This window comes from Jeotgalicoccus sp. ATCC 8456 (assembly GCF_016313225.1).
Lineage (GTDB): Bacteria > Bacillota > Bacilli > Staphylococcales > Salinicoccaceae > Jeotgalicoccus > Jeotgalicoccus marinus.
The window spans coordinates 173,014-288,356 of sequence record NZ_CP066224.1 but is presented as its reverse complement, the minus strand read 5'-3'; the positions used below and the strand labels follow the sequence as shown (position 1 = coordinate 288,356).

Annotated in this window: 112 protein-coding genes, 1 tRNA gene and 1 other annotated feature (1 of these 114 running past the window's edge); of the genes, 16 read left to right on the top strand and 97 right to left on the bottom strand. The window is 37.5% G+C overall.

From position 1 onward, the window contains the following. From JEM45_RS01565 to JEM45_RS01555, 3 genes are all read right to left on the bottom strand, one after another. Positions 1-641 carry the 5' portion of an acetoin reductase gene (locus JEM45_RS01565; protein ID WP_198687612.1) on the bottom strand. It extends 139 nt beyond the left edge of the window, so only the first 641 of its 780 coding nucleotides appear in the window; it begins with the start codon at positions 639-641; the stop codon falls past the left edge of the window. A 770-nt stretch (positions 642-1,411) separates the two neighbouring features. Next, positions 1,412-2,683 (bottom strand): Y-family DNA polymerase, encoded by a 1,272-nt coding sequence (locus JEM45_RS01560; protein ID WP_198687611.1) that lies wholly within the window; start codon positions 2,681-2,683, stop codon positions 1,412-1,414. A gap of 316 nt (positions 2,684-2,999) precedes the next feature. Further along, positions 3,000-3,368, bottom strand: a complete 369-nt coding sequence (locus JEM45_RS01555; RefSeq protein WP_198687610.1) for a VOC family protein — start codon at positions 3,366-3,368, stop codon at positions 3,000-3,002. A 146-nt stretch (positions 3,369-3,514) separates the two neighbouring features. On the opposite strand from JEM45_RS01555, the gene JEM45_RS01550 reads away from it, so the two are divergent. Beyond that, positions 3,515-3,610, top strand: coding sequence for a type I toxin-antitoxin system Fst family toxin (locus tag JEM45_RS01550; RefSeq protein WP_185125675.1), 96 nt, complete (start codon positions 3,515-3,517; stop codon positions 3,608-3,610). A 63-nt stretch (positions 3,611-3,673) separates the two neighbouring features. On the opposite strand, the gene JEM45_RS01545 is transcribed toward JEM45_RS01550, so the two are convergent. The 10 genes from JEM45_RS01545 to JEM45_RS01500 form a co-directional block, all read right to left on the bottom strand. Continuing rightward, on the bottom strand, positions 3,674-4,027 hold the full coding sequence (locus JEM45_RS01545) for a DMT family transporter (protein WP_198687609.1): 354 nt from the start codon (positions 4,025-4,027) through the stop codon (positions 3,674-3,676). A gap of 9 nt (positions 4,028-4,036) precedes the next feature. After that, positions 4,037-4,345, bottom strand: coding sequence for a DMT family transporter (locus tag JEM45_RS01540; RefSeq protein ID WP_185125673.1), 309 nt, complete (start codon positions 4,343-4,345; stop codon positions 4,037-4,039). Beyond that, on the bottom strand, positions 4,346-4,882 hold the full coding sequence (locus JEM45_RS01535) for a TetR/AcrR family transcriptional regulator (RefSeq protein ID WP_198687608.1): 537 nt from the start codon (positions 4,880-4,882) through the stop codon (positions 4,346-4,348). 153 nt (positions 4,883-5,035) lie between these two features. Beyond that, on the bottom strand, positions 5,036-6,214 hold the full coding sequence (locus tag JEM45_RS01530; protein WP_198687607.1) for a M24 family metallopeptidase: 1,179 nt from the start codon (positions 6,212-6,214) through the stop codon (positions 5,036-5,038). Between the two features lie 26 nt (positions 6,215-6,240). Continuing rightward, complete coding sequence (locus JEM45_RS01525; protein WP_198687606.1) at positions 6,241-7,908, bottom strand: glutathione ABC transporter substrate-binding protein; 1,668 nt, start codon at positions 7,906-7,908, stop codon at positions 6,241-6,243. 156 nt (positions 7,909-8,064) lie between these two features. Continuing rightward, the gene (locus tag JEM45_RS01520; RefSeq protein ID WP_198687605.1) at positions 8,065-8,658 is read right to left on the bottom strand and encodes a YdcF family protein; all 594 of its coding nucleotides are present in this window, start codon (positions 8,656-8,658) and stop codon (positions 8,065-8,067) included. 92 nt (positions 8,659-8,750) lie between these two features. Then, on the bottom strand, positions 8,751-10,001 hold the full coding sequence (locus JEM45_RS01515; RefSeq protein ID WP_198687604.1) for a cytochrome P450: 1,251 nt from the start codon (positions 9,999-10,001) through the stop codon (positions 8,751-8,753). A 220-nt stretch (positions 10,002-10,221) separates the two neighbouring features. After that, on the bottom strand, positions 10,222-11,355 hold the full coding sequence (locus JEM45_RS01510; RefSeq protein ID WP_198687603.1) for a ComEC/Rec2 family competence protein: 1,134 nt from the start codon (positions 11,353-11,355) through the stop codon (positions 10,222-10,224). Positions 11,356-11,457: 102 nt separating this feature from the next. Then, positions 11,458-12,435 carry an LCP family protein gene (locus JEM45_RS01505; RefSeq protein WP_198687602.1) on the bottom strand — a complete coding sequence of 326 codons (978 nt, stop codon included), beginning with the start codon at positions 12,433-12,435 and terminating at the stop codon, positions 11,458-11,460. Between the two features lie 142 nt (positions 12,436-12,577). After that, positions 12,578-14,047: a vWA domain-containing protein gene (locus tag JEM45_RS01500; RefSeq protein WP_198687601.1), complete on the bottom strand. Its 1,470-nt coding sequence runs from the start codon at positions 14,045-14,047 to the stop codon at positions 12,578-12,580. Between the two features lie 215 nt (positions 14,048-14,262). On the opposite strand from JEM45_RS01500, the gene JEM45_RS01495 reads away from it, so the two are divergent. After that, positions 14,263-15,231 carry a DUF1002 domain-containing protein gene (locus JEM45_RS01495; RefSeq protein WP_198687600.1) on the top strand — a complete coding sequence of 323 codons (969 nt, stop codon included), beginning with the start codon at positions 14,263-14,265 and terminating at the stop codon, positions 15,229-15,231. Between the two features lie 82 nt (positions 15,232-15,313). Here the strand turns inward: JEM45_RS01495 and JEM45_RS01490 are convergent, their stop codons facing one another. The 7 genes from JEM45_RS01490 to parE all read right to left on the bottom strand — a co-directional run bounded on the left by JEM45_RS01490 (position 15,314) and on the right by parE (position 23,591). Continuing rightward, positions 15,314-15,484: a hypothetical protein gene (locus JEM45_RS01490; RefSeq protein ID WP_156889130.1), complete on the bottom strand. Its 171-nt coding sequence runs from the start codon at positions 15,482-15,484 to the stop codon at positions 15,314-15,316. A gap of 10 nt (positions 15,485-15,494) precedes the next feature. After that, the gene (locus tag JEM45_RS01485; protein ID WP_198687599.1) at positions 15,495-16,730 is read right to left on the bottom strand and encodes an MFS transporter; all 1,236 of its coding nucleotides are present in this window, start codon (positions 16,728-16,730) and stop codon (positions 15,495-15,497) included. A gap of 61 nt (positions 16,731-16,791) precedes the next feature. Continuing rightward, positions 16,792-17,088 (bottom strand): TIGR04104 family putative zinc finger protein, encoded by a 297-nt coding sequence (locus JEM45_RS01480; protein WP_026866246.1) that lies wholly within the window; start codon positions 17,086-17,088, stop codon positions 16,792-16,794. A gap of 14 nt (positions 17,089-17,102) precedes the next feature. Beyond that, positions 17,103-17,618, bottom strand: coding sequence for an NUDIX hydrolase (locus tag JEM45_RS01475; protein ID WP_198687598.1), 516 nt, complete (start codon positions 17,616-17,618; stop codon positions 17,103-17,105). 102 nt (positions 17,619-17,720) lie between these two features. Further along, positions 17,721-19,175 (bottom strand): alanine/glycine:cation symporter family protein, encoded by a 1,455-nt coding sequence (locus JEM45_RS01470; RefSeq protein ID WP_026866244.1) that lies wholly within the window; start codon positions 19,173-19,175, stop codon positions 17,721-17,723. A 14-nt stretch (positions 19,176-19,189) separates the two neighbouring features. Next, a complete protein-coding gene (gene parC, locus JEM45_RS01465) occupies positions 19,190-21,622 on the bottom strand; it encodes a DNA topoisomerase IV subunit A (protein ID WP_198687597.1) in 2,433 nt (810 codons plus the stop codon). Next, positions 21,609-23,591, bottom strand: a complete 1,983-nt coding sequence (gene parE, locus JEM45_RS01460; protein ID WP_026866242.1) for a DNA topoisomerase IV subunit B — start codon at positions 23,589-23,591, stop codon at positions 21,609-21,611. The genes parC and parE overlap by 14 nt, the downstream gene beginning before the upstream one ends. Positions 23,592-23,794: 203 nt before the next feature. On the opposite strand from parE, the gene plsY reads away from it, so the two are divergent. Next, positions 23,795-24,385 (top strand): glycerol-3-phosphate 1-O-acyltransferase PlsY, encoded by a 591-nt coding sequence (gene plsY / locus JEM45_RS01455; RefSeq protein WP_026866241.1) that lies wholly within the window; start codon positions 23,795-23,797, stop codon positions 24,383-24,385. Positions 24,386-24,446: 61 nt separating this feature from the next. Here the strand turns inward: plsY and acnA are convergent, their stop codons facing one another. Continuing rightward, positions 24,447-27,152, bottom strand: a complete 2,706-nt coding sequence (acnA, locus tag JEM45_RS01450) for an aconitate hydratase AcnA (protein ID WP_198687596.1) — start codon at positions 27,150-27,152, stop codon at positions 24,447-24,449. 283 nt (positions 27,153-27,435) lie between these two features. Between acnA and mscL the strand changes: the two genes are divergently transcribed. After that, positions 27,436-27,828 carry a large conductance mechanosensitive channel protein MscL gene (gene mscL, locus JEM45_RS01445; RefSeq protein WP_026866239.1) on the top strand — a complete coding sequence of 131 codons (393 nt, stop codon included), beginning with the start codon at positions 27,436-27,438 and terminating at the stop codon, positions 27,826-27,828. 404 nt (positions 27,829-28,232) lie between these two features. On the opposite strand, the gene JEM45_RS01440 is transcribed toward mscL, so the two are convergent. The 16 genes from JEM45_RS01440 to JEM45_RS01365 all read right to left on the bottom strand — a co-directional run bounded on the left by JEM45_RS01440 (position 28,233) and on the right by JEM45_RS01365 (position 45,323). Further along, positions 28,233-29,492: a bifunctional folylpolyglutamate synthase/dihydrofolate synthase gene (locus JEM45_RS01440; protein ID WP_198687595.1), complete on the bottom strand. Its 1,260-nt coding sequence runs from the start codon at positions 29,490-29,492 to the stop codon at positions 28,233-28,235. Positions 29,493-29,498: 6 nt separating this feature from the next. Beyond that, positions 29,499-32,126: a valine--tRNA ligase gene (locus JEM45_RS01435; RefSeq protein WP_198687594.1), complete on the bottom strand. Its 2,628-nt coding sequence runs from the start codon at positions 32,124-32,126 to the stop codon at positions 29,499-29,501. A gap of 45 nt (positions 32,127-32,171) precedes the next feature. Then, positions 32,172-32,385, bottom strand: a binding site (T-box leader). Between the two features lie 41 nt (positions 32,386-32,426). Then, complete coding sequence (locus JEM45_RS01430; protein WP_198687593.1) at positions 32,427-33,491, bottom strand: AbrB family transcriptional regulator; 1,065 nt, start codon at positions 33,489-33,491, stop codon at positions 32,427-32,429. Positions 33,492-33,611: 120 nt separating this feature from the next. Further along, positions 33,612-34,124: a c-type cytochrome gene (locus JEM45_RS01425; protein ID WP_084145687.1), complete on the bottom strand. Its 513-nt coding sequence runs from the start codon at positions 34,122-34,124 to the stop codon at positions 33,612-33,614. A 76-nt stretch (positions 34,125-34,200) separates the two neighbouring features. Then, positions 34,201-35,487, bottom strand: a complete 1,287-nt coding sequence (hemL, locus tag JEM45_RS01420; protein WP_198687592.1) for a glutamate-1-semialdehyde 2,1-aminomutase — start codon at positions 35,485-35,487, stop codon at positions 34,201-34,203. Then, positions 35,488-36,468 carry a porphobilinogen synthase gene (gene hemB / locus JEM45_RS01415; protein WP_198687946.1) on the bottom strand — a complete coding sequence of 327 codons (981 nt, stop codon included), beginning with the start codon at positions 36,466-36,468 and terminating at the stop codon, positions 35,488-35,490. Further along, positions 36,458-37,117 (bottom strand): uroporphyrinogen-III synthase, encoded by a 660-nt coding sequence (locus JEM45_RS01410; RefSeq protein ID WP_169515932.1) that lies wholly within the window; start codon positions 37,115-37,117, stop codon positions 36,458-36,460. The genes hemB and JEM45_RS01410 overlap by 11 nt, the downstream gene beginning before the upstream one ends. Before the next feature lie 22 nt (positions 37,118-37,139). After that, positions 37,140-38,069 carry a hydroxymethylbilane synthase gene (gene hemC, locus JEM45_RS01405; RefSeq protein WP_026866231.1) on the bottom strand — a complete coding sequence of 310 codons (930 nt, stop codon included), beginning with the start codon at positions 38,067-38,069 and terminating at the stop codon, positions 37,140-37,142. Between the two features lie 14 nt (positions 38,070-38,083). Continuing rightward, positions 38,084-38,908 (bottom strand): cytochrome c biogenesis protein CcsA, encoded by an 825-nt coding sequence (gene ccsA / locus JEM45_RS01400; RefSeq protein ID WP_198687591.1) that lies wholly within the window; start codon positions 38,906-38,908, stop codon positions 38,084-38,086. A gap of 11 nt (positions 38,909-38,919) precedes the next feature. After that, the gene (gene hemA, locus JEM45_RS01395) at positions 38,920-40,269 is read right to left on the bottom strand and encodes a glutamyl-tRNA reductase (RefSeq protein ID WP_198687590.1); all 1,350 of its coding nucleotides are present in this window, start codon (positions 40,267-40,269) and stop codon (positions 38,920-38,922) included. A 104-nt stretch (positions 40,270-40,373) separates the two neighbouring features. Further along, positions 40,374-40,961, bottom strand: a complete 588-nt coding sequence (gene yihA / locus JEM45_RS01390) for a ribosome biogenesis GTP-binding protein YihA/YsxC (protein ID WP_026866228.1) — start codon at positions 40,959-40,961, stop codon at positions 40,374-40,376. 50 nt (positions 40,962-41,011) lie between these two features. Beyond that, positions 41,012-42,268 carry an ATP-dependent Clp protease ATP-binding subunit ClpX gene (gene clpX, locus JEM45_RS01385; RefSeq protein ID WP_198687589.1) on the bottom strand — a complete coding sequence of 419 codons (1,257 nt, stop codon included), beginning with the start codon at positions 42,266-42,268 and terminating at the stop codon, positions 41,012-41,014. A gap of 130 nt (positions 42,269-42,398) precedes the next feature. Beyond that, a complete protein-coding gene (tig, locus tag JEM45_RS01380) occupies positions 42,399-43,688 on the bottom strand; it encodes a trigger factor (protein WP_026866226.1) in 1,290 nt (429 codons plus the stop codon). 82 nt (positions 43,689-43,770) lie between these two features. After that, on the bottom strand, positions 43,771-44,145 hold the full coding sequence (locus tag JEM45_RS01375; RefSeq protein WP_198687588.1) for a hypothetical protein: 375 nt from the start codon (positions 44,143-44,145) through the stop codon (positions 43,771-43,773). A gap of 115 nt (positions 44,146-44,260) precedes the next feature. After that, positions 44,261-44,719 carry a hypothetical protein gene (locus JEM45_RS01370; RefSeq protein WP_198687587.1) on the bottom strand — a complete coding sequence of 153 codons (459 nt, stop codon included), beginning with the start codon at positions 44,717-44,719 and terminating at the stop codon, positions 44,261-44,263. Then, positions 44,709-45,323: an NUDIX domain-containing protein gene (locus JEM45_RS01365; RefSeq protein WP_198687586.1), complete on the bottom strand. Its 615-nt coding sequence runs from the start codon at positions 45,321-45,323 to the stop codon at positions 44,709-44,711. Before JEM45_RS01365 ends, JEM45_RS01370 begins: the two co-directional genes overlap by 11 nt. 217 nt (positions 45,324-45,540) lie before the next feature. Here JEM45_RS01365 and JEM45_RS01360 point away from each other — a divergent pair, with 217 nt between their 5' ends. Then, the gene (locus JEM45_RS01360) at positions 45,541-45,765 is read left to right on the top strand and encodes a PhzF family phenazine biosynthesis protein (RefSeq protein WP_235678935.1); all 225 of its coding nucleotides are present in this window, start codon (positions 45,541-45,543) and stop codon (positions 45,763-45,765) included. 69 nt (positions 45,766-45,834) lie between these two features. On the opposite strand, the gene JEM45_RS01355 is transcribed toward JEM45_RS01360, so the two are convergent. From JEM45_RS01355 to JEM45_RS01340, 4 genes are all read right to left on the bottom strand, one after another. Beyond that, on the bottom strand, positions 45,835-46,389 hold the full coding sequence (locus tag JEM45_RS01355) for a VUT family protein (protein WP_026866223.1): 555 nt from the start codon (positions 46,387-46,389) through the stop codon (positions 45,835-45,837). 128 nt (positions 46,390-46,517) lie between these two features. Further along, positions 46,518-47,861 (bottom strand): thermonuclease family protein, encoded by a 1,344-nt coding sequence (locus tag JEM45_RS01350; protein WP_198687584.1) that lies wholly within the window; start codon positions 47,859-47,861, stop codon positions 46,518-46,520. Positions 47,862-48,063: 202 nt separating this feature from the next. Next, entirely contained in the window at positions 48,064-48,549 is a 486-nt protein-coding gene (locus JEM45_RS01345; RefSeq protein WP_198687583.1) for a MepB family protein, read from the bottom strand. Between the two features lie 152 nt (positions 48,550-48,701). Beyond that, a complete protein-coding gene (locus JEM45_RS01340; RefSeq protein ID WP_198687582.1) occupies positions 48,702-49,562 on the bottom strand; it encodes an AraC family transcriptional regulator in 861 nt (286 codons plus the stop codon). 308 nt (positions 49,563-49,870) lie between these two features. Here JEM45_RS01340 and JEM45_RS01335 point away from each other — a divergent pair, with 308 nt between their 5' ends. Together JEM45_RS01335 and JEM45_RS01330 are read left to right on the top strand one after the other, a co-directional pair. After that, positions 49,871-50,476: a DUF4352 domain-containing protein gene (locus JEM45_RS01335; protein WP_198687581.1), complete on the top strand. Its 606-nt coding sequence runs from the start codon at positions 49,871-49,873 to the stop codon at positions 50,474-50,476. A gap of 391 nt (positions 50,477-50,867) precedes the next feature. Continuing rightward, positions 50,868-51,284 carry a VOC family protein gene (locus JEM45_RS01330; protein ID WP_198687580.1) on the top strand — a complete coding sequence of 139 codons (417 nt, stop codon included), beginning with the start codon at positions 50,868-50,870 and terminating at the stop codon, positions 51,282-51,284. A gap of 338 nt (positions 51,285-51,622) precedes the next feature. Here JEM45_RS01330 and JEM45_RS01325 read toward each other — a convergent pair whose 3' ends face one another. The 3 genes from JEM45_RS01325 to fosB form a co-directional block, all read right to left on the bottom strand. Then, a complete protein-coding gene (locus JEM45_RS01325) occupies positions 51,623-51,907 on the bottom strand; it encodes a DUF1643 domain-containing protein (RefSeq protein WP_084145685.1) in 285 nt (94 codons plus the stop codon). Positions 51,908-51,992: 85 nt separating this feature from the next. Further along, entirely contained in the window at positions 51,993-52,187 is a 195-nt protein-coding gene (locus JEM45_RS01320; RefSeq protein WP_026866216.1) for a hypothetical protein, read from the bottom strand. A 257-nt stretch (positions 52,188-52,444) separates the two neighbouring features. Beyond that, positions 52,445-52,864: a FosB/FosD family fosfomycin resistance bacillithiol transferase gene (gene fosB / locus JEM45_RS01315; protein WP_198687579.1), complete on the bottom strand. Its 420-nt coding sequence runs from the start codon at positions 52,862-52,864 to the stop codon at positions 52,445-52,447. A 428-nt stretch (positions 52,865-53,292) separates the two neighbouring features. Between fosB and JEM45_RS01310 the strand changes: the two genes are divergently transcribed. Further along, positions 53,293-53,709 (top strand): VOC family protein, encoded by a 417-nt coding sequence (locus JEM45_RS01310; protein ID WP_026866213.1) that lies wholly within the window; start codon positions 53,293-53,295, stop codon positions 53,707-53,709. 55 nt (positions 53,710-53,764) lie between these two features. Here the strand turns inward: JEM45_RS01310 and JEM45_RS01305 are convergent, their stop codons facing one another. The 3 genes from JEM45_RS01305 to JEM45_RS01295 all read right to left on the bottom strand — a co-directional run bounded on the left by JEM45_RS01305 (position 53,765) and on the right by JEM45_RS01295 (position 55,049). Continuing rightward, positions 53,765-54,139 (bottom strand): YolD-like family protein, encoded by a 375-nt coding sequence (locus tag JEM45_RS01305; protein ID WP_051220449.1) that lies wholly within the window; start codon positions 54,137-54,139, stop codon positions 53,765-53,767. A 185-nt stretch (positions 54,140-54,324) separates the two neighbouring features. After that, positions 54,325-54,645 carry a DUF3800 domain-containing protein gene (locus JEM45_RS01300; protein WP_198687578.1) on the bottom strand — a complete coding sequence of 107 codons (321 nt, stop codon included), beginning with the start codon at positions 54,643-54,645 and terminating at the stop codon, positions 54,325-54,327. A 14-nt stretch (positions 54,646-54,659) separates the two neighbouring features. Beyond that, positions 54,660-55,049 carry a DUF3800 domain-containing protein gene (locus tag JEM45_RS01295; protein WP_198687577.1) on the bottom strand — a complete coding sequence of 130 codons (390 nt, stop codon included), beginning with the start codon at positions 55,047-55,049 and terminating at the stop codon, positions 54,660-54,662. Positions 55,050-55,233: 184 nt separating this feature from the next. Between JEM45_RS01295 and JEM45_RS01290 the strand changes: the two genes are divergently transcribed. Beyond that, positions 55,234-55,554, top strand: coding sequence for a MazG nucleotide pyrophosphohydrolase domain-containing protein (locus JEM45_RS01290; RefSeq protein WP_026866212.1), 321 nt, complete (start codon positions 55,234-55,236; stop codon positions 55,552-55,554). Positions 55,555-55,728: 174 nt separating this feature from the next. Here the strand turns inward: JEM45_RS01290 and JEM45_RS01285 are convergent, their stop codons facing one another. After that, the gene (locus JEM45_RS01285) at positions 55,729-56,169 is read right to left on the bottom strand and encodes an NUDIX domain-containing protein (protein WP_002476233.1); all 441 of its coding nucleotides are present in this window, start codon (positions 56,167-56,169) and stop codon (positions 55,729-55,731) included. Positions 56,170-56,496: 327 nt separating this feature from the next. Next, entirely contained in the window at positions 56,497-57,198 is a 702-nt protein-coding gene (locus JEM45_RS10900; protein WP_235678883.1) for an SH3 domain-containing protein, read from the bottom strand. A 184-nt stretch (positions 57,199-57,382) separates the two neighbouring features. On the opposite strand from JEM45_RS10900, the gene JEM45_RS01275 reads away from it, so the two are divergent. The 4 genes from JEM45_RS01275 to JEM45_RS01260 all read left to right on the top strand — a co-directional run bounded on the left by JEM45_RS01275 (position 57,383) and on the right by JEM45_RS01260 (position 59,714). Then, a complete protein-coding gene (locus tag JEM45_RS01275; RefSeq protein WP_198687576.1) occupies positions 57,383-57,730 on the top strand; it encodes a helix-turn-helix domain-containing protein in 348 nt (115 codons plus the stop codon). Between the two features lie 8 nt (positions 57,731-57,738). Further along, positions 57,739-58,125 carry a hypothetical protein gene (locus JEM45_RS01270; RefSeq protein ID WP_235678882.1) on the top strand — a complete coding sequence of 129 codons (387 nt, stop codon included), beginning with the start codon at positions 57,739-57,741 and terminating at the stop codon, positions 58,123-58,125. An 88-nt stretch (positions 58,126-58,213) separates the two neighbouring features. Next, entirely contained in the window at positions 58,214-58,663 is a 450-nt protein-coding gene (locus JEM45_RS01265; RefSeq protein ID WP_026866898.1) for an ImmA/IrrE family metallo-endopeptidase, read from the top strand. A gap of 10 nt (positions 58,664-58,673) precedes the next feature. After that, positions 58,674-59,714, top strand: coding sequence for a tyrosine-type recombinase/integrase (locus JEM45_RS01260; RefSeq protein ID WP_198687575.1), 1,041 nt, complete (start codon positions 58,674-58,676; stop codon positions 59,712-59,714). Positions 59,715-59,848: 134 nt separating this feature from the next. On the opposite strand, the gene JEM45_RS01255 is transcribed toward JEM45_RS01260, so the two are convergent. The 45 genes from JEM45_RS01255 to JEM45_RS01035 all read right to left on the bottom strand — a co-directional run bounded on the left by JEM45_RS01255 (position 59,849) and on the right by JEM45_RS01035 (position 109,901). Continuing rightward, positions 59,849-59,922: transfer RNA gene (locus JEM45_RS01255), tRNA-Arg, on the bottom strand. 81 nt (positions 59,923-60,003) lie between these two features. After that, entirely contained in the window at positions 60,004-60,549 is a 546-nt protein-coding gene (locus JEM45_RS01250; protein WP_026866896.1) for a GNAT family N-acetyltransferase, read from the bottom strand. Positions 60,550-60,560: 11 nt separating this feature from the next. Beyond that, positions 60,561-61,046 carry a metallophosphoesterase family protein gene (locus JEM45_RS01245; protein ID WP_198687574.1) on the bottom strand — a complete coding sequence of 162 codons (486 nt, stop codon included), beginning with the start codon at positions 61,044-61,046 and terminating at the stop codon, positions 60,561-60,563. 13 nt (positions 61,047-61,059) lie between these two features. Continuing rightward, on the bottom strand, positions 61,060-61,650 hold the full coding sequence (locus JEM45_RS01240) for an XTP/dITP diphosphatase (RefSeq protein ID WP_198687573.1): 591 nt from the start codon (positions 61,648-61,650) through the stop codon (positions 61,060-61,062). Further along, complete coding sequence (gene murI, locus JEM45_RS01235) at positions 61,643-62,461, bottom strand: glutamate racemase (protein WP_026866893.1); 819 nt, start codon at positions 62,459-62,461, stop codon at positions 61,643-61,645. Before murI ends, JEM45_RS01240 begins: the two co-directional genes overlap by 8 nt. Continuing rightward, positions 62,454-62,897 carry a MarR family winged helix-turn-helix transcriptional regulator gene (locus JEM45_RS01230; protein ID WP_026866892.1) on the bottom strand — a complete coding sequence of 148 codons (444 nt, stop codon included), beginning with the start codon at positions 62,895-62,897 and terminating at the stop codon, positions 62,454-62,456. Before JEM45_RS01230 ends, murI begins: the two co-directional genes overlap by 8 nt. Before the next feature lie 178 nt (positions 62,898-63,075). Then, the gene (sdhB, locus tag JEM45_RS01225) at positions 63,076-63,852 is read right to left on the bottom strand and encodes a succinate dehydrogenase iron-sulfur subunit (protein WP_051220509.1); all 777 of its coding nucleotides are present in this window, start codon (positions 63,850-63,852) and stop codon (positions 63,076-63,078) included. A gap of 17 nt (positions 63,853-63,869) precedes the next feature. Next, positions 63,870-65,621, bottom strand: a complete 1,752-nt coding sequence (gene sdhA / locus JEM45_RS01220; protein WP_026866890.1) for a succinate dehydrogenase flavoprotein subunit — start codon at positions 65,619-65,621, stop codon at positions 63,870-63,872. Positions 65,622-65,635: 14 nt separating this feature from the next. Continuing rightward, complete coding sequence (locus JEM45_RS01215) at positions 65,636-66,247, bottom strand: succinate dehydrogenase cytochrome b558 subunit (protein WP_026866889.1); 612 nt, start codon at positions 66,245-66,247, stop codon at positions 65,636-65,638. A 118-nt stretch (positions 66,248-66,365) separates the two neighbouring features. Continuing rightward, positions 66,366-68,135, bottom strand: coding sequence for an excinuclease ABC subunit UvrC (uvrC, locus tag JEM45_RS01210; RefSeq protein ID WP_198687572.1), 1,770 nt, complete (start codon positions 68,133-68,135; stop codon positions 66,366-66,368). Positions 68,136-68,183: 48 nt separating this feature from the next. Continuing rightward, on the bottom strand, positions 68,184-68,498 hold the full coding sequence (gene trxA, locus JEM45_RS01205; protein ID WP_026866887.1) for a thioredoxin: 315 nt from the start codon (positions 68,496-68,498) through the stop codon (positions 68,184-68,186). A 176-nt stretch (positions 68,499-68,674) separates the two neighbouring features. After that, the gene (locus tag JEM45_RS01200) at positions 68,675-71,002 is read right to left on the bottom strand and encodes an endonuclease MutS2 (protein ID WP_026866886.1); all 2,328 of its coding nucleotides are present in this window, start codon (positions 71,000-71,002) and stop codon (positions 68,675-68,677) included. Continuing rightward, positions 70,995-72,707, bottom strand: a complete 1,713-nt coding sequence (polX, locus tag JEM45_RS01195) for a DNA polymerase/3'-5' exonuclease PolX (RefSeq protein ID WP_198687571.1) — start codon at positions 72,705-72,707, stop codon at positions 70,995-70,997. Before polX ends, JEM45_RS01200 begins: the two co-directional genes overlap by 8 nt. A gap of 28 nt (positions 72,708-72,735) precedes the next feature. After that, the gene (locus JEM45_RS01190; protein ID WP_026866884.1) at positions 72,736-73,263 is read right to left on the bottom strand and encodes a CvpA family protein; all 528 of its coding nucleotides are present in this window, start codon (positions 73,261-73,263) and stop codon (positions 72,736-72,738) included. A 3-nt stretch (positions 73,264-73,266) separates the two neighbouring features. Continuing rightward, the gene (gene zapA / locus JEM45_RS01185) at positions 73,267-73,530 is read right to left on the bottom strand and encodes a cell division protein ZapA (RefSeq protein WP_026866883.1); all 264 of its coding nucleotides are present in this window, start codon (positions 73,528-73,530) and stop codon (positions 73,267-73,269) included. A 139-nt stretch (positions 73,531-73,669) separates the two neighbouring features. After that, a complete protein-coding gene (pheT, locus tag JEM45_RS01180; RefSeq protein ID WP_198687570.1) occupies positions 73,670-76,069 on the bottom strand; it encodes a phenylalanine--tRNA ligase subunit beta in 2,400 nt (799 codons plus the stop codon). Then, on the bottom strand, positions 76,056-77,120 hold the full coding sequence (pheS, locus tag JEM45_RS01175) for a phenylalanine--tRNA ligase subunit alpha (RefSeq protein ID WP_035856301.1): 1,065 nt from the start codon (positions 77,118-77,120) through the stop codon (positions 76,056-76,058). Before pheS ends, pheT begins: the two co-directional genes overlap by 14 nt. A 287-nt stretch (positions 77,121-77,407) precedes the next feature. Further along, positions 77,408-78,151 carry a TrmH family RNA methyltransferase gene (locus tag JEM45_RS01170; RefSeq protein WP_166626769.1) on the bottom strand — a complete coding sequence of 248 codons (744 nt, stop codon included), beginning with the start codon at positions 78,149-78,151 and terminating at the stop codon, positions 77,408-77,410. Next, positions 78,145-79,221: a M42 family metallopeptidase gene (locus tag JEM45_RS01165; protein WP_198687569.1), complete on the bottom strand. Its 1,077-nt coding sequence runs from the start codon at positions 79,219-79,221 to the stop codon at positions 78,145-78,147. The genes JEM45_RS01170 and JEM45_RS01165 overlap by 7 nt, the downstream gene beginning before the upstream one ends. A gap of 90 nt (positions 79,222-79,311) precedes the next feature. Continuing rightward, positions 79,312-80,871 carry an alanine/glycine:cation symporter family protein gene (locus tag JEM45_RS01160; RefSeq protein ID WP_198687945.1) on the bottom strand — a complete coding sequence of 520 codons (1,560 nt, stop codon included), beginning with the start codon at positions 80,869-80,871 and terminating at the stop codon, positions 79,312-79,314. A 246-nt stretch (positions 80,872-81,117) separates the two neighbouring features. Next, the gene (locus tag JEM45_RS01155) at positions 81,118-81,897 is read right to left on the bottom strand and encodes a YhfC family intramembrane metalloprotease (RefSeq protein WP_198687568.1); all 780 of its coding nucleotides are present in this window, start codon (positions 81,895-81,897) and stop codon (positions 81,118-81,120) included. A 62-nt stretch (positions 81,898-81,959) separates the two neighbouring features. Next, positions 81,960-82,316, bottom strand: a complete 357-nt coding sequence (gene rplT, locus JEM45_RS01150; RefSeq protein ID WP_026866876.1) for a 50S ribosomal protein L20 — start codon at positions 82,314-82,316, stop codon at positions 81,960-81,962. Between the two features lie 23 nt (positions 82,317-82,339). Then, entirely contained in the window at positions 82,340-82,543 is a 204-nt protein-coding gene (gene rpmI / locus JEM45_RS01145) for a 50S ribosomal protein L35 (RefSeq protein WP_026866875.1), read from the bottom strand. Positions 82,544-82,565: 22 nt separating this feature from the next. Then, complete coding sequence (infC, locus tag JEM45_RS01140) at positions 82,566-83,096, bottom strand: translation initiation factor IF-3 (protein ID WP_156889158.1); 531 nt, start codon at positions 83,094-83,096, stop codon at positions 82,566-82,568. 196 nt (positions 83,097-83,292) lie between these two features. Beyond that, on the bottom strand, positions 83,293-85,224 hold the full coding sequence (gene thrS / locus JEM45_RS01135) for a threonine--tRNA ligase (RefSeq protein ID WP_198687567.1): 1,932 nt from the start codon (positions 85,222-85,224) through the stop codon (positions 83,293-83,295). 293 nt (positions 85,225-85,517) lie between these two features. After that, positions 85,518-86,438 (bottom strand): primosomal protein DnaI, encoded by a 921-nt coding sequence (dnaI, locus tag JEM45_RS01130; protein ID WP_166626771.1) that lies wholly within the window; start codon positions 86,436-86,438, stop codon positions 85,518-85,520. 8 nt (positions 86,439-86,446) lie between these two features. Then, the gene (locus JEM45_RS01125; protein ID WP_026866871.1) at positions 86,447-87,769 is read right to left on the bottom strand and encodes a replication initiation and membrane attachment family protein; all 1,323 of its coding nucleotides are present in this window, start codon (positions 87,767-87,769) and stop codon (positions 86,447-86,449) included. After that, positions 87,759-88,229 carry a transcriptional regulator NrdR gene (gene nrdR, locus JEM45_RS01120; protein ID WP_198687566.1) on the bottom strand — a complete coding sequence of 157 codons (471 nt, stop codon included), beginning with the start codon at positions 88,227-88,229 and terminating at the stop codon, positions 87,759-87,761. Before nrdR ends, JEM45_RS01125 begins: the two co-directional genes overlap by 11 nt. 120 nt (positions 88,230-88,349) lie before the next feature. Then, on the bottom strand, positions 88,350-88,769 hold the full coding sequence (locus JEM45_RS01115; protein ID WP_198687565.1) for an antibiotic biosynthesis monooxygenase family protein: 420 nt from the start codon (positions 88,767-88,769) through the stop codon (positions 88,350-88,352). Between the two features lie 80 nt (positions 88,770-88,849). Beyond that, entirely contained in the window at positions 88,850-89,857 is a 1,008-nt protein-coding gene (gene gap, locus JEM45_RS01110) for a type I glyceraldehyde-3-phosphate dehydrogenase (protein WP_156889157.1), read from the bottom strand. 69 nt (positions 89,858-89,926) lie between these two features. After that, a complete protein-coding gene (coaE, locus tag JEM45_RS01105; protein WP_026866867.1) occupies positions 89,927-90,520 on the bottom strand; it encodes a dephospho-CoA kinase in 594 nt (197 codons plus the stop codon). A gap of 5 nt (positions 90,521-90,525) precedes the next feature. Then, positions 90,526-91,389, bottom strand: a complete 864-nt coding sequence (gene mutM, locus JEM45_RS01100) for a bifunctional DNA-formamidopyrimidine glycosylase/DNA-(apurinic or apyrimidinic site) lyase (protein ID WP_166626772.1) — start codon at positions 91,387-91,389, stop codon at positions 90,526-90,528. A gap of 9 nt (positions 91,390-91,398) precedes the next feature. Next, a complete protein-coding gene (polA, locus tag JEM45_RS01095; protein WP_198687564.1) occupies positions 91,399-94,002 on the bottom strand; it encodes a DNA polymerase I in 2,604 nt (867 codons plus the stop codon). 132 nt (positions 94,003-94,134) lie between these two features. Then, positions 94,135-95,709: an AbgT family transporter gene (locus JEM45_RS01090; RefSeq protein WP_026866864.1), complete on the bottom strand. Its 1,575-nt coding sequence runs from the start codon at positions 95,707-95,709 to the stop codon at positions 94,135-94,137. 97 nt (positions 95,710-95,806) lie between these two features. Then, entirely contained in the window at positions 95,807-97,072 is a 1,266-nt protein-coding gene (gene icd, locus JEM45_RS01085) for an NADP-dependent isocitrate dehydrogenase (RefSeq protein WP_166626774.1), read from the bottom strand. 17 nt (positions 97,073-97,089) lie between these two features. Then, on the bottom strand, positions 97,090-98,205 hold the full coding sequence (gene citZ, locus JEM45_RS01080) for a citrate synthase (protein ID WP_198687563.1): 1,116 nt from the start codon (positions 98,203-98,205) through the stop codon (positions 97,090-97,092). A gap of 378 nt (positions 98,206-98,583) precedes the next feature. Continuing rightward, on the bottom strand, positions 98,584-99,333 hold the full coding sequence (locus tag JEM45_RS01075; RefSeq protein ID WP_166626775.1) for a hypothetical protein: 750 nt from the start codon (positions 99,331-99,333) through the stop codon (positions 98,584-98,586). A gap of 18 nt (positions 99,334-99,351) precedes the next feature. Then, positions 99,352-101,112 carry a pyruvate kinase gene (gene pyk / locus JEM45_RS01070; RefSeq protein WP_198687562.1) on the bottom strand — a complete coding sequence of 587 codons (1,761 nt, stop codon included), beginning with the start codon at positions 101,110-101,112 and terminating at the stop codon, positions 99,352-99,354. A gap of 12 nt (positions 101,113-101,124) precedes the next feature. Further along, positions 101,125-102,084 carry a 6-phosphofructokinase gene (pfkA, locus tag JEM45_RS01065; RefSeq protein WP_166626913.1) on the bottom strand — a complete coding sequence of 320 codons (960 nt, stop codon included), beginning with the start codon at positions 102,082-102,084 and terminating at the stop codon, positions 101,125-101,127. Between the two features lie 153 nt (positions 102,085-102,237). After that, positions 102,238-103,185: an acetyl-CoA carboxylase carboxyltransferase subunit alpha gene (locus tag JEM45_RS01060; RefSeq protein ID WP_198687561.1), complete on the bottom strand. Its 948-nt coding sequence runs from the start codon at positions 103,183-103,185 to the stop codon at positions 102,238-102,240. A gap of 2 nt (positions 103,186-103,187) precedes the next feature. After that, a complete protein-coding gene (gene accD / locus JEM45_RS01055) occupies positions 103,188-104,039 on the bottom strand; it encodes an acetyl-CoA carboxylase, carboxyltransferase subunit beta (RefSeq protein WP_026866857.1) in 852 nt (283 codons plus the stop codon). A 17-nt stretch (positions 104,040-104,056) separates the two neighbouring features. Next, positions 104,057-104,479 (bottom strand): FadR/GntR family transcriptional regulator, encoded by a 423-nt coding sequence (locus tag JEM45_RS01050; RefSeq protein WP_166626778.1) that lies wholly within the window; start codon positions 104,477-104,479, stop codon positions 104,057-104,059. Then, positions 104,479-105,717 (bottom strand): NADP-dependent malic enzyme, encoded by a 1,239-nt coding sequence (locus JEM45_RS01045; protein WP_198687560.1) that lies wholly within the window; start codon positions 105,715-105,717, stop codon positions 104,479-104,481. The genes JEM45_RS01050 and JEM45_RS01045 overlap by 1 nt, the downstream gene beginning before the upstream one ends. A 66-nt stretch (positions 105,718-105,783) precedes the next feature. Further along, the gene (locus tag JEM45_RS01040) at positions 105,784-108,930 is read right to left on the bottom strand and encodes a DNA polymerase III subunit alpha (protein WP_198687559.1); all 3,147 of its coding nucleotides are present in this window, start codon (positions 108,928-108,930) and stop codon (positions 105,784-105,786) included. Positions 108,931-108,941: 11 nt separating this feature from the next. Next, complete coding sequence (locus JEM45_RS01035) at positions 108,942-109,901, bottom strand: DHH family phosphoesterase (protein WP_198687558.1); 960 nt, start codon at positions 109,899-109,901, stop codon at positions 108,942-108,944. A gap of 76 nt (positions 109,902-109,977) precedes the next feature. On the opposite strand from JEM45_RS01035, the gene JEM45_RS01030 reads away from it, so the two are divergent. After that, the gene (locus JEM45_RS01030) at positions 109,978-110,349 is read left to right on the top strand and encodes a YtpI family protein (protein WP_026866853.1); all 372 of its coding nucleotides are present in this window, start codon (positions 109,978-109,980) and stop codon (positions 110,347-110,349) included. 33 nt (positions 110,350-110,382) lie between these two features. Here the strand turns inward: JEM45_RS01030 and JEM45_RS01025 are convergent, their stop codons facing one another. Together JEM45_RS01025 and JEM45_RS01020 are read right to left on the bottom strand one after the other, a co-directional pair. Next, entirely contained in the window at positions 110,383-111,645 is a 1,263-nt protein-coding gene (locus JEM45_RS01025; protein WP_026866852.1) for a DRTGG domain-containing protein, read from the bottom strand. Between the two features lie 108 nt (positions 111,646-111,753). Then, a complete protein-coding gene (locus tag JEM45_RS01020) occupies positions 111,754-112,440 on the bottom strand; it encodes a metal-dependent hydrolase (protein WP_026866851.1) in 687 nt (228 codons plus the stop codon). A gap of 85 nt (positions 112,441-112,525) precedes the next feature. Here JEM45_RS01020 and JEM45_RS01015 point away from each other — a divergent pair, with 85 nt between their 5' ends. Further along, complete coding sequence (locus JEM45_RS01015; RefSeq protein WP_026866850.1) at positions 112,526-113,101, top strand: hypothetical protein; 576 nt, start codon at positions 112,526-112,528, stop codon at positions 113,099-113,101. 481 nt (positions 113,102-113,582) lie between these two features. On the opposite strand, the gene ald is transcribed toward JEM45_RS01015, so the two are convergent. Further along, the gene (gene ald / locus JEM45_RS01010; RefSeq protein WP_235678880.1) at positions 113,583-114,698 is read right to left on the bottom strand and encodes an alanine dehydrogenase; all 1,116 of its coding nucleotides are present in this window, start codon (positions 114,696-114,698) and stop codon (positions 113,583-113,585) included. A gap of 143 nt (positions 114,699-114,841) precedes the next feature. Between ald and JEM45_RS01005 the strand changes: the two genes are divergently transcribed. Then, on the top strand, positions 114,842-115,339 hold the full coding sequence (locus JEM45_RS01005; protein WP_166626782.1) for a universal stress protein: 498 nt from the start codon (positions 114,842-114,844) through the stop codon (positions 115,337-115,339). Positions 115,340-115,343: the final 4 nt, after the last annotated feature.

Sequence of the window (115,343 nt, the reverse complement as noted above, 5' to 3'; positions counted from 1 at the left end):
TGCTCAAGTGCCTCTCCTTTCTTAGTACCAATAACATCCATAAATTTCTCATCTAGTCGTTCCCACATTCCAGTTGCAGCAATACCAGGGCAATAAGCATTGACAGTGATATTATCTTTCGCAAATTCTTTAGACGCAACTTGCGTGAGTCCACGCACTGCAAATTTCGATGCACTATAAGCAGCTAGGAAATCAAATCCTTCATGGCCCGCAATACTCGCAGCATTAATTATAGTTCCACCTTTTCCTTGTTTCTTCAGTTGTTTAGCAGCTGCTTGAATTCCATAAAATACACCTTTGACATTGACATCTAATACAAAATCAATATCTTTTTCAGTGATATCTTCTATTTTTTCAACTACACCTTCTACACCTGCATTATTTATATAAGCATCAATTTTCCCATATTCTTCTACTGCCGCTTCAATTAACGCATCATGATCTTCTCTTTTAGTTACATCTGCTGCTTTTGCAAGAACATTATAACCTTTTTCTTTAAACTCACTTAAAGTTGAACTTAATGCTTCTTCATTCACATCACTAATAACAACTTTAAAACCTTCTTTGCTCAACTTTTCTGCTATACCTTTACCCAGTCCTTGAGCTGATCCTGTAATGACCGCAACTCTTTCATTAACCATTAAAAATTCCTCCTAATCTGTAATATATTCCTATAATTTTATCTTACAGATATTTTTTGGAATTTTCTAATATTTAACTCAAAATAACAGAAACAATCTGGTTTCATAATTGTCGACCTCAACTCTAATCTTATCCCTATAAATATAGATGGTATGTACATTCTCGTAATTTTCCTGGGCTTGATAGGCTTGTCGATTTATATAAGTTCTCGTCAGACAAAATATAAAGATTTAAAAGAAACCTATTTATAACAAAGAAATACTACGATTTATGTTGTAGTATTAGTGATTATATTAAATATCGTATTTCCCGTCTCCGACGAAAGTTTTTTTAGAATCAGCCATCCAGTCTTTTGGATGTTAATTTTAGTCTCTTTTTCAGATGTATATAAAACTAAACAGCGATTAAATAAGTATGATTCTGAAAATATAAAGACCTGACTTTCAGCACTGAAGGTCAGGTCTTATTACATATAATCATCTAGCCTCGTTTTATAAAAATAATATTCTTACTAGTAATATTCCAATAATATTAATGCCTATCGTAGAGAGGCTTAATTTTTTAGCGCTTCCCTCACCTGATTTGCTGATGAGTAAAATCACGACACTTAAAAGTGCTAAAACTATTGCGATATAGAATGGTGAGCCTAGTGGTGAGAGGTAAATATTATTAGGTTGATTTGCTGCAAACGTGGTAATTAAATATATTAAATTGATTACAGATAATATCAATATACTTATCCGCATATCATCACTTCCTTATAATGATTCTACCTTTTATGCCCCGCTATTAAACCTTCTCTTAATTTCAAGGTAGAGGCTTCTGTACAGCTGATGGCTCTCATAATAGAGAGTTGGCCATATTTTTCTTTCATGTCGTCTATGGTCTTCATTAGTGCTTCTTCTCTTAAGAGTTGGTCGGTGTCTTGAAAGAGTGAGATTTGTTTGGCACTGTCTGGTATAAAGTTCGATAATGAGACCGATATGGTTCGATAAAGTGCATAGGGATCTGCCATTCTACTTAAATGTTTCCAGACTAATTTCATAATGTCCATTTCATTATTCGATCCTACATTAATGGTGAACTGTTTACGGTAAACATGACCGTCTTTGGTTCCGACTGTAAAGTGAACGGTTCTCGCGAGTTGTTTCATCAACCGCATTCTGTGGACGACTTCATCGATATGTTCGAATAAGACGACATAGGTTTCTTCGAAGCGGTAGTCTCTCATGAGTATTTGACTTTTAGCAATGGACGGTGAATGGACAACGTGCTTTTGACTAATCTGACTAAAATCAATGCCGTTTGCATGGAGATGCCAATCAACACCAATAATACCAAAGTCTTTTTTCAAATAAGTATAGGGATAATTTGCTAGGTCCCCTACGGAAAAAATTCCACGTTGATTGAGTTTCCTTTCGCTGCGTCGATTAATCCCCCAAAATTTACTGAGTGGTTTTATCTTCCATAGTTTTTCTGGTACGTCTTGATAACGCCATTCAGTAATACCGTCTGGCATGTGTTTCGCTTCTATATCTAAAGCGACTTTACTTAATAAAAGATTGCCACCGATACCGATTGTCGAATGAATATGTGTTTTTTCATAGATTTCATCCTGAATCATTTTAGCGAGTGCTTTTGGGCTATCTGCAAATAGATGATAGCTATGGGTGACATCCATAAAGAACTCATCGACGGAGTATTGATGAAAGTCTTCAGGCGCGACATATTTTAAAGCAATCTCTGAAATACGTTTGGTGTAATCTAAGTACACTTTCATCGACGGATTGATAATGTAAATATCACTTCTACTCGGGATTTCAAATAGTCTAGAACCTGTCTTAATACCGAGTTTCTTTAACTCAGGTGTCGCTGCGAGTACGACAGATCCGATGCTTTTAGTATCCCCTACGACTGCGAGTTTGACCTTCATAGGATCGAGCCCTTTTAAGATACAAGAGACACTAGCAAAAAAGCTTTTTAAATCTACGCAGAGAATATCCTGCTCAGGACAGAGATGATAATTATATAATTTATACATATAGACCCTCCTATATCGAACATATGTTCTATATTAGCATGGATGGTCATATTTTTTTAGTATTAAAACTTAAAAGGCATATAAAAACACCAAATGGCTTTTTAGGCACTTAGTGTTTTGAATGATGCTGTCTAATCATCGACTTTTAAATCGTTATAATCTTCTACAGGAAACAAAAAAACCACCAAATGCTCTTCCCAGCATTTAGTGGTTTGGTGAAGCCATGAATACTATTTTTGTTACTTATAATTTAACATATGCAGAATTATATTACCAGTTTGAAGTATTTATTTCATTCAATCGTTCTAATATATAATTATAACCACTCTAAGAATTCTAATCGATTGCCAAATGGGTCATGAAGATAGAATCGTTCTGCACCTTCTAAGCTGTTATCTTCTATAATCTCTACATCTAGTTCCATCAGTTTACTTCTTAAATCTTTTATATTTTTAACTTCAAAGGCTGGATGTGCTTTCTTAGCGGGATGAAAATCATTTCCTACTCCGACATGTAGTTGATGGTGGCCGACTTGAAACCAAACGCCGCCTCTTTTAGCTAGCTCCTCAGGCTTTCTGATTTCCTGGAAGCCTAACTTCTTACCATAGAATGCTCTTGCTTCATCTTCTTGATTTTTTGGTGCCGCGACTTGTACGTGATCGATACCTTGATAAGAATATGCCATTCGAATCCCCCTTATTTATTCAATAATAACATTAATTTAAAGGATAAAAATCACTTCACATAATAGAACATACGTTCTATTTTTGTTATAATTATTATATCGCCTATTCTTCCCGGGCGAAATCTATCCGGGAGGGGGTGAAGGCCATGGATCCTATTTTTGTGTATTTTGTTGGACCGATTGTCGTCGGTTGCATCGTCCAACTGTTCAAGCACTGGCTTGAATTACAAAGAAAAGACTAGGCGATAAGCACTAGAGCCCCGACTTGTTCTTCCCGACATGTCGGGGTTGTGTTATGCCCTAATTTAAACGACAGTTTCTTCTGTCTCTTCTTTGTTACCTGACATATTCATCACAATGACACCGACAATAATAATAACTAAACCACTGATATTGATTAAAGTTAATACTTCATTAAATAAGAAGATACCGACTATGGCAGTACCAACTGTACCGAGTCCTGCCCAGACGCTATAGGCGATACTGAGTGGAATGCCTCTTAAAGCGATGACGAGTAATGTAAATGATATCGCGTAACCGATAAATAAGGCAATGGTCGGTCCAATAACTGAGAAGCCTTGAGATAGGTTTAGCATAGATGTTGCGAACACTTCAAATAATATTGAAACAATTAATATTGAAAAGTATTTTAAATTCATATTTTCTCCTTACACTCTCATTAAGACAACACCAGCAATGATTAAGATGATGCCGATGAGTCCATTTTTTGTAATTTGTTCTTTAAATACTAAAAATCCGACCATGGCTGTGAATGCTGTACCTACCCCGCTCCAAACAGCGTAGGCAAAGCTTAATGGCAAGGTGACGACAGCGAGTGATAGTAAGAAAAATGCGAGTATATAACCGCCTGCAATGCCGACAATATAGAGTTTATTATCATTTGTAGCTGTCATTTTCATCATGGTGGTTCCGAATACTTCAGACAGGATGGCACCGAGTAAATAGATGTAAGGCATTTATATCACTTCCGCTTCTAGAGTTTGAATGTAGTTGTTAATGATTTTTTCCATTTTTTCTTTATAGAAAGCACTGATTTTATAGGTTAAGGTAAACCAGATACCGTCGCATATCATTCTGAGTTCAAAAATTTTGTCTGGATCACCTTGATCGTTTTTAAATGATTGATCCCAAAGATTGGATGTCTCTTCCCATAGTGCTTTACTTGAACTGTCTTCATGTGAAGAGATAAAGACTGCAGGTAAGAGTATGTTTTCAGAGTCATTGATGTAGTCAAGTGTGGCTAAAGCATAGGCTCGAGTATAACGATATGGTCCACTTAAATTAGAAATATGTGTATCGATTCGATCATCAAATTCTTGAATGATTTTTTTATTCATATTGAGTAGGATATCTTCTTTACTGTCAAAATGATAAAGTACCCCACCTTTCGTTAACTTAGCTTTCTCAGCTAAATAACTCATAGTCAGTTTTTGAATCCCTTCGTCATTAACAATTCGTGCGGCTTTTATTAATATTTCATCTTTTTTCGTCATGTGTCTATCTCCTATTACTATACTGAACGTTCGGTACAGTAATTATGACAAATACCTATAAAAATTACAAGAAAAATATTTAAAAACTTGTTTTTTGCATAAAAAATTCCCCTCGTACGTTGAATACGTATGAGGGGATAATCGATATATTAATCAACAAATTAGAGAGTCAATATCTCTTGGATAATAGGTGAGCATTTCCATTCCTGTTTCTGTAATTAGTACAGTATCAGAATGTCTAAATCCACCTAGACCTTTGACATAGATTCCTGGTTCTACGGTGACAACCATACCGGGTTCCATGATTGTGTCGTCTCCTAAATCAAAGAAAGGTGCTTCATGTCCTAACAGTCCAATATTGTGGCCAGTATGGTGTTTAGCCAGATCTGTAATACCCGTTTCTTTATAGTACTTTTGAACAGCTTCTTCTACAGTGGAATATTTCTCTCCTGGTTTAATGGCATTAAATGCAACTTCTTGTGCATCATACATATATTTAAAATACTTCTCTTGATCATTATTATATTCACCTACAAACATCACTCTTTCAAGTTCACTGTGATATCCAAACACATCAGCGGCAGCACCAGTTACTAAGGTATCGCCTGTTTTAAATACTGCATTTTGTGTCACAGCATGAGGAAATGCAGATTCAGCACCAATCTGACCTCTATATATAGCATAAGCCGTTTTTCCATGTGGTTTATAACCTGGACCTAAGGTTTGCGTCATTGCCATTGTTGCATCAATGGAAGCTCTATTCGTAACTTCTATCTCTTCTTTTCCTGCTTCTGTATATTTTTGAAGTAGTTTGTGTGCAAGATTTCCCCATCGACAGGATTCTTTAATTAATTCAATTTCGTTATCTGACTTAATAAATCTCATTTCTTCTATAATTGTAGAGATTGAAATAAATGACTTTGCAGTGATGAGCGTATCAACACTTGGACCTCTATAACCGTTAGGTGATCCATATCCGATTGAGTCATAACCAATATTTTTGTTTTCAAATTTGTATTCTTTCAACACGTCTTTAAAATATTCCATAGGGTGTCTTAAACCTGGATATTCAGGATAAGAATGAACCTCATCAATTACACTATATTGTTCAGTATGTTCGTGTTCTAATGATGGTACGAATAAATGATATTTTTCGCTAGGATCTACAATCAAACCCATCGGTCTTTCTGTAGCATGAAAGTGAAAACCAGTCAGATAAAATATGTCTGTTACTGAAAATATAATTGCACAATCACTACCTTGATTTTGAAATCTCTTTATAAATTCCTTTTGTCTTTGTCTAAATTCCTCTGTTGGAATTTTTAAAATCATACTTCCACCCCATTTAAATTATATTATTACTCTCTTGTGACATTGCGTAAGTCTAGTAGGTTGTTGTTATCAATTTTTAGTCCACTAATATTACTTTGATATGCATTTAAGTTTTCAGGGTATCTAATGAAAATCGCTGGAGCTTCATCAATCAGAATTTCTTGAGCTTGTTTGTAGATTTCTTCGCGAGCGTCTTCATCTGATTCTTTTTTACCTTCATCTATAAGTTCATCAAATTCTTCATTAGAAAAGAAGGAACGGTTACCAGCGTTACCAATCATATCTGAATGGAAGAGTGTTGATAGTAAATGGTTAGGGTCTGCAGGTGGGTTTGACCACCCTAGAACGAACATGTCATGTTCCCCATTTCCAGTCATTTCTAAATATGCACCCCACTCAACTTGTTCTATATCGATGTTTATGTTTAACTCGGCTAAGGACTCTTGCATCCAAATCGCTGTATCTAAGCGTTCTGGATTATCTTCATTAACCATAATCGTTGCATCAAAGCCGTCTTCATAACCCGCTTCTTTTAAAAGTTCGCGTGCACGGTCCATATCATATTCCAGTCTTTCTAAATTCTCATCATAACCTAAAGTCACTGGAGACAAGGGACCAATTGCTGGTGTTCCAGATCCGTTAAATACACCGGTTAGAACTGCTTCTTGATCGAAGGCATGGGTAATGGCTTGACGTACTAGCTTATTATTAAATGGTTCTTTTTCAGTATTGATACCGATATAATCTATAGCGAGTGCATCTGTTTTTTCTAAAGTAAGATTTTCATTTGATTCTATTCTGTCTATGTTATTAGATTCAGACCTCGCGATGAAGTCAGATGTGCCAGTTTCTAACTCTGCTATTCTAGAGTTGGTTTCTGAGACAGCTTTAAACTCTGCAGAATCTATAGTTGGTGGTCCATCCCAATAATCTTCATAAGCAACAAGTTTTGTCGTTTCACCTGGGTTACGACTGTCAAACTGTAGATACCCTGTACCTACTGGCTTTTGTTCTACAATGGCTCCAGTAGAATTGCTAATTTGTGAAGCAATCTCTTCGTGTTCTTCTCCACCAATTTTACGTATTTCATAGTACTCTTCTAGAGTAGTGTCTAAACCAGCTTCATCTATTGCATTTTGGTAATCCTCATCAATCAAATCTTTACTAAGCATCTTCCCTGCACCATGTGATAAGTTACCTAATAATGGTGAGAATGGATATTCAGTGACAATCTCAACTGTGTAATCATCTATGATATTTACTTCTGAAATCATTTCTAAAATAAATTCTCTAGGAGATGCTCTCGCAATATCCTGAACGCGGTCTATGTTAGCTTTTACCACTTCAGCATTGAATTCGGAACCATCATGAAATGTGACATCTTCACGTAATTTAAATTCCCAAGTTGTTTCATCGATTTGCTCCCATTCAGTAGCAAGTCCTTCCACAATCTCCATATTCACATCGTGTTTTACTAGTCCTTCATAGATTGTATTTCTCACTTGTTCTGAAGGGACATCTTCACTACCATGAGGGTCCATAGAAATTATATCTGTTGGAAAAGACATAACCAAATCTCCGCCTTCAGCTTCTGCACTTTCTTCCCCATCTGGAGTAACTTCACTGTCATCACTACAAGCTGATAAAATTAGTAACATGATTACTAGCAGTGTAAAGCAAAAATACTTTCGCATATATCTCCACCCTTTTAAAATATGTAAACGCTTTAAACTCCGTTTAACCAAATATATAATAGTTATAAAATTTCTTCAATAGAGAATAGTCTGTTAATTTAAGTGATAAGTCTCTAAATAATAAAAAAACCTGACATTAAACATAAAAGTTTAATATCAGGCCTCTTTACCTTCGTATGCATCAGACACATCTATAAGATTATACAAACCAAGTCTATAACCCCACAGCTTGTAAAATTCACTGAACCAGATTCTTTTAGCATAAGGTCTTTCATACCATTTTTCTCCATTATCACCGAAAGCTGCGATATAGGTCAGTTCATATTGCCCGTCATTGACTCTGTCATAAATCATTTCAGACCGCTTCAAGTGATAGTCGCTTGTCACCACAAGTGCACTGTCAAAGCTATATTCTTCCATTAACTTTATAGTTTCTGTTGCATTAGTGTAAGTACTCGTTGCATTATGTTCTTCTATAATCCCAGACTGTGGAATTCCTAGTTCAATTGCGTACTCTGTACTTTGTGAACGGATCGATTCTATTTCTGGAGAAATCATTACATAATCTGCATACCCATTATGATATAGTTCTGCAGCTTTCTCTATTCGACCGCTATCACCACCAAGCATTATAATAACATCTGCTTTTTTAGGTGAATCAGTCTTATTATGATTAAAGCTATCTATAATTACGACCATCATCAACATTAATGAAATACATATTAAGATGACTGCTATTTTTATTTTCATGGTTATCTCCTAGTAGTGTTAACTCTGTAACATGAATCATAATAGCACAGCTAGTTTAAATTGGAAGTAAAGATAGATTAAAATTTGATGATTTATTTGATACGTGTTGGCTTAATCTTCACTTTGTCATTAGGAACAGCTGGAATATCGTTAAATTCAAAGCCAAAATCTTGTTCTGGTACTTTGAATTCTAGGTGATTGACTAAAAAGTCGAGTGTTGTTCTCATCATGACGATTGTGATAAACTCCCCTGCACAGCGGTGACCGAAGTCGTAAGATCCACCACCTTGTGGTATAAAGTTGAATGGTGTCTCTTGCCAACCTTCAAATCTTTCGGGTTTAAATTCATCAGGGTCTACCCAGTCGTCTGGATGACGGTTGGTACCGTATAAGTCTAATAGTGTTAAAGTGCCTTCTTTAAACTCATAACCTTGCCATTCGAAATCGAGTTTCACTCGTGCCACTGCGAATGGGAAGAAGGGATAATAACGTCTGACTTCTTGAATGAACCACTCTAATTGTTGTTGATTGGCATCTTTCAATTTCTCTGCAGCGTCTGGGTGTTCATGAATAGCGAGACCAATCATTGCAACCCATACACTGATAGCATTAATTGGACGAATGAGGTTTAAAAGCTCAACTGTAGCAACTTGAGCATCCAAGAGTTCATCATTTAAATCTTTGTGCATAGCGAACTTATAGAGTGCTCTATCTTTGTCTGCTTCAAGCTCACCGTTTCTAACACCTTCAATAAGTCGCTCAATCCAGTCTTCTGCTTCTGATCTAGATTTACGTCCCTTCCAGTGTTGGATTCCGAGTGCTGCAGGTGATTCGTATAAATCGGCAATCTGACTGGCACGAGTTTCGATGTCTTCATCTTCTAGAGACACTCCAACCCAGTCACAAGCGACTTTGAGAAATACAACTTTCGCTGCTTCATATAACTCTACGGTGTCGTTCCAATCAATTTCTTCAAAGTATTCGTGCCAATATTTCTGTGTTAAATCTTCTATTTCATCCATCGCTTTGTTATCCATTAAAGACATGAACATCGCTTTACGGTTTTTGTGTTCATCACCATCGAGACCTTGTACGCCACCTTCACCGAAAAGTGTTTTTTGTACTCTGGCAGGTGCAGCATCAGTGCGGCTGAAGCGGGTGTTGTCGTAAAATAGTTCAGCGAGCTCACTACCTGTGAGGCAGATTGTCTTTTCAACGAGGATACGTGTTTCGAAAATGTTTGTATGCATTTCCTTGTCACGGTTCATGACGAATTCATAACCCTCTTTAAGAACGCTTAAAGTCTTGTCGAAACCAGAATCATTTGGCATATTTGAATTCATTTAAACACTCCTAATTAATAGATATTAATTAGTTATACCCTAGAAGTGAATTCACTACACTTATCTTTAGCCAAAATTCAATTTAACCTAAAGAAAATCGAAAAAGTAGTGTTTTTCCCCTTATAATCATGTAGTAATGCCTAAATGAACATACACTATTATCATAATGTTGTGGTATAGTCTAATTTAGTAGTCTCTGTGCAATGAAAATTTCTGTTAACTACAAAAAAATCTTCAATTTCTTTTCTTGGAAGATTTCTGTATCTTCCCCTCTTTGTAGATAAGGCTCCTCCAGAAAAATTAATCTTACGCCATTTTTTTCATCAAATTTACCAGCATGACCACCGTGGTGTGGAATAACAAATTCATACTTTTTTGTGACTCTAGAAGTAAGCATGCTATTTATAATTTGTGGGTAGTGATGATCACCAACTAAAACAGCTATTTTATTTTTACCTTCTATTGAAAGTGCAATTCCACTTTGATTAATATTAGACCCATCAGTTGATCGAAATATTTCAATATTTCCAAATTTTCCTAGAGAAACTAAATGAATACGGGTACCTGATCCTCTTGTATAGCTAAATGCCGGAGGTATCATTTCAATATCTATTTTTAATTTTTTCAATCTATCAAGTGTTTTTCGTAATTGCATAGTGTTGGGCATTTTCGTTGGTACAATTATTTTTTCCATTTTCTTAAATTGATGATCTTGTAAATCAAGAATAGCTCTATAATGATCTAGATCCCAATGACTAATAACACAAATAAACTCCTGATTAAAGTTTATTCTACAAAACACACTCTTCATTTTTGCATCATCGTATTTAATATCTCCTCCCAAATCATAAATTAACCAAAAATCTTTGGTTCTGATTTCGTTTATGTTTCCACATCCTACATTTCTGACAACAAAATCTGGATTTTCAGAGTAACACTTTCTCTCCTTCATGTATTCATGTAAACCCATTCTTCCATCATGTCTAATATATTCATTATATTCATGAAACTCCATGTTTTCATAAACTCTATTTTCTCTAATGTTCAAAAGACCACCTTTATCAGCGTCATATTCTAAGGTAGCTATTAATCTAGAATTTTCACTATGTCGATTAACCAAAGTGAAATTTTCAAAGAAAGTTTTTGGTAATTCATACCAAAAACCCGATTTAAATCCTCTATACTTTTCGAATACTAGACAAGTAAGGATAAATATCGTTTCATTCTCTTCATTTGTAGATAATTGAAATATTTCTGAGAACGCAATGAGATCCTTATTTTTATTAAAATCAAATATAACCTCATAACTTTTTGTATCTTTATTAAAAAGTACTTTTTCACAATATACTTTCATGTGCTTTTCTCCACATCAATAATAATTTGCAAAATGCTTTCTAAATGAAATTTCACTTAGAAAGCATTTATACATTATGAAATATTTACTTATTTTTGAAAATCACTCTTCTTGTCCTTCATTTCCATCTAAAAATCTATGCAGTTCCTCACTATTCCTCTCAAAATCCATATCAATGACATTTCCAGTATAACTAGTATCCATAAATTGATAAGTATTTTCTAATGGCAAGGTCATTGAATCAATATCCTTATCTCCTCTAACTAGGAAGCTAGCAATCATTCTGTACATTTCTTTGTTAGACATAGAAGTGTCCACATATCCCATGCCTGTACCTATGATTTTAGGAAGTTTAACTACACCGCCGACACTGACAACTTCATCTTTAATTGCAGATAGGACTTGCTGCTGGCGTCTGACTCGACCAAAATCGCCTTCTTCATCATTTCTAAATCTCGCATAGGCAAGTAAGTCCTGCCCATTTAATTGTTGAACACCTTTATGAAGTGTCGTATCAATTTTTTCTGACATGTCCTTTTCAACATCAATTTCTATACCGTCTGGGTTAATCACATTTACAGTATCGGTAAATGCTTCATAATCTACGGTTACATATTCTTCTACTTCTAGTCCAAAGTTATGTGAAATGACTTCTCTTAAGAGTTCCATACCACCTAATGAATAGACCGCATTTATTTTATAGTTTTGATAGCCTGGTATTTCTACATAGATATCACGCATCAGTGACACAAGTTTCATGTCTTTTTTCATATAATCATATTGTCCGATCATCACAACATCCGTACGTTCTGCACCTTCATCCATACGGTCTTTACCAACGATGAGAATTGTCTTTTTACCATCATTATTGTCCACTGGGTCAAACGTTTCTGATTCTGTTTCAACACCATTTTCTTTAGCAATATTTAAACCTGATCTATAGGAAAACACTATATATAAAGCAATAATTATTATTAAGGCAATTGCACCAAGGCATATAAATCCTCGTTTTCTAAGTTTTGTTTTCTTAACAGTTTTATATTCTTTCTTACCGGATCTTTTCATCTGCTCATTGTCCATTACTAACTGCCCCTAAACTTTTCTTAAGAACTAATTGTACGCCATCTTACTTATATTATAAAGTGAAAACAGATTTAATCAGCCTACAAATTACATACAAAAATCCCACTAAGTTAGTTGATTTAACTTAGTGGGACTATAACTATTCTTCTGCGTCTTCTTTATATTCACTCTCAATTTCTTCAAATTCTTGATTGACAGTTTCTTGGAGTTTTTCTTTTTCAGCCTCTACATCTTCACTTGATTCGTCATAAGCTTCACTTAAGAAATCTCTCACTAAGAGATATCTCTCATCTGCCATTTCTCTAGCTTCAGGATATCGATATTCCTGAGAACTACTTTGTGAAACATCATTTAAAACCCCGTTAATACTATTACTAACTTCACGGTTTGATGTAGTTGCGTCATTGTAAACTTGTGTTTTGTCTAACATTTTGTCATTACTTGCTTGAGTAATATTTTTTAAGTTCTCATTCGACCAATCTCTATATTTTATAAAGAGATTTAGTTTTTCTTGTTTTAATACTCTCGACAATTCATCTGGATTTGTTGCAGATAAGTACTCTCCACCGTTGGCTTCAGTAATATCTACCAATGATTGAACTTCATCATCTTGAATATCAAAACCAATAATATTTAACACTGTTTCGATATTCTCATCTTCAGGTAGATCTTGTACAGCAGCAACAGGGTCTCCATTACAAGTTTCCTGACCATCACTTACAACGTATATTGTATGACTACCAGTCGCTTCACTATCTTCAATCACTTTACCGACTTCTTCAATAGCAAGGGCAAGTGGTGTAAATCCTTCACTTCCGTATTGACCTAGAGCATCATTAAATTCAGCTTCATTATACTCACCAATTGGAAATGTTTCTTCAACTGCTGAACATGAATTATCTTCTTCACTACCTTCTTCTGAGAATCCGTAATTAATTAGACTGACTTGTGTACCATTCGGCATACCTTCAACAAACTGGTTAACTGATTCTTTAGCTGCATCCATCTTCGTCGTGCCATCAATTTCATCTGCCATACTGCCACTATTATCCATTAAAATATATACGTTATTTCTCATTGAAAGCTCGCCATCTTCAACTTTCAATTCACCAGGTTGATCTGTTAAATCAACAAGCTCAGCTGAAAAGTCCTGGAAATACTCGATACCTTCTTGCATATCTGGGTGACCACCGAGCATCTCTATTAATTTTTCATAAACCATTTCATCCGTAACATCACCATCATTATCTTCTATAAATGTTGTTAACTCATCCTCAAGTTCCTCTCTAGAAGCGTCAACCATTGTGCCCTCTTCTTCTTCAAGAACTGAATCTAAAGAAATTTCGATATCTTCTTCTTCTGCTGCTTCACTTGATGCTGAATTTTCGTCAGTATTGTCTTCTGATTCACTTGAATCGCTCTCTGAGTCACTATCTTCTTCTGTTGAAGATTCATCTGTACTCTCATTTGTATCTTCAGATTCATTATCATTAGTAGCTTCAGTTTCCTCTGTTTGGTTAGTATCTTCAGTCGTTTCGTCTGTGCTACCTTCCGTAGTGCTGCATGCGGTAAGTATGAAAAAGAGTCCCATCAACAAAAATGCTCTCATCATTACACCCCTTGTAATTTTTCAATTTTAATTTAAGTATAGCCTATAATTATTATCTAAAAACAGCAATACTAAAATTAGTTTGTAAAAATACTGTAAATTTTATATTCGGATATTTCTATGAAACTTTCATTTTCCTTTAATAATTCATTGGTAAAATGATTACAATGCTAGTTCTGTAGCATGAAAGATTAAAATAGTTGGGAGTTAACACAATGATTAAAAAATTACTTGTACTCACAGTCGTATCACTATCTGTATTGATTCCATGTACATCACAGAATATCAATGCAGCAAGTGAATGGGATAATGCTGTGACAGTATATGGTGCTGCTTTAGAATCTGATACGGGTTTACAAGAACAGACTGCGGATCTACTCGGCGCGAGTGATTCTGATATCATCGATTATGTATATAGTGAGGATGTCAGTCAGTACGTAAATCAAAATTATGACAATAGTGTCTTAATGTCGAGTATTCGTATACAACAAACGTCTGAAGGTAGCGGCTTAAATATAAATATTGATGAGTCACTGGGTAACATAACGATGATCTCTGAAGAAACTTATCAAAACGCCTTATTAACTTCAGGCATTACTGATGCGGATGTCACGATTGCGGCTGCTCAAGATGTAACTGGTGAAAGTGCCTTAGCTGGTGTTTACAAAGCATACGCTGCTCAAGGTGAGGAGATTGACCCTGAGAAAACTCAAAATGCTCAGGATGAATTGGATGCTATTTCTGACATTACAAATGAGAATAGTAATGTAGAAGGCTTTACACAAGTTCAATTAAACAAAGTTATCACTGAAGTGAAAGTTGAGATCATCAACAACTTTAATGGTGATGTGAGTGAGGAACAAATTCGTTCGATTCTTGATGAGAAACTTGCAGAAAATGGTTTAGAGGGATTACTAAGTCAGGAACAAATCGATCGTTTAGTTGAAATCTTTAACAGTATTAAAGACTCAGGAATATTTACAGGTGAAGAGGCACAGAGATTAGTGGATTCATCTGAAGATCTTTTGAATAGAATTACATCAAGTGATTCATTCCAAGATGCTAAAGACAGTGCATCTGAATTAGGCCGTGACATTGCGGATTCTGAAGAGGTCAATTCATTTATGGAAGCTCTCAGAAACTTCTGGGATCGTATCGTAGAATTCTTTAGAGGATTGTTCTAGAGGTAGCATAATCTAATAGAAGCAACCTAAAAACTTATGTTTTTAGGTTGCTTCCTTTTTGTCTATTATCTTTTATTCTTTCCTACTCTTCTTTCCCACTATTCCTATACATCTGATTTCCTACATACAGTAAAATAATCGCTGCAACCAAATAGACACCTGACATAAGTATGCTTGAAGATAGATTCATCAATACATTTATAAACGATGCAGTGCCTAATATGATCAACACAATACTAAAAAACTTAACCATGATATTCTCCTTACGGATTACGCCACAATATTTTCCCTGTGGTTCTTGAATTAAAAATCTTTCTATAACGATACGATATAAATATTGCTAAGGTTACTGCTATGATTGCGATCATAATCTCAAATATAAATATTGACGATACAGTAATATGTCGATTTAAGAGCCCCGTAATATACGGTAAGGTAATGAAGGCAATACTTGATGACAAGGTCACAAAGGCTGTACTTGTTCCTTTTTTCTCGGGGAAGAACTGTGCCATCAGTGTCACTGCCAGCTGGAACAGACCTGATGTCGATAGTCCAAGCATAAAGGCGATAATAAGCAGAATAATATAGTTCTCTACGACTAGAAGTGATGTTAATGAAACAATCGCAATGACTGGATAGATTATGAGTACTGTTACAGGTTTAAACACTCTATCGAGTAAGGTCGCTAAAATAATTACCGTAACAAAGCCACCTAGACTATAAATACTTAGTAGATTGATTGCCTGAGATTCTGTTAAACCAATGATCGTTTCTACATATGTCGCTAACCAAGTTTGGATGATAAGAAACAGACCGACTGACGTAAAGCCAATCGCAATAACTGTAATGCCTTCACGTAAAAATTTTGGTTTTTCCATGAAGACCGTCTTTGGTTTTAGTTTCACTTGTCTATGCGTTGATTTCTTCGGTGGTAAATATCCCCCATTCGCTTCAGGGAACTTCACACTCATTAAATGAATCGCATTAAAGAGAAAGACTGCTGCCATAATGAAAAAGGTATAACCGTAAAACATATCTCTAGCCATAAAGAATGTGATCATTAATGGTAAGATTGTTGACCCAACAGACATGAAGGCTTTAACTAAGACCGTTGCTGAACTGGATCGATTTTTAAACACTTCGATTAGTGCCGGATATGAACTCGTATCCAATATAGAATTTCCCATACCTGCTAAAAGTGCAAACATAAATGCAATGGTGTAGGTCGGTGCAAAGGGTATGGCGCATAAAAAGACTACGTAGATTAAACATGCTGTAATAATCATCGGTCGACGACCGAGACTATCGGATAGTTTACCTGCAAAGCTAAGCGCAATCAGTTTCCCGATACCAATGGCAGAAATAAGTGCTGATATCGCAGCTGCATCGGTATTCAACTGTTCCGTTAAAAAACTCATATGTAAGGCGATAATTAAATTAATCATGCCCAGTAAAATATAATTCAAGTAGATACTTGTGCCGATTCTCACTTGTTGCATACGCTAACCTTCTTTATATAAGTATTACAGAAGTATATCAAAATTACAGAAAAAGAAAAGCCTATTGCTCTGGTGGGATATCCGTTAACTCCAAACTCACATACATATAAATTAAAGTCACTCCCGTAATCGTAATGTAGACCCAGAAATATTGAGTAATTGATGGTGGTGCAAAGAGTCCAATTAGCAACATTCCCGTAACAAGTAATAGAGGAATAATCATTCTTTTTTTCGATTTTTCCGATACATATTGTGTCTTACCACAGTAGTCACACTCTACCCCGTTCTGAGAAGCAAAATGCCCCTTAAACAACAAGAGCCCAGTCCACTGTTTCTTACAACTCGCACATTTAGTCATGATTTCTCTCCTATCTAGTCATTTTTATCACCGTAAGAATAGCGCATATCAAATAACAATTGAATTAAGCTCTTACGGTAATTTATAAAGCTTTTGTTATCGATCATCTCATAGATTTCATCAATCGAAGCCCACTTAGTATCTAGGACTTCATCATTTGGTATCTTAAGTGAATCGAGTTCTACCTCTTGATTGACGATGTATATATCATCATAGCCATGGTCAAAGGTCACTGAAAGGTGGGGTCTTTGATTTAAATCAAGCTCGATACCTAATTCTTCACTAATTTCTCTGCTGGCACCTTCCTGACTCGTTTCCCCAGCTAGTACACTGCCCCCAACTGTGATATCCCAGAGTCCGGGTGCGCCAATTTTATCCCACTGGCGTTGTTGAATCAGCATTTGATTCTCTGAATTAATAATGACCACATGAACGACTAAATGATACGTATCTTTTTTCATTTCGTCTCCTCTGACCATGGTCTCTTTTGTTAATACTCGATCCTTATCATATAAGTTCCAAAGTTCCATTACTATTCCTCATTCGTCTTTAGACATAATAGTTACCTTACCATATTTCAATTTTTCTAGACAAGAAAGAACCAACCGATTTTTGTCGGTTGGCTCATGTTCTTACTTATCATCTTCGTCTTTTCTATAATCCTCATTGCCCCACTGATTATCATCAGGCAGTTTGTAGGTGATGTTTTTCGCATAGAAAATCGGTGATTCTCCGCGGTCCTTTTGTTCCTTATAGTCCCGCATGACTTCAAACACCAGCGGACTTAAGGCAACCACCATCATTAAGTTAATAATGGCTAAGAAGGCCATGAAGAGGTCAGCTAAGGTCCACACGAGCTGAACACCTAAAACTGCACCGACTAGAGTCATAATAGTCACAATGATTCTAAATGCGGTCGTTACTTTCTTATTATCCACAATGAAACTTAAGTTACTTTGTGCATAGAAATAGTTTCCTAGAATTGTCGTAAAGGCAAATAATAGGATAAATACTGCAATGATCGTTCCACCGTAACCGAAGAATTGTTGGTCCATCGCTGCTTGAGTCACTTGGATACCTTGGGGTGCATCGGCACCAAAGCTTAAGTCTGTATACATTAAAATTACAATGGCTGTTGCTGTACAGACGATAATTGTATCGAAGTATACACCTAAGGACTGGATCAGTCCTTGTTGAACTGGGTGACGAACGGCAGCTGATGCTGCTGCGTTCGGTGCTGAACCCATACCCGCTTCATTGGAAAGGAGTCCACGCTGGAAACCATTGATAATGGCCGCACCTAAAGCACCACCAAAGACTTCTTCTAAACCAAAGGCATTCATAACAATCGTTTGTAGCATCGGGATAATCATGTCATAGTTCATAACAAGAATTATGGTAATCAGTAAAAGATAGAGTCCTGCCATGATCGGCACAATGGCAGTTGCGACATTGGCAATCCATTTGGCTCCACCAAAGATTACTAAGCCAACGACTGCTGCAACGATGACACCGGACAGCCAAGTATCTACGTTGAAGGCTTCATCATAAGCATTGGCAATGGTGTTTGACTGTAGCATGACAAAGACCACACCAAAAGTAATGGTCATGAGAATCGCAAATATGTAGCCAATACCCTTTTGATTCAAACCTTTTGTCATATAGTAGGCCGGGCCACCACGAAATCCACTTTCTGAATCTCTAACCTTATACACTTGGGCAAGTGTCGCTTCAAAGAATGCTGATGCTGCACCTAAGAGTGCGACAATCCACATCCAAAATACTGCCCCAGGACCACCGACCACAATAGCAGTTGCGACACCCGCGATATTCGCTGTCCCAATACGCTGGGCCGCACTGATTGTAAAGGCCTGGAATGAGGAAATCCCTTTCGTTCCGTCTGGCATCTTCGCTCGTTTTTCACCGAGTGAAGAAAACATAATTTTTAACCATCTAAACTGGACAAAACGCGTTGTAAATGAGAAATATAGTCCAGCGATAATTAATAGTCCAATTAAGACCTCTTGCCACAGTAAATCATTTAAAAAATTGACTGCTTGTTCAAAAACATTTAAAAAGTCTTGCATTCAATTCCTCCCCTTTATTTTTTCTCTTCTTCTATTTGAGAGAAATGTACGCGTTTGACCTGACCGAAAGTATCCTCATCGACGACGAAAGAACCATTAGAATATTTACCACTGATTCGCACTTCATTGGCTTTTGTTCTATGACTGTGATCATCTGCTAATAAGTCTATGTTAACATTCTTTCCATCTTCTACAATGGTTGCACCGATAATTACATGTGGTTTTGACTTGATATCTTTATACAACATTGAGCCAACTTGGGCACGATTACCATGTTCAAAGGTAGATAATTTCGTTCGTTTAACCGCACCACGGTTTGATACCGTAATTAAATTACCCTCATTTGGAATCACACGACCTAAAACGAGATGATCATCAGGCTTAACATTCATCGCCTTGACACCTTGAGATTTTAGTCCTGTTTCAGATACTTGGTCTAGGGCATATCTTAATGACAGACCTTTAGATGTAATAAATAATAAATCTTGTGCTTCTTTTGCCAAGGACACATCAATGACTTCATCATTCGCTTTAAGTTTCATGTTAACGATTGGCCTTGAAATTCTCGAAGCTTCAAATTCACTTAAAGCAGTCTGTTTCACCTGACCGGATTTTGTCGACATGACCACATTAATATCTTGACTAAACTGCTCTAAGGTCATCGCATAAATCGGTGCTTCATTCGATTTTAAATTGAAACGGGATGACAGGTGTTGTCCCATATCTTTCCATCTAATATCTTGAAGGTCATGGACCGGGATAATCATATAATTTCCAAGATTAGTGAAGATGAGCAGTTGTTCTAGTGTATTTGAGAACGTCGAGAACAAAACGTTATCACCTTCACGCATACCAATTTCATCGAAATTAGAGGCATTATAAGAACGGATGCTTGTTCGCTTGACATAGCCTTCCTTAGTCAGTGAGACAACTGCTTCTTCTTTAGCAATTAACTGCTCTTTAGAAATTTCAATCGTTTGGATTTCGTCTTCTATGACAGTTAAACGCTCTGAAGTATATTTTTTCTTAATCTGTCTAAGTTCAGACTTGATCACACTTTTTAGTTTCTTTGGATCATTTAAAATTTCATTTAATTGGTTGATTTGAAACTCTAATTCGTTTTGCTCCGTTTCAAGCTCTACAACGTCCGTATTCGTTAAACGGTAAAGTTGTAGCATGACAATGGCTTCAGCTTGAGCTTCTGTAAAACTATAGCGTTCAATTAAGTTTTCTTTGGCGTTTCTCTTATTCTCAGATTCACGAATCGTTTTAATAACTTCATCTAAGATTGATAGCGCCTTGATTAAGCCTTCGATAATATGCATACGTTTTTGAGCATGTTCGAGCTCATATTTCGAACGGTTAGTAATAACGATTTCTTGGTGACGGATATAAGCTTCTAAAATATCTTTTAAGCCCATCAACTTCGGTGCACGGTCGGATATTGCCACCATATTAAAGTTATATGAGACTTGTAAATCCGTCTTCTTATAGAGATAATTGATAATCGCATCGATATTGGCATCTTTTCTCGCTTCAATGACGATTCTTAGACCTTCATGGTCCGTCTCATCACGGACTTCAATAATACCGTCCACTTTTCTATCTGCACGGATTTCATCCATCTTTTTAACCAAGTTCGCCTTGTTCACTTCAAAAGGAATTTCAGTGATGACAATCAGTACCTTATTGCCCCTTGTTTCTTCCTTATTGACCACACTGCGAACGACGACGCGTCCCTTACCAGTTGTATAAGCTTTTTTCAGCTCATTCTTACCTTGAATAATGGCACCTGTTGGGAAGTCTGGTCCCTTAACAAATTCCATGAGTTCATCGATTGTTGCTGACGGCTTATCGATCACCTTTAAGGTCGCATCGATCACTTCCGCTAAGTTGTGCGGTGGAATATCAGTAGCATAACCCGCTGAAATCCCTGTTGCACCGTTGACGAGTAAGTTTGGAAACTTCGCCGGTAAGACCGCAGGTTCTTTTTCTGTATCATCAAAGTTATCGATAAAAGGCACTGTGTTCTTATTTAAATCTTTTAAGAGCTCTCCTGATATCTCAGCAAGCTTTGCTTCTGTATAACGCATGGCTGCTGCAGGGTCACCGTCGACACTCCCCTTGTTACCGTGAATCAGAATTAACTCTTCACGCATCTTCCAGTCTTGGCCAAGGCGGACCATGGCATCATAAATCGAACTCTCACCATGTGGGTGGTAGTTACCAATCACATTACCGACAGTCTTCGCACTCTTACGATAGTTTTTATCGAAAGTGTTTCCTTCTTTATACATCGCGTAAAGAATACGTCTTTGTACCGGTTTTAGGCCATCTCTTACATCTGGAATAGCACGGTCTTGAATGACGTACTTACTATAGCGTCCGAAGCGGTCGCCAATAACATCTTCTAGCTTTAATTGTTGTAATGGATTATGCTCTGCCATAGTCTTCATCACTTTCTGCTAATTTTTCTACATCTTGATTATCTAAGATACTTGTACCTTCTTCTAGGGTGAAGGAGACGTTTGAATCGATCCATTTACGTCTGATTTCTACATTATCGCCCATCAGTGTCGTCACACGTTTAAGTGACAGGGCTTCATCTTCAATGCGCACTTGAATTAAAGTACGTGTCTCTGGATTCATAGTCGTTTCCCATAGCTGTTCAGCCATCATCTCACCGAGACCTTTATAGCGCTGGAGTTCAACATTTGAACCCATCTCTCTTTGAGCTACTTCTAGTTCATCTTCAGTCCACACGTATTGGACATCTTTTTTCTTACCCTTCTTCTCTAACTTAAAGAGTGGTGGTAAGGCAATGTAAATCTTACCTGCTTCAAACAGTGGTCTCATGTAATTAAAGAAGAAAGTGAGGAGTAAGACTTGGATGTGCGCACCGTCCGTATCTGCATCGGTCATAATAATAATCTTGTCGTAGTTTGAGTCCTCTACTTTAAAATCATTACCGACACCCGCACCAATCGTATGGATAATCGTATTAATTTCTTCATTTTTGAAGATATCTTCAAATTTCGCCTTTTCAGTATTAATGACCTTACCACGTAGCGGCAAGATCGCCTGGAAACGGCGGTCACGACCTTGTTTGGCTGAGCCACCTGCAGAGTCACCCTCAACTAAGAACAATTCATTTTTCTTAGCGTTCTTACTTTGTGCGGGTGTCAACTTACCAGATAGTAAAGTATCCTTACTCTTGTTCTTTTTACCACTACGCGCATCCTCACGTGCCTTTCTGGCAGCCTCTCTCACCTGTCTTGCCTTAATTGCCTTTTTAACAAGTTGAGTCGATAAGGCCCCGTTCTCTTCTAAGAAGTATGGGAGTTGATCTGTAAGGAGTGTCTCCAGTAAGTTTCTCGCCTCACTCGTACCAAGCTTCCCTTTCGTTTGTCCTTCAAATTGTAGGAGGTGTTCTGGGAGTTTAATCGAAATGACGGCTGTTAGACCTTCTCTAATGTCAGAGCCTTCTAGGTTCTTATCCTTATCTTTTAACTCACCAATTTTACGGGCATATTCATTAAAGACTCGAGTGAAACCGGTCTTAAAACCGACCTCATGGGTACCGCCGTCTTTAGTACGGACGTTATTGACAAAGGAGAAGATTGTTTCAGAGTATTGGTCGTTAAACTGAAAGGCAACTTCTGCGACCATTTCATTATAAGTCCCTTCAAACATGACGATTTCACCAATGTCATCCTTACCTTCATTTAAGAAGCTAATGAATGATTTCAGACCATCATCATATTGGAATATTTCTTCTTCATCAGTTCTTTTATCATTAATGGTAATTTTAAGCCCACGAGTTAAGAAGGCAGACTCACGCATTCTTTCAACAATCGTTTCGAAGTTAAAGGCGATCGTCTGTTTAAAGATTTCAGGATCTGCTTTAAAAGTGACTTCTGTCCCTGTCTCTTTTGTCTTACCGACTTCTTTTAATGGCGTGTCGACCTTGCCGCCATCTTTAAAAGTAATCTCATATATTTTACCGTTTCTAAATGAACGGAGTTTTAAGTGTTCACTGAGCGCATTTACAACAGAAGACCCTACACCATGTAGTCCCCCTGACGACTTATAGGAGCCTGAAGAGAACTTCCCGCCGGCGTGTAGTACCGTAAATATGACCTCAGCAGTCGGTACACCGCTAGCATGCATACCTGTTGGTATCCCACGGCCATTGTCTCTAACTGTAATGCTTTCGTCCTTATTGATTGTAATATTGATTTCATCACCGTAGCCGTTAATAATCTCATCAACAGCATTGTCCGTAATCTCATATACCAGGTGATGTAGTCCTCTCGTATCGGTTGAACCGATGTACATACCCGGACGTTTTCTTACTGCTTCTAGTCCCTCTAGTATTTGTATGGATTCATCATTATATCCGGTTTCTTTAGCCAAGTCTGTATCCTCCTACAAACAATACAAACGTATGTTCGTTAAATTAATCTACTTATCTATTTTTACGTAAATCCAAACATTTTGCAAGAATGTTTTGTCATTAGTTTACATAATAATATTAATGGTAACTTTATATAATTATGTGATAATTTAAAGATATATGGTAAACTGTTAGTACCTGATAATAAAAAGGGGATAATCTATTGTATACAGTTCTTATTTTATTAATCTTTTCCTACCTGTTTGGGTCAATTCCGTTCAGTCTAATTATCAGTAAATTATTTTACAACATTGATTTAAGACAACATGGCAGCGGTAATGTGGGTACAACGAATACCTTTCGCATCCTCGGAAAAAAGGCAGGAATTGTCGTCCTTATTCTCGATATTTTAAAAGGTGCGATTCCAGTTTGGGTCGCCATGCTCGTCGATGTGACTGGTGACTTTCCTGTCGTGATTTACGGTGTCGTTGCAGCACTCGGACACGTCTATTCTATCTTTTTAAAATTCAAAGGTGGGAAAGCTGTTGCAACGGGTGGTGGTGCCATACTTGCTGCGAACCCAATTCTGTTTATAGTGTTAGTATCAACATTTTTAATTACCTTAAAACTATCGAAATACGTTTCCCTATCGAGTGTATTTGCAGCACTCGCCTTATTAATTGGTGTCATGTTTACCTCAGATTGGTTTATGATCATCTTTGGTATCATCCTCGGCATCGTTGTCATAGTTAAGCATATACCCAATATGAAACGTATTAAAAGTAAAACTGAACCGAAGATTACATTTATGTAAAAGAAAGATAAGTCCATCAGAACAATAAGTTCTGATGGACTTAATTTATGCCTCTCTTTACTTACGATGCGATTTTGTTACGTAGTACAAGCTGTAGGATACCACCATGACGGTAGTAATCTGCTTCTACTTCAGAGTCAAAGCGTACTTTTGCTTTGAACGTCACTTTGTCGCCGTTTTCTTTCGTTGCGACAACATCGATGATTTCTCCAGCTGTAACGGATTCATCAATATTGATATCAAATGTTTCAGAACCATCTAAGCCGTGATCTTCAGCATTTTCTCCGTTGACAAACTGTAGAGGGAGTACACCCATCATCACTAGGTTTGAACGGTGAATACGTTCGTAGCTTGCCGCGATAACTGCTTTAACGCCTAGTAGGTTTGTACCTTTAGCTGCCCAGTCACGACTTGAACCCATTCCGTAATCGTCACCAGCGATGACTACAAGGCCTGTACCATTTTTTTGGTAGTTTTGTGATGCATCATAGATACTCATCACTTCACCTGTTGGCCAGTAAGTTGTATAGCCACCTTCTGTACCTGGTGCAATTTGGTTTCTAATACGGATGTTCGCGAATGTACCACGTACCATCACTTCATGGTTACCACGACGTGAACCATAAGAGTTAAAGTCTCTAGGTGATACGCCTTGTTCAATTAACCACTGCCCTGCTGGTGTATCTTTACCGATTGCACCGGCTGGTGAGATGTGGTCCGTTGTGACTGAATCCCCGAATTTACCAAGTACACGTAGGCCGTTTAACGGCTCAATTGTACCCGCTTCTTTGGATAATTTTTGGAAGAATGAAGGGTTTTGAATGTAAGTCGATTCATCTGCAAAATCGTATAATGGTGCATCTGTTACATCAATTTCATTCCATGTTTCATTTGAATCAAATACAGTTTCGTATTCTTTTCTAAATAGTTCAGGTGTGACCGTAGACATTACAGTATCTCTAACCTCTTGAATTGACGGCCAGATATCTTTCATGTATACGTCATTACCTTCTTTATCTTGTCCGATTGGGTCATTTCTAAGATCGATATCTACTGTACCTGCTAAAGCATAAGCAACAACGAGTTGTGGTGATGCTAGGTAGTTCGCTTTAACAAGCGGGTGAATACGACCTTCGAAGTTACGGTTACCAGATAGTACTGATGAAACGAGCATGTCGTTATCTACAATCGTTTCAGTCACTTCTGGGCGTAATGGACCTGAGTTACCGATACATGTTGTACAACCGTAACCAACGTGTGTGAAACCGAGTTGATCAAGGTAAGGTTGTAAGCCTGAATCAGCTAGGTAACCTGTAACAACTTTTGAACCAGGTGCCAGTGAAGTTTTTACGTACTTCGGTACAGATAAACCTTTCTCAACTGCTTTTTTAGCAATGAGTCCAGCACCTAACATAACGTATGGGTTAGATGTGTTTGTACAAGACGTAATCGCTGCAATGACTAAGTCCCCTGTTTTCAGTTCTTCAGAGTCACCGTCATTGTAGTTCACTGTTGCTGTTTTGTTAAACTTTTCTTCTGTTAAACCATGACCGTGGTTACCACTTTCAGCAGTGACAGATTTTCTATACTCATCTTTCATATCAGAAAGATTAATTAAGTCCTGTGGACGTTTTGGTCCCGCAAGTGATGGCTCAACTGTAGATAAGTCAAGTTCAACAACATCTGTGTAAGTTGGCTCTACTGCAGGGTCAAAGAATAAATTATTCTCTTTCAGATATGCTCTAACTAAGTCGATGTGTTCAGTGTCGCGACCTGTAAGTTTAAGGTAGTCTAACGTTTCTTCATCTACAGCGAAGAAGCCACATGTCGCACCGTATTCAGGTGCCATGTTGGCAATAGTTGCTCTGTCAGCTAATGGTAAGGCTGTAACACCTTCACCGAAGAATTCTACAAATTTACCAACCACACCTTTTTGTCGTAACAATTCTGTTACGCGAAGTGCTAAGTCCGTTGCAGTTGTCCCTTCAGGTAAAGCATTCGTCATACGTACACCGATTACTTCAGGTACTGGGAAGTATGAAGGTTGGCCAAGCATACCTGCTTCAGCTTCGATACCACCAACACCCCAACCAAGTACACCAAGACCATTGATCATTGTTGTATGGGAGTCTGTACCAACAAGTGTATCTGGATAAAGTACGTTCGTACCCTCTTCTTCTCTGTTATGAACGACATTTGCAAGGTATTCTAAGTTCACTTGGTGAACGATACCCGTTGCTGGTGGTACTGCTTGATAGTTATCAAATGCCTTCGTTGCCCAGCGTAAGAATTCATAACGCTCCATATTTCTTTGGAACTCAAGCTCCATGTTCTTTTGAAGTGCGTTTAAAGTACCATATTCATCAACTTGAACTGAGTGGTCAATGACTAGGTCTACTGGTACTTCAGGGTTGATTTTTTGGACGTCCCCATCAACATCGTCCATGGCTTTACGTAATGAAGCTAAATCGACAACTGCTGGTACACCAGTGAAGTCTTGAAGAATAACACGGGAAGGTTTAAAAGGCACCTCTTTCCCTTTGATATCCCCTTTGTCCCAATTTGCTAATGCTTCGATGTGATCTTCAGTAATCACCTTACCGTCATATTGACGTAAGACAGATTCCAGTAGCACACGGATTGAGTAAGGTAAATTTTGTGACTGACTTGCGCCGTTGTCAACGAGTGACTGTAAGCTATAGTAAGTGTAGTCCTTACCATTAACCGATAAAGTGCTGCGGGAATGTTCCTTTACGTTATTTGACATAATTAAAAGCCCCCTCTAAATTTAGTCATCTTAATTGTATACTGAATATATTCATAAAGTAAATGCATGAACATAATCTAATGATACGAATAAGCTAACAGTTAATTAAGTTATTATTATTTATTATAATATCATTAATAATAAATCATTATAAGTAAATTGCTCATTGATTTTTTGTTAAAATAGCATAAAATTGAAAATATAAACTTGCTTGATGATAATTTTTCCTGTATTATTACGATTCACTTGTTTTTATTTTAATTTAATCTAGGGAGGCTATTTTATGTGGCAAGAATTTAAAGATTTTATGCTTCGTGGTAACATTCTAGACCTTGCAGTCGCAGTTGTTATCGGTGCTGCCTTCGGTAAGATCGTTGAGGCACTCGTTGCCAACATCATCATGCCGTCTATCGCGTTGATTTTCGGTAACACAGACTTTGCTTCAGAATGGAGCTACATGGGTATTACTTACGGTGTGTTCATTCAAGCAATCATCGACTTCATCATCATCGGTGCTGCAGTATTCGTATTCGTTAAAGTGGTTAACAAACTATCTGGTAACCGCTTCGTTGAAGAAGAAGCAGAAGACGAGCAACTTGTATTACTACGTGAAATGAGAGACTCTCTTAAAGCCGTTGAAGGCAACAAAAACGATGGTAATGGACCATCACTTTAAGTTTTGACTAATTGAGGCCTGGTAGGATCCCCTTTTATAGGTTGTTCCTGCCAGGTTTTTTTGCTTTTGGGGCTGATGGTTGTTGGTGGTGGGCATAATGACGGCCCGCTGTCGGGGCCACAGAGAGCCGATATTAGTCTAGCGACCCGCTGTCAACTTCACAGTGAGCCGATATAACTCTTGCGGCCCGCTGTCAGGTCTACAGTGATCCGATATTAGTCTAACGGGTCGCTGTCAGCTTCACAGTGAGCCAATATTAGTCTAACGGGTCGCTGTCAGCACCACAGTGATCCGATATTAGTCTAGCGGGACGCTGTCACCCCCACAGAGTGCCGGTAAGCCCCCTTCCCTAACAACCCAAACAAAAACCCACCTCATACGCATATAAGGTGGGCATGCAAACTCTACTTCAATTGTTGTTTTATCTCACTGATAAAGTACAAGCTGCCTGTAATGAGGAGCAAGTCTCCTGAAAAATTACGGATATATTCCATATAGTCTTCGACATAGTGCTTATCTGGATGCTCGATGGCATCAAACAATACGTCACCTTTTTCGGCTTTAAAGAAGTCGAATTCTGTTACGACAAATGTATCAGCGATCATGCCGATTTTAGATACCATGCTGTCTAAGGGCTTACCTTTGACTGCTGAAAAGAGTACCGTGATTTTTTTATCACTATATGATTCACGCATGGTTGCAACTAAGGCATCGACAGCTTCATTATTATGGGCACCGTCCATTATCACTAAGGGTGAGTGGGAAATCTTTTCGATTCTACCGCTCCAGTAAGTACGTTCAACACCAGTAATCATCTTGTTGACGTCTAAACTCACCACACCCGCTTCTTGCATTTCTAACAAGGCTGCAATAGCAATCGACGCGTTTTCTTGTTGATGGCGACCGAGCATATCGAGTTTAATGTCATCGAAATCATAGCGTCCATATTTAAAGCTAAATTCTTCGCCATTAGTCGTCAAAATGATGTCTCTTTCTAGTTCAACACCTTTAGCATTCTTTTCATCGAGTACCTTATAGATATAATCACGGCAAGCGTCATCTTTAACGTTGAAGACTAAAGGAACGCCTGCTTTAATCACACCTGACTTATCTCTCGCAATATCGAGTAAGGTATCGCCTAAGATATCCACGTGATCGAGTCCAATACTGGTTAGTAAGGTCATCACTGGCGAGAATACGTTCGTCGAGTCATTGGTCGCACCGAGTCCAGCTTCAACTAAGACGATATCCACTGGGTGTAGGCGACCGAAGTAAACAAACATCATCATAGTAATAATCTCAAATTCTGTTGCATTCCCAAGATCCGTCTCAGATACCATCGCTTCACTGACTGGACGAACAAGTGTGGCAAGTTCAGCAATATCTTCATCAGATATCGGTGAGCCATCAACTGAAATGCGTTCATTGAACACTTCTATATAAGGCGAAGTAAAGGTTCCAACACTGTAATCGTTATGGTTAAGTGCATTTCTCATATACGACAGCGTCGAGCCTTTACCATTCGTTCCGACAATATGCACACCGGTAATGTTTTTCTCAGGATGGTCAAATCGTTCTAACATCCATTCCATACGCTTGATGCCAGGTTTAATACCAAATTTTGTGCGTTCGTGTATCCATTGTAGGCTGTCTTGATAATTCATCGGTCTTTACTCACCTTTCAAGCTAGAGAGTCTATTTTCAACTTCATCATACTGACTCTGGTAGCCGGCTTCTTTTTGTCGTTCTGCTTCAACGATGTCTTTTGGTGCATTACTTACGAACTTCTCATTAGATAATTTACCTTTAACACGCTTCAATTCACCATTTAAACGATTCAGTTCATTTTCTAGTCTTTCGATTTCCTCTTCCTTATCGATTAAGCCAGCAAGTGGTAAGACAACTGTCGCGCCTTTGACAACGTCCGTTTTGTCATCGTCATGTTTTTCTATAAAATCACTAATCGATAAAGTCTCAGGGTTCGTAAAGCGCTCAATATAATGTTTGTTGCGCTCAACCGCCTGACGTCTTTGATCATCTTTTACTTCGATATTAATGTCGATCGGCTTAGATAACGGCGTGTTCACTTCATTTCTCGTCGTTCTTACAGATTTAATAATTGCCACTAATAGTTCCATCTCTAACTTCGCATCATCATAGCTTAAAGAATCATCAACGACAGGATAGTCACTCACGACAATCGATTCGTCTTTAGTAATCGCTTGGTAGATTTCATCTGTAACAAACGGCATGAACGGGTGTAACATCTTCAGAATTTTATCCAGCGTATAAAGAAGCACTGAGCGTGTCATATGCTTATCACTATCACTACCTGAAGTCATCGGTACTTTTGCCATCTCGATATACCAATCACAGAAATCATCCCAAATAAAGTTATATAAGAGACGCCCAACTTCACCAAACTCATAGTCATCAGATAGACGTGTCACGTCTCTAATCGTGTCGTTTAGACGCGTTAAGATCCACTTATCTGCTAGTGATTTCTCACCACTTAAATCAATATCTTCTAAGCCGAAATCTTCACCGATATTCATGAGTGAGAATCTTGAAGCATTCCAGATCTTATTTATAAAGTTCCAGATACTTTCAACCTTGTCATCACTGTAGCGGAGGTCTTGACCAGGTGTTGAACCGGTCGCTAGGAAATAACGGAGTGCATCGGCACCGTATTTTTCAATAACATCCATTGGATCGACACCGTTACCGAGTGATTTCGACATCTTACGGTTTTGTTCATCACGCACAAGTCCGTGTAAAAGTACGTCAGAGAACGGTTTTTGACCTGTATGTTCAAGTGATGAGAAGATCATTCTCGCGACCCAGAAAAAGATAATATCATAACCTGTCACTAATACATTCGTTGGGAAATATTTCTTTAAGTCAGCCGTATCTTCTGGCCAACCCAAAGTAGAAAACGGCCATAGGGCACTTGAGAACCAAGTATCTAACACATCTTCATCCTGTTCCCAGTTTTCTGAGTCAACAGGCGCCTCTATACCAACATAAAGCTCACCTGTTTCCTTGTGGTACCAGGCTGGAATTCTATGACCCCACCAGAGTTGACGTGAGATTACCCAGTCACGTATGTTCTCCATCCAGCCATTAAAAGTATGTTCAAAACGTCCTGGGACAAAATCAATACGCTGATCTGTGTCCTGGTTATTCAAACTCTTTTCTGCTAGAGGTTTCATGCTTACAAACCACTGCGTGGATAGGTAAGGCTCAACAATCGCACCACTTCTCTCAGAGTGACCGACTGAGTGCATATGGTCTTCAACTTTAATGAGGTAACCTGCCTCATCTAAATCTTTCACTAGTTGTTTACGGCATTCAAAACGGTCCATACCTTCATATTGACCACCAAGTTCATTGATAACACCGTTTGGATGCATGACGTTAATTCGTTCAAGATCATGACGGTTACCAATTTCAAAGTCATTTGGGTCATGGGCAGGCGTGACCTTCATGGCACCTGAACCAAAGTCTTTTTCAACATAGTCATCAGCAATAATCGGTAATTGTCTACCCACAATAGGTAGCTCTACAGTTTTACCAATAAAGTCCTGATAACGTTCGTCATCCGGGTGAACAACAACTGCCGTATCACCGAGCATTGTCTCTGGACGTGTCGTCGCAATTTCTAAGAAACCAGAACCGTCTGTTAAAGGATACTTAACGTGGTAGAACTTCCCTTCAATATCCTGGTGAATGACTTCGATATCAGACAATGCAGTCTGTGTTTCCGGGTCCCAGTTAATAATATACTCACCACGGTAAATTAAGCCCTTGTTATAAAGGTCTACAAAGGTCTTACGAACTGCTTTAGACAGACCTTCATCTAAGGTAAATCTTTCTTTGTCGTAATCGAGTCCGAGTCCAAGTTTCGCCCACTGTGCTCGAATATGACTCGCGTATTCCTCTTTCCAGTTCCATGAGTGTTCTAAAAATTTCTCACGGCCGATGTCGTGACGGTTAATGCCAGATTCACGGAGTCTTGCGTCTACTTTAGCCTGAGTGGCAATCCCCGCATGGTCCATACCCGGTAAGTAAAGCACATCATAACCTTGCATGCGTTTCATGCGTGTAATGATATCTTGTAAAGTCGTATCCCAAGCATGTCCAAGGTGTAACTTACCTGTGACATTCGGCGGTGGAATAACGATAGAAAATGGTGCCTTATCACTCGCTACATCTGATTTAAATAGGCCAGCTTCCACCCACTTTTCATATTTGCCTTTTTCAACTTCAGTCGGATTGTACTTCGTTGACATTTCCATATAATCACTCCTTTAAATTAAAAAACAAAAAAACTCCTGTCCTAACAATAGGACGGAGTTCCGCGGTGCCACCTAAATTCAGGCGAGTTCGCCTGCATCTCAATTGATGATTAACGCTCATCACACGTCTCGCACTAGTCGATTTCCTTTCGCACGAAACTGAACACAGACTACTTTCACCTACTGCTTCGGTAAACTCACACCGCCGTTTACTCTCTTAACACCCGCAGCAGAATACTCTTCTGCACTTAAATATTATAGATTAATCTTATGCGAATAATTTGAAACTGTCAAGCGGCTTTAACTGCTATGACGGCGTTTATTCAAGTATCTTAGATAGTAACCAACAATCGGTACGACAACGATAATAATGAAGAATATTCTAAAGATATGGTAGGACGAGATCATTGGAATATTACCGCCTGTTTCAATGGCGATAACAATAATTTGACCGAGACCACCAGGTGCCGCACTTAAGAATAAGTCGTTGAACTGATGTGAGGTAAAAATTTGGAATATAAAAACGATAAACATTGTACCAAAAATCAGCATTAAGTTTTGCAGTAAGATGGAAAAAATCAATCGCTTACTGAGCTGTGACATCAAGGAAGCAATTTGTAGACCAATTCTAATACCAAAGAGTATTTGTGCCACATTAATAAATTCAATATTCAAAGAAAATTCAATACCCGTCGTTAAGTTCCAAATAATCATGACAATAATAGGTCCAAGCATCAGGCTCGCTGGGAAGCGTATTTTATCGAAAATATAAATTAAAAGTATGCTCGCTACAGGAATAATGAGCATCGGATAAGTAAAAACAGATGTGACATAATCTACAGATGTCGTCGCTAAAGGTATATCATTTGAACCAGCAAACAAGCCTGCCACAAAAGGCACAATCAAGACGATTAAAACAATGCGGGACATCTGAGTCAATGTCACCAATAGAATATCTGCATTCTTTTCTTCCTCTGCCATAATCAACATTTGAGATAAGGCACCAGGTACGGATGCTAAGATGGCAGTTTCAGGTGTACTTTTCGTTAAGTAAATGAAGAAGCGTGAGAGCGCTAAGCTGAGTAGTAATACGAAGATTGTCATTAAAAAGATATTTAAAAGATCATCTTTCATATCACCTAGGGCATCTAAGGTTAAGGTTGAGCCGATCTCAGTTGCCATGATCATGACACCGAGGTTACCGAGCCAAGGTGGGAAAAATAGTTCTTTTTTAACTAATCTAATATAGAGTATGGTTGCAATCATTGAACCGAACAGCCAAGGTAGGATCATACCAACAGCAGAAAGGCCCAATGAAATCAATGCCGCAATAAGAATGAGCAGCAAGAGTCGAAGAAACTTCATAACATCACCTTATATATAACTTATTCATTAATAATAATAACTTATTAATATGTAAATTTACAGTAACTTGCTTAAAATGAAAAAAGACAAACTCAAATAATGAGTTTGTCTATATAAACACTATTGTTCACTAAAGAATTGATATAAAGCTGTTAATTCTTCTTCTGCTACTTGATCTTCACTGAAAGCAGGCATTGAGCCTTGACCTTCACGGACAATTGTTTGGAACTCATCTTCAGCTAATGAAGTCCCTGCTAAGGCAGGTCCCATAGCACCAGAGAAGTCTTCACCGTGACAAGATGCACAGTTGTCGCGAGCGATACCTTCGGCATCAGCATCACCACTTGATGCAGCTTCTTCACCGCCGCCTTCTTCAGACTCAGCACCTTCTTCGCCACCTGACTCTTCACCAGAATCTGCTGTTTCTTCAGTACTTTCACCTTCAGATGCGGTTTCTTCACCACCACCGCCACCTAGGTGGAAAATCATAACTGGAATGATGAGCACAACAATGATTACCGGAATTAACCAGTAAAGGTTTGCAGTACCTTTCGTATTTCCTGTTTCATTTTTGTCGATGTAGCGAGGCTGTCCATCAACCTTTTTACCAGTCGGACGCTTTTTGTCACTCATATTCTTTTACCCCCCAATTAATTCTATCACTACTATTATACACATAATTATTCAGTGATGAAGTACAAATTCTAAATTATTTACCCTTAACTTTACTTAATGCATTATCGAATGCTTGTAAGGTTTGTTTGATGTCTTCACTTGTATGTTTCGTTGATAAGAACATGCCTTCGAATTGTGAAGGTGGTAAGTAAACACCCTCACTGAGGAGTGCTTGGTACATATCTTTAAATAATTCTAAATCAGATGTATTAGCAGAATCAAAATCAACAACGTCCTGGTCAGTTAAGAAGAAGCCAATCATTGAACCTGCACGGTTTACAGTAATCGCTTGTTCATGCTTATCGAATACTGATTTCAAGCCACTTTCTAATTGGTCTGCTAGTTCATTGAAGTACTCATAACTCTCTTCATTCAACTGACTTAAGGTTTCATAACCTGCAGTCATAGCTAATGGATTACCAGATAAAGTCCCTGCCTGATAGATGTCTCCAACTGGCGCGATTCTTTCCATAATATCCTTACGGCCACCGTAAGCACCGACTGGTAAGCCACCACCAATAACCTTACCAAGACATGTTAAATCTGGCGTGACACCAAAGAATCCTTGAGCACAGTTATAGCCAACTCTAAATCCAGTCATGACTTCATCGAAGATTAAGAGGCTGTCATATTCATTTGTAATATCTCTAACAAACTGTAGGTAATTTTCTTTTGGCGGTACAACGCCCATATTACCTGCAACAGGTTCCATAATCACTGCAGCGATATCATCACCAAATTTTTCAAAAGCTTCTTTTAAGCTTGCTTCATCATTATAAGGTACAGTAATTGTATTTTTGGCCGTACCTTCTGGTACACCTGGAGAATCTGGTAGACCGAGTGTTGCCACACCTGAACCTGCTTTAATTAATAGAGAGTCACTATGTCCATGGTAGCAACCTTCAAATTTAAGAATCTTATTTTTACCTGTGAAACCACGTGCTAAACGAAGCGCAGCAAGTGTCGCTTCTGTACCTGAAGAAACCATACGTAACATCTCTATAGATGGTACACGGTCAAGCACAAGGTTCGCCATTTTGGTTTCTAGTTCAGTTGGCGCACCGAATGAAGTTCCTTTAACCGCTGCTTCTTGGAGACTTTTTACAACCTGATCATCCGCATGACCTAAAATTAATGGTCCAAAGCTCAAGGAGTAATCAATGTATTCATTGCCATCAACATCATACACACGACTTCCTTTGGCGTGGTCGATGAATAATGGATGGTCACCGACGGACTTAAAAGCACGTGCTGGGGAGTTAACGCCACCCGGCATCACTTTGACTGCGTCATCATATAGTGCTTTTGACTTGTCGTACATTTATATCTCTCCTCTATTGATTTTTTCAGCTAATTCTTTAGCAAAGTAAGTAATGATCATATCCGCACCGGCACGTTTCATTGAGATCATTTGTTCAGCAATCACTGCCTCATCGACTAAGCCCATATCAATTGCTGTACGTGTCATTGCATATTCACCGCTGACATTATAAGCAACAATCGGTAAATTAGAATTGTTTTTGACATCTCGTATAATATCTAAATAAGACAGTGCAGGTTTAACAATCATCATATCCGCACCTTCTAGGGTATCACTCTCTAATTCACGGAGGGCCTCAAGACGATTAGCCGGATCCATTTGATACGTTCTACGGTCACCAAATGATGGCGTCGACTCCGCAGCATCTCTAAATGGTCCGTAGAATTTAGAAGCGTATTTAATGCCGTAACTCATAATAGGAATGTGACTATAGCCAGCCTCATCTAGGCCTTGTCTGATTTCACTCACAAAACCGTCCATCATGTTTGATGGTGCAATAATATCCGCACCGGCTTTTGCCTGTGACACGGCAGTCTGTACAAGTAGTGGTAGCGTTGAATCATTATCAACATCTTTAGTTACCGGGTCAATTAAGCCACAGTGACCGTGGTCTGTGTATTCACAAAGACATGTATCTAAGATCACTAACAGCTCAGGGTAATGTTGTTTTGACAGGCGACATGCCTCTTGAACGATACCGTGATCGTGATAGGCACCTGTGCCTTCAGCATCTTTTTCATTCGGAATACCAAAGAAGATAACGTTTTTAATGCCGAGTCTAACCACCTCATCTAACTCTTCTTTTAAGAGATTTAGCGAGATCTGGTAAACACCCTTCATTGAAGGTACTTCTTTTTTTACATCTGGCTTCTCAACAACAAAAATCGGGTAAATCAAATCATTTACTGATAGTGTTGTTTCACGCACCATATCTCTCATGAAGCCACTTTTTCTTAAGCGGCGATGTCTGTCAAAATTCATCACGAATACGCTCCTTAATATAAGTTATCATATGATCTAATGTTTCATGTTCTGGTGTTTCTGCTGGTACTTTGTATTTATCTAAACGTTCTTTGGTCACTGCTCCGATAGCAATGACTGTTGTATCTGTTAAAGCGTCGGCTTCAAGGTCAGTCATCAGTGCTTCGACCGCGGATGGTGATGATAAGGTAAGAAAATCGATATGAGCTAAATGATTACTGATCCACTGAACAGAATCAGTATTCGCCTTCGGATAATACAGATCGATTTCAGTAACAATCGCACCTTGATCTATCATATAATCCCTTAACTTAGGCCTTTTGTTTAGACTCGCTGGATAGAGGATCTTATCACCTGGTGAAATGTTAATCTCTTCGATAAAACCTTCTTGAGTATAGACGTCAGGTTCAAAGTCTACCGTAATCCCAGCGTCAGCCAAGGCTTCAGTTGTTTTTTTACCAATTGAAGCAATGCGTCTTACTTTAAGCGAATCCATATAAGGTAAGAGATACTTCACCGAATTCTTACTCGTCATCACCAGTAAATCGTAGTCAGTGTCGAGACACTTCTGATCAAAGTCCAAAGCTTCTGTCGTAATCAGTGGACGGTGAATAATTCTTAAGTCATTCTCATCGAGCTGACAAGACATTTGGGTGACACAGACTGTACTTTTACTGCTCATTGTTCTCGTTAATCATATCAATGATTTCTTTAGCACCGATTTTTTCCATCTCATCAGCAACTAAGTTACCCAGAGTCTCAGGGTCTTCATGGGATTTTTTCACTAGATAACGTTCGTTACCATCTTCAGACATGATTAATCCTGTTAAATATAGTTCCCCATCTTCGACTGTCGCGTAACCGCCAATTGGCACCTGACATGAACCGTCCATACGTTTTAAGAAGGTACGCTCAGCCGTTGTACAAAGTGACGCCTCATCTGAATGAACGCTCTTAAGCATTTCAATTAATTCATGGTCATCTTCACGCACTTCAATGCCTAAAGCACCTTGGGCAATGGCTGGTATGAACTCTTCAGGTTCAAAGTATTCAGTGACCACATCATCACTCCAACCCATACGTTTAAGACCGGCTGCAGCGAGTAGAATGGCATCGTACTCGCCATTTTCCATCTTCTTAATTCTCGTATCGATGTTTCCTCTTACCCAGTTGACTGTAATATCATCACGCATCGCTTTTAATTGCGCACCACGTCTGAGTGAAGATGTCCCCACTACACTACCAGGTTTTAAGTTTTTAAATGTAACCTTATCATTCGATAAATAAGCATCTCTCATGTCCTCACGTTCAGGGACACAAGCAATCGTAAAGCCTTCTGGTAGCTCACTCGGAACATCTTTTAGGCTGTGGATGGCCATATCGATTTCCTTGTTTTCTAAGGCAGCTTCAATCTCTTTAACGAAGAGCCCCTTACCACCGACTTTAGATAATTGAACGTCGACAATTTGGTCACCTTTCGTGACGATTTCTTTAATTTCAATTTCAAGATCCGGGAATTTATCCTGTAATTTTTTAATAAATTGCTTTGATTGTGTCATAGCTAAACCACTACGACGTGAACCGACTACTAGTTTCCTCATAATTTATATGCTCCTTATATTGACCAAAGATGAAAATCTGAGAACTCCGAAATAACCAGGTAGTTCAACATGACGAGAACAAAGGCTGCTGTACTGTAGACTGCAAACTTGGACGCATCATGATTTAATCGCATCTGTGCGAGAATTATTCCATAAATGACGATGACGACAAATGTACCGATCACCTTTAAGTCAGAAAATACTAGAGGCCCTAGTATCTGTAAGCCCCATACAATTCCTATTATAATACTTATCGTCAGTAAGATAACACCAATAAGGGAAAATCTAACCATTACTTTTTTGGCCGTTTCTATACTGAACAATGAGAAGAAAGTTCTATTGAATTTTTTCGTTTTTAAATTTCGTTCTTGAATTAAATATATGACTGAATGCACCATCGCAATAAAGAACATTACATAGGCTAATAAGGCACTGCCCACATGGACAATTAACAATTCATTCACCACATCTAGTGTCAAGGCTGTAGAACTAAAGTTCAGAGGTGAGAATGTGTAGAAGGTTAATAAGAATGTTGTAATCAATAAGTAAAACATGAACACAAACTCACTTTTCACCCTATAAAGATGTACAATACCGATTAAAATCAACACTAGACTTAAGGTGAAGATACCTTCAGAAAAAGTCAAAATAGGTATTCTTCTTAAGCTAATACCGAGTTGTATCACTGAAATAATATGCAGTACGACAGCAGGTGTCATAACATACAGAGAAGCCTTTCTGACTTGTCGATTTCTAGTAAATAAATCATATGACAGTGCAGAAAGGCTAATGAAATATAGCAGTAAGATAATTTCTTGTATACGGAACATTATGTCCATAAAATTCCACCTTACCAGTTAAGTCTCAATTCTTCTTTACGTGCACGTAACTTTTGTCTTTGTTTTTGGTCAGCTTCTAGACGTTGAGCCTTAACTTCTTCTTCAATATGGAACATCGCTTGAATGTCTTCAAGCTTGTCATCTCTATTTTTATCACCAGCGATTTCTTTAGTGAAGATAATTGGGTCTCTTAACATTTGATTAATGATACTCTTCATATGTTTTGAAACTACAGTACGTTCACGTTCAGACATTTCTGGTAACTTACGTTCTAAGGATTCAAAAGTATCACTGTGTATTTGTAATGCTTTTTTTCGCATTGCTTGAATGACGGGGACCACACCTTGGACTTGTAACCAGTCTTCAAACTCAGCAGTTGAACCGTCAATCATTGCCTTAATTTTTTCTGCTTCTTGTTCTCTTGTTTCAAGATTTGAATCAACGAGTCCTTGTAAATCATCAACGTTGTACATATATACATTGTCACAGCTTTCAATGGCCGGGTCAATGTCTCTAGGCATAGCGATATCAATTAAAATCAGTGGTGAACCGTTGCGGGTTTCATTTACTCGGTCCATCATTTCTTTATCAATTACAAAATCAGTAGAAGATGTGCTTGAGATCACGATATCAGCACTCTTCAATTCTTTTTCTAGATTCGCTAAACTATCCGCTCTACCATTAAATTTCTGACTTAACTTCTCAGCCTTTTCAATTGAACGGTTAATCACAACAAGGTCTTCAATACCGTTAGATGTAAGGTTTAATAGTGATTCTTCAGCCATTTCACCAGCACCGATTACGAGTACCTTACTCTCTTTAACATTTTGGAAGATACGTTTTGCTAATTCCACTGCAGCATAAGACATAGAAACAGCATTCTTAGAAATATCTGTTTCACTGTGTCCACGTTTAGCAACCGTAATCGCTTCTTTAAATAGCTTGTTAAAGATTGTACCTGTCGTATGTTCTTCTTGCGCTCTTAAAAAGGCATCACGAATCTGCCCAAGGATTTGAGTTTCCCCGAGTACGATCGAATCTAAGCCTGCTGTTACATTAAACAAATGTCTAACAGCATCATCTTGAACTTTTAGTTCAGTCATATTTTTAATGCGTTCGTAGTCTACACCGAACCAGTCTGCAAGGAATTTTCTCGTATAATAAGCGCCGGTATGCTCCTGATCACTTACAACGTAAAGTTCTGTACGGTTACACGTTGATAAAAGCGTCGCTTCTAAGACACTTTTTTGGTCTCGTAGTGCATGTAATGCTTCAACGACTTCACTATCTTGAAACGTTACTTTTTCTCTGTCCTCTACACTCGCTTGTTTATAGTTTAAACTTAATGCAATAATATGCACGGTCTTGCCCCCTCAAAACTCTAGTAAAAATGTATATACACAGTTTTACGAATAAATCATCTCACTATTTACAATAATTCTAATCTACCTATATTTCAAGTCTTCTAGATGAAGTTTTCTAAAGATGTCATAATTTCAGGTAGTTTTTCTTTATTTACAGATGAAAATGGAATAATTGTATCCCCATCTTCTAATTCTAGGTCTTCTTTAATAATTTTAATGTGTTTTTGCAGACGTGATTTGGCAATCTTATCCGATTTTGTCGCCACAATGACCACAGGTAATTCATAATGCTTCAAGAAGTCATACATTAAAATATCGTCTTGTGTCGGTGGATGACGGAGGTCGATGAGTTGGACGACACAGCTGAGATTTTCTCTCTCGGTGAGGTATTCTTCTATCATTCCGCCCCACTTTTCACGCTCTTTCTTAGACTGCTTGGCATAACCATAACCTGGAACGTCAACAAAGACGAACTTATTATCTGCATTGTAAAAGTTTAAGGTGATTGTCTTACCTGGTTTTGAAGATGTCCTTGCGACATTTTTTCTGCCACATATTGCATTAATAAATGAAGATTTACCAACATTAGAACGGCCACTAAGTGCGATTTCTTTGAGTCCAGTTTCTGGATATTGTGCCTTAGACACTGCTGAAATAATGATATCAACATTAGCTGGATTAATTTTCATGTGTTCACTTCCTTTAAAAAAGGCTGTCTATGACGACAGCCTCAAATTATTTATGCACTTTTCTTATCTGATTCAATGGCCTTACCATTTTCATCATATACTTCTGGTTCTTTTTCATCAGTTATCGTTTCTCTAGTGATAACAACTTTCTTGATGTCATCATTAGAAGGTACTTTAAACATAATGTCGACCATGCGTTCTTCGATGATTGAACGAAGACCACGAGCCCCAGTTTTTCTTTCAATTGCAAGTTCTGAGATTGCGTTGAGCGCATCCTCTTCAAACTCTAGTTCCACATCATCGATATTCATCATACGAGTGTACTGTTTAACTAAGGCATTTTTAGGCTCAGTAAGAATTGATTTCAATGCTTCAACATCAAGTTCTTCTAAGTTACTAATAATCGGTACGCGGCCGATGAATTCAGGAATAAGACCATAAGTTTGTAGGTCATCTGGTCTTACTTTAGCTAAGAGTGCATCCTTATCAGAGAAGTCTTCAGATGCTCCGCCGAAACCAATTACCTTATCACCAAGGCGGCGTTTAATGATATCTTCCATACCATCGAAGGCTCCACCTAAAATAAAGAGGATATTTGTCGTATCAATTTGGATAGACTCTTGGTTAGGGTGCTTACGGCCACCTTGTGGTGGCACACTTGCTGTTGTGCCTTCTAAAATTTTAAGTAAGGCTTGTTGTACACCTTCACCAGAAACATCTCTAGTGATTGATGTGTTTTCACTCTTACGCGCGATTTTATCGATCTCATCGACATAGATAATCCCTTGTTCAGCACGCTCAATGTCAAAGTCAGCAGCTTGAATTAAACGAAGTAGAATGTTTTCAACATCGTCGCCGACGTAACCTGCTTCAGTTAAACTTGTTGCATCTGCGATGGCAAATGGAACGTTTAAAGTACGTGCAAGTGTTTGAGCAAGTAGGGTTTTACCACTACCTGTTGGACCAATTAAAGCAATGTTAGACTTTTGGATTTCCACTTCTTCTTCACTCGCATTGTTGATACGTTTGTAGTGGTTGTACACGGCCACACTTAAGGCACGTTTCGCGTTAACTTGACCAATAACGTACTCATCTAATGCTTCTAAGATTTCTTGTGGTTTTGGAATGTAGTCGAAGACCGCTGTATCGTCTAACTTCAATTCCTCTTGTATGATTTCATAGCAGAGTTCAATACATTCGTTACAAATGTACACACCACTACCAGCAATTAACTTTTTGACTTGTTCTTGATCTTTACCGCAGAATGAGCAAGTAAGATCAGTATCGTCTTCGTTAAATTTAAACATTTATATACACCTCATTCTTAAGTTCCAAGTAAATATACTAGAAAAACAGCGGTAAATCAATTGACTTGCACATTGATGAAAAGCTCCACACTAAAGTGTAGAGCTTCTCTTTCTATTTTTATATTAGAATTTACTCAGCTTGTTTACGGTTATCAACTAAGATGTTTAATGCTTTTTGTAGTTTGACATCTTCTTTAATCATAGATGCATCACCTAAAGCTTTTTTAACATCATCAGCTGGCATACCGAATTGTTCTGCAAGACGGTTCACTTCGTTGTCAACATCTTCTTGTGTGATTTCGATGTTTTCATCTTCAGCGATTTGTCTTAACGTTAAGTTAGTACGAACGCGTTTTAAAGCATCTTCTTTCATTTGCTCACGTAGGGCGTTTTCATCTTGACCAGACAGTTGAGTGTACAGTTCAAGGTTTAAGCCTTGTTGTGAAAGATTAGCTTCAAATTCTTGTAGCATACGATCAGTTTCAGTATCTACCATTGCATCAGGTACATCAATTTCAGCGTTGTCAGCAGCTTGTGCAACTAAGCTTTCTTTTAATGTCACTTCAGCATTTTCTTCTTTTTGTTTTTGAACTTGTTCTTTAAGTTCAGCTTTTAATTCGTCAACTGTGTTTGCGTCACGACCTTCTAATTCGCTCACAAATTCATCAGTTAATTCTGGTGTTTCTTTTTGTTTAAGTGCGCTGACTTTAACTTGGAAGACAGCTTCTTTACCAGCTAACTCTTCAGCATGGTATTCTTCAGGGAAAGTCACAGTAACGTCTTTCTCTTCACCGATTTCCATACCTACCATTTGCTCTTCAAAGCCAGGAATGAATGAGTTAGAACCGATTTCTAGTTCGTAATCGTGTGCGTGTCCACCTTCGAAAGCCTCACCATCAACGAAACCGTGGAAGTCGATTGTCGCGATATCACCATTCTCAACAGTACCTTCTTCTTTAACTACTAAATCAGAGTACTCAGTTAAGATATGATCGATTTGGTGGTCAACTTCTTCGTCAGTGACTTCAGTGTCGATTTCTTCACCTTCAAGACCTTTGTATTCACCTAATTTAACTTCAGGTTCAACTGTAACTGTCGCTTTAAGAATAACGTCTTGACCTTTTTCGATTTGCTCTACATCTACATCTGGTTGAGCAACTGGGTTAATTCCAGCTTCTTCAACAGCTTTAGTGTAGTGTTCAGGTAGAAGAATATCTAAAGCATCTTGGTAAAGTGATTCTACACCAAAACGTTTTTCGAACATTTGACGTGGTACTTTACCTTTTCTGAAACCAGGGATAGAGATATCCTTGGATACTTTTTTAAATGCTGCATCTAAAGCAGTGTCTAATTCTTCACTAGGAATCGTGATTGTTAAAATTCCTTCATTTCCTTCTTGCTTTTCCCATGTTTGAGACATAATACAATTTCCTCCATCAAGTCGTTATTTTCAATTAACCAGTATATTATAACATATACTTAAGTTGTTTCAAATCATTGAATTACTGCTCATTTTCAAGCATAAATCTATCAATTTTTTCAATCCACTCTATCGCCTTTTGCTCTGCCTGTTCTACACTCTCTTGACCAAGCATTTCCTGTAGATATTGCGCGTAAGCAAGCGCCAGTTCGTGGTTTGTGAATTTTGGTTTAATCGGATAGATATATAAGAGATGTCCATACAGCATGTTTTCTGCTGCATCCTTAATAGATGGATTTGTGGCATCCAATATATCATATAGTTCGTCTAAAACTTCATTCACCAAGTAAAAATCTTCTAAGCTCGGTAGTTTCGCTGGTACGACAGTCGTTGAAATATTAAATTTCTTAACTTTTAGCTTATCATTGTCGTTTATGCTCCGCAAATATAAGAGCATTTGAGTGTAGACCATCGGCTCAGTTTCGGTTTTTATCTCGTCTAAGATTAAAGATTTATATGAGATATCAGTAAGTTCAGTAATATCCTCTAAAAACTCAATCTTATCGATGAAATCATAACCTTGATATTCTTTTTTTTGTTACCTTATCTCTTTTGACAGGCTCACGGTAGAAGACATTTAATTCATGACGCGCATGACCGAGACGCTGTTGAACTAAGAGTCTAAATTCATGTGGTAAGTCTTCCTTTAAAAGCTGTTCACAATACTGAATAACCTCTTGGAATCGTCCCATACCTGTCAATGCCTCTAGCATGAAATCCATGTGAGTTTCATAATTTCCTAAGCCGCGGTTCATTCTCATAAGTGCATGATCAATGACACTGTGATAAGCATCTAAGTTTAATAGCGCCTCATAATATAACTCTTCTAAATAATCACTAGGCTCTGTCAATTCAATATATTTCCGATAAGTTTGGACGTACTGATTATCTTCACCTTGATCAAAATAAGACTTTAAATCACGCTCGAACTTTGAAATAAAACGTTTATGTGTCGATATCTTATTGTCCATAGGCATCACGTATAATTAATTCACTCCATGATTCATATGGAGACATCGTTTCCAATAAATCATTTTCCACCCAGTTCAATTCAATCGTATCCGCCTCTTTGTTGACGATTTTTTCCTTATCCACTTCAACTTTTAAAACTAACCCAATGTGGACCTTGCCTACTTCGTTATCATCATCGTTGATTAAACCGTGAATTTCAATGTTTTTTACATCCTGTTCAGTTAAACCAACCTCTTCGTTTAACTCACGTGACGCGTTAATGCGAAGTTTATCTTCAATAGTAGAAACATCTTCAACATCGTTCATATGGCCACCAACACCAATCGATAACAAGCCGTGCAGTCTCTCTTCACCGCCACCCGTTAAGCGTTTGTAGACAAGCGTTTCGCCTTGATTGGCAATAATACAATAGCTGATCAACTGCTTGTAAGACGGATCCTCTTCCATATCCCCGCGGCGTTTTACTTGGAATTCTGAGAACTGTTTAACAATGTTCTTGTAACGATTATCATCCTTAGAGATAAAACCATTAAACGCATTTTTTTCGTTATCAAATAAAGTATTTCTATTTACGACTAGTATTTGTTCATCAAATTTACTCATGATAAGTCTCCTCACAGTTGAATCATAATGAATATATTTTTCATCATTTTCGACAATTATAATAACACAATTCAATATTGCTTACGAGCTATATACAATAACACTAATGTCGTAAAAAGTCACACCCCTATTGCGATTGTTATGAGTTTAGGTATTTATCGAAATCCTCTTGGAGACCCTGGTAGGTGATTTGGATTGATTCTTTGTATTGGTCGTCATGTATAATGACTGTCCGTTTGTCATATGTGTGTCTCGTACTTTTGCACCAAAACTTGGTGTAGCAGAAGATCCGGTGTGTGTATCAGGGCACTGTCATCTCGTACCGTTATGGGCACATAAATTAGGAAAGAAAGATATTGTAGCTTATCAAGCATCAAAACGCGGTGGGACATTAGTTTTTACTTATTATGAAGATACTGTTGAAATTTCAGGTCAGGCTTAGCTATTCTCAACCTCAATACTAAACATATAAAGATAAGCCCTTGAAGTGTTACTTCAAGGGCTTATCTAACTATGAATAAGAAAGCTTTTCATCCGCTTCTCTCTTAATGCCTCTAAATCCAAAATGAATAATAGCCAGTGTGATTAACTGTGACAATGTCTTAAATACTAATTGACCGAGCATTGCATATGGCACTTGCTCCCATGTTAGGATGCCTGTAAACAATGGTGATAGTCCAATTAAAATAAACACAACACTATCAACGAGTCCACCTAATATTCCAGATAGCATAATTCTGTTGTAGAAGCTGAGTTTAAATCTTGTAAAGATTTCTGTATCAACCACTTCTGATAAAACAAATGACAAACTTGATGCAATCGTGATTGGTAACATATCTCCGTAAAATATGGACATCAGTATGGATATACCTAATCCAATAGCAATGATGTAATATGTTTTTCTTCGTCCGAATTGTAGTTGTACTAAGTCTCTAAAGACGAATGTCAGTCCTACGAAAACTGTCCCCCACGGTATGATGAATATGCCTAAAACTAATGGTGCAAAATAAGCGGTAATAAAGTTAGCGATAACGATTGCTAATATATATAAGACAGGTCTTAACATGATTTTCCTCGATTCTAGATTTTATATATTTAATAAACATTCATTATATATTATATTGTGAATAACAAAAAGATGAGGATGCATTTCTACAATTTTGTAGATTACCATCCTCAAACTTCTCCTACTAATTATCTTTCACATGCCCAGCCGTCTTTATCTCTATCCATCTTCGGTTGGTAATCTGCATGATCACTTGAAACGCCATTCGGATGAACTGCCCTTAACTCAGTACAGTTATTAAAGAACTGTCCGCCGCCAGTATCTGCTGGTGGTGCTGTTATCGCATTATTTGTCGTCGAATCACTATTGCTTGGACTAGTTTCAACAGCAGGTTCACTCACGACTTCCTCTTCACTTTCTGAGTTAAACCCTTCTCCACCTTCATTGACATAGCCTGGTATAGACCAAATACCAATTTGCTGATCTTTGGCAATTTGTTCAGCAGCTCTAAATTCGTCTAAATATTTTTGTTGTTCATAAATGTAACCGACTCTTGCCAATCCTTCTTCTAGCAGAACTTCATGAACATTAGTATCCCCAACATATAAATAAACTAATTCTCGATCATAATGATCCGTCTTTGCACCTTCATCATACTCGATATATAATTGTTCTCCAGAATTGAGTAGTTCAGTTAGCCTAGCTGAAGCTTCTGGACCAAATGGTTCAACGGGTTTATTTGGATGCACAGTTTCAGGTGTATCAATAAGCAACAGTCTTAATTTCAATTCTTCATTTTGTTCATTTAGTACATTTACTGTGTCTCCATCCACTACCCTATAAAGGGTAACAGGAATTAATCCTTCTTTACTTGTCTCTTTTTCAGCTTTTTCCTTTGCAAGTCGTTCCTTTTCTTCTCGCTCTTTTGCTTTTTTCTCAGCAGCTAATCGTTCTTGTTCTTCTTTTTCAGCCTTTTCTTTCTCGGCTTTCTCTTTATCAGCCTTCTCTTTAGCAAGCTGTTCTTCTTTCTCTTTTTGCTCACGCTCAGCTTTTTCTTTAGCTGCGAGTGCTTCAGCTTCTTCCTTTTCTTTCTCTTCTAATTCTCGTTGTCTTTCTTGTTCATCATCACTATCTTCTTGTGTTACTTCATCATCGACACCTTCTGTATTCTCTACTTTTTCACCAGCTGTTGACTCATTTGAAGAAGTTTCGATTGAGTCGTCTGTCACACCAAAGAATATGAATAATGTGACTAACAGAATTAAACTATTGCGGTTAATTCTCTTAAAATTATTTTGTTTTTGCTTATTCTTTTGACGTCTAGCAGTAAGTAGACTCGTTATGTAACTGATTAAAACAAATAGTAATAAAGCTAACCAAAAATCTTGCATTCCTACGCTTGATGAAATCAAAGTGATCAATAATAGGAAAATAATACTAAAACTAATGCAAAAAATAGATGCACCTAACATCAACTTTTTGTCATCTCTAAGTTGACCATTTTCCATATATGGCTCTTTGTTTTCATACAATGTAGCCAGATACACTCCATAAACCACATATGAAATAATAAAACTTAGTACCGCTAAAAACAGAAAAAATCCTAACAATCTGCTCCCTCATTTTCAATATAATGTATATTATTATACCATTGAAAATGTATTTAGAAAACGAAATATTCATGTAGATTTAGATTAATAGTGTAAATTTAGGTAATTAAATTTTGGAGATAAATTAGTATAATATATTTATTTTCTCCTCACTTACATAACTAGTGAAATCAATGAAGTAATCATTTTGCCAGTTCTGTGTTCGCATAGCAGTTTTATTTAATTCATCTTCCCATGAAGGATATACTCTCATGGCCATTTTACCTTTAATATTATCCTTACTAATTATTTGTTTTTCTAGTAGCACCTCTCTAGGAAAAATGAATTGTCCTTTTTTATCTTGTTCCAATACTGTCACTATTAACTTTTCAGGGGTTTCTTCCCAAGTATATGGTCGATTCTTGTTATTCTTATCCTTCGTCCAAAATACTACAAAGTAACCTTTTTTATTTTCTGTCTTTTTAGACATTCTGTTTCTATATATTTGTTCCCCAATATAAAAATTACAGCTTTCATATTCAGTATTAAATGGTTCAGTTTCAATCGTATTTATTTCTGGTAATCCCACTGTCTCTGTAATTTTTTTCGTAAATAATACAGATTCAAACATTATTTCATAACTCCTTCTAATGGTCATTTATATATATTAACCACACTCATCATACATCAAAATCAAGATATTAAATTATACATTCATCACAATTCGTTGTATTTCAAAAGAAAAACAGGACGTTTTTATACGCCCTGTTAGAGATTTTATACTTAGTTTTTAACTGCTACCCATATTTCACTATAAGCGACATTTTTATTATCTTCATTAAATTTAGTGAAAGAAAACATCGGTATATCAGCTAAATCATATTCTGATTCTGGTAGCCATTCTGAATAAATTTTTGCGTAAGTATCTTGTAAAACTTTTGGAAATTCACCTTCATTTTCAAAGACGATCCACTTACTTTTATCGATATTAATGACATCAAGCTGATCGCTTATATTATCTACTGTCGTCAAGACACCAATCATATGGGTTAAATCGCCTTCTTCTTTGATAAAATCTTCATCTGCATCATACGAAACATTCACCACTTCTTTCGGTTCAATGTTCTGTACATCATGCATTTCTTTCCTTTGTGACTCCGTAATACTCTGTGCTAATTTTTCTATTTCCTTATTAACACCCTCATATTGCATAGGTACGCGTTTTTGAATACCCACTATTTTAAATACAGGTTGCTCCACAATTCTCGTTTTCATGTCTGTTCCTCCTTTTGTACTTATCGAAAAGGAAAGCTTAGGAAATGAAATTAAAACTTGTTCCTCAGCTATTTGAGAAGGCAGATACCCACTCCAAGATTTAAATGCTCTTGTAAACCCATCAACTGAGTAACCATATTTAGTTGCTACACTTGTTACTGCTTCATTGTTTAATAAATCAATGTTTGCAAAATGCAGTTTTCTCTTCTTTATATATACAGATAAACTCATGCCACTAAGAAAAATGAATAATTTTTTATAATGCTGTCCGGGCAATCCCACAAAATTTGAAATCTCACTTAAACTTAAATTGGATGTTAAATTCTCATCTATATAATCAATGGAATCATTCAGCTGCTTTAATATCATTTCCATCACCTTCTTTCTATATATTACTCATATACAATTGGAATCACTCGACATTACTTATATATATTTTATCGTATCTTGTTGTGTAGTTATCGTTACTTGAATGAAGAAATATGTTAATTTCACAATAAATAATAACAATTTTGGATAATTTAATATAATAAAACTTGCTGTGAGAATTAATACGGTAAAAATACAATGCAGTTTTGAGTTTTTATGTTTCATCATAGTATGTTAAATAACTAGGGCTATGCCCTATTATTTATAAAGTAAATTTACATATATTAGAATTATAAGAGGATTATGTTATGTCAGAGCAAGAAATGAAGTCACAGAAAAAACGTGGCGGATGTTTGAAATGGTTCATCATCATTTTATTAGTACTTGTACTAATGGGAGGTTGCATTGCTGTAATTGGTGGTGGTGATAATGCAACAAATACTACATCAGATGATGCTGATAACCAATCAGAAGAGTCTACTGATGAAAGTGAAGCTGAAGATACTGAGAAAGTTATTGAAGAAGAAACAGAAACTTCTGAAAGTAACTTATCTAGTGGAGATTCTGTAACAATTGATGATATTACTTTCACATTAGACGATGCGTACTACACAGATGAAAGAAATGAGTTTGCAGAAATTCAGCCAGATAATGTTCTAATGCTAGATGTAACTATACAGAACAACACTGATCAAGACTACCCTGTTGGTATGGATATACAATTGTATGTAGATGGTGGCAAGGCTGAAACTTATCCAGTAGCCACTTTAATGGATGGCGTATCTGCTGGACGTTCAATCTTAGGACAGCAATCCTTCGCTATTATAGGCGAGCCTTCTGAAATAGAATTAGAATTTTCACCTTTCATGAATTTTAGTGGTGAAAAAGCAATATATACCGTTACACCTGAATAAAATAATAAATTTAAGCAAGTTATAACGTTTTAACTCATTCTCTCATTAAAAAACTTATGCTAAATATATTCTTAATTTACATTTGTTTATTATTATAGACAAACCGCCTTGATGTCTTTCAAGGCGGTTATTATAATAAAAAATAAATACTGTTGCTGTTCTATGTTAAATTGTAATTATAGGGTATAAATGAAGTGCTACCCAAAAATTGAACTTTTAGATTTAGGCTGATTTTAAGGTATGTTTCCTGAATTACTCAGGCGATATGCCTTTTAATTTTATCATCTAAACAAAACTTTAAAGAATTCGTTGATTTAGGTGAATTTCAATTTCTGTATTGACCTTTACGTTACGCATACCTCTACAATCGATTTATCAGGAGGTGACAAAAATGGAATTTTATCAAATGCCAATGTTTAACAAGGTACTAGTAAAAGATATTGAGAAGTCTGAGAAATGGTATGAGAAAACACTCGGTTTTAAAAGTGTCTTTAAATTTAGAAACGACAAAAACGAAGTGCTTATGAATCATTTAAGGGTTGAGAAATATCAGGACTTAATGCTAATTTCTAGTGATGATTTTGAAGTTGGTAATTCAATATATTTAAATATACTAATCAACGACATTGAAGATAAAGCTCAAAGTATTTCACAGAAATTTGTAGTGTCTCCATTGGAGGAACTACCTTGGAACGCAAAGGAAATGACTATTAAAGATCCAGACGGTCATTTAATCACGCTTACGCAATCAAATATTAGTGATGCAGATTTTGAAAAACTAATGAATCAAACTTCAAAGGAATTTTAAGTACTAATTTGCACCATTATCAATTAGTAAAGACCTGCCTGAGTAGGTAGGTCTTATTTAGATCTGATTGTATGATGATACTTTGTTTGTTAATCAGATATTCAATTTGACATAATAAATTAAGTAATCATTTGTTTTATTTGAGTTGTTACGTCAATGAGTTCTGAATTATTTTTTAGAGTATTTTTATTACGTTGTTTAGGATGGAATGGATATCCTTTTGAACTCAAATATGTCGCAAAAAATTTACTTTTATTAAAGACTGCTTTTAATTCTTTAATTTCTTCTGAATTATTGCCTTCAAATAGATAGTGGAAATATTTATTTCCTTTACCACCTCAACCTACATATACATCCTCACATTTATTTAACATATACATGAAAGCCTCTTTTTGCTCATCATCTTTTACTGCTTCAAAAACGACTTGAACATCAGATAATTTTGTTGAGTCTGGTTCTATTATCGGTATGATATTTACAACGCACATTCCGTCATAGTGGTTATTTATTGCATAGTCTATTAACAACTCTATAGTTGCATCATTTTTTATTGCATCAGCACGACTAGGGTTCATTAGTATTGACCCCAAAATTTTATCGCCTGATTTCCAATTTCTTTCTATGAAGTACCTTTTTGTTCGTGATTCATTAAATCATGCCTTACCGGTACCTGTTTCTATTCCCATTCTGTTCTCCACCTTCATTGCCTCACTTATGCTGTAGGTCATATTCTCTCTCCTGCAGCTCTTCGAGAATTCTTTGTTTCTCTGGATTATTTCGTGGTTTATCGAATGCACGCATTCCCGGGTAGTAGCTAGGATTAACACGTTTGGCTGCTTGAAGTCCACGCTCTCTTCTTTCTGCATTTCTTTTACGTATATCTGACAGTTTTGCAGTTTTCACCAAAATCCCTCCACTCTCTTTTATATCAGCTTATGTAACTAATTATACAACAGGTCAATAATTAATGAAAATTTACAGGAGTAATTTTATAAATCAAAAAACCCTTACGTCCACTAAGGGCGTAAGGGTTTTCTGATTTATAATTAGCGTCCTGGGAGGGATTATTCTTTCCCACCATATCAACGTTTCTAAGGCTAGATTGACATAATATTGACATGGAGTTTATTTCTTGAATTGTTTCTTCTATATCTTTCATTCTATTCATAAAAATTCATATGTGGCTTTTCTTCTTTATAATAATCTAACCTATCTTGTAATGTACCTGTATGTAGTTCTAACTTGTGTCCATCTGGATCAGTGAAGTATATTGATTTTTTATCTCTTGTATTTCTTTTACGTCCTTCTAAAATATTCACATTGTTATCTTTTAACCATTGGTGCCATTCATCAAATTCACTTTCTTCAATAGTAAAAGCCATATGAGTATACGAGTATTGGATTTCATTTCTAGGTATATCTTTTTCTTCATTTAATGCTAACCATAAGCCACCTAATATGAAATAGGCTAATTTATCACTCTCTACTAAAATTTTTGCCTTTAAAATGTCTTTATAAAAGATAATAGATTGATTAATATCTGATACAGAATATGTAACGTGATTAATTGATTGAATCATTAAAAGCCTCTACTTTCTTCATTAATATTTATCATTTCATTCTTTTAATTTATAGAACATTCTAACATAAATGAATATATAATGATCAAGCCACCTCTTCCCAGGTGGCTTTTGTTCATGTACACTATTTTTGTATATTTTACAATTCCCACTTATGGTAGGGACTCTCCAATTTAAACGTCAGGTTTTTTTGTTACCTGCCAACTGGTAAGCCCTTATGTCTTACATTAGTATCAAGTTTTAAAGTAACTTGCAACTTAGCTATAAACCGAGTAGATAAATAGCTTGATCGTTTACATCTTCATTATACCACATTTGCTCATATAAACGAATTTTAAAGAATTCGATAAATTAGGTGAATTTCAATTTCTGCGTTGACCTTTACGTTACGTCAGCCTCTATAATCAATTTATGAGGAGGTGATAAAAATGGAATTTTATCAAATGCCAATGTTTAACAAAGTACTGGTAAAAGATATGGAGAAGTCGGAGAAATGGTATGAGAAAACACTCGGTTTTAAAAGTGTCTTTAAATTTAGAAACGACAAAAACGAAGTGCTTATGAATCATTTAAGACTTGAGAAATATCAGGACTTAATGCTAATTTCTAGTGCTGATTTTGAAGTTGGTAATTCAATATATTTAAATATATTAATCAACGACATTGAAGATAAAGCACAAAGTATTTCACAGAAATTTATTGTGTCTCAATTAGAGGAGAAACCATGGAATGCAAAAGAAATGACTGTTAAAGATCCTGACGGGCATTTAATCACACTTACACAATCAAATATTAGTGATACTGATTTTGAAAAGCTGATGAATCAAACCTCAAAAGAATATTAAAGTTTTAATTGTAACAGATGAATTAGTAAAGACCTGTCTGAGTAGGCAGGTCTTTTTATATCCAATCATACCTTCTAACCTCGTATATATGCTTAAACTCTACATATATTAAGTTAGCCCCTTTACTCACTGTAACCACTCTACTCCAGTCGTCTATATGCTCTACCTTGCACTCGATCTGGTGCTCATAACCACCACTCCAGTAACGCAATACAACATTACAGTCTAATAAGTTACGTAGCTTCAACTCTAACTCCTGCATTAAGTCCTCGGTTAATGAAGGTTCTGGCATGTGGAGTTGTGACTCAATCATCTTGTCTACATTCTCATACTGCTCAGGCATGGTCGCAAATGGTGCCCACTTTACCATAGTTCTACCTTGTGGAATGTTACTGTTCAGCTCAGATTGTGGGAACTCACGATAGTCCATATAATCACCTCTTGAGTAATTATATCGAACGTATGTTCTATGTGTAAAGATAAAAAATAAGCCTCCGAAGAGGCTTACCAATAAGGGTCACGTACTTAACATACGCTTAGAATCTTTTCGACCTACTTACTGTTAAAACGGACATCATGCCGTTAATTAAATAATATCACTCTTTTGTATTTTTATCAATTTTCTATCTTTCTTCTTCTGGTTTTAGGACTATTATATACTGCCTTATCTGGAAGTTTTAAGCAATATTTTGTTTTTAAGTATTCTGACCCGCACTTAGGATTATCCTTAAATCTTTTGTATTTTGTATTAGCTATCAAATCTGCTAACTGAATCATCCTGTCATCTTTTGAATCTAGATATTTTACTTTGAACTGCGATAATATGTATGGCATAAAATCCCAATAAAATTGCTGACTATAAAATTCACCCAGTTTTGACCAATACTTGTTTAAATAATGTTCAAAATCTACCAATCCTGCTTCACTATTAAACACTTCATTATCTATCCTTAAATGCACCACATCTTCTTTTGTGAATGTTTCTTTTCTAAAGACTTTTCAATCATTCTTCTGATTAAATATTGTTTATGCCTTTTAACAGATGCTGGATCTTTGAAGTTCACGAATTTTAATTCACTATTTTTTGTCATAACAAAATACTGTTTTATCCCATCAATTTCACCGAGGATTTGGAGTAACTTTTTTCTATCTTTACCACTTAAATGGAAACCTTTAATTTCGCCTTTAATTTTTCTTTTTCTACAGAATGCGTTTACCTTGTTTTTTGCTTCTTGAATCGCATCAGGACCATCTACATACAAGCATCCATATATAAAATATTCATGTCTTTCGTTATTAGATAATTGACCTGAATCGTCAATAAAAATAAATTTATCCATCTCACTACAGCTCCTTACATATAATTTAATGTATATGTAAAAAATTTGTAAGACGGAACATGTATTCTGTTGTTTAGATACAGAAACAAAAATAACCCCTCTTCCTAAATGACTCAGGTTAAATATTATCTATAATCTCTCTTTTGTTATAATAACAATCGAATAATTATTGGGAGGAATACAGATGAACGCTACTGAATTTCAACAATGGGTGGAAGAATATTATAAAAGTCGTGGATGGTCAGATCTAGATATTTTTATAAGAATTGGCTTTCTTGCTGAAGAAACCGGAGAAGTTGCTAGAGCCATCCGCTCTTTAGAAATCGGTCGAGATCGACCGGATGAAGAGAAAGAGTCCTACGCAGAAAATAGAAACGAATTAATTGGAGAGCTTGGTGATGTCCTCGCGAATGTATCTGTAATCGCAAATAAATACGATATTTCTTTAGAAGAAGTGTTCAAAGCTCATACTGATAAGTTAAATGATAGATATTCAATAAATTAAATTATGTATAACCGCCAGGCGATGAGCTCCGGCGGTTTTTATGGTTGTTCAAGCCATATATTGTATCTGCATAGAAATGTTTTTAAAATAGGGTAATCGGAAAATAGTGTGGAATTTTTTATCTGAACCCCTCTTTTTACTATTCCCCCCGTTAACTTAACAAGGATTTACTTTTTAACGAATAAAAGCTAAGTCATCATTGGCAAGGGCGTCATTTAACCATTGAGGATGCATTTTCAATAAGTCTCTTGGTAAACTTTGTTGTTCAAAAAATTGAATTTCTTGTGACTCAGAAGAATTACATCGTAGTTCACCCCCAGTAATTTCAGCAAGAAAACAAGTTGTTATAAAATGCACTACTCTTCCATTTGGATAAGTAAAAACCTGAGAATCAGGCTCAGAGTACACACCTATAAGCTTTTTAATTCTAATATCTAAATTGGTTTCCTCTTTTATTTCTCTAATAGCTGCTTCAGAAACTGTTTCCCCTATTTCTATATGGCCTGAAGGAATACCCCAAAGTCCTACATCGGACCTTTTTTGCAACAAGACTTGGTTCTCCTCATTCAAAATAATAACTGCAACACCAGCTTTCAAATCATCGATCCTTTTCATACGATAAATACCTCCTAAATAATAAAAAAAGAGCCGAAGAGAAAGATTTCAACGCATAACAACTACGCTGAACCTTCCCCTCGGACCTTTTATGTCAATAGGTGCCTTTTACATATTGTAAAAGATGTAGCCCTCGGTCACTGACCTACCTAGATAGCGGAACCCTAGCTACAGTTTTCTAGTTCATTTTTATGATACCACAATTACTTAGAAAATAAAAGATACTCTTCAACTAGCCTGACCTTAGTTTAGCAAAAATCTACCAGCTATAATGTTTTTCCACACGATAATCCGAATACCCTTAAAATACTTGTGTAATGTGTTTGTTTAACTAAATGTACCCCAGTCTTTACCAACTTCGCCAGTTTTACTATTCCATGTTTTCACTGGAATATACTTACGTTTACCACTTACCGTGTAACCTAACCAAATGTGACCGTCCTGACGAACAATCTCGTCATAGTTACACTTCCAACCAGGATTCGCCCAACCACCTTCAGGTGCTGATCTAAATGGACTGCCAAAGCGACTCATAACTCTAGTGCTACCGTTTTTCCATGTGCCTTTTTTCTTCATATACTGTGTACCATATTTATTTTTCTTCCAGCCACCAGTATTCACTAATTCCTTCTTGCTTGCCGGTTTAGCAGATGGCTTACTAGCCACTGTACCTTTATTTAACGCATTGAGATGTGCTTGTACACGGTTTCTGAATGCTTGATAAGTGCCTGTAGCGTGCATCTTGTGTGGACAGTCTTTGCCTGACCAGTCATAGTGTCTTTTCAGTCTATCCATTCCCCAACCGTATTGTTTAAGCACGTGAGCGATATATAGTGCTGCGTTTTCCTCTGCCGCTTTATATCTGGCTGATTTAGAGCCTGAATATCCATTATCCATTGAGTAACAAATTTCGATACCGATTGAACGCATATTCCCATTACCCATACCATCCCCTGAGTGCCAGGCTGTGCGATTAAACGGGATAAGTTGTACTGCTTCTTTATCGTCAATAGCTACATGATAGCTCACTTTCGCTAGATATCCATCATATCGGCGACCAATTATTACTCGTAATGCGTAACTCTTAATTAGTATTATACTTATGCGTTTTGCGTAAGTCAACACTTTTATTACGCTTTTTGAAAAATATATTTCTCTATACGCATTAAAACGCTACAATAAGAGTAAATTCACATATGAAAGAGTGTTAAATATGGATGTTAATCGTTTGATTTCTTTAAGAGAAGGTAAAGGGTGGTCTAAGACAGAAGCTGCTAGACGTTTGAACATTGCCAATAGCACATATTCTGGTTATGAGTACGGTCATCGTAAGCCTGACAATGAGATGCTAGTGAAGATATCCGAACTCTACGATGTGACTACAGATTATTTATTAGGTAAAACTGATAGTGAAAACTTTTCATCTGACGACTTCGACTCCTTCATGTTCGACGACAAAGAAGCATTCGATAGCCTACCAGATGATGTGAAGAAAGAATTGATCCGTGAGATTAATGAGAAGATTGAGTTCTTGAAGTATAAGCAGAATAAAGATAAGTAGGTGTTTGTATGGATTGGAAAAAGTTTTCTAAAGGTGAAACCACACAAAAGAATGAAAAAGTTTCTTTTAAAGAAGTTCGTGAATACGAAAAGAATAAACGTGTAGAAAACAAGAAAGAACCATTAAATAAACACGGATTTGATAACCCTACCGACGTAACTAAACACTCTTACCAATCACAGAATATGATGGCTTCGTTCGATAAATTTTATAATGCTTTTGGTATGTTGACATTCAATATGGAAAAGCAAGCCACATTCAATTACTACAACAATCAACTTAAACAATCATTTATGTTAGCTGCACAGAACGATGAATTGATTAAGCAGAACGATAAAATAATTGAACAAAATGATGAAATCATCAACCTATTAAGCCAAATAGCTGATAAGTAACAACCAACTGACCATTGGTTTTATACAGTGGTCAGTAATTTTTTAAACTTTAAACCGAACATATGTTCTAAAATAAAGGGGTTTTGACATGAGAATCGAACAGAAAGTTAATGACATCGTGGATTTATCCATATTAGATGTACACGATCTGAATATAGAACACCTAGCGTACATGTTTGATGTACACATACTGTATAACCACCAATCCAACTTTTATGTACAGAAGGCAAGCGTAGACATTATCGGGCTTAAATTCGATAAAAAGCATGAGATGTTCAAAGCATTCTGCCATGAAGCAGGACACATGTTTTTACACGCCACACATCAACACAATATGCCTAGAGCATACAACGAGTACCAAGAAGCAGAAGCTGAAAAGTTTGGACTACTCCTACAGATGCCAGAAAAGCTAATCACCAAAAATAGACTCTATCAGGCAACGGATTTAATGGCGTATTTTGGCGTTTGTGAGGACGTTGCACTTAAAAGGATAGATATGCTAGTCAATCATTCTAAAGTCTCTGGAATACAGTTTTAGGAGGGATACAATGGAACCGAAGAAGATAAATGGTAAGTGGGGATTTGATTTTTCATATAAAAACAAACGGTATAGACAGCAAGGTTTTGCGACTAAGAAAGAAGCTAAAATGGTTATAGAAAAGATACTAGAAAATCCTATTAAACAACAAAATAAATATGCTCATCTAAACTTCGCTCAATACTTTACCTTGTGGGTAGAAACGTATAAAGAGAAGTACGTCACTCATAAAACCTATTTGAGATACTTTAATGCTCTTAGAAAGTTCCTACTCTACTTTGGTGATAATGTACGTCCTAATGATGTCACACAACGTGAATATCAAGAGTATATTAATCAACTAGGCGAACAATATACATTAGGTACCATGAAGAAAGATCATCAAGCAATCAGAGCATGTTATGAGCAGGCAGTCTACGATGGAATCGCAAAACGTAATCCTACATTTAATGCTCGTTTAGAAAGTGAGATTGAAGATATGCCTGAACATGTTAAGTTTATGGAAGATTTTGAGTACGAGAAGTTAAAAGAAGTCATTAAAGAAATGAATACACCAAGCGGATTATTTTTATTCATCTTACATGTCACAGGTGCTAGATTTGGTGAAGTAAGTAATCTAAGATATGAAGATTTTGATTTTGAAAAGGAAACGATATTTATACGTGGTGGTAAAACGATAAATGCTAAGCGCACAGTGGAATTATCATATGAAGATAGCAAATATATTAAAGAACAAATAGAAGCTCTTAAAATCAATTTAAATGGCACATTCCTCAAACGATCTAACACTGCTATTAAACAGCACTTTAGAAAAGCATTAGACAATGGTGACATCAAAGGACATAAAGTCCTACACTCTCTCAGACATACACACATTACCTACTTAATCGATAAAGGTGTCGATGATGAACATGTATCAAAACGTGTTGGACATGCGAACATAAATATTACACGTGAATTCTATGGACATCGTTTTAATAGTTCAAAAGAACAATCAGAAAGTGTCGTTAAAGATATCCTAAATTCTATAGAAAATAATGATACCCCATAAGGGTATGTGTTTCGTTGACAGAATATTGACAGCTATATTCACTTTTAATCACTTCAAATCACATGACAAAAAAATAAAAACCCTATTAAATCAACGATTAACGGTGATTAATAGGGTTTAAAAAAGTATTCAGACGTCCTGGGAGGGATTCGAACCCCCGACCGATGGCTTAGAAGGCCATTGCTCTATCCTGCTGAGCTACCAGGACACGACTTAATTAACACAAGTTCTATTATAATCAAAGTGCATACTGAAAGTCAATGCATTTTTTGATTTTTTGTAACCAATGTTAATTTTTCGTTAACCAGTCTCTTTTCATCATACGATATTGGACTAAATCGTGAAAGTGATCATACAAAAATTCATATTCTTTCAACAGTGCTTCTTCTTCAAAGCCTAATCGCTCAGGAATTTTACGACTCTTTACATTTTCTACTCCTGCAGAGATTTCTACTCTATGAAGCTCGAGTTGTTTAAAGCCATAATCCACGAGTCCTCTTACGGCACGTGTCATGATACCTTGCCCATTATAGCCTTCGGCTAACCAATAACCTATGGCACCTCTTTTATTCAATAGATCGATTGTATTGAAGCCACACATACCGACGAGATGACCTTCTAGGTACACACCTAAGGTCATCGACTGGTTGGCATCATTCGACTCTATCCAAGCCTGAATCGTCTTCTTATAGCTTTCTGCTTCGGTAACATAATCTACCCAAGGCAACCATTCTCTTAGTTGTTCTCGGTTCTTATCTACAAGATCAAACATGGTCTGATATTCACGTACTTTTAGCTGTCTCAGCATTAACGTTTCATCGATTTGTACTTTCATACACTCAATCCTTAGTTGTTTAAGTTAAATTCATCCATCAACTGATGTTTTCTACTATAGTATGACGCAATTTTACTCTCTGTATCAATGACTAAATAACTTTCTGGATACTCGTTACGTGAGGATGAAATACTGCCTGGATTAATGGCATAGACTCCATTAATCTTCTCTATTTTAGCCACATGTGAGTGTCCATATAAGGCATACTTCGCACCGACTTCTTCTGCTTTAGCTGCAAGTTCATTTCGGTTTGATTTAATGCCATATAAATGTCCATGTGTATAGAACATAGATGTTTCTTCTAAGAGTCCTTCTTTTGGATACGCTGAATCTTTATCTGTGTTACCTGTAACTCTTAAAAATTGCTGCATTTCTTCATCGTCGTATGGAAATTCACTATCCCCTAAATGAATTGCCTCATCTGGTTTTACTGTCTCATACACTTCAGTCAGAATATTTTTTTCACTGTGATTATCACTAATGACTAATACTCTCATCGAACTCAACCCCTCATTTCTTTAGCTTTTCAAATACTGCTTCATCATTCATTAATTTTTCTAAAGCTTTTCCTCTATGACTTATCTTCCCTTTTTCTTCAGAATTAATCTCACCAAGGTAAATCCCATCTAAAGTTTTAAATAGTGGATCGTAACCAAAGCCACCTTCACCATGTGCTTCTGTTAGAATTTCACCTAGGAGTGTGCCTTCGTAGGTACGAGTTTCTTCTCCTGGAATCGTTAAGGCTAAAACACAAGTAAAGTAAGCAGCTCTATTTTCTACACCTGATAATTCATTTAGTAGCTTTTCATTGTTTTTCTGGTCGTTGCCATGTTCACCTGAATAGCGTGCAGAATAAACGCCTGGACGGCCGTCTAGGGCTTCAACTGATAGTCCTGAGTCATCACTAATAACCGGTAGATTTAAAGCTTTTGCGGCTGCTTCACTTTTTAATACCGCATTTTCTCTAAATGTCACGCCGGTTTCTTCAACATCAAAATTCGGTAAAATTTCTTTGATCCCGACAACTTCATAGTCAGAAAAAATTGCTTTAAAGTCATTGATCTTACCTTGGTTTCCACTCGCAATCACAATTTTACTCATATTCGTTCTCCTCACTTAGCCATATATATTTTATTTTATAATCTATATCTTTGATCCAACTTGTTAGAATGGTTTCAAAAGTGTAATTTTCCCCATGAATAAAAAATTGATGCACAGGTTGATGTTTTTCTGAGATCAACAAATCCTGGCGATACATTTGGTTTAAGGCAATATTGACAGTCTCAAAGCCTGCATCGACAATTTCTTTTTTGCCATCGAAAAATTTATCGATTTCACGTTCGATTAAAGGAAAGTGTGTACAGCCTAAAATTACAGTATCTGCTCTTGTATCTTTATAAGCTTTAAGTGACTGTTCAATCACTTCTTGAGTAAGCTTGTGATTTTTATAGTCTCCACTTTCGATTAAGGTCACAAATTCAGGACAGGCGAGACTATGCACTGTGACTTCACTATCAAAGTCAAAAATTGCCTTTTCATACTCACCTGATTTTACTGTGCCTTCTGTCGCTAAGAGGAGTATTTCACTGTTCTTACTCTTCCTGACTGCACCGAGTGCACCAGGGGTAATTACACCATAGAGTGGGATGTCCACCTCTTTTTGCAGTTCTGGCATGACTGCAGCTGTAGCAGTGTTACATGCAATGATAATTGCTTTGACACCTTGTTCTATTAAAAATTGAACAGCCGCTTTAGTATGTCTATACACAGCGGCTGTGTCTTTTGGTCCGTATGGACAGTTAATTGTATCAGCGAAGTAGTAGATCGTCTCCGAAGGCAAAGCGTGCATGACTTCACTCGCTACGGTTAATCCACCGACGCCTGAATCCATAATGCCAATCGGTTTAATCATTAATATATCGCTCACTTTCTTGTAAAACCTCTTCTAAAACAACAGGTAAGATTGCTTTTTTGTCCTCACTTAAGTCACCTGTAATTTTAGAAATGTATTCCACTCGCTTATCGATCACTAATTGAATCAGTGTTCGCCCACGTTCTTCCATACTCACTAAGACTAGACGCTTATCTTTTGTAGAGCGCTGACGTTTAACGTAATTTGAGCGTTCTAATTTATCTACGATATCAGTTGTTGTTGAGTGCGCTAAATACAACCTATTCGACAGCTCACCAATAGTAATCCCTTCCTTATCTCCAACCCATTGCAGTGCAATAAATTGAAGTGGAGAGATTTCGTGATCCTTTAAAATCTCACGACCATTTGCCCTCACTCTAGCAGCAATGTAGCGTAAGGATTTTTCTATTGAAATAATCTCAGCTTCTCCGTACATAATTTCTAGTCCCCTTATGTGTCATTATTAATATAATAACAAAACAAGGCGTCTAAGCCAATCAGTTCAATACTTATCCAATCCACAAAGGTAAAAAGCTCACTACTTGTAGCACAGTTAAAACTAACCATAGCTGTTAAATAGTGAGCTTATTTTAACCTTCAATCCAACCGTAAACTTAGTTTACTTGGTGGTCTGAACCAAAGAATGATTTAAACATATGGAAAGTAGTTTCACGTTGCATTGAAGCGATTGAAGTCGTTAAAGGAATCCCTTTAGGACAAGCTTCAACACAGTTCTGTGCCATACCACATTCAGCAATACCACCTGTACCCATTAGAGCATCTAGGCGTTCGTTTTTAGTCATACTACCTGTTGGGTGTAGGTTAAATAATCTAACTTGTGAAATTGGTGCTGCACCCATGAATTTAGATTTACTATTAACGTTTGGACATACTTCTAAACATACACCACATGACATACATTTAGAGAGTTCATAAGCAACCTGGCGTTTTTTCTCAGGCATTCTTGGTCCTGGACCAAGGTCGTATGTACCATCGATTGGTACCCAAGCTTTCACACGTTTTAAGTTATCGAACATAAATGAACGATCGACTTGTAAATCTCTGATTACTGGGAAAGTACTCATTGGCTCTAATTTAATCGGTTGTTCGAACTGATCAATTAGTGCTGTACATGATTGACGGGCACTGCCGTTAATCACCATAGAACACGCACCGCAGACTTCCTCAAGACAGCTTGAGTCCCAAGTAACCGCAGTTGTTTTTTGCCCCTTAGCATTAACTGGGTTTCTTTGAATTTCCATTAAGGCACTGATCACGTTCATATTCGGGCGATATGGAATTTCAAACTCTTCCCAATAGCTTGATGCTTCTTGGTTTTCTTGACGCTTTATGCTTAACTTAATTGTTTTTGTATCAGTTGCATTACTCATTTTCAGCCATCCCTTTCTTAATGTTTAGTAGAATAGTCACGGATACGTGGTGGAATTAAACTTACGTCCACATCTTCGTATTCGAACTTAGGCGCATTTGTCGGTCCATCGTATGACGCTTTTGTCGTTTTCAACCATTCTTCATCGTTACGGTCTGGGAATTCAGGTTTAAAGTGAGCCCCACGTGATTCATTACGGTTGTATGCACCAATCGTAATCACTCGAGCCAAGACTAACATGTTCCATAGCTGACGTGTAAAGAAAGCAGCTTGGTTCGACCATTTTTGAGTGTCATTAATATTGATGTTTTTGTAACGTTCCATCAATTCAACGATTTTCTTATCAGTTTCAAGCAATTTGTCGTTGTGACGTACAACAGTTACATTCGCTGTCATAATTTCACCGAGTTCCTTATGGATTACATATGCATTCTCTGTACCGTCCATCGCTAGGATGTTGTCGAATTTCTCCTGCTCTACCTGAGCGTGTTTTTCATATAATGACTCATCTAAGTCTTCATAAGACTTATCTAGACCGTTAACGTATTCAATCGCTTTTGGTCCAGCAACCATACCACCGTAAATTGCAGATAGTAATGAGTTCGCACCCAGGCGGTTACCACCGTGTTGTGAATAATCACATTCACCTGCAGCAAATAAACCAGGTACTGAAGTCATTTGATCGTAGTCAACATATAAACCACCCATAGAGTAGTGCACTGCTGGGAAGATCTTCATTGGTACCTTTCTTGGGTCATCACCAGTGAATTTCTCATAGATTTCTATGATACCACCAAGTTTGACATCCAGTTCATGTGGGTCCTTGTGAGAAAGGTCTAGGTATACCATGTTTTCACCGTTAATACCTAACTTCTGATTCACGCACACATCAAAGATTTCACGTGTCGCAATATCACGTGGCACTAGGTTACCGTAATCCGGGTATTTTTCCTCTAGGAAGTACCAAGGCTTACCGTCTTTATAGGTCCAAACACGACCACCTTCACCACGTGCCGATTCACTCATCAGACGTAACTTGTCGTCACCAGGAATGGCAGTTGGGTGAATTTGGATGAACTCACCATTCGCATAGACTGCACCTTGCTGATAAACGATCGATGCTGCAGAACCTGTATTGATCATAGAGTTTGTTGATTTACCGAAGATAATTCCTGGTCCACCAGTTGCCATGATAACTGCATCTGCTTTAAAGGTTTTAATCTCTCCAGATGTAATCTCCTGGGCAGTAATACCACGTGCTTTCCCTTCATCGTCGATAACGACACCAAGGAATTCCCAACCTTCGTATTTATCTACCTGTCCTTTAACTTCATAACTTCTCACTTGCTCATCTAGCGCGTACAGTAATTGCTGACCTGTTGTTGCACCAGCATAAGCTGTACGGTGGTGAAGCGTTCCACCAAAACGTCTAAAGTCTAAAAGTCCTTCAGATGTTCTGTTAAACATTACACCCATACGGTCAAGTAAGTGAATAATTTTCGGTGCTGCTTCTGTCATCGCTTTAACTGGAGGCTGGTTCGCTAAAAAGTCTCCACCGTAAACGGTATCATCGAAGTGAATAAGCGGTGAGTCACCTTCACCCTTCGTATTTACCGCACCGTTAATTCCACCTTGTGCGCACACTGAGTGTGATCTTTTAACAGGAACGATTGAGAAAAGATCGATATTCGCTCCTGATTCTGCTGCTTTGATCGTTGCCATTAAACCAGCGAGACCCCCGCCGACAACGATTACTTTATTATCCGCCATTATTTACACTCCTTTTATACAAACGCAAATATTGCCATTAAACCAATTGTGCTGATCACTAAGAATACTAAAATTGCGACGTAAGACATAAGCTGCTGTGATTTGTTAGATTGCGTAATACCCCATGTAATCATGAATGACCATAAACCGTTGGCAAAGTGGAAGACAGTTGCTACCACACCAACAATCCAAAATACTAACCAGAATGGATTGGCAACGACTTCTTCAACCATTTGGAAATTCACTTCTTCACCTAAGAACACTTGGAAACGCGTCTGGTAAACGTGAACTGCAATAAAAATAAATGCAATAACCCCTGAAATTCTTTGCAGAACAAACATCCAGTTTCGGTAAGTGCTATAATGACCAACGTTCATCTTAGCAGTAAATGCGATGTAAATACCGTAAATACCATGGAAAAGTATTGGTAAATAAATGATGAAAATTTCTAGCAAAATAACAAATGGCAGGTTACCCATAATCCCTGCAGCAAAGTTAAAAGCCTCTTCACTGTATGTAGCCGTAAAGTTAACCAACAAGTGCTGGATTAAAAATACGCCCAACGGAATAACTCCAAGTAATGAATGTAATCTGCGAATGTAAAAACCTGAATCCTGATTCGACACAAAAGACCCCCCTAACTAATTGTCAATAAACTTTACTTATCATTTTACTCTTTGTTAAAAAACAAATCAAGGCGACTTTGGGCATTTGTGTAATATACTTACATTCTTTTAGAATCCTTTATTCACCTAGCTTTTGAGAAATATTCTCAGCTACATTTTTGGGTATTCCGATGGCCATAAAATCCTCTGTATTTTTCTCTTTCATCTTTTTCACAGAACCAAATTCTTTGAGCAATTTTCGTTTTCTAGAGGGGCCGACCCCTTCAATATTATCTAGCTGTGAAGCAATGGTTGTCTTCCGCCTTGTGTTCCTATGGAAAGAAATTGCAAATCTGTGTACTTCATCTTGTATCCTCTGGAGTAAATAGAAACTCTGTGAATTCTTTTTCATCGGTACGACTTCAGCTTGTTCTCCGTATAATAATTCAGCTGTCGAGTGCTTATCATCTTTCCTTAGTCCTGCAACTGGAATGTCTAGGGACAATTCATTTAATAAGACACCTTTAACCGTGTTCATATGGCCAACACCCCCGTCAACGATGATCAAGTCTGGTAGTGGTAAACTTTCTTTTAAGACTCTTGTATACCTTCTTCTCACGACCTCAGCCATTGAAGCATAATCATCCGGACCTTCCACAGTTTTAATCTTATATTTTCTGTAGTCTTTTTTAGAAGGTTTACCGTCTATAAAGGACACCATTACACTGACAGGATCCACACCTTGAATATTGGAGTTATCAAAGGCTTCAATTCTCCTCGGCGTTTCAATATTCATCAGTTCTCCGAGTGTATCAATCGCATGAATCGTACGTGCTTCGTCTCTTTTGATCATTTCGAATTTATTACCGATCGCGATGTTCGCATTTTTACTCGCAAGGTCCACCATTTCTTTTTTGGCACCTCTTTGTGGCGCTTTAACATTAACGGGTAAGGCTTCATTTAACAACTCTACATTGAAGTTTTTAGGAATATGAATTTCCTTAGGCATTAAGTTCGATTTTACATCATAGAAATGAACGATGAATCTAAAGAACTCTTCTTCTATGTCATCGTTTAAAGGAAACATCTCAGCTTTCTTCTCGATGAGTTTACCGCTTCTTATAAAGAGTACTGATACAGACATCCAGCCGTTCTCAACCGCGTAACCGAAACAGTCTCTTGCTGTCATATCATTGGTGAGTACATTTTGTTTTAACATCGTGTTTTCAATATGCCCCATCAGATCACGATATTCTTTAGCCTTTTCAAATTCTAAGGCTTCTGCTGCTGTTTCCATCTTCTCTTGTAATTCTTTCATCACTTCGTCGGTTTCGCCGTTTAAAAAACTCGTGATGCCATCAATCATCTTCTGGTTTTGTTCTTCTGTCACATTGAATACACAAGGGCCGAGACATTGTCCGATGTGATAGTACAGACATAATTTATCTGGCATGACATTGCACTTTCTTAGGGGATAAATTCTGTCTAACAGTTTTTTTGTTTCATGTGCACTGTAGGCATTTGGATAGGGTCCAAAGTATTTACCTGAATTCGGCTTTACGGTCCGTGTCACGACGAGCTTTGGATGCTCTTCTTTTGTAATCTTTATAAAGGGGTAACTCTTATCGTCTTTTAAGAGGATATTGTATCTCGGTAAATGCTTTTTAATCAGAGTGTTTTCTAGGAGCAATGATTCAATTTCTGAGCCTGTAACTATATAGTCGAAGTCTGTAATATCTTGGACGAGACGCATGGTTTTTTCATCATGTGCACCAGAAAAATAAGAACGCACTCTGTTTCTTAAATTTTTCGCCTTACCAACGTATATAATTTCCTGGTCCTTATTTTTCATTAGGTAACAACCAGGTTCAGTCGGCAAAATGGATAGTTTTAGTTTTAATTCGCTCATATAATCCCTTCTTTATATAAAAAAAGCCGCCGAATGGCGACTTATGACTTATGCGTGTTTTTCAATTAAAGCTGAAAGCTGTTCTTTAGGTTGGAATCCAACTACTTTGTCAACAGGCTCGCCGTCTTTGAAAAGAATTAAAGTTGGAATACTCATTACTTCATACTCACTTGCAGTTGCTTGGTTATCATCAACATTTAATTTAGCAATGTTTGCTTTTCCTTCAACTTCAGGTGCTAATTCTTCTAAAATTGGAGCGATCATTTTACAAGGCCCGCACCATGGTGCCCAAAAATCTACTAGTGTTAATCCACTGCCAACTTCTTCTTTAAAACTTGAATCGTTTACTTCAATAATAGCCATCTAAAACTACCTCCATTTTTATATTGGTTTAAGTATACAACAATTTATTTTCTCACTCAACGGTATTGCTTAGACGAGGAAAACCAAGTACACAATACCGCTTAAAAACATGATTATACCTACGGCTATCAGTATTTTAGCCAGTTTGTACATATCAAAATTATCCATACATTCACCTATTTCATTTCTACAATCGTCACACCAAAACCACCTTCTGAAGGCATCCCACCTCTAAAGGACGCGACCTTGGGATGGCGTCTCAAGTACTGCTGGACACCTTTTTGAAGTGCACCTGTTCCCTTACCATGGATAATTTCTACTTCAGCATAGTTAGAGAGCAAGACTTGATCTAGGTACTGCTCTAATTTAATTAGCGCATCCTCATACCGCTCACCCCGAAGGTCCAATGTTCGATTGACTTGAGTTTTATTTTGACGGATAGTCACTGGTTTTTCAACCTTTTTGGCTTTCCTTTTCTTCACTTCAGACTTATCTAGCTTCATCTTGATAATACCCATCTGAACGGTGACTTCATCATCACTTACATCGATAATTTCACCTTTTTGACCGTAGGTTAATACGTCCACCTCATCACCAACCTCAAGCGTTTCGACTTTTTCATTTCGAATATCTTTCTTAATATCCTTTTGATAATAGGCATCAGATAAGGCTTTTTTCTTATCGATAAGTTCATGTTCTTGAATGCTATCTACACCTAATTCTTTCATCATTTCAAGCTCTTTGATTATTTCTTCTGCTTCTAGTTCTCTTTGTTTAACAATACGATTGGCTTCTTCTTGTGCCTTATCAATCATCTTCTCTTTCATTTGATTGTACTGTTCATATTGATTACGAAGGTCTTGATACAGACGCTCTGATTCTTTTAGTAACTCAGTCGTTTCAATTTCTGAATCACGTACTTTAGAAGTATGACGTTCAAGGGCAGAAATCATCTCATTGACTTCCATATTATCTCGGCCAGTTAAAGTTCTTGCACGTTCAATCACCGTTTCTTCTAAACCGAGTTTAGATGAGATTTCAAAGGCATTTGACTTACCTGGAATCCCCATCAACAATCGATAAGTTGGAGAAAGACTTTCTACGTCAAACTCCATACTCGCATTCAAAACATCTTCACGCGTATAAGAGAAGGATTTAAGCTGTGGGTAGTGCGTTGTCGCTATGACTTTCGCTTGATTAGCCAGTAAGTATTCAATAATACTAATCGCGAGCGCTGCACCTTCTTCTGGATCTGTCCCTGCACCAAGCTCATCAAGGATAACGAGTGAATCACTGTTTACCCGCCTTAAAATATCAGATATGTTCACCATGTGACTCGAAAAGGTTGACAGGGATTGCTCTATAGATTGCTCATCACCAATATCTGCATAGACTTCCTTAAATATCGATATTTCAGAGCCATCCCTAGCAGGTATAGGAATCCCAGCCTGTGCCATTAATACTGACAGACCTGCCGTTTTAATCGTCACCGTTTTACCACCGGTATTGGGTCCAGTAATGATAACTGCTTGTGTCTTTTGATCAATAACGATATCATTCTTAACTGCTGTTTCTGCATCTAAAAGCGGATGATAGGCACTGATGAGTCGAATCGATTGATCATCGATAATCGTCGGCTTAGTCCCTTTAATTGAAGCCCCGTACTTCGCCTTAGTAAAGACCATATCTATATGATGTAAATTTTCATCATGCTGATAAAGTACGTCGGCATAGCCAGCTGTTTCATTCGTTAAGTCACTCAGTATTTTAGTCACTTCAACTTGTTCTTTTTCTTTTAGCTGTGAAATATTATTCGTCAATTCGACAATCGCAGTCGGCTCGACATAAATGGTTTGTCCACTCTGTGATGAGTCATGCACAATCCCTTTAAATTCACTACGATAGTCTACATTAACAGGAATCACATAGCGGCCATTCCGAGTCGTTATTATACTGTCACTTAGTTTTCTTTGGTTCTTTCTGACGATATCATTTAGACGATCTTTAACCTTTTGTTCTTCTGACCCGATTTTACGGCGAATTCTTAAGAGCTCAGAAGAAGCATGATCTAAGACTGCGACTTCATCAACCGTTTCAGTAATTCTCTTGTACAAGACATGAATATCTTCAAGATTTTCAATGTAACCTTTAATATGTTCTAAAAATATTTCATCCTCTTCAAAAGAGCGAATTAAATTTTCTAGCATCTTTTTACGATTTAATATACTTCTAATGCTATTAAATTCACTTACACCTAAAATACTGCCGATTTCCGCTCGCTTGATGTAAGGTTTGATATCACTAATTCCAGCGAGTTCAACGTGACGATGGCGAATCATAGTAGAAGCATCGTCCACTTCTAAAATGTTTCGCTCAATTAAGTCACGGTCTCGCTCAACTATAGAGAAATCAAGCGCTTCGCTTGTCTTTTTAGAGATAGCGAACGTTTTAAGTGTCTCGAGAATTTTATCGAATTCTAAAGTCTTAAATGTTTTTTCATTCATTTATATCACTCTGCTTACCTTTATTAATAAAATCTTTAAATGCCTGACGGTTCATCGTATTGATCACTTGAGACTTATGAACAAAACCTTTTTGTAGGGTCGCAACACCGTACTTCATAAAATCAAAATGGTCTGTGTGATGGGCATCTGTATTCACAGTGAACAGGTTGTCTTTATTAGAAATAACAGCACTCGAAAGATCGAGTCGTTTTGGATTCGCATTTATTTCTAAAACAGTGCCCGTCTTTTTAGCATAGTCAAATAGTGCTTCCATATTAACAGGATAACCCGTTCTTTGACCAATCAGGCGGCCAGTCGGATGGGCAATATGTCTGACGTAAGGATTATCCATCGCATTTTTCAAACGCTTCATAATCTCGTCTTCACTCTGCTGAAAACTAGAATGGATCGCAGCGATAACATAGTCTAGTTGCTTCAATACTTCATCATCATAATCGAGGCGACCATCTGCTAAAATATCCATCTCGATACCACTATACACATCAATATCATCGTATTGCGCGTTAATCTTTTTAATTTCTTCTACTTGAGCTAACAAGCGTGCTTCTGATAGACCATTTGCCACAATCAAACTCTTTGAATGGTCGGTAATGACAATATAGCTATAATTTTTCTCCCTAGCCTTCTCAACCATCTCGACGATGGAATTCGCACCATCACTAGCGATTGTATGCATATGGAGATCACCATTGATATCGTCTTCTGAAATAATTTCACTGATATCAATTTCCGTTTCTTTACCTGTTTCTCTCATACTCGGCGGAATAAAAGGCAGACCGAAATAATCGTAAAATGCCGCTTCAGATTCAAATGTTTTTAGGCCATCTTTAGTTTCCACACCATACTCACTAATCTTCTCGCCATGCGCTTTCGCAATTTGACGCATTTTAACATTGTGGTCTTTTGACCCTGTAAAGTGCTGCAGTGTCGAAATATATTCATCACCTTGAACGAATCTAAAATCCACATTGATCTTATCAAAGTCATGTTCAATCTCAATTGATAATTTCTTGTCACCACGGCTTACGACATCACTCACAAAGTCCGCTTGTAAAATATGGTGGGTAAAGCCCTCAATATCATTTGTCTTAACGATAAAGTCCAAGTCCCTAGACGTCTCTTTTAGGCGTCTTGAACTCCCTGCCATATCGTATTGAACAACCTGGTCCATCTCATCAATCGTCTTTGTAATCAGTGTCTTAAATTTGAGAATCTTATCGATTGGGTAACGCTCAGGTCGACTGATCACGAGATCGATGGATTTTAATATATTCTCTTCAGTTTTATTACCAAAACCTGGCATATTACTAATTTCATTGTTTTGGCAGGCTTTTTTTAATGCTTCTAGACTATCGATACCGAGTGCTTCATGAATTTTTGCAATTCTCTTTGGGCCAAGATTCGGTATTTTTAACATGCGCACTAGACCGTTTGGTACTTTATCTTCCAGTTCTTTTAAGACGGTCGATTGTCCACTTTCAATAAATTCATTGATAACTGCTGAGGTCCCTTTTCCGATGCCTTTAATTGATGAAACATTATCAATTTCTTTCAGTGTCCGTTCATCACTTTCTAGTGCAGCTGCAGCTTTTCTATAAGCTGACACTTTAAAGCTATTTTCAAGGTTTAATTCCATATAGACTGCGATTGTTTCTAAGAGTCTAATCACATCTTTTTTTACCATAGTTTCCTCCAAAAAAAGAGCCATATTTCTATGACTCTACTTGTATCCATTCTATTAACTTATCGGAAATAATAAATGTGTGATCCATTATAAAGTTAGCAAGGCCAGATTCAACAATTGCTTCTTGAACTGGTGCAAATGGTACTGTAGCAACGAAGAACAAGATAACTGCGAGTACGTAAATGACTTCGATTAAACCAATTATACTACCGATGATACTTGTAATTAGACCACCAGAAGCCACTTGTTGGAAGTAATCAAACCCACTGACAATAATCTGAATGATAATCTTACTAATAATAAAGATAATGAAGAAAGCAAACATATAGTAGTAAGCATATTCTTGATTCGCCACGTTTTCTAATACTGGGTTTGGAGCTGCTGTCGATGGATAAGGCATCACCAGGTAAAAACGACTACCGAGTGTTTCATAATTAGTGGCTGCAATAATCACTGCAGCAATGGTGCCAATAAAATGTAAGGATTGTAGGATAATACCTCTACGATACCCTACAATTAACCCAATCAACAGAATGATTAATATTATAAATGTCATAGTTTAGTTCCCTTTTTTAAGCGCGTCCACTTCTCTTTCGAGTGCATCGCATTTTTCTTTTAACTTTATATAATCGTCCATTATATTACAAGCCGTAAGTACTGCTTTTCTAGTTGTATCTAGTCCTGGGCTCATCTTTGCAATCGCTGTAATCTTATCATTAACCTCTTCGGCTATGTGCCTTAAATGTGCCTCGTCCTCAGAGCCTACTAAGGTATAATTCTCGTTGTAAATTCTTACAGATATGCGGTTTTTCTGTTCACTCATTCGACTTCGCCCCCTAATCTTTAGTCATGTCACACACTATTTTAGTTTATTCACATTATACTTATCCTATTTTGTTTATTCAAGACAGAAGAAGTAGAATCGCACTCACTAACCGTGGTCAGTAAGTGCGAAATCATTATTATCTAATTGTATATCCCTTGTCAACGAGCGCATCGATGACTGGTTGATGAAGTGCTTCGACATCCTTATCCGTTAGGGTTTGTTCTCGATCTAAATAAGTTAGATGGAGTGCAATTGATTTTTTACCTTCTTCAATATGCTCACCTTGGTAAACATCAAAAGGATACACATCGATGAGATGTTTCGATGCATTTGATTTCATCGTATCAATGATGGTTTGAACGCTCACTGAATCTTCCACTTCTAAGGCGATATCTCTAGAAATTGATGGGTATTTTGGTAGAAACTCATATAAGATATTTCCGGTCTTGTATGAGAATATTTCTTCTAGATTCAGCTCAAAAACAACCGTTTGACCGAGGTCATGTGCTTCACCATAAGTTGGATGAAGCTCACCAATTAGACCAACGACTTTATTATCTAAAGTAATTTCAGCGCTACGACCTGGGTGTAATTCATCAAAATGACTTGCACTGTGATAATTGACTCGATTACTTAAATTCAGTTTTTCAAAAATTGCTTCAACAATTCCTTTTAAAGTATAGAAATCTGAGGCTTGACCAGATTTCTCCCATTGCGTCTGGTGATGAACACCAGTCATAAGACCTGCAATTTTCAACACTTCATCAGGGAGCTTATCTTGACCGTTTGTAACAAAGATATTGCCGATTTCAAATATGGCAACATTCTTTTGTTGGCGGTTCACATTATACGTCGCGTTGTCGACTAAGTGTGGAATGAGTGACGTTCTTAATATCGAACGGTCTTCACTCATCGGCATAAGTAATTTTAGGCCTTCTTTAATTTGTGTAAACTCTCCGATTCTATCTTCACTAGTCAGTGCATAATTGATTGCTTCAGAGAGGCCATGAGCGTTGAGTTGGCGTTTAATAACACGTGTTTTTGCTTGCTCATCTGTCAGACGCCCTGGTGTAATCTCACTGTATTTAGGTAGTGAAGATGGTACATTGTCGTAACCATAAATACGTGCGACTTCTTCAGAAATGTCCTCAGGAATTTTTAAATCATCTCGGCGAGATGGGACAATGACTTCAATCATGTCTCCTGTCTTTTTAGCGCCTAGACCAAGTCGCTCTAAAGTATTTAAGATTTCACTCGACGGTAAATCCGTACCGAGACGGTTGTTGATGAAGTCTGAAGATGTTGTGATTACACTGTTCTCGAGATTAAGTACACCATCACTACTGACACCGTTAAGTGTTGTCGCACTCGCATATTTTTCTAAGAGATAAGCGGCTCTATTTAATGCAGCAAGCACAAACTCATGAGAAGGGCCCTTTTCAAAACGTTGAGACGCTTCACTACGAAGGTTAAGGCGGCTACTTGTTTTTCTAACTCTTACGGGATCAAACAGGGCAGATTCAATAACAACGTTAGTTGTCTGATCCGTTACCTCAGTATTTAATCCCCCCATGACACCCGCTAAGGCGATTGGATATTCACCATTAGTGATAACAATATCTTCAGCTGATAAAACTCGCTCTTTACCATCTAATGTAGTGAATTTCTCATTTTCCTCGGCACGTCGTGTCACGATTTCATCTGCTTGAATTCGGTTTTTATCGAACATGTGTAAGGGTTGGCCAAACTCTAAAAGAACATAGTTTGAAATATCAACAACGTTGTTAATTGGTCGAATACCTGCTTTAATTAAACGCACTTGCATCCAGAGTGGCGCCGGTTGAATCACAATGTCTTTAACTTCACGAAGGGCATAAAACGGTACTGCACTAGAGTCTTCGTTCTTCACACTAGTCGTTACTGTTTCATCTGCTTCATTAACACTAATATTCGGTGCTTTTACTTCACCACCGAATAGTGCGCTAGTTTCATAAGCTGCACCAATCATAGATAAGGCGTCCTTACGGTTTGGTGTTAAATCAAAATCAAGGACTTGATCACTTAAATATAATGCTTTTAATGCATCTTCACCTGGTGTTTGTTTAGTGTTAAACATGAAGATACCATGCTTATATTCTTCAGGTACGAATTCTTCTTTAATACCGAGTTCTTGAAGTGAACAAATCATACCCTCTGATTTTTCACCGCGGAGTTTCGCACGTTTAATTTTTACGCCACCAGGTAAACGACCGCCTGGAAGTACAGCAGCAACGTATGAATCTTCCTTGACATTCGGTGCCCCGCAGACAATCTGGACTGTTTCTTCTCCAACATCAACTTGACATAGATTCAGTCTATCTGCCTCTGGATGCGGCTCGACTGATTTGACGTAACCAACAACGAGATTATTAACATCTAATGTATAGTCGTCAATGCTATCGACTTCAATTCCACCGCGTGTAATCGTTTCTGAAAGTTCATCAGTCGATACATTAATGTCTATAAATGTTTCTAACCATTCTCTAGATACTCTCATCTTTTTGACCTCCATCTTCTGTCGGAATAAATTGATCAATGAATCTAAGGTCATTGGTATATAAATGTCTAATATCCTCTATTCCGTATTTTAGCATCGCAACACGGTCTGGACCCATACCAAAAGCAAAGCCTGAATATTCTTTCGAGTCAAAGCCAGCCATCTCTAGAACATTTGGATGAACCATACCGGCACCTAATATTTCAATCCAACCTGTCTTTTTACATACGTTACAACCTGACCCTTTACACTTGAAGCATGAAATATCTACTTCGACACTTGGCTCAGTGAATGGGAAGTAACTCGGACGGAGTCTGACCTCACGGTCTTCACCGAACATTTCCTTAGCGAATAACTCTAAGGTCCCTTTTAAATCTGACAGGTGGATGTTCTTATCCACTACCAAACCTTCGATTTGCGTAAATTGGTGAGAGTGTGTTGCATCATCACTATCACGTCGGTACACTTTACCTGGACAAATTATTTTCACAGGTCCGACGCCATTGCTCGCTTCGAGCGTACGTGCTTGAACGGGTGAAGTATGCGTACGCAGTAATATATCTTCAGATATGTAGAAGCTATCTTGCATATCTCTTGCAGGGTGTGCTTTTGGAAGATTTAGCGCTTCAAAGTTATAGTAATCCTGTTCGACTTCATAGCCTTCTTTAATTTCATAACCTAAACCAATAAAGAAATCTTCAATATCATCGATGATTCGCGTAATCGGATGGGCGCCTCCAATTTCTGTAGAACGACCAGGAAGCGTCACATCAATTGTTTCATTGGCAAGCTTTTCATTGAGAGCCTCAGCTTTTAATTCAGCTTCAAGTTCATCAATTTCACTTTCTATTGAAGTTCTTAATTCATTTACCTTCTGACCATAGGCAGGTTTTTCTTCATTAGAAAGATTTTTCATTTCTTTCATTAATCCAGTCACATGACCTTTTTTACCGAGATATTCAACTTTTAGTTGAGTCAGTTCTTGTCTTGAAGAAACACTTTTTAACTGTTCTTCAAATTCTTTATACAACGTTGACATAGTATCTGTCATTGCCCTTCATCTCCTCATTAAAAAATAAAACTCCGTCCTTATATAAAAGGACGGAGTTCCGTGGTACCACCTAATTTTCTGCATGAAGCAGACACTTAAACGCATCTATATAAGGTGACGCACACCCCATAACTTCATCAATCAGATGAACACTGATTAAAACCGTACATTAATTTTCAGCTCTATTAATGTTCTCTTTGACGGTCTCTATAATCATTTATTTCTGACTTCTACCGAAGTATGTCTATAAAGTTGATACTATAATTATAACTAATTGTGACTTAAAATCAAGATTTAAAGTGATGCATGAGTATGGCACCAGCAATCGCTACATTCAAACTTTCACTGTCACCAGTCATATCAATTTTTGCATTGATGTCCATCAACTCGAGGGCTTCAGAAGATAAGCCGTTGCCTTCATTTCCTAAAACGAGCATGATATCATCATCCGGTTGTTGGAAGCTATCAATGTACACTGCATTGTCTAGCGCTGTACCTATCTTAATCCCTTTAAAGGCCATTGCTGCTTCTGAAACCTCCCGAGTGATAATATTTAAATGAAAATGGCTACCTTGAGCTGCTCTTAGTACTTTAGGATTAAATGGATCTGCAGCTTTTGGTGTTAGAATTATTGTCTTAAAACCAAAAGCATCAGCAGTTCGAATTAAGGTTCCGAGATTACCAGGATCCTGAACATCTTCTAGAAGTAAGACGCGTTTATATGACAAACCAGTCGCTTTACTTTCCTTTAATACTGCAACAATACCAGGTGGTGTATCTAAGGTTGACAGTGACTTCATCACTTCATCGGTCACAAACATCGTGCGTTGATTTGATAAGTCTAAGCCATGTTTAAAGCCGTCAGTAACAATGATTATTTCAATATCAATCTGGCTTTTAAGAGCTTCTTCTACTAGGTGTACTCCTTCAACTAGATACAAGCCTGATTTTTTACGGCCTTGTCTCGTGTTCAGTTTACGGTAGTTTTTTACTTGTTTATTATCCTTTGAGGAGATAACTTCTTTTACCAAATGATTTCGTCCACCTTACTGTCATCGAGTGATTTGACAACTTCCGCAACAAGCTTGACTGCATTTTGGTAGTCCTCACGGTGCATAATAGAGACGTTTGAGTGCATATAACGAAGGGGTACACCGATCGCAACTGATGGTACACCTTCGTTAGACACATGGAAAGAACCCGCATCAGTACCGCCACCTTGGATGACTTGAAGTTGATATGGAATGTCTTTTTCTGCTGCGACTTTTTGAATGTGTTTTCTAAATGGTACGTGGCCAATGTTTGAGCCGTCAAGTAAAAGTAGAAGTGGGCCTTTACCTAAATCACCTGTACCATTCGATGACTTCATTCCTGGTGTATCCATTGCAAGTCCAACATCAACTGCGATCGCAAGGTCAGGCTTTACCTTGTTTGCAGCAACTTTTGCACCACGTAGGCCGACTTCTTCTTGTACTGTCGCACCTGAGACTAAGTTAATATTTAAGTTGTCATCCTTTACAGATTTTAATAAATCAATGGATAGTGCAGTCCCAAAGCGGTTGTCCCAAGCTTTTGCAAGCAGGTAATTTTCATTAGCAAGCTCGGTAAACTCAGTATATGGTGTCACCATATCTCCAAGCTCTACACCCGCTTCTCTTGCTTCTTCTTTTGAAGCGACACCGATATCAATAAACATATCTTTGATTTCAACTGGTTTTTTTCTTTCTTCAGCCGTGAGTACATGTGGGGGTTTTGATCCAATCACACCAGTCAGCTGTTTTCCTTCACCTGTTGTGATACTCATGCGCTGTGATAACATGACTTGGTTCCACCAGCCACCGACAGGTGAGAATTTTAAGAATCCATTATCATCAATTTCAGTGACCATAAAGCCGATTTCATCTAAGTGGCCACCAACTAAAATCGTCTTAGTACCCGACTCACTACGTTTCTTACCAAAGATTCCACCTAAGTTGTCTTCAATAATTTCATCACTTAAAGGCTCAATATAGGCTTTAACCTTGCCTTTGACTGCTGATTCAAAGCCAGCAATACCATTGACATCTGTTAAATCTTTTAACATTTCAAGTTGTTTATCCATTTAATAATGCTCCTTTTTAATTCCTTATTTGTAGTTTATCATATTTATAAAAGTTATAAGCACCCTGATTAGGGTGCTTATTGTATTTTCCTAGGATTTAGGATAGCCATATTCAGCTTTATTTTCTACTTCATGAACACGTCTATGCCAGAATGTTTCACCTTTAAGGCCATCATTCTCACCTGGTCGATAAATAATCTCACCTTCAAGCTTACCTTGTTTCTTAAGTTTGTATTGCCGCTCGTAGTCCTTGAAGATTGCTAGTGTCGGTTTTTGAAGAATGATGATACCGATGACGTTAATCCAAGCCATCATACCGACCCCGACATCACCCATCATCCATGCAACATCAGCTGTTGATAGTGTACCGTACACTGCTGACGCAATTAGAGCGACACCTAATACTGGTTTTAACCAAGTCATCTTACCTCTAGTAATATACATAACGTTGGTTTCTGCAATATAGTAGTAGGCCAATATCGTTGTATAACAGAAGAACAGTAAGGCAAAAGCAATAAAGTATGAGCCAAAGCCTATAAAATCAATATTGAATGAATCTTGGCTTGAGAAGGCTTTATCGATACTGGCTTGAGTAAAGGCAACTGTTCCACTGACATCTCGGCTACCATCCGCTGCTTCTTGATATACCCCATTGTCCACTATGAGTCCACCGTTATCATCTGATACGTTGTACATTCCTGTCATTAAAATCATTAAGGCAGTCGCAGTACATACAAATAATGTGTCAATATATACAGAAAATGATTGTACTAACCCTTGTTTAGCTGGGTGAGATACTTCAGTTGCACCAGCAGCGTGTGCGCCTGTACCTTGCCCTGCTTCGTTTGAATATAGACCACGTTTGATACCGATCATAATCATGGCACCAAGTATACCTGCAAACTGTTGTTCTAGGCCAAAAGCACTTCTAAAAATCAATGCAAGTAATGCCGGTACTTCAGAGATGTTCATAATTACAATGATGACAGCTACTATTATGTAAGCAACAGCCATGAACGGTACTAAGATTGTAGCAACATTTGCAATTGACTTGATTCCACCAAAGATAACAGCACCTAATATTAAAGCAATAAATACTCCAATCATCCAATTATCAATTGGAAAAGCGTTGACTGCAGAACTTGCGATTGAATTTGACTGAATCCCAGGTAAGAGAATACCACAAGAAATAACTGTAACCACCGCAAACAACATACCGTATATCTTACCGAACGTACCACCTATCCCCTTTTCTAGATAGTAAGCCGGTCCCCCGCGGTACTGTGCGTCTTCCCTTTGCTTATAAACTTGCGCAAGCGTCGATTCAGCGAAGGCACTACCCGCACCTAAAAATGCTATCAGCCACATCCAGAACACTGCACCCGGACCACCAAGGAAAATTGCTGTTGATACACCAACGATGTTACCTGTACCCACTCGTCCAGCTAGTGTTACAGCGATTGCCTGAAAACTTGAAATTCCTTGATCAGATTTCTCCCCTTTTAACATAAGACGCAACATGTCTTTTAAATATCTCACTTGGAAAAATTTCATTCTAAGCGAGAAATATAGTCCGACGACCACTAATAAGACAGGCAGTGGCCAACTCCAAACTATATCGTTTAAAAACGATACTATTGTCTCCATAATAAGACTCCCCTTTGTTTCTCCCTTTATTTATATATCAAATTACCTTTCAAATATAGTCCATTTAATCGCTCATGTCTATAGATTTTTTGAAATTTTGTTATCGCTTACAATGTTGATATATAAAGGAATTCTTCAATCACAAGCCTAGTGTACGATTGAGGGATTTCGCGCTTTGGTGGATGGTTGAAATCGTATTTTCACGAGTTCTCACAAAGTCACCGAATTCCACAAAAAAATCCCTTGATTTTAAATCAAGGGATCACGCTGATAGTTTTTAATTAATCTATAGGCAATAAATATAACGATAGCTGTTACGACAATTAAGCCACTATACATGAGCCAAGGGTTAGTTAGCAGGCCTGCCTTCATCATTGCAGCTGTAACATTTGCGAGTGCGTGTAGCAATATCGCAAGTGGGTATAAATACCATTTTCCTTTCATCATGACCGCGCCAAAGACAATGACAGACAGCGCGATGTGTAGACTCATAGCGATGATGCGTTCAAAAATTGCTAGTAAATACATATACCATGCTTGGCTATTGATTAATTCCTCTCTTGGAATCGGTATGTCATTTAATAGTGGTGATCCGGAATTCACCATAAAGGCAATAATAATAGAATTCACCATAGCAAGTCCGACGACTAATATGGCTTCAATCCCACCGTGTCCGATACCGTAAGAGATGGCACTGTCAATATCCTTATACCATTTCTTTGTGATTAAAAAGGCAAGCAATCTTCCTGTTTCTTCAAATATTCCTGCTGCAAGTACACCATATAAAACAAATAGCCATGGTGAATTATCTCTTAAGGACACACTACCATCTACTCCGGGGTTGAGTACAATCATATGTAAAATTTGCTCTAATACTAAAGCAAATACGACAAATACTAGAGTCCCTATTAAGATAGGAAGCCACCGTGTTTTAAATTTAAAACGTAATACAAGTATGAAGATAAATGGTAACAGGACCGTAACCAATGCGGTGATTCCCATCATCATTATTTCTGAGTTCTCAATCATATGTATACCTCCATTTAAAAACATAACAAAAAAGCTCCCAACAATGGGAGCTTATAATACAATTAGTTTAAAGCTTTTTTAGCTTGTTCTACGATTTCACCAAATGCCTTATCATCTGAAATTGCAATTTCAGAAAGCATTTTTCTGTTGATATCGATGCCAGCAACTTTAAGACCGTTCATTAGACGGCTGTAGCTGATGTCGTGGTTACGTGCAGCAGCGTTGATACGTGAAATCCATAATTTACGGAATTCGCTTTTCTTCTGTTTACGGTCACGGTATGCATACTGACCTGATTTGATGACAGCTTGTTTCGCTGTTCTATATAAAGTGCTCTTCGCACCAAAATAACCTTTTGCTTGTTTTAATACTTTTTTACGTCTTTTACGTGAAGTTAAACCATTTTTTACGCGAGCCATTTCTAACTCCTCCTTTTAATATATTATTTTGCAGATTTAGCTAATAAGTGTACTAAGCGTTTCGCATCAGATTTAGCAACTAATGCAGATTTTCTTAAGTGGCGTTTTTGTTTAGTTGTTTTGTTAGCAAATAAGTGACTTGTGAAAGCTTGTGAACGTTTGAATTTGCCTGTACCAGTTTTCTTAATTCGTTTAGCATAGCCTTTATGCGTCTTCATTTTTGGCATGATAAAACCCTCCGATTATATATTATTTTTTGTCCTGAAATGGTGCAACGACTAGGAACATTGAACGACCTTCCATTTTAGGACGCTGTTCAATCTGACCGTCTTCTTTAAGTGCTTCAGCGAAGCGCTCAAGTACTTTACGACCGATATCCTTGTGCGTAATTGCACGCCCTTTAAAGCGAATTGAAACTTTTACCTTGTCTTCTTTAGCAAGGAATTTTTTTGCATGACCTAATTTCGTATTAAAGTCGTGTTCTTCAATCGTTGGTGATAAGCGAATTTCTTTAAGGTTAATGACCTTTTGTTTTTTACGAGCTTCTTTTTCTTTCTTCTGTTGCTCATACTTATACTTGCCGTAGTCCATAATACGTGCAACTGGTGGTTTAGCATTCGGAGCGACTAAAACAACATCGAGATTTGCTCTCTCTGCGATTTCCATCGCTTCTCTAGTGTCTTTGATTCCCATCTGTGAACCATCAGGACCGATTAAACGAACTTCTTTAGCGCGAATACGGTTATTGATCAGTGTTTGATCTTTAGCTATGTTTAGCACCTCCATAATATTTAACGAACAAAAAAGCGAGTGCATCATCATGCACCCGCTTCAGAAGTAGAGATACAATAGTTATTGCATCTCTTTCCCAATTTACCCAGTCACTCAAGCGTTCAAGGGTGTGAAGCGGGAGCTTCAACTTGTCCGTTTCTTTCAACTCTTAATACTATACACGAAGAGTTTCGGATTGTCAATTTTATTTTTTCAATCTAATTTCATCAACTAGCTGGTATACAAATTCTTCTTTATCGTGTGATTCTTGTTTCTCTTCACCGTACTTACGCACGTTGACTTCAGAGTTGTCTTTCTCTTGGTCACCGACAACAACTTGATAAGGAATTTTCTTCATCTGAGCGTCTCTAATCTTATAGCCCATCTTCTCATTACGGTCATCAATGTGGACACGGATTCCTTGGCTCTTCATATCATCATAGATTTCTCTAGCATAATCGTAATGAAGATCGACGTTTACTGGAATGATTTCCACTTGATTTGGTGCAAGCCATAAAGGGAAGTTACCTTTATATTCTTCTGTTAAGAAGGCAACAAAGCGTTCCATTGTGGAAACAACACCACGGTGAATTACGACTGGACGATGTTCTTCCCCGTCTTTACCAATGTAAGTCAGGTCAAAACGTTCTGGTAAGAGGAAATCGAGTTGTACAGTTGATAGTGTTTCTTCCTTACCTAGGGCAGTTTTAACTTGGATATCTAGCTTTGGTCCATAGAAGGCCGCTTCACCGACTGCTTCAATGTAAGTCAGACCCATTTCGTCGACCGCTTCTTTTAACATTGCTTCCGCGCGTTGCCACATATCGTCATCGTCGAAGTATTTTTCCTTATCCTCTGGATCTCGGTAACTCAGGCGGAATTTATAATCTTCAATCTTGAAGTCTTTATAAACTTCTTGGATTAACTCAACGACCCTAATAAATTCTTCTTTAATTTGATCTGGGCGAACGAAGACGTGTGCATCATTTAAGACCATACCACGTACACGTTGTAAACCACTCACTGCCCCACTCGCTTCATAGCGATGCATCATACCAAGTTCTGCAATTCTAATTGGCAATTCACGATAAGAGTGACGTTCATTTTTATAAATCATCATATGGTGCGGGCAGTTCATAGGACGGAGCACAAGCTCTTCATTACCCACTTCCATCGGTGGGAACATATCGTCTTGATAGTGATCCCAGTGTCCACTTGTCTTATATAAGTTAGAGTTTGCCATAATCGGTGTGTAGACGTGATTGTAGCCAAGTGACACTTCCTTATCCACAATATAGCGTTCGATTTCACGACGGATTGTCGCCCCATTTGGTAGCCAAAGTGGTAAGCCAGCACCGACAAGTTGGTTGTTCTCAAAGAGTTTCATCTCTTTACCAATCTTACGGTGATCACGTTCACGACGCTCTTCTAGTAAGTCCATATAGGCTGATAATTCTTTTTTATCGAAAAATGCTGTCCCGTAAATACGTTGTAGCATCTTGTTATTTGAGTCCCCGCGCCAGTAAGCACCTGCTGTAGAAAGTAACTTAAAGACCTTGATCTTAGAAGTGCGTGGCACGTGTACGCCGCGGCACAGGTCTGTAAATTCACCTTGGCTATAGACTGTAACGAGCTCATCTTCAGGAATGGCATCGATGAGTTCTTGTTTATAAGGATCATTTTCAAAGAAAGTTTTTGCTTCATCTCTCGATAAAACTTTACGCTCAATCGGAATGTTCTCATCGACAATACGTTTCATTTCTTTTTCAATTTTAGGAAAGTCTTCTGATGAGATATTTTTATCGATGTCGAAGTCGTAATAGAAACCTTCTTCAATGACTGGTCCAACACCGAAATGTACATCACCATAAAGGCGTTTTAGTGCTTGCGCCATAAGGTGTGCAGTAGAATGACGGAGAATTTCTAATCCTTCCTCACTTTTGTTTGTAATCAATTCAACTTCTGCACCCTGTTCTAAGGGGCGTGTCAAATCAAAAAGTTCACCATCCACTTTAGCAGCTAGTGATGCTTTCTTTAATCCAGGACTAATTGATGCGGCAATTTCTTCAGCAGTTACACCAAAATTAAAAGATTTTACATTACCATCTGGAAATCTAATTTCAATTTGTTCAGTCATTTTAATCATCCTTTCAAATTTAAATAAAAAAACGCCCCTATATAAAATATAGGGGCGTTTTTACGCGGTACCACCCTGATTCACATACAACAGTATGCCTCAGCTTGGAGATAACGGTCCAGGCCGGCTTCCGATTAAGGAAACAAAATCAAAGGTAGTAACAATCCGCAGTTTATATGCATGTCTCAGCACATCATACACTCTCTAAAATAAACTTATAAAAATTGTCTTGTCCTTTGGATACATTAATGAAATGTAAGATTCATTATACACGATTTTTAATGTAAATCAAGCTATGACTGTCTTAAGTTGTCACCAGTAAGTTTCACTTCTTCACACAAGGCACGAATACGCTCAATCATACGGAGTGCCTTAGTCTCTTCTCTGCCATTTGTTTTTGTATAACTATAGCGTCCTTTAAGCTCGTCAATCGCAAAATTAGAACTAATAAAGGTCGGGAGTTGCTCCACCATACGATAGTTTAAAATACTTGTGATTACTTCGTCTCTGGACCAAGCCGTTACATCTTCAGCACCAAGGTCATCGAGGATTAAAACTTCGGCGTTTCTTATAGCTTCATAACGTGCATTTGAAGACCCATCGTTAAATCCAGCTTTTAAGTCTCTTAAAATTTCCGGGACGTAAATCATCATAGAAGAGATGGACTTTTCCTTAAGCTCATTGGCAATACAGCCAAGTATATAAGATTTACCAATACCAAACTCACCATATATATAAAGTCCACGGTAGTCCTCACCACGTGCAATTTTTGCAGCACGTCCAATAGCATTTTCTAAAATTTCACGTCGGTCATCATTTAAGTAAATCGTTTCAAAGGTCGCTTCTCGGACATCACGTGGAATATGAAAACTTTGGATTAGGCTTTCTCTCTTTAGGAATTCTTCGTATTTTTTTCTAACTGGGCATTTTTTATAGACCATATTGAAGCGCCCTTGTCGAATTTCTAAGTTAAAGATATAGCCGTCGGGATGACTCTTACACTTTCCATTTTCAGTAGGTTCGCATTCGTTTTTTTGATTGATATAATGCTTAAGAATCATCAGATCATTTTGGATCATTGAACGCGTGATTTCACCTTCATGTTCATGCATAAATGCCTGCATCTTCGGATGATTGACTACTTCTTCATAGATTCTTTCATTATTTTCAGCTATCTTTTGTGAGTTTTTTAAATAGTTACTTAAGGGTTCCATCGACTCACCTAATTCTCTCTAAATTTTTTAATTAAATCACTAAAACTCTTATCATCTTTTAAAGTTTTTGGTGGTTCATCAGTTTTTTTTGTTTCTGGTTTTCTCTTAGTATTCTCTTTCTTCTCTTTTAACCAAGATGGATCTGTTTCACCTTGAGCAAATCTTTGTTTCTTATATTTAGACTGTTCCTGAACCTTAGCCTCACGAAAGTCCATAATCGATTTATAAGCCTCAGCCGCTGTTCTATAACCTTCTTTTTCCCAGTTTTCAGCAATCGTCATCACATAACGAAGCGGTAGGTCCCCGTCTTTCATTTGAAATGTATACTCTAAGAGCATGTTGATGACTCCATTTTCTAAACCTGTTTTAGTGATCACTTCTGTGACCACTTTAAGATCATTTTCGGAAGGTTTATAATTTCTTAAATCATTAATTCGATCAAGTGGACTTACCTTATCTAAATTTTCCAGATAACCGAGATCGTCATCTTCTACCTGGTCATCAGTCGATGTTTTAAAGGTCGGTACGACTCTACCGTATTCTTTTTGATAATATTTTCTCGCTTCTCGCTTTAACTGTTCTTGGTCAATCCCAAATTGTGGGCTCGTTGACTGCAGTAAAACCTGTTTAAGATCATAGGCATTTAGATTAAATAATTGACTCAGTTGTACAATCAACTTCTTAACATCTTTAGAGAAAAACTGCTTATCTATTCTCGTACCCTTAAGGTGAGTGAACAATACCTCGAAGTCAAAATCATCTAGATCAATAGTCGGTCCACGGCTTTTGTCATTCTGTTTAAAGTTCTCATTTGAAACCCTAAACCCTTCCTGGCTCGTATGGTGAAAAACATCAGTGAACTTTTTAGTCACCTCTGTGTGATCATCTGGTAATGAAGGATATGTCAGTTCTTTCTTTTTACTATTATATTTCTCAGAACCGACCTGACTATAGAGATACATAGACAACATAGGATCCTTAAAGAATTCTTCAGCTGTCAGTGGCTGTTGGAGCCTGTAAATGAAACGGTCTGAATGTGCTTCATTTGAAACGTAAGTTCTAAGCAAACCAATTGCCTCTAGTTTATCAAGATCACCTTCAAAATCAGTTAAGGTCATGGACAATTCATCCATAAATTCTCTATGGAATCTAATATCTAAAGGTTCTGTCTGCCTTGTAGATTGGTGTAAATACATATAGATTGAAAAAGTTGTCGGTCCAATCAGTGGCAAATATATCATACTTAAAATATCGTATTGATCCTCTGACAACCTAAATGATTTATAGACAATAAATTCCGTGTTTGGTTTTAGACGGTCATTAAATTTCATTATCGGTCTTACCCTTTTCAAGATTTTTCACGATATCCATCAACTGATCGATATCTTTAAATTCTCTGTAGACTGATGCAAAGCGAACATACGCGACTTGATCGAGTGTAATGAGTTCGTCTATAACAGATTCACCAATATCATTTGATGAAACTTCTGATTTATTTAAATTTCTTAAAGTTGCTTCTACATTATCAGCACGTTTTTCTATTTCTTCATAGGGAATGGCCCGTTTCTCACAAGCTTTTAAAAGACCATCAGGTACTTTTGCTCGGTCGAACACTTCCCTCGTCCCATCTTTTTTAATTACAATTAAGGGTGACAGTTCCATTCTTTCAAAAGTTGTAAAACGTGCCCCACAGTTGTCACACTCTCGTCGACGGCGAATTGCATTCATCTCATCTGCATGTCTCGAGTCCACAACTTTTGAACTGGTATGTCTGCAATTTGGACATCTCATATGATGTTCACCTCTTTTGATATAAATACTTAACCTATTATAACACTGAAGTACATAAACTTAAAAAGTAAAAAACGATAAACACCGAGCACCTCGGAATTTACCGTTTGTAAGTAATACTTAAGCTTCTACTGTGTAATTTTCTCTAACTGGCATTGCTTCTAGATGCTCACTGCCTTTTTCTTTAACACGATTTTCTTTCTTAACATGAGAGTTTTGAAAGGCTTCAGAATTCACCCAAGCATTGAAGTCTTCTATTGTCTTCCAGCCTGTTAAAACAGTGAGTTTTTGTTCATTTTTAATGAGCATGAAGCCAGTAAACCCTTGGTAATTGTCGACATTTCCTTTACGGTTAGAGAAGCGTTCAATGAGTGTCTCAACATGATCCGGTTTTACGACAAAGTTATTCGTCGCAATGTGACCAGCTTGTGAAATATCACCGTCGTGGATGATGATATCGTAAGTATCATCCTTATAAGTCACACTGGATTCATTAAGTTCGAGTACTGTATTCTGACCGTCTGAATTGATAAGTTTCATGTCTCTACCTCCGTTATTTGTTACTTCTATTATAACAAAAAAAAGAGAGCAGTCTCAGCTGCTCTCCCATGTCGAATTTGTTAAATATCTTTAGCAATCATTTCAGCAAGTTCAACACATCTCACTGAGTAGCCCCACTCATTATCGTACCATGAAAGTACTTTAACTTTGTTACCATTCATAACCATTGTAAGGTCAGCGTCAACAATTGAGCTACGTGGATCTGTATTGAAATCTCTAGATACTAATGGTTGTTCACTTACACCAAGAATACCTTTCATTTGATCTGATTCATGTTTTTTGAATACTTCATTGACTTCTTCTTTAGTGACCTCTTTTTTAAGATCTACAACTAGGTCAACAAGTGATACGTTTGGTACAGGTACACGAAGTGCCATACCATCTAATTTACCTTCAAGTTCAGGTAAAACAAGTGCAGTTGCTTTTGCAGCACCTGTTGATGTTGGAATAATATTCTCTGCAGCTGAACGCGCACGACGTAAGTCCTTGTGCGGGTTATCGAGATTTTGTTGGTCATTTGTATAAGCGTGAACTGTTGTCACGAGACCATTGTCGATTCCAAACTCATCGTTCAATACTTTAGCAACTGGTGCTAAACAGTTCGTCGTACATGAAGCATTTGAGAAAACATCATATGATGACGTATCTAAAGTCGCACAGTTTACACCGCGTACGAGTGTTTGTACGTTACCACCTTTAGATGGTCCTGTAAGTAAGACTTTTTTAGCACCCGCAGTAATATGTGCTTGTGCTTTGTCTCCATGGTTAAACACACCTGTTGCTTCGATAACAACATCGATGCCAAGATCTTTCCATGGTAAGTTTTCAGGATTGCGGTCACTTGTAACAATGACTTCTTTACCACCAACAAGTAAGTTGTCGCCTGAAACTTCAACATGCTTGTCCCATTTACCATGAGTTGAATCGTAGTTAATAAGATGTGCCATAGTACTTGCAGGGTGTGTCGCGTTAACTGCAACAAGTTCAAGTTCTTCAGATTCGCTAACGATTCTGAAGACCATTCTACCAATTCTACCTAAACCATTAATTGCAACTTTTTTCATCACTAGAGCTCCTTTAAAAGTTCATTTTTCATAAATAGTATAACACATTTAAAGCTATCATTGAACGCGTTTTCACATAGTTTTTAATGTCTCTAAAAATTTATTAACCTGTTCATACAACTCATCAAGTGTACCGTTGTTGTCAAAGACGATATCACTTTTACTCGCCTTATCACATAAAGGCATCTGACTATCAATTCTTGAGACCGCATCGGAGCGGTTGAGATTATTTCTCTCACTTAGACGCTCAATTTGAACTTCTCGGTCCACGTAAACCGTTAGGATAAGATCGCATCGTGAATCGAGACCATTTTCAAATAAGAGTGGAATATCTAAAAAGACATGACCTTTTTCTTTAAATTTCTTTTCGTCACTATTCATCATCTGACGAATTAAAGGATGTACAATGGCATTTAATTTCTTCCGCTTTCCCTCATCATTAAAGATGATGTTACCAAGTTTTTTTCGGTTTAAATTCCCTGACTCATCGACGATATCTTCACCAAATTCTTCAATGATTTCGGGAATTGCAGGCCCATTTTTTTCAGTTGTCTTTCTGGAGTAAACGTCAGCATCAAGCACAGTAAATCCTTGATCTTTTAAGTAGTTACTGACCGTCGTTTTACCGCTCGCAATGCCGCCAGTTAAGCCAATTACTTTATACATTTCGGTCACCTCTGACAAGTTGTGCAATAGTATGTGTTTCTAGTATTGATCACTTTCGTTTTTAAAGGGTGACCAAGCGGACAAGTGTCTCGCCCGTACACCTTGAAACTGTGCTGCATTTCACCTTTTCCACCTGTAACACTGCGGTAGTCAGAAATCGTTGAACCCCCGTGTGATAAGGAAAGTTCAAAGACTTCAGTAATTTTATCGAAAAGTTCATTCAGTCGTTTATTTGAAACGTTTTTAACCTTTCTAGTCGGTAAAATATGCGCTAAGTACAGACTTTCAACGGCGTAAATATTACCGACACCTGGAATCACACTACTATCCATAATTGCTGCTTTTATAGCTTTTTCACTAAATCGCTTCGTTCTTAAGGTCTCTATAAAGTGTGCCTGACTAAGTTCATCAGTATACTCTGGTGCCATTCTCATAAATGGAGGAAACTCACTTAACTGATCATGCGTATGCATCTCACCGAATCGTCTAATGTCTGAGTAGATCAATTTTTGTCCGTTATCAAGTGAGAAAATAACTTGAGCATGTTTTTTGAAGTTAATCTCTTGAATATCATCAAGCTGATTCACTACAAAATAGGCACCTGACATTCCCAAATGGCTGACCAGATGGGTCGTCTCATATTCATCTGATAATAAAAAGTACAGATATTTACCACGCCGACCAGTATGAATAATCGTCTTACCTTTTACTTTGTTTATAAAGTGATCTAAGTCCTCTTTAACAATCGTCCGCTTTCCACTCACGTATCCCTTATAAATATACTGAGATAATTCTACATCATTAATCTTTAGACTACGTATGGGGTCTAATTCTCTTTTTACCAATTCAACTTCCGGTAATTCCGGCATTTGCTACACCTACTTTACTTCGTACCAATCTTTACCATAGCCCGCATCCACTTTCAGTGGTACACCAATATCTAAAGCATCTTCCATAATTTCAGTAATTATTGGTATGAATGCTTCAACTTGGTCTTCTGGAATATCAAAGATCAATTCATCGTGGATTTGTAAGAGCAATTCAACATCAAAGTCCTTCGCTGCTTCACTATTAGCAAACTTGACCATTGCAAGTTTAATAATATCAGCAGCTGACCCTTGAATCGGTGAATTCATTGCTGTTCTTTCAGCAAATGACCGCGCGTTAAAATTACGGCTATTTATATCAGGTAAATAGCGGCGTCTGTGTAAGAGCGTCGTTACATAACCATCTCTTTTCGCATCTTGAACCACATCATGCATGAAGGTCTTCACTTCTTTAAATGAATTCAAATATGTCTCAATAAACTGCCCAGCTTCTTTTCTTGTAATACCAAGATTTTGACTCAGTCCATAGTCACTAATGCCGTAAACAATCCCAAAGTTTACTGCTTTAGCATTTCTTCTCATGAGAGGCGTAACATCATCTAAATCAACGCCGTAGACCTCCACGGCAGTCTTCGTATGGATATCAATGTCATTGGTAAAGGCTTCCATCATTGATTCATCTTTAGTAATTGTGGCAAGTACACGCAACTCAATTTGCGAGTAGTCGAGTCCGAGTAAGACATTACCTGCCTGTTTTGGCACAAAGGCTTGTCTAATTTTTCTACCTTCTTCTAAACGAATCGGTATGTTTTGTAGGTTTGGTTCAATACTAGATAAGCGTCCAGTCTGAGCTAAGGTCTGGTTAAAACGCGTATGAATGCGACCGTCCTCAGAAACTTCACTCTGCAGACCAATAACATAGGTAGACTGTAGCTTGGAAATCGTTCTGTAGTGTAAGATGTATTCAATGATTTCATGCTTATCTTGTAGTTGTTCAAGTACATCCACTGCCGTTGAATAACCGGTCTTTGTCTTTTTAATTACAGGTAATTCGAGCTTCTCAAATAGAATAACACCGAGTTGTTTTGGAGAATTAATATTGAAAGTCTCACCAGCAAGTTCATATATTTTAGCTTCAATTTCCTCTAGCTGACCGGCAAGTTCTGCCTCCATTTTTTCTAGGCGCTCTTTTTCTACCTTTATACCTTTTAATTCCATCTGAACTAATACTTTAGATAGCGGAATTTCAAGATCATGCCATAAATCATACATCTCATCAGCTTTTAACTTATCAGTCATTACATTTTTAACTTGATGAATGGCTTGGACCTTATCCGCTAAAAAGTTAAGCGTTTCTTCTTCTGTCGGTGTCTTTTTCTTACGGCCCTTACCGTAGTGGAAGTCATCGCTATTGATAGAAATGTTAAAGTCCGCAACTGTTTCAGCAACATCGATGATTTTCTTAGATGGATTAATGAGAAAACTAGCGAGCATTATGTCTTCGGTAAAGTCCTCAAAATCAATATCTAAGTGATGTAAAAGTGCGATTTGTCTTTTTAAATCATAGGTATTTACGGATTCCCTAGAATGTAAAAACTCAGCCAAAGCTTTGTTATCGATTTCTGAAATAGCTTTTACAAATACATGTTCACCATCTGTAATACTGATAAATTCCGGTTTTAATTTAATATAATTATCACCATGAACTTCTAAAAATACACTGATATCTTTTGAAAAGTCATTAAGATGATCTGTTTCTTTTGCAGTAAAAGCTTCAACTTCATCGACTTCTGTCGCTTCCATATTATCTAAGAGCGAATTGAACTCCATCTCTTTAAACAAGTCATATTTCTCTTCTGAATCTTCATTTTTAAATTTCAGACTTTCAAGGTTAAAGTCAAAAGTCATCTCACGATATATTGTAGCAAGTTCCTTACTTAATAAGGCGATATCTTTGTTGTTGCTTAAATTTTCATTTAACTTTTTAGCAGTGACCTGATCTAAATTTTCTATTACATTTTCAACACTACCGTGTTCTTTCAAGAGTTTGACTGCTGTCTTCTCCCCTACACCTGGCACACCTGGGATATTGTCTGACTTATCTCCCATCAATCCTTTTAAGTCTATGATTTGCTCTGGCTTTAAACCATCATACACTTCCGCAACATGTTCAGGTGTATATACTTCAATGTCCGTGACACCTTTTTTAGTAATGTAAACTTTAGTATGATCAGATGCGAGTTGAGTTAAGTCCTTATCACCTGTTATGACAATCGTTTCAAAGCCTGCTTCATCTGCAAGTTTTGTCCATGAACCAATAATATCATCGGCCTCATAGTCTTCATGTTCAAAACGTTTTATACCATATGCATCAATTAACTTTCTAATCGGCGCAAACTGTTCCCCTAATTCAGGTGGTGTCTTCTGTCTGCCACCCTTATATTCCTCGTATTGCTTATGTCGAAAAGTAGACTTACCGGCATCAAATGCCACTAAGAAATAGTCTGGATTCTCTTCTTTGATTACTTTTTCTAAGAGGCGTGCATAGCCAAATACAGCGTTGGTATGCAAGCCACTTTTATTCGTTAACAGTGGCAATCCGTAAAATGCACGGAATGCGATACTATTACCGTCCATGAGAATTAATTTCGCCATAATAGTCTCCTTTGAATTGCATTCTTATTTTAAAGTATACCGTTCATTATAGGGTTTAGCCAAATAAAAATACACCTCCTGTATTAAACAAGAGGTGCATTCATAACATCTACTATAAGTAACATATTTATGTTAGTAAAGTATTGGTGAATCTGGACCGAGTGGCATACCAAGTAGGCTCCATACGATCAACATGATTGCCCAGAATACAAAGAAGAAAATTGAGTATGGTAACATCACTGAAATCAATGTACCGATACCGATATTCTTATCGTATTTTTGAGCAAAGGCAATAATAATTGCAAAGTACGTCATCAATGGTGTAATGATGTTTGTACTAGAGTCTGCAACACGATATGCCATCGTCGTCATCTCTGGTGAGTAACCCAATTGCATTAGAATTGGTACGAAGATTGGTGCCATCATAGCCCATTTCGCACTTGCACTACCAATGAACAGGTTAATTAGTGCTGTAATTAACATAAAGCCAACTAAGAGTGGAATACCCGTTAAGTTCATACTTTCTAATAATTCAGCACCGTAAACACCAATTACGATTCCAAGGTTAGATTCTGTGAAGTATGCAACAAACTGACCTGCTGCAAATGCTAAAACGATAAACATACCCATAGACGCCATCGTATCACTCATTTGACCGGCAACGTCCTTATCGTTTTTAATACTCTTCGTTACGATACCGTACACGACACCTGGAACGAAGAAAAGAATCGCAATAATTGGTACAAGTGAACTCATGAATGGTGATTGGATAATCGTATCCATGTAGTTACCTAAGTCATCTGATCCACGCATTGGTGAGTTTGGTAGAACAACTAATAGTAAGGCTAAGGCAAAACTGATAACTACTGATACTCCAGCCCAGATTAAACCTTTTTTCTCAACCGGTTTAAGTGTCTGCATATCATCAGTTTCTTCACCCATTAACTCTTCTTCTTGTTCCTTAGTCATTTTGAATGAACCTAAACGCGGTTCAACAATTCTAGCAGATACAAACCAACCGACTAATGTCAGTAAGAACACACTTAAAGCAATGAAGTACCAGTTCATCGCGACATTAATCGTATCTGCGTATGCTGGATCTATTACTGATGCTGCTGCAACAGTAATTTCTGCGAGCATTACATCTGTACCACTTAAGAGTAAGTTTGCAGAGAATCCTGCAGATACACCGGCGAATGCAGCTGCTAAACCTGCTAGTGGGTGTCTACCTAAAGCAAGGTAGAGTAGTGCACCAAGTGGTGGTAAAACAACATAACCAGCATCAGACGCTACTGACGACATAATACCAGCAAACACTAGACCTGCAGTAATTAAGTTTTTTGGAATCGATAACACAAAACCTTTTAAAGCCGCACCGATTAAACCAGAACGCTCAGCAACACCAATACCAAGCATCGTCATTAATACTACACCAAGCGGTGCGAAATTTATGAAATTATCAGTCATCGTTTCAAATATGTAACTGATACCCTCAGCGTTTAATAAGTTGTTAACAGTAACCGTCTCGTTACCTTCTCCTGGGTGTGTAACAGATACACCTAGGACAGAAAATAATGTCGAAGCGACTAAAGTAAGTAAAGCAAGCAAGATAAATAGAGTCACTGGATGTGGTAATTTATTACCGAGCCACTCGACAAAATCTAGGAATTTCTGAAACAATCCATGCTTCTTGTTTGAATCTTCCACGAGAATAATCCTCCCATTTGATAAAATAAATTAAGGGCTGTCATCCCATGACAGCCCTTTCAAGTATAATATGAAGTTCTATACAATTCAATGAAGATTACATATTTTCAATTAATGCATCACCGAATTCAGAAGTCTTAACTTCTGTTGCGCCGTCCATTAGACGAGCAAAGTCGTAAGTTACAACTTTTTTAGCTATCGTTTTTTCAATGGCGTTGTTCACTAAGTCAGCAGCTTCCTGCCAACCTAAGTGTTCTAACATCAACACACCTGAAAGTAAAACAGATGATGGGTTTACTTTATCTTGTCCAGCATACTTCGGTGCAGTACCGTGAGTCGCTTCAAAGATTGCGTGACCTGATTCATAGTTAATGTTTGCACCAGGTGCAATACCGATACCACCTACCTGTGCAGCAAGTGCATCAGAAATGTAGTCCCCGTTTAAGTTCATTGTTGCAACAACATCGAACTCTTTAGGGCGCGTTAAAATCTGTTGTAAGAAGATGTCGGCAATTGAATCTTTAATGATAATCTTGCCGTCAGCAACCGCTTGGTCTTGAACTTCGTTCGCCTTATCTTTACCTTCTTTTTCTACAATTTCATCATATTCAGCCCAAGTAAATGTCTGATCTTTGAATTCAGTACGTGCGAGTTCATAACCCCAGTTCTTAAATCCGCCTTCTGTGAATTTCATGATGTTACCTTTATGAACAAGTGTAACAGATGGTTTGTTATGCTCAATCGCATAGTTAATAGCAGAACGTACTAAGCGCTCAGTACCTTCTTTTGATACTGGTTTAATTGCGATTGAAGATGATTCTGGGAAACGAATATTTTCAACAGCCATTTCATCTTGTAAGAAGTCGATAACTTTTTTAACTTCTGGCGTACCTTCTTTAAATTCTATACCTGCGTAAATATCTTCAGTATTTTCTCTAAAGATTTGCATATCACAGTGTTCAGGGTGTTTAACCGGAGATGGTACACCACTGTAATGTCTAACTGGTCTTAGACAAGCGAATAAGTCTAACTCCTGACGTAATGTTACGTTTAGAGAACGGAAACCACCACCGATTGGTGTAGTTAACGGTCCTTTAATTGCGATGAGGTACTCATCGATTTTATCTAAAGTTTCTTGAGGTAGCCATTCACCAGTTTGGTCAAATGCCTTTTGTCCAGCAAGTACTTCTGTCCATTCTATTTTCTTTTCACCATTATAAGCTTTTTCAACAGCTGCATCGATTACACGACTTGCTGCTGCCCAGATATCTGGTCCAATTCCATCACCTTCGATGAAAGGTATAATCGGTTCGTTTGGTACATTTAATACACCATTTTTAGTTTCAATCTTTTTTCCTGCCATTTTTTTACCCCCGTATCTTATCTGTTTTCGATTGGTTCGTATTTTCTATCTGTATAACCGTTGTATTCCGCACGTGGACGGATTAAACGATTGTTTTCATACTGCTCAAAAATGTGAGCAATCCAACCTGAAGTTCTACTTACCGCAAAGATTGGTGTGAACAATTCATGTTCGATACCTAAAGAGTGGTAAACCGAAGCACTAAAGAAGTCCACATTTGGTAAGAGCCCTTTTTTACGTTCGATAATTTCTGCAATTTTAACTGACATTTCGTAAAGTTCAGGTTCTCCATTTTCTTCAGTAAGACGACGTGCCATATCCTCTAGATACTTCGCACGTGGGTCACCATCTTTATAAACACGGTGACCAATACCCATAATTTTTTCTTTGTTTGCTAATTTTTCCTCGATATAGTCATCGACCTTATCTAGAGAACCGATTTCCTCAAGCATCGCCATCACTTTCTCATTGGCTCCACCATGCAATGGTCCTTTAAGTGCACCAATTGCACCAGTGACACCTGAGTACATATCTGATAGTGTAGCAACGATGACACGAGCTGCAAATGTTGATGCATTAATTTCATGGTCTGCATGTAATATTAGCGCTTTGTTCATCGCTTCAATTTGTACTTCAGTCGGCTCTTCTCCATTTAACATGTACAAGAAGTTTTTTGCATAACCATAATCCGGATTCGGATCAATTACACCTAAACCTTGACGTGTACGTGCGATAGCCGCAACAATTGAAGGAATCTTCGCTTGAATGCGAATTGCTTTAAGTAAAGTCGCTTCCTCAACTTGTTCTTCTGCACGTTCATCCGTATGAGATAACAATGAAACTGCCGTACGTAAAGCGCTCATCGGATGGACTGATTTATCTACAAAAGTTTTGTAGAAGTTTTTTGCATCATCTGTAAGATGTGCATGATTAAACAATTCCTTCTTAAAGTTTGATAACTCTTCAGAATTTGGTAGCTTATCATGCCACAATAAGTAGACAACCTCTTCAAATTCTGCATTTTCTGCTAAATCATCAATTTCATAACCGCAATAAGTCAGCTGTGTGCCGATAATTGAACTGATTCTAGATTCACCAATTACAACACCTTCTAAACCGCTGTTTCCAGTCATAAATCCCCCTCCTATATATGCAACAGAATGTTTAAGGCAAGTATAACAAAATTGTGACAGTTATGATATTCGAGTAATTTCAATCATTTTTGTGAAATAATATTCAAAAATACTCGTCAACACTTATCACTTCTTGTTTTCTATACCCATTATATTTATTTTAACACATCCATAAGTTGAAATTAATTATCTTATAATAATTAATAAGAATAAGTTTATATTTTGAAGTTGTTATTTTGTAGCGATCTACTATCAATATCAGAGCGACCCGATACTCAGCTAACAGACCGCTGTCAGTACCACAGCGACCCGATACTCTCGATAATCACCTAAACACAAAAAAGGTAGAGCTCAAAAGAGTCCTACCTATCAAATAACCTATTCATTTAAATTTTGTGGAATTTCGATTGCCTCGATGCCGCCAATATTTGTATAATCAGCAGCTGCTTGAATTGTCGCTTCTTCGCCTTCTCCTGTAACGGTCGCTTCTAACTGACTACCGGTAAAGCGTTCTTCTGCATCAAAGTACAACTGCAGTGTCCCATTGACACTGTCAAATGATGATGCGATTTCACTCGTACTTTCGTTTAAAAGTGGTTCTATGGTAGACATATCATCAATGTTGACAGTAATCGCGTAGCCTTCTTCTAGACTGCTTAACTCCCCAGCTGGATAGTCAGATAAACTGCTGACTACCGCCTCGTAGCTATTCGCTTCTAATGAATCTGTACTGTCCACTTCGTTTAATTGATTGTTGTCATAAATATAATGTGAACCGTCAATCATGTAGTGAGATGTCACTTGTCCATCATGATCAACCGATAGTTTCATCTCATTTTGATCATCATAATTGATGACACTTTGAAAACTTGTAGTCTCTTCACCTTGTTCTACAGTGAATTCCTGATTCCCAGTGTAAGATAAAACACCTTCACTGTTACTGACGGCATTTTGAATCAGTTGGTCTGCTGTTATCTCACTGTCATTGCCAGCGGATTCTTCTGTTTGTTCAGCATCATTTGCTGATTCATCTTGTTCACTGTTCTCTTGTTCTCCATTATTCCCACCTGCATTACATGCAGCTAAAAGGAACATGCTAAGAAATAATATACTGAGCGTCTTCTTCATCTCTTACACCTCTAATCTTTATAACACGTGTGCATGTCCACTATAGACGACGCTTTGTTCACTATCAAGTGTCACAAGCATTTTATCTTGTAAGACATCAAAGGCATCAGTCGCTCCGACAATAGTTGGTAATTCTAGGTTCAGGCCAACGATTGCACCTTGACTTGTCAGTCCACCTTCTATAGTTACAAGCCCTGCTGCTTTAATTAACAGCGGTGTCATCAATGCATCGACAGATTGAACAACGACAATCTTATCTGTCGTATCTTTCTTCTCTAATTCACTGAAATTACGAGCTGTAACAACTTCTCCTACTGCGCTTTTCGTACCAATACCTTGTGCTTTAATCAATGTATCACCAACGACGTGAAGTTTCATTAAGTTAGTTGTACCTGCTCGACCTGCTGGTACGCCTGCAGTAATAATAATTAAATCACCTTCATTTGCATAACCTTTTTCAAGCGTAGCAGTTACTGAAGTATTTAATAGATCATCTGTATTCTTTTGACCCACCTTAACAATTGGATGCACACCCCATACTAAGTTTAGCTGTCTAGCTACATGATCATAAGGTGTTACCGCAACGATATCTGAATGTGGTCTATATTTCGCAATCATATTTGCTGTGTGACCACTTTCCGTTGCTGCAACAATCGCCTTACAACTTAAGTTTAATGCAGTATGTGCCACAGATACGCCTAAGGCAGTCACCATGTTTGTCTGTGTTGATTTTGTTCGGTCAGATAATAATTTCTTGTAATCTTGTGCTTGTTCAGAGGACTCAGCAATCTTCGCCATTGTCTGTACCGCTTCAACTGGATAATCTCCAGCAGCTGTTTCACCACTTAACATTACAGCATCTGTACCATCGTAAATCGCATTCGCAACATCACTTGCTTCAGCACGTGTACAACGTGGATTGTGTTGCATCGAATCTAACATTTGTGTAGCTGTAATTACTGGTTTACCGACTAGATTACATTTCCTAATCAATTCTTTTTGTTTCATCGGCACTGTTTCCGGTGCAATTTCTACACCTAAGTCCCCACGAGCAACCATGATACCGTCTGAAATCTTAAGGATTTCATCAATGTTTTCAATGCCTTCTTGGTTTTCAATCTTAGGAATAATTTTAATGTATTCACCTTGATGCGTTTCAAGTAATTCTCTTATTTCTAATACGTCTTGTGGACGACGTACGAAACTTGCAGCAATAAAATCAACGCCTTGTTCGATACCAAACTTAACGTCAGCTTTGTCCTTTTCAGTTAAACCAGGTAAGTTCACACTAACTCCAGGCACGTTTACGCCTTTTTTATTTTTCAAAATACCATTATTTCTTATCGTCGTTGTAATAATACCTTCTTCTTTATTTATACTCTCGACTTGTAGTTCAACTAAGCCATCATCGAGTAAAATAAAGTCGCCAGGCTGAACATCATCAATCAAACCTTCATAAGAAACTGAGAAGCGATCTTTATTACCTAACACTTCAGTCATCGAAACTTCAATTGTTTCACCTTTTACTAGTTCAACTGAACCATTTTCCATACTGTGTGTACGAATTTCTGGACCTTTGGTGTCTAATAAGATCCCGACGGTTTTATCCAGCCTTTTAGCAACTTTACGAATCGTTTCAATACGTGCAAGATGCTCCGCATGGTCACCATGTGAAAAATTCAAACGTGCCACATTCATACCGGCTAAAATAATTTGTTCAAGCTTTTCTTCAGATTCTGAAGCAGGTCCAATTGTACATACGATTTTAGTACTTCTCATTATAGTTTCCCCCTAGATTGATAGTTCTTTTGAAAGCTGATAAATAGAATTATTATAAGATTTTTCATGCTCGTGTACATAGTCGAGTGTGACCGTAGATAGTTGATTGTCCTTGATACAAGTCCCAATTTCACTTTGTCCATTGAGTAGTAACTCTACCGCATATGCACCAAATCGTGAACCGAGTACCCTATCTTTTGCAGAAGGTTTACCACCACGTTGAATATGTCCAAGTACACTTAACCTAGTTTCTATATTAATATACTTTACTAACTCCACGCTACAATATTCTGCAGTCATTACGCCTTCTGCAACAATTATTAAGGAATGTTTCTTACCTCGGTCGAGCCCTGCCTGTATTCTGTCCGCCACATCAGACATCTTCGTATTTCTTTCAGGTATAAAAATTGTTTCAGCTCCCGCTGCTAATCCAGCATTTAAGGCAAGTTCTCCAGAATCTCTTCCCATCACTTCAACAATAAAGGTCCGTTCATGACTCGTGGCAGTATCACGGATTTTATCGATCATGTCTACAATGGTGTTTAATGCCGTATCATAACCTATTGTTTCATTTGTACCGGGAATGTCGTTATCAATTGTTCCAGGAATGCCAATGACCTTGATGCCATAGTCTGAAAGTACACTTGCACCTCTGTAAGACCCGTCACCACCAATGACAACAACGCCTTCAATACCAAAATCCTTTAGATTTTGAACCGCCTTTTGTTGTCCTTCAACTGTCTTAAAGGCTTCAGACCGGGCTGAATATAAGACCGTACCACCTCTATGTATAATATCGCCTACATCACCCAGTGACATCTCCTTTATATCCCCATTGATTAAGCCTTGATATCCATGAGATACGCCGTAGACCTTAAGACCTTCATAGATGCTTTTTCTCACCACAGCACGGATGGCTGCATTCATACCAGGTGCGTCTCCACCACTTGTTAATACTGCAATCTTCTTCAATAGAATCACCCATTTCTTAGTCATCTTAAACATAGCACAGACCTTAAGTGTGGTCTATTCTTAAGAATATAAAATTAAAAATCCATACGTTAAATGTTAGAGCTTCTTATACTCAAACTTAATAACGTACGGATTATTAATAAAATCGACTCATTATTCTTCGTATTGACCAATTGCCATATATTTTTCGAATCTTTGATTTACAAGGTGTTCACCATCGAGTTGTGTCAATTCTTCTAGGGCATTTTTCAGTACTTTCTCAGTTTCATTGAACACAAAAGTCTTATCGTTATGTGCCCCACCTGGAGGTTCTTCAATCGTGCCATCACTGACACCTAATTCTAGAAGATCATCCGCTGTGATCTTAAGTGATTCTGCTGCGATTTCTTTTAGTGATGCATCTTTAAAGAGAATTGATGCCGCACCTTCTGGTGAAATAACTGAGTAGGTCGAGTTCTCAAGCATGTACAGTTGATTACATACACCGAGTGCTAAAGCACCACCTGAACCACCTTCACCGATAACAATACTAATCACCGGTACAGTGAGTCCTGCCATTTCAACGAGATTTCTTGCAATAGATTCACTTTGTCCACGTTCTTCAGCTGCCTTACCTGGGTAAGCGCCTTTCGTATCAATAAAGCAAATGACCGGACGATTGAACTTCTCTGCCTGTTTCATCAATCTTAACGCTTTTCTATAACCATCTGGATGTGCCATACCAAAGTTTCTGGCAATGTTGTCCTTAGTATCCATCCCTCTTTGGTTACCGATCACTGTCACAGGGCGACCATTGAACATTGCAATACCACCAATAATCGCATTGTCATCGCTATAAGCTCTATCACCTTTTAACTCGATAAAATCATCAAATAAAGCAGCAATGTACTCCTTAGAAGTTGGACGTTTAATATATCTTGCAATTTCGACACGTTGCCAAGGTGTTAGATTTGAATATATTTCCGCTCTCTTATCCTTCACTTTCTTCTCCAAAAAGCTAATTTCAGTTTTTAAATCTAATTTATTTTTATGTGCGTATTTTTCAAGTTCTTTAATCTTATTTTCAAGCTCACCAATAGGTTTCTCAAAGTCAAAAGCCATATTTACACCACCTCTTTATGCATTTTTAAGATTGTACCGAGATAGCGTTTCATATGGGTACGGTTAACGACCTCGTCTAATTGACCATGCTTGAGTAGGAACTCAGCAGTCTGGAAATCATCTGGTAATTTTTCTTTTATGGTTTCTTCAATAACACGACGGCCAGCGAAGCCGATTAGGGCACCTGACTCCCCGATATTAATATCACCAACAGAGGCAAATGATGCCGACACGCCACCAGTAGTCGGGTTTGTCATATATGAAATATACAAGAGCCCAGCTTCACTATGTCTTTCTAAAGCGACACTGACTTTAGCCATCTGCATTAAGGAAAGAATACCTTCTTGCATTCTCGCACCACCACTTGCAGTGAAGACAATGACAGGTAGTCTATGCTCTGTTGCATAGACAAAGCTACGTGCAAGCTTTTCCCCTAATGCTGAACCCATACTCCCCATTCTAAATCTAGGGTCCATTATTGCGACAACAACATCATTGCCCATAATCTTCCCATGGGAAACGACAAGGGCTTCATTGAGTCCTGTTTTTTCCTTATCAGATTTTAGTTTTTCATCATAATTAGGAAACTTCAACGGGTTTGAAGAAGTCACATTTTCAAAAAGACGTTCCTCAGTATCGACATCAAGTAAAGCTTCCATTCGATCTGTACTCGTTATCGGTAAATGATAATCACAATTAGAACATACGTTTAAACGCTTGTGAAGATCTTTAGAATACAATATCTTTTTACAATTTGGACATTTGGTCATAATTTTTTCTTGCTCTATTAAACCGTCTTTGCCCTGCTCATCTGTCGCTTTTTTATTTAACTTAAAAAATATATCTCTTAGCATTCCTACACCTCATTAAATCACGCTTTATGTCTGTCTGCATATTTTTCGAGTAAAGAATAAATTCTACGCACGATCTGATTATCGTCGTCTTTTACCGTCTTCATACCCTGATATTTATGTTCGTAATAAAAATCGATCATATGCATGAGTTCATTAAGCTCCTCATACTGTTTTTCAGTATGGATTAAATACTTTGCAATTAATTTATACAGTTGATGATTGTCAATATTTGCTAAGTAAGTCCCTTCGCCTCTTTTAACATAGATTACACCTATGAGTTCTAAGGCTCTTAGAGCTTCTCTGACACTTTGCCGACTTACATTTAGTCGTTCTTTTAAATATCTTTCACTTGGTATCTTCTCGCCGATACCGATGTTTTGATCTTCGATGATTTTGTCGATTTCTTCTAGAATCGTTTCGAGACCTTTTTTATTTTCCATTAGTTCACTGATAACTCACTTATTAATTTTTTTGTTTTTTCATATACTTCACCAGGCTCAACCTTGATACGGGCAACCCCAGTATTCATAGCAGCTTCTGCCACTTTTTCTGCAACAGTAGGTGCCACCTCTGGGTGAAAAGCATCCGGTATCACATATTCAGGACTAAGTTCCTCGTCTGTTACTATATCTGCGATTGCTAACACTGCCGCTTTCTTCATCTCTTCGTTTATATGCGTCGACTGTACATCTAAGGCACCACGGAAGATACCTGGGAAAGCGAGCACATTATTAACCTGGTTCGGAAAGTCACTACGCCCCGTACCAATTACTTTAACACCTGCTTCATGTGCAATATCTGGCATAATTTCTGGTGTTGGGTTAGCCATTGCAAAGATGATCGGATCTTCCTTCATAGAATGAACCATTTCTTTAGTCACTGCATTTTCGACTGACACACCAATAAATACATCAGCATCCTCGATCACATCGACTAAATTCCCTTCATTGTTATTTATGTTAGTGAATTTAGCGACTTCTTCTTTTATAGGATTCATACCACTTGGACGACCTTCATAAATTGCACCACGTGAATCACACATGATCATATCTTTTACACCAAAGCTGTGTAAGAGCTTAACAATTGCCACACCAGCTGCACCTGCTCCGTTTAGTACAACCTTGATTGAAGATAATTTTCTACCAGTCAGCTTAATCGCATTAATTAAACCAGCTAAAGTCACAATTGCAGTACCATGTTGATCATCATGGAATACTGGAATATCGACTTCTTTTTTTAAACGTTCTTCAATTTCAAAACATCTCGGTGCTGAGATATCTTCTAAATTGATTCCACCAAATACTGGTGTCATCAATTTCACAGTATTAACAATCTCATCGACGTCATTTGTTTTAAGAGCAATTGGGAATGAATCCACTCCTGCAAAATTTTTCAGAAGGATAGACTTACCCTCCATCACTGGTAAGCTTGCAGAAGCACCAATATTACCAAGGCCTAGTACAGCAGACCCATCTGTAACAACACCAACTGTATTACCTTTAATTGTATAGTCAAAGATCTTTCTTTCGTCTTCGTAAATTTCCTTACAAGGTTCAGCTACGCCAGGTGAATATGCAAGGGATAGTGCTTGTCTATCTTTAATCTCAACTTTTGAGTTTACGGACAATTTTCCTTGGTTAACTTTGTGTAGTTCTAATGCATCGCTTTTAAGTGACAAATCATTTCCTCCTATAGTGGTCATACCACGGTATATTATCACTAACCTACCCGTTTTACAATATATTTATACGATTAATCTGAAATTTTCATAATCAATTGTATCAATTAATCCGCTGATATTTATTGCCTCTATATAACCAATCGTTGAATGACGTTCAAAGTCTAGAACCGGTATCCCCTCAGCTGAAAGAAATGGTTCAATATCACTTTTTTGTAGATTTCTAATATAAATTTTCTTGGTCCGTTTAATGTAAGCGTCCTTATATGTTTCAGGTGTGTACAAGCGATCGATGACGAGTTGATCCCTACCGTTACGCTCACCCATGGTTGCCACTGCGACCACAATGGGTTCATTCAGTAAAGGATGATATTTAAAATATTCCTTAGCAAATATAACACCATCTATTGATGTATACCCATCTGATAGTGTTAAGAAGGCCATGTTCTGACCACTTTTCTTAATCTTGATGGTTTTAACTTCTTCGATAAACAAAAGATAACTCGCGTGTTTTTTATGCTGTTGAATAAATGAGAAAGGGATATATTCTAAAGCTTGATGCTTCAGTAAGACTGGATGATCGGAAATATAAAAACCGAGTGTCTCCTTCTCACCTTGAATTATTTCACCTTGAGACATCTCATCTGTATAATGGAAATCTTTTTTAATACTAAACCCAAGAGAACTTAAAAATGATTCATGATGATATTCGTCACCTGCATTATTGAGTACATTCGGTATGGTTTGTAACATAGTTTTTCTATTCTCTTTAAATGAATCGAGTGCACCTGAAACAATTAAGTTTCTCAATATTTTTTCATTGAATTTGAAATTTACACGGCTAACAAGATCAAATATATCTGTAAAATTACCGTTTTGACGTTCTTTTTGTATGGCATCATAGAGTAGTTTTGAAATTCCACTAATCATTGAAAATCCGAGAAGGATACCATCGCTCTCGATATTTTGCCATTTGGAACGATTGATGTCAGGTGGAAGAATATTAATTTTCATCATCTTGATTTCACTTAAAACTTGCTTAATTTTATCTTCATTAGAGCGGTGATGCGTCAATATTACGGAGTAGAAAATCGATGGATAATGTAATTTAATGTAAGCCATTATATAAGCCACTTTACTATAGGCAACCGCGTGACTTTTTACAAAACCGTAATTTGCGAATTCCATAATCAATTCAAATATCTGCTCTGCCAACGCTTGACTGTATCCTTGATCTAAGGCGCCATTTATAAAGTGTTCACGCTCTTCAGCTAAGATATTTTTGTCCTTTTTACTCATGGCACGTCTTAATATATCTGCTTGTCCATAGCTAAAGCCTGCAATCTTTCCAGCAATTTGCATAATCTGTTCCTGATAGACGATGATACCAAATGTTTCTTTTAATATTTCCTTTAAGTCTTCGTGTGGGTATGCGATTGTTTTCGGATTTTCTTTACGATATATAAAATTGTCTATTTCTTTCATTGGACCCGGTCTATAGAGGGCAAGTACTGCGGCTAAATCACTAAGACTCTCTGGTTTAAATTTTTCAATCACACGTCTTATTCCAGTTGACTCTAACTGGAATATGCCTAAGGTCATGCCAAGGGATAACATCTTGTAAACACGCGCATCTTCTTTGATGTCATCTAGAGAAAAGTTTTTATCGTGACGGTGAACGCCCTGTATCATATATCGGATAAGCGATAAGTTTTTAAGGCCAAGTAAGTCAATTTTTAAGAGCCCAGCAGACTCAACATCTTTCATTGGCCACTGGGTCATTACATGCTGGTCAACAAAAATAATTGGCACAGAGTCGGTCAATTTCTTACTGCTTAACACCATCCCAGCAGCGTGTGTGGAGGTGTGTCTTGGCAGCCCTTCAATTTTTAAGGCGACTTCTTTTAAAACTTTATATTTACTGTCATTCTCTTCTAGTTGTTTAAAACGGTCTGTATCGAAAGCTTGATTTAAAGTTGCATTTAAATCCGAAGGAATTAAATTGGACATTAATTTTAATTCATCTTCAGTAAAACCGAGCACTCTACCAACATCACGGGCTGCCATTTTTGCACTCAGTGTCCCGTAGGTTACGATATTACCGACTTGCATCTGGCCGTATTTCTCAATCAGATAAGTGACAACTTCATCTCGTCTTGAATCTTCAAAGTCGATATCTATATCTGGCATGTTGACACGTTCTGGATTTAAAAACCGTTCAAACAAGAGCTGATGCTCAATCGGATCAACTTCAGTAATATTTAGGGTAAATGAAACGAGACTGGCAGATGAAGATCCACGACCTGGCCCAACGTAGATGCCTTGCTTCTTAGCGAAAGCCACCAAATCTTGTACGATTAAAAAGTAGTCTTCAAAGCCCATAGAGACAATGACATCATACTCATATTTCAAACGCTCTTTGTATACAGGCCCTCTCCTATCTAGTCCGAGCGCTTTAAAACGTTCCATCAACACGCGCCACAAGTAGTCTTTAGATGGTTCATCATAAGGATTGTCAAAGGCAGGTAAGGTATGTTCAACCTGAGGAAGTGGTACTTGACACTTATTGAATATTTCTTCGTTATTCTTTAAAAAAGAGGCTGCACGGTCATCTAGCATTGAAGATATTTGAATACAGTCATTTCCACTCAAAGAATGTATGGAGTCCGCGCTAATTTTTTCATTATCACGAATCGCATTTAATACCTTTAACGCCCCACGTTCATCACGATTTACGTAATGACTCGCCTGAATATAAACTTTCTTATATTGTCCTTCAACTTGGTAGGAAAGATACTGATCTTCCTCACTCGTTTCAAGTTTTGTTAAAAGCCCAACACTAGACTGTGTCTTACCAATCACAATACAGTTCCTTATATTATTAATAAGGTAAGCGAGTGGCGTCCGTTCGATATCTTTATATGACAACATCGCACTTAAACGGACGAGTTCTAAATACCCTTCCTCATTTTTAGCTAATAAAACTAAGGGAATACCATTTAAGCCATCCTCTGCTAGGATTTCTATTCCTGGCACAACATGGATATTCTCCTCTTGACCCGTTTTCATAAACTGGTAGACTGCATGCATTCGGTTGAAGTCCGTCACTGCGACTGCAGTTTGGCCATCGTTTTTAAGCGTTTCTAACAAACGATTTAGCGTTATATTTGAATTTAAAAAGTCAAATGCACTATGAACGTTCAAATTAAGCATACAGACACACCCTATACTAGTTTTTCTTCTATTCGTTCAATCAACGCCTCGAGCTCATTTTTGTCACTTACTCTAATCCCACTGGCAAGTGGATGACCACCACCGCCAAATTCCCCGGCAATGTCATTAATTACGATCTCTTTAGAGCGTAATCGTATTCTAATCTGGTCTTTATCTTCTAAGGCTAGGAACCATACTTTCACTTCGTCTATATCTCTAAATATGTTGACGTCTAACCCTGCTTCTGACATAGAGAGATCGAATTCTTTTATAACTTCTTCAGGGACATAAGTATAAGCAATACCTGAGTCTAAGAAGACAGCTTGACTTATCAACCAACCCTTATACATAAAGGCTTTCTTTGTGGACTGATGCATCTGATTATTTAACTTAGCTGCATCAAATTCAAAGTCGATTAATCTCGAAGCAACTTGTAATGTTAAAGGACTTGTATTGTTGTATAAAAAGCGACCTGTATCTCCGACAATACCCATATACAGACAAGCTGCTACTTCATTATCTATAGGATGAGTATCCCATAAATCCATCAACAAATAGAGCAGTTCACTTGCAGAAGAAACAGCTGTCTCAACGATCGACAAATCTCCAAATGGATCAACATCAGGATGATGGTCAATTTTTACTAACTTATTACCTGCTTCTATTGTGCCATCTAAACGGTCGAGATTTGCTGTATCCACTGCGATAATAAGTGGTGAGTTCAGGGGTTTTTCTTCGTCCATTTCTCCTAAAAAATCCAGAGAAGGTTCTAAGCCACCAAGTGCAATGATGTCCTTATCTTTATATTTATTTCTTAAGTAGTTACGTAAACCAAGTTGTGCACCGTAGGCATCCGGATCTGGCTTTTGATGTCTTAAAATCACAATTTGGTCATGTTGTTCAATTAGTGTTAAAACGTCCTTTGCTTTACTATTTAACTCACTTAAATTCTGCGTCAATTCTTTTAACAATAGTAAAACTCCTCATTAATAATTTACTTACATTCATCAATCAATTATACTACATAAGAGATTGGAGTTGTATCGGATGGAATTCTTATATTCTTTTGTTGTTTCATTTTTAGTTACAGCAATTGTTGTTACATTTATTCTCTTCGTCGTCTTTAAAGTTCGTAAAATACGAACGATAAGAGACGTTCGAGGTGCTTACTATAATAGCATCTCTCGGATATGGCTCGCTTTATTCATGATTGTCTTCGGATTAAATACCATCGTCCAATTCCACACCTTTGTTGCATATTTAATCGGTGGATTGTTCATTATTTTTGGTGGCTTCCAGCTTAATTATTTCAATAAAGCACGCAAGTATTTTAAAGGTAACTTACCGATAGAAGAAAAAGCATGGCAAGAATTTGAAGCGATGAAAAAGAATCAGGCCAAAAAGAAAAAGCGTAGCTAATACATAAGGCTTCCGGTTTGTCCGGAAGCCTTTTTATTTTTCATTGAAATGTTGGATAAGGAAAGTTGCTTTTGAATAAGCTTCACCTTGAATATTCAAGACAATCTCAAGACGTATAAATTGCTCACCCTTGTCTATGATTTGTCCGAGTAACTCAATTTCTTGATAGAGTTGGACCACTTTAAAGTTCATTATATTATAAGTATCGATGTGATAACTGTGTATATTGTTTTCTTGTAACACGACGAGTATCAATCGTTCTGCTAGACGCATAAAGTTCGCCTGTGAAAGTGATCCATATTCATCTGTCATAAATGGCATGACCCGAATCTTAATCTTATGGCTATCGATTTGAATTTCACGGTCGATAAGCTGGTCAGTCGACATGCCAGATTTTAAATTTCTAGATGAGATATTTTTAAATACTTCTCTGCGGTGAACAATCCCTCTATAATCACCTGACTCTACAACGGGTATTGTATTTAATTGATGCCAGGACATAATTTGTCTGAGTGATAAGACCGTTGTATCTTCTTCAGCACTATAATCCGGTAGTAAATAAGAAGTGTAATTTTGAGCAGTCATTTCTGGTAAATCCTTTGCTCGGATTGCACCGACAAATCGATTGCCATCAAGTAATATCATATTCTTATCTTCAGGGTGAATTTCAGTACCAAGGTCTTTGATATCTACGGTATACTGAGGTTGTTTTACCATCAATCGCCCGGCTGTAACAATATTTTGTGATAATGATAAACTATACACTTCACGATGAATAATTGATGCACATGTAAAAGTGTCGTGTGTGGTCGATATCACGGGTAATTGTTTTTCTTCAGCAAGTTCTAATATTTCCTTCCCTGTGCCAAAGCCACCAGTAATAAGTAAACCCACTCCGTTTTCTAAAGCACTTCTCTGAGATTTTTCACGGTTCCCGACAATTAATAAACCGTTGGGTTCTAAATATTTTACAATGTCCTCAGTCTGCATGGCACCGATTAAAATTCTTGATATTTCTTTATCGAGATAGTTATCCCCGCTTAAAACGGTCCCTTGGATGACACGGTTCACTTCTCTAAACATAATCTTACCGTGATTCTTTAGCTCTCTTTGGACAATTCTAAAAGTCCCGACGCGCTCAACGGTCTTCACTAGTCCGTCCTCTTCAGCTTGCTTGATTGCACGGTAACTTGTGCCTAAGGAGACACCCATGTAGGCAGATATCTGTCTGACTGATAGACTGCTACCTTCCCTTAGACCTCTGATATACTTTAAAATTTCATCGTGTTTAGACATAAGTTCACCTTTTCCATTAATTCAGCTTAAATTTATCATAGCATGTAAATAGAAAGTCCGAAAACAAAAAACCGAAAGCTTGAGCTTCCGGTTAAAATAAATTATGGTTTATGAGTATTGAACTGCTTCACCTGGTTTTAGGATTTGACAGTTTGTGTTGACCTTATCTTTAAATACTTCAGGGTCCGCCTTAATTGGTGGGAAAGTATCATAATGCGTCGGTACAACAATAGTGGGTTTAATGAAGTTGTTAATTGCATAAACCGCATCATCAATACCCATAGTAAAATGGCCACCGATTGGAATGAAGCACACATCAATTGGCCCATTCAATTTAGAAATCAATTCCATGTCACCAAAGATACCTGTGTCCCCAGTCACGTATACTGTTTTTCCATTAATCTTCAGAATGAGTCCCATGGATTCGCCAGTATAATTGATGACACCGTCGTCATCTGTAAAACTTGATGTGTGGAAGGCATGAACAAATTTAATCGAACCAAATTCAAACTCACCTTCACCACCAACGTTCATACCGATAGCGTTTAGGCCCTGTCCTTCAAGGTAGTCAGCGAGCTCTACAGGTGCGATGATAGTAGAGTCATTATTTTTTGCAATTTCAATCGTATCACCCACATGGTCATTATGACCGTGTGTTAAAATAATATAATCTGCTTTGACATCTTCAACCCTTAAATCAGTTAATTCATTACCATTTATAAATGGATCAATAATTACATTTGAATCGTTATTAGAAAATGATAGTACTGCATGTCCATGAAATTTTACAGTCATTATTTTCACTCCTATAGAAAATGTTTAATAATTATCCATTCCCTAAAAAATTAAGTTCTAATCATAAATGTAAAGGAGAATTATGTTGAAACAAATTACACTTAGCCATAACCTTTCACTAGCTTACGACCATGTTTTATTTAGTCAGTCAGATTTTAATGCACCCAACAGTGTTTTAATCTCTATGCAAAAAGCATTAACACCACAAGCTGAAATCTACATGTCTATAAACAACAATTACGAGACAGATGCTTTTATGTTAGAAAATACATTGATTGAAACAATCAGAGCAAATGAGGTCGATGGCTTTATTGTCGATCAGATCTTTACCCGTGATTATCACGATGTGAACGAAGCTTTGTTAAGTACCCTATCAAATGAAATTCGTAACTGTCACTTTATTATTGGACCCGCATTTACAAAGGTCCCTTACTTTTTACATAGCCGCTTAGCCGAGGTCTTTATCGACAACGATGTTTCCGGCATTATATATGATTTAAGAGAAATAGATTTGAGTGATTTTAAAGCCTTACAGCCTCTAGCTAAGCTGAAGATGCACGTAAAAAAACGAATTTCAATTATTCCTTTAATTAAAGCCGAACAACTAGAAGCTTTAAAGAAAAGTATTCCCTTTGATGTCTGTGTGATTGATGAGATGTAAGTAATAAGTGATGTTGGGGCTTTGTTAAGGGGACTTTTCATTTTGCGTCAGCTTCGTTTTTAGTTCGAAGCGGCGCCCGCGCAATTCGTCAGCTTCGTTTTGATTTCGAAGCAGAGCCCTCGCAATTCATCAGCTTCGTTTTGAATTCGAAGCGGTGCAATCACAATTCATCAGCTTCGTTTTTAGTTCGAAGCGGAGCAATCACAATTCATCAGCTTCGTTTTTAATTCGAAGCGGCGCTCTCGCAATTCATCAGCTTCGTTTTGAATTCGAAGCGGCGCCCGCACAATTCATCAGCTTCGTTTTTAGTTCGAAGCGGCGGCCTCGCAATTCGTCAGCTTCGTTTTCAGTTCGAAGCGGTGCAATCACTTACTCAACCATCCACCCACCAAGCCCACTCAAAACCCACCACCATTCACTCGATAAACTCAAAAAAGCGGTGGACTCCCATCGACTCCACCGCTTTCTTAATTTATAGCAATTATCCTAGTAACTCTAAGATATCTTTATATTCTTTACCTTGTGCTTCAGCAACTGCTTTATAGGTAATGTGACCTTGGAAAGTATTGAAACCTCCAGCGATAACCGGGTTTTTAGCTACAGCTTCTTTGTAACCGTTGTTCGCAATTAAAAGTCCATACTGTAAAGTCGCATTAGTTAAAGCATTCGTTGAAGTTCTTGGCACCGCACCTGGCATGTTTGCCACGGCATAGTGTATTACATTATGTTTTACGTATGTTGGATCATCGTGTGTTGTAATACGATCTGTAGTTTCGAAAATACCACCTTGGTCAATTGCAATATCAACAATGACTGATCCTGGTGACATATTTTTAATCATTTCTTCAGTAACAAGTTTTGGTGCTTTGGCACCTGGAATAAGTACTGCCCCAATGACTAAATCACTTTTTTCTACTGCTTGTTTGATATTTAATGGTGTAGACATCAATGTCTGTACGTTTGAACCAAATAAATCGTCGAGTTCACGTAAGCGTTTCGGATTTAAATCAAGCACTGTCACATCAGCGCCTAAACCAATCGCCATTTTTGCAGCGTTTGTACCCGCTGCTCCCCCACCAACGATTGTAACTCTCGCTTTTTCTACACCAGGTACACCACTTAAGAGAATACCTTTTCCACCATTGATTGCTCTTAATTGCTCTGCACCAATTTGTGTTGCCATACGACCTGCAACTTCACTCATCGGCGCGAGTAATGGCAATGAACCATCTGGCAATTGAATCGTTTCATAAGCAATCGCCGTTACTTTCTTATCGACTAATACTTGTGTTAACGCTTCTTCAGGCGCTAAGTGTAAGTATGTGAAAAGGATAGACTCTTCTTTGATTCTATCAAATTCTTCTGCTAATGGTTCTTTTACCTTGACCACCATATCGACATCCCAAGCCTCTTCAGGTGTATCAACGATTTCAGCACCCATTTCTACATATGCTGAATCGTGGAAGAATGAACCTTCTCCCGCATTTGTTTCAACGCGAACAGTGTGTCCAGCCTGTACAAAAGCGTAAACGCCACCGGGTGTTAGTCCCACCCTATTCTCGTTGTTTTTTACTTCCTTCGGTAATCCAATAATCATTACAATTTCCCCCTTTTTCTTAAGCAAATTTATTGTATCATATAAGTTAATATTTGCACCCAAAATAATCTTTAAAAAATAAAGTTTTGGTACCGCATACATGTGGTATAGATTAATAAGAATAGGAAATGGAGTTGGTAACTATGTTACAGTACAAAAACATCTTAGTTGCAGTGGACGGTTCACACGAAGCAGAATGGGCATTCCAAAAAGCGGTCGAAGCTGCTAAACGTAACAACGCAAAGCTTTCTATTATTAATGTTATTGATACACGATCTTTCGCATCTGTCGAAGCATACGATCGCTCGATTTCAACTCGTGCACAAGAGTTTGCGCAAAAGTTACTCGACGGTTATGAAAAAGTTGCTTTAGAAGGTGGCGTTGAATCTGTAGATAAAATCATCGACTATGGTTCACCAAAATCTGTTATCCCTAAAAAAGCAGTTGAAAAAATCGGCGCAGATTTAATTGCCTGTGGTTCTACAGGTCTAAACGCTGTTGAACGTTTCATAATCGGTTCAGTTTCTGAGGCCATTGTACGTAATGCCAAATGTGACGTATTAGTCGTTCGTACAGAAACACTTCCTTCAGACTTTGAACCAAAAGTAGCTACAGAAGAGTTTATAGAACAACACCGCTAATCAA

Bases quoted from the DNA above. Each gene is read 5' to 3' on its own strand.
- JEM45_RS01560 (WP_198687611.1), bottom strand. From the start codon at position 2,683: ATGTATAAATTATATAATTATCATCTCTGTCCTGAGCAGGATATTCTC.
- JEM45_RS01555 (WP_198687610.1), bottom strand. From the start codon at position 3,368: ATGGCATATTCTTATCAAGGTATCGATCACGTACAAGTCGCGGCACCA.
- JEM45_RS01550 (WP_185125675.1), top strand. From the start codon at position 3,515: ATGGATCCTATTTTTGTGTATTTTGTTGGACCGATTGTCGTCGGTTGC.
- JEM45_RS01545 (WP_198687609.1), bottom strand. From the start codon at position 4,027: ATGAATTTAAAATACTTTTCAATATTAATTGTTTCAATATTATTTGAA.
- JEM45_RS01540 (WP_185125673.1), bottom strand. From the start codon at position 4,345: ATGCCTTACATCTATTTACTCGGTGCCATCCTGTCTGAAGTATTCGGA.
- JEM45_RS01535 (WP_198687608.1), bottom strand. From the start codon at position 4,882: ATGACGAAAAAAGATGAAATATTAATAAAAGCCGCACGAATTGTTAAT.
- JEM45_RS01530 (WP_198687607.1), bottom strand. From the start codon at position 6,214: ATGATTTTAAAAATTCCAACAGAGGAATTTAGACAAAGACAAAAGGAA.
- JEM45_RS01525 (WP_198687606.1), bottom strand. From the start codon at position 7,908: ATGCGAAAGTATTTTTGCTTTACACTGCTAGTAATCATGTTACTAATT.
- JEM45_RS01520 (WP_198687605.1), bottom strand. From the start codon at position 8,658: ATGAAAATAAAAATAGCAGTCATCTTAATATGTATTTCATTAATGTTG.
- JEM45_RS01515 (WP_198687604.1), bottom strand. From the start codon at position 10,001: ATGAATTCAAATATGCCAAATGATTCTGGTTTCGACAAGACTTTAAGC.
- JEM45_RS01510 (WP_198687603.1), bottom strand. From the start codon at position 11,355: ATGAAAGTATATTGTGAAAAAGTACTTTTTAATAAAGATACAAAAAGT.
- JEM45_RS01505 (WP_198687602.1), bottom strand. From the start codon at position 12,435: ATGGACAATGAGCAGATGAAAAGATCCGGTAAGAAAGAATATAAAACT.
- JEM45_RS01500 (WP_198687601.1), bottom strand. From the start codon at position 14,047: ATGAGAGCATTTTTGTTGATGGGACTCTTTTTCATACTTACCGCATGC.
- JEM45_RS01495 (WP_198687600.1), top strand. From the start codon at position 14,263: ATGATTAAAAAATTACTTGTACTCACAGTCGTATCACTATCTGTATTG.
- JEM45_RS01490 (WP_156889130.1), bottom strand. From the start codon at position 15,484: ATGGTTAAGTTTTTTAGTATTGTGTTGATCATATTAGGCACTGCATCG.
- JEM45_RS01485 (WP_198687599.1), bottom strand. From the start codon at position 16,730: ATGCAACAAGTGAGAATCGGCACAAGTATCTACTTGAATTATATTTTA.
- JEM45_RS01480 (WP_026866246.1), bottom strand. From the start codon at position 17,088: ATGACTAAATGTGCGAGTTGTAAGAAACAGTGGACTGGGCTCTTGTTG.
- JEM45_RS01475 (WP_198687598.1), bottom strand. From the start codon at position 17,618: ATGGAACTTTGGAACTTATATGATAAGGATCGAGTATTAACAAAAGAG.
- JEM45_RS01470 (WP_026866244.1), bottom strand. From the start codon at position 19,175: ATGCAAGACTTTTTAAATGTTTTTGAACAAGCAGTCAATTTTTTAAAT.
- parC (WP_198687597.1), bottom strand. From the start codon at position 21,622: ATGGCAGAGCATAATCCATTACAACAATTAAAGCTAGAAGATGTTATT.
- acnA (WP_198687596.1), bottom strand. From the start codon at position 27,152: ATGTCAAATAACGTAAAGGAACATTCCCGCAGCACTTTATCGGTTAAT.
- mscL (WP_026866239.1), top strand. From the start codon at position 27,436: ATGTGGCAAGAATTTAAAGATTTTATGCTTCGTGGTAACATTCTAGAC.
- JEM45_RS01440 (WP_198687595.1), bottom strand. From the start codon at position 29,492: ATGAATTATCAAGACAGCCTACAATGGATACACGAACGCACAAAATTT.
- JEM45_RS01435 (WP_198687594.1), bottom strand. From the start codon at position 32,126: ATGGAAATGTCAACGAAGTACAATCCGACTGAAGTTGAAAAAGGCAAA.
- JEM45_RS01430 (WP_198687593.1), bottom strand. From the start codon at position 33,491: ATGAAGTTTCTTCGACTCTTGCTGCTCATTCTTATTGCGGCATTGATT.
- JEM45_RS01425 (WP_084145687.1), bottom strand. From the start codon at position 34,124: ATGAGTGACAAAAAGCGTCCGACTGGTAAAAAGGTTGATGGACAGCCT.
- hemL (WP_198687592.1), bottom strand. From the start codon at position 35,487: ATGTACGACAAGTCAAAAGCACTATATGATGACGCAGTCAAAGTGATG.
- hemB (WP_198687946.1), bottom strand. From the start codon at position 36,468: ATGAATTTTGACAGACATCGCCGCTTAAGAAAAAGTGGCTTCATGAGA.
- JEM45_RS01410 (WP_169515932.1), bottom strand. From the start codon at position 37,117: ATGTCTTGTCAGCTCGATGAGAATGACTTAAGAATTATTCACCGTCCA.
- hemC (WP_026866231.1), bottom strand. From the start codon at position 38,069: ATGAGGAAACTAGTAGTCGGTTCACGTCGTAGTGGTTTAGCTATGACA.
- ccsA (WP_198687591.1), bottom strand. From the start codon at position 38,908: ATGGACATAATGTTCCGTATACAAGAAATTATCTTACTGCTATATTTC.
- yihA (WP_026866228.1), bottom strand. From the start codon at position 40,961: ATGAAAATTAATCCAGCTAATGTTGATATCATTATTTCAGCAGTGTCT.
- clpX (WP_198687589.1), bottom strand. From the start codon at position 42,268: ATGTTTAAATTTAACGAAGACGATACTGATCTTACTTGCTCATTCTGC.
- tig (WP_026866226.1), bottom strand. From the start codon at position 43,688: ATGTCTCAAACATGGGAAAAGCAAGAAGGAAATGAAGGAATTTTAACA.
- JEM45_RS01375 (WP_198687588.1), bottom strand. From the start codon at position 44,145: ATGCTCTTATATTTGCGGAGCATAAACGACAATGATAAGCTAAAAGTT.
- JEM45_RS01370 (WP_198687587.1), bottom strand. From the start codon at position 44,719: ATGGACAATAAGATATCGACACATAAACGTTTTATTTCAAAGTTCGAG.
- JEM45_RS01365 (WP_198687586.1), bottom strand. From the start codon at position 45,323: ATGAGTAAATTTGATGAACAAATACTAGTCGTAAATAGAAATACTTTA.
- JEM45_RS01360 (WP_235678935.1), top strand. From the start codon at position 45,541: ATGTATAATGACTGTCCGTTTGTCATATGTGTGTCTCGTACTTTTGCA.
- JEM45_RS01355 (WP_026866223.1), bottom strand. From the start codon at position 46,389: ATGTTAAGACCTGTCTTATATATATTAGCAATCGTTATCGCTAACTTT.
- JEM45_RS01345 (WP_198687583.1), bottom strand. From the start codon at position 48,549: ATGTTTGAATCTGTATTATTTACGAAAAAAATTACAGAGACAGTGGGA.
- JEM45_RS01340 (WP_198687582.1), bottom strand. From the start codon at position 49,562: ATGATATTAAAGCAGCTGAATGATTCCATTGATTATATAGATGAGAAT.
- JEM45_RS01335 (WP_198687581.1), top strand. From the start codon at position 49,871: ATGTCAGAGCAAGAAATGAAGTCACAGAAAAAACGTGGCGGATGTTTG.
- JEM45_RS01330 (WP_198687580.1), top strand. From the start codon at position 50,868: ATGGAATTTTATCAAATGCCAATGTTTAACAAGGTACTAGTAAAAGAT.
- fosB (WP_198687579.1), bottom strand. From the start codon at position 52,864: ATGATTCAATCAATTAATCACGTTACATATTCTGTATCAGATATTAAT.
- JEM45_RS01310 (WP_026866213.1), top strand. From the start codon at position 53,293: ATGGAATTTTATCAAATGCCAATGTTTAACAAAGTACTGGTAAAAGAT.
- JEM45_RS01305 (WP_051220449.1), bottom strand. From the start codon at position 54,139: ATGGACTATCGTGAGTTCCCACAATCTGAGCTGAACAGTAACATTCCA.
- JEM45_RS01295 (WP_198687577.1), bottom strand. From the start codon at position 55,049: ATGGATAAATTTATTTTTATTGACGATTCAGGTCAATTATCTAATAAC.
- JEM45_RS01290 (WP_026866212.1), top strand. From the start codon at position 55,234: ATGAACGCTACTGAATTTCAACAATGGGTGGAAGAATATTATAAAAGT.
- JEM45_RS01285 (WP_002476233.1), bottom strand. From the start codon at position 56,169: ATGAAAAGGATCGATGATTTGAAAGCTGGTGTTGCAGTTATTATTTTG.
- JEM45_RS01275 (WP_198687576.1), top strand. From the start codon at position 57,383: ATGGATGTTAATCGTTTGATTTCTTTAAGAGAAGGTAAAGGGTGGTCT.
- JEM45_RS01270 (WP_235678882.1), top strand. From the start codon at position 57,739: ATGGATTGGAAAAAGTTTTCTAAAGGTGAAACCACACAAAAGAATGAA.
- JEM45_RS01265 (WP_026866898.1), top strand. From the start codon at position 58,214: ATGAGAATCGAACAGAAAGTTAATGACATCGTGGATTTATCCATATTA.
- JEM45_RS01260 (WP_198687575.1), top strand. From the start codon at position 58,674: ATGGAACCGAAGAAGATAAATGGTAAGTGGGGATTTGATTTTTCATAT.
- JEM45_RS01250 (WP_026866896.1), bottom strand. From the start codon at position 60,549: ATGAAAGTACAAATCGATGAAACGTTAATGCTGAGACAGCTAAAAGTA.
- JEM45_RS01245 (WP_198687574.1), bottom strand. From the start codon at position 61,046: ATGAGAGTATTAGTCATTAGTGATAATCACAGTGAAAAAAATATTCTG.
- JEM45_RS01240 (WP_198687573.1), bottom strand. From the start codon at position 61,650: ATGAGTAAAATTGTGATTGCGAGTGGAAACCAAGGTAAGATCAATGAC.
- murI (WP_026866893.1), bottom strand. From the start codon at position 62,461: ATGATTAAACCGATTGGCATTATGGATTCAGGCGTCGGTGGATTAACC.
- JEM45_RS01230 (WP_026866892.1), bottom strand. From the start codon at position 62,897: ATGTACGGAGAAGCTGAGATTATTTCAATAGAAAAATCCTTACGCTAC.
- sdhB (WP_051220509.1), bottom strand. From the start codon at position 63,852: ATGAGTAATGCAACTGATACAAAAACAATTAAGTTAAGCATAAAGCGT.
- sdhA (WP_026866890.1), bottom strand. From the start codon at position 65,621: ATGGCGGATAATAAAGTAATCGTTGTCGGCGGGGGTCTCGCTGGTTTA.
- uvrC (WP_198687572.1), bottom strand. From the start codon at position 68,135: ATGAGCGAATTAAAACTAAAACTATCCATTTTGCCGACTGAACCTGGT.
- trxA (WP_026866887.1), bottom strand. From the start codon at position 68,498: ATGGCTATTATTGAAGTAAACGATTCAAGTTTTAAAGAAGAAGTTGGC.
- JEM45_RS01200 (WP_026866886.1), bottom strand. From the start codon at position 71,002: ATGAATGAAAAAACATTTAAGACTTTAGAATTCGATAAAATTCTCGAG.
- polX (WP_198687571.1), bottom strand. From the start codon at position 72,707: ATGGTAAAAAAAGATGTGATTAGACTCTTAGAAACAATCGCAGTCTAT.
- JEM45_RS01190 (WP_026866884.1), bottom strand. From the start codon at position 73,263: ATGACATTTATAATATTAATCATTCTGTTGATTGGGTTAATTGTAGGG.
- zapA (WP_026866883.1), bottom strand. From the start codon at position 73,530: ATGAGTGAACAGAAAAACCGCATATCTGTAAGAATTTACAACGAGAAT.
- pheT (WP_198687570.1), bottom strand. From the start codon at position 76,069: ATGAGAGTATCTAGAGAATGGTTAGAAACATTTATAGACATTAATGTA.
- pheS (WP_035856301.1), bottom strand. From the start codon at position 77,120: ATGACAGATACTATGTCAACGTTGTATAAAGAATTTGAAGAACAGTTA.
- JEM45_RS01165 (WP_198687569.1), bottom strand. From the start codon at position 79,221: ATGGATAAACAACTTGAAATGTTAAAAGATTTAACAGATGTCAATGGT.
- JEM45_RS01155 (WP_198687568.1), bottom strand. From the start codon at position 81,897: ATGATTGAGAACTCAGAAATAATGATGATGGGAATCACCGCATTGGTT.
- rplT (WP_026866876.1), bottom strand. From the start codon at position 82,316: ATGGCTCGCGTAAAAAATGGTTTAACTTCACGTAAAAGACGTAAAAAA.
- rpmI (WP_026866875.1), bottom strand. From the start codon at position 82,543: ATGCCAAAAATGAAGACGCATAAAGGCTATGCTAAACGAATTAAGAAA.
- thrS (WP_198687567.1), bottom strand. From the start codon at position 85,224: ATGACTGAACAAATTGAAATTAGATTTCCAGATGGTAATGTAAAATCT.
- dnaI (WP_166626771.1), bottom strand. From the start codon at position 86,438: ATGGAACCCTTAAGTAACTATTTAAAAAACTCACAAAAGATAGCTGAA.
- JEM45_RS01125 (WP_026866871.1), bottom strand. From the start codon at position 87,769: ATGAAATTTAATGACCGTCTAAAACCAAACACGGAATTTATTGTCTAT.
- nrdR (WP_198687566.1), bottom strand. From the start codon at position 88,229: ATGAGATGTCCAAATTGCAGACATACCAGTTCAAAAGTTGTGGACTCG.
- JEM45_RS01115 (WP_198687565.1), bottom strand. From the start codon at position 88,769: ATGAAACTTATCAATTCAGACGGTCAGAATACAGTACTCGAACTTAAT.
- coaE (WP_026866867.1), bottom strand. From the start codon at position 90,520: ATGTATAAAGTAATTGGCTTAACTGGCGGCATTGCGAGCGGTAAAACG.
- mutM (WP_166626772.1), bottom strand. From the start codon at position 91,389: ATGCCGGAATTACCGGAAGTTGAATTGGTAAAAAGAGAATTAGACCCC.
- polA (WP_198687564.1), bottom strand. From the start codon at position 94,002: ATGGCGAAATTAATTCTCATGGACGGTAATAGTATCGCATTCCGTGCA.
- icd (WP_166626774.1), bottom strand. From the start codon at position 97,072: ATGGCAGGAAAAAAGATTGAAACTAAAAATGGTGTATTAAATGTACCA.
- citZ (WP_198687563.1), bottom strand. From the start codon at position 98,205: ATGACTGGAAACAGCGGTTTAGAAGGTGTTGTAATTGGTGAATCTAGA.
- JEM45_RS01075 (WP_166626775.1), bottom strand. From the start codon at position 99,333: ATGAAGAAGACGCTCAGTATATTATTTCTTAGCATGTTCCTTTTAGCT.
- pyk (WP_198687562.1), bottom strand. From the start codon at position 101,112: ATGAGAAGTACTAAAATCGTATGTACAATTGGACCTGCTTCAGAATCT.
- JEM45_RS01060 (WP_198687561.1), bottom strand. From the start codon at position 103,185: ATGGCTTTTGACTTTGAGAAACCTATTGGTGAGCTTGAAAATAAGATT.
- accD (WP_026866857.1), bottom strand. From the start codon at position 104,039: ATGCTAAGAGATATATTTTTTAAGTTAAATAAAAAAGCGACAGATGAG.
- JEM45_RS01050 (WP_166626778.1), bottom strand. From the start codon at position 104,479: ATGGAAAATAAAAAAGGTCTCGAAACGATTCTAGAAGAAATCGACAAA.
- JEM45_RS01040 (WP_198687559.1), bottom strand. From the start codon at position 108,930: ATGCTTAATTTGAACGTTCATAGTGCATTTGACTTTTTAAATTCAAAT.
- JEM45_RS01030 (WP_026866853.1), top strand. From the start codon at position 109,978: ATGGAATTCTTATATTCTTTTGTTGTTTCATTTTTAGTTACAGCAATT.
- JEM45_RS01025 (WP_026866852.1), bottom strand. From the start codon at position 111,645: ATGTCTAAACACGATGAAATTTTAAAGTATATCAGAGGTCTAAGGGAA.
- JEM45_RS01020 (WP_026866851.1), bottom strand. From the start codon at position 112,440: ATGACTGTAAAATTTCATGGACATGCAGTACTATCATTTTCTAATAAC.
- ald (WP_235678880.1), bottom strand. From the start codon at position 114,698: ATGATTATTGGATTACCGAAGGAAGTAAAAAACAACGAGAATAGGGTG.
- JEM45_RS01005 (WP_166626782.1), top strand. From the start codon at position 114,842: ATGTTACAGTACAAAAACATCTTAGTTGCAGTGGACGGTTCACACGAA.